This window comes from Marinobacter santoriniensis NKSG1 (genome assembly GCF_000347775.1).
GTDB lineage: Bacteria > Pseudomonadota > Gammaproteobacteria > Pseudomonadales > Oleiphilaceae > Marinobacter > Marinobacter santoriniensis.
Genome location: NZ_APAT01000016.1, coordinates 56,874 through 172,216 on the forward strand (window position 1 = coordinate 56,874; position 115,343 = coordinate 172,216).

Annotated in this window: 100 protein-coding genes, 1 tRNA gene and 1 other RNA gene (2 of these 102 cut by a window edge); 34 read left to right on the plus strand and 68 right to left on the minus strand. The window is 58.7% G+C overall.

Features of this window, described 5'->3' with window-relative positions; all coding sequences use genetic code 11:
• On the plus strand, positions 1-1,054 hold the 3' portion of the coding sequence (locus tag MSNKSG1_RS11385) for a methyl-accepting chemotaxis protein (RefSeq protein WP_008939421.1). The gene continues 614 nt to the left of window position 1, outside the view; the window shows 1,054 of its 1,668 coding nt (coding positions 615-1,668); its start codon lies off the left edge, out of view; it ends in the stop codon at positions 1,052-1,054.
• On the opposite strand, the gene MSNKSG1_RS18725 is transcribed toward MSNKSG1_RS11385, so the two are convergent.
• The 10 genes from MSNKSG1_RS18725 to MSNKSG1_RS19285 all read right to left on the minus strand — a co-directional run bounded on the left by MSNKSG1_RS18725 (position 1,041) and on the right by MSNKSG1_RS19285 (position 13,319).
• Positions 1,041-4,658, minus strand: coding sequence for an EAL domain-containing protein (locus MSNKSG1_RS18725; RefSeq protein WP_152638767.1), 3,618 nt, complete (start codon positions 4,656-4,658; stop codon positions 1,041-1,043). The two genes, MSNKSG1_RS11385 and MSNKSG1_RS18725, sit on opposite strands and share 14 nt — an antisense overlap.
• A gap of 326 nt (positions 4,659-4,984) precedes the next feature.
• A complete protein-coding gene (locus MSNKSG1_RS11395) occupies positions 4,985-7,108 on the minus strand; it encodes a bifunctional DedA family/phosphatase PAP2 family protein (protein ID WP_008939423.1) in 2,124 nt (707 codons plus the stop codon).
• A 14-nt stretch (positions 7,109-7,122) separates the two neighbouring features.
• Complete coding sequence (locus MSNKSG1_RS11400) at positions 7,123-8,355, minus strand: MFS transporter (RefSeq protein ID WP_008939424.1); 1,233 nt, start codon at positions 8,353-8,355, stop codon at positions 7,123-7,125.
• 11 nt (positions 8,356-8,366) lie between these two features.
• Complete coding sequence (locus MSNKSG1_RS11405) at positions 8,367-8,909, minus strand: Chromate resistance protein ChrB (protein WP_040886879.1); 543 nt, start codon at positions 8,907-8,909, stop codon at positions 8,367-8,369.
• A gap of 149 nt (positions 8,910-9,058) precedes the next feature.
• Positions 9,059-9,979, minus strand: coding sequence for an alpha/beta fold hydrolase (locus MSNKSG1_RS11410; protein ID WP_008939426.1), 921 nt, complete (start codon positions 9,977-9,979; stop codon positions 9,059-9,061).
• A 246-nt stretch (positions 9,980-10,225) separates the two neighbouring features.
• Positions 10,226-10,960 (minus strand): ParA family protein, encoded by a 735-nt coding sequence (locus MSNKSG1_RS11415; protein WP_008939427.1) that lies wholly within the window; start codon positions 10,958-10,960, stop codon positions 10,226-10,228.
• An 86-nt stretch (positions 10,961-11,046) separates the two neighbouring features.
• Positions 11,047-11,298 (minus strand): hypothetical protein, encoded by a 252-nt coding sequence (locus tag MSNKSG1_RS11420; protein ID WP_008939428.1) that lies wholly within the window; start codon positions 11,296-11,298, stop codon positions 11,047-11,049.
• Between the two features lie 153 nt (positions 11,299-11,451).
• On the minus strand, positions 11,452-12,675 hold the full coding sequence (locus MSNKSG1_RS11425) for a multidrug effflux MFS transporter (protein ID WP_051067782.1): 1,224 nt from the start codon (positions 12,673-12,675) through the stop codon (positions 11,452-11,454).
• 52 nt (positions 12,676-12,727) lie between these two features.
• Positions 12,728-13,117, minus strand: a complete 390-nt coding sequence (locus MSNKSG1_RS11430; RefSeq protein WP_008939430.1) for a diacylglycerol kinase — start codon at positions 13,115-13,117, stop codon at positions 12,728-12,730.
• 46 nt (positions 13,118-13,163) lie between these two features.
• On the minus strand, positions 13,164-13,319 hold the full coding sequence (locus tag MSNKSG1_RS19285) for a hypothetical protein (protein ID WP_008939431.1): 156 nt from the start codon (positions 13,317-13,319) through the stop codon (positions 13,164-13,166).
• A 76-nt stretch (positions 13,320-13,395) separates the two neighbouring features.
• On the opposite strand from MSNKSG1_RS19285, the gene rhtB reads away from it, so the two are divergent.
• A complete protein-coding gene (rhtB, locus tag MSNKSG1_RS11435) occupies positions 13,396-14,019 on the plus strand; it encodes a homoserine/homoserine lactone efflux protein (RefSeq protein ID WP_008939432.1) in 624 nt (207 codons plus the stop codon).
• Here the strand turns inward: rhtB and MSNKSG1_RS11440 are convergent.
• From MSNKSG1_RS11440 to dctP, 8 genes are all read right to left on the minus strand, one after another.
• Positions 14,016-14,456 (minus strand): DUF4124 domain-containing protein, encoded by a 441-nt coding sequence (locus MSNKSG1_RS11440; RefSeq protein WP_008939433.1) that lies wholly within the window; start codon positions 14,454-14,456, stop codon positions 14,016-14,018. The two genes, rhtB and MSNKSG1_RS11440, sit on opposite strands and share 4 nt — an antisense overlap.
• Positions 14,457-14,571: 115 nt before the next feature.
• Positions 14,572-15,780 carry a glycolate oxidase subunit GlcF gene (gene glcF / locus MSNKSG1_RS11445; RefSeq protein WP_008939434.1) on the minus strand — a complete coding sequence of 403 codons (1,209 nt, stop codon included), beginning with the start codon at positions 15,778-15,780 and terminating at the stop codon, positions 14,572-14,574.
• A gap of 2 nt (positions 15,781-15,782) precedes the next feature.
• Complete coding sequence (gene glcE, locus MSNKSG1_RS11450; RefSeq protein ID WP_040886884.1) at positions 15,783-16,850, minus strand: glycolate oxidase subunit GlcE; 1,068 nt, start codon at positions 16,848-16,850, stop codon at positions 15,783-15,785.
• Entirely contained in the window at positions 16,843-18,315 is a 1,473-nt protein-coding gene (locus MSNKSG1_RS11455) for an FAD-linked oxidase C-terminal domain-containing protein (RefSeq protein WP_008939436.1), read from the minus strand. The genes glcE and MSNKSG1_RS11455 overlap by 8 nt, the downstream gene beginning before the upstream one ends.
• A 91-nt stretch (positions 18,316-18,406) precedes the next feature.
• A complete protein-coding gene (locus MSNKSG1_RS11460; RefSeq protein ID WP_008939437.1) occupies positions 18,407-18,832 on the minus strand; it encodes a GlcG/HbpS family heme-binding protein in 426 nt (141 codons plus the stop codon).
• Positions 18,833-18,850: 18 nt separating this feature from the next.
• On the minus strand, positions 18,851-20,392 hold the full coding sequence (locus MSNKSG1_RS11465) for a TRAP transporter large permease (protein ID WP_008939438.1): 1,542 nt from the start codon (positions 20,390-20,392) through the stop codon (positions 18,851-18,853).
• Entirely contained in the window at positions 20,389-21,099 is a 711-nt protein-coding gene (locus MSNKSG1_RS11470; protein ID WP_008939439.1) for a TRAP transporter small permease subunit, read from the minus strand. Before MSNKSG1_RS11470 ends, MSNKSG1_RS11465 begins: the two co-directional genes overlap by 4 nt.
• Before the next feature lie 102 nt (positions 21,100-21,201).
• Entirely contained in the window at positions 21,202-22,341 is a 1,140-nt protein-coding gene (dctP, locus tag MSNKSG1_RS11475; RefSeq protein WP_040886863.1) for a TRAP transporter substrate-binding protein DctP, read from the minus strand.
• A gap of 266 nt (positions 22,342-22,607) precedes the next feature.
• Here dctP and MSNKSG1_RS11480 point away from each other — a divergent pair, with 266 nt between their 5' ends.
• The 6 genes from MSNKSG1_RS11480 (at position 22,608) to MSNKSG1_RS11505 (ending at position 27,718) form a co-directional block, all read left to right on the plus strand.
• The gene (locus MSNKSG1_RS11480; protein ID WP_040886864.1) at positions 22,608-23,384 is read left to right on the plus strand and encodes an FCD domain-containing protein; all 777 of its coding nucleotides are present in this window, start codon (positions 22,608-22,610) and stop codon (positions 23,382-23,384) included.
• A gap of 35 nt (positions 23,385-23,419) precedes the next feature.
• Complete coding sequence (locus MSNKSG1_RS11485) at positions 23,420-24,190, plus strand: ABC transporter ATP-binding protein (protein ID WP_008939442.1); 771 nt, start codon at positions 23,420-23,422, stop codon at positions 24,188-24,190.
• 85 nt (positions 24,191-24,275) lie between these two features.
• Complete coding sequence (locus MSNKSG1_RS11490) at positions 24,276-25,031, plus strand: transporter substrate-binding domain-containing protein (RefSeq protein ID WP_008939443.1); 756 nt, start codon at positions 24,276-24,278, stop codon at positions 25,029-25,031.
• A gap of 48 nt (positions 25,032-25,079) precedes the next feature.
• A complete protein-coding gene (locus MSNKSG1_RS11495; protein WP_008939444.1) occupies positions 25,080-25,793 on the plus strand; it encodes an ABC transporter permease in 714 nt (237 codons plus the stop codon).
• Complete coding sequence (locus MSNKSG1_RS11500; protein ID WP_008939445.1) at positions 25,786-26,508, plus strand: ABC transporter permease; 723 nt, start codon at positions 25,786-25,788, stop codon at positions 26,506-26,508. Before MSNKSG1_RS11495 ends, MSNKSG1_RS11500 begins: the two co-directional genes overlap by 8 nt.
• 166 nt (positions 26,509-26,674) lie before the next feature.
• Positions 26,675-27,718, plus strand: a complete 1,044-nt coding sequence (locus tag MSNKSG1_RS11505) for a succinylglutamate desuccinylase (RefSeq protein WP_008939446.1) — start codon at positions 26,675-26,677, stop codon at positions 27,716-27,718.
• Positions 27,719-27,759: 41 nt separating this feature from the next.
• Here the strand turns inward: MSNKSG1_RS11505 and astB are convergent, their stop codons facing one another.
• The 6 genes from astB to MSNKSG1_RS11535 all read right to left on the minus strand — a co-directional run bounded on the left by astB (position 27,760) and on the right by MSNKSG1_RS11535 (position 35,594).
• Positions 27,760-29,100: an N-succinylarginine dihydrolase gene (astB, locus tag MSNKSG1_RS11510; RefSeq protein ID WP_008939447.1), complete on the minus strand. Its 1,341-nt coding sequence runs from the start codon at positions 29,098-29,100 to the stop codon at positions 27,760-27,762.
• A gap of 17 nt (positions 29,101-29,117) precedes the next feature.
• Positions 29,118-30,599: a succinylglutamate-semialdehyde dehydrogenase gene (gene astD, locus MSNKSG1_RS11515; protein WP_008939448.1), complete on the minus strand. Its 1,482-nt coding sequence runs from the start codon at positions 30,597-30,599 to the stop codon at positions 29,118-29,120.
• A 39-nt stretch (positions 30,600-30,638) separates the two neighbouring features.
• On the minus strand, positions 30,639-31,766 hold the full coding sequence (gene astA, locus MSNKSG1_RS11520) for an arginine N-succinyltransferase (RefSeq protein WP_008939449.1): 1,128 nt from the start codon (positions 31,764-31,766) through the stop codon (positions 30,639-30,641).
• 28 nt (positions 31,767-31,794) lie between these two features.
• Positions 31,795-32,811 (minus strand): arginine N-succinyltransferase, encoded by a 1,017-nt coding sequence (locus MSNKSG1_RS11525; protein WP_008939450.1) that lies wholly within the window; start codon positions 32,809-32,811, stop codon positions 31,795-31,797.
• A gap of 23 nt (positions 32,812-32,834) precedes the next feature.
• A complete protein-coding gene (locus tag MSNKSG1_RS11530) occupies positions 32,835-34,049 on the minus strand; it encodes an aspartate aminotransferase family protein (protein ID WP_008939451.1) in 1,215 nt (404 codons plus the stop codon).
• Positions 34,050-34,142: 93 nt separating this feature from the next.
• On the minus strand, positions 34,143-35,594 hold the full coding sequence (locus MSNKSG1_RS11535) for an exonuclease domain-containing protein (RefSeq protein WP_008939452.1): 1,452 nt from the start codon (positions 35,592-35,594) through the stop codon (positions 34,143-34,145).
• Between the two features lie 160 nt (positions 35,595-35,754).
• Here MSNKSG1_RS11535 and MSNKSG1_RS11540 point away from each other — a divergent pair, with 160 nt between their 5' ends.
• Positions 35,755-36,882: a DcaP family trimeric outer membrane transporter gene (locus MSNKSG1_RS11540; RefSeq protein ID WP_040886865.1), complete on the plus strand. Its 1,128-nt coding sequence runs from the start codon at positions 35,755-35,757 to the stop codon at positions 36,880-36,882.
• 65 nt (positions 36,883-36,947) lie between these two features.
• Here the strand turns inward: MSNKSG1_RS11540 and MSNKSG1_RS11545 are convergent, their stop codons facing one another.
• From MSNKSG1_RS11545 to aceE, 3 genes are all read right to left on the minus strand, one after another.
• Positions 36,948-38,330: an NADH:flavin oxidoreductase/NADH oxidase family protein gene (locus tag MSNKSG1_RS11545; protein ID WP_264622971.1), complete on the minus strand. Its 1,383-nt coding sequence runs from the start codon at positions 38,328-38,330 to the stop codon at positions 36,948-36,950.
• Positions 38,331-38,442: 112 nt separating this feature from the next.
• Complete coding sequence (gene aceF / locus MSNKSG1_RS11550) at positions 38,443-40,098, minus strand: dihydrolipoyllysine-residue acetyltransferase (RefSeq protein WP_008939455.1); 1,656 nt, start codon at positions 40,096-40,098, stop codon at positions 38,443-38,445.
• 10 nt (positions 40,099-40,108) lie between these two features.
• Complete coding sequence (aceE, locus tag MSNKSG1_RS11555; RefSeq protein WP_008939456.1) at positions 40,109-42,772, minus strand: pyruvate dehydrogenase (acetyl-transferring), homodimeric type; 2,664 nt, start codon at positions 42,770-42,772, stop codon at positions 40,109-40,111.
• Between the two features lie 659 nt (positions 42,773-43,431).
• Here aceE and MSNKSG1_RS11560 point away from each other — a divergent pair.
• Positions 43,432-44,796 (plus strand): KamA family radical SAM protein, encoded by a 1,365-nt coding sequence (locus MSNKSG1_RS11560; RefSeq protein ID WP_008939457.1) that lies wholly within the window; start codon positions 43,432-43,434, stop codon positions 44,794-44,796.
• A gap of 60 nt (positions 44,797-44,856) precedes the next feature.
• On the opposite strand, the gene trxA is transcribed toward MSNKSG1_RS11560, so the two are convergent.
• On the minus strand, positions 44,857-45,720 hold the full coding sequence (gene trxA, locus MSNKSG1_RS11565; RefSeq protein ID WP_008939458.1) for a thioredoxin: 864 nt from the start codon (positions 45,718-45,720) through the stop codon (positions 44,857-44,859).
• A gap of 236 nt (positions 45,721-45,956) precedes the next feature.
• Here trxA and lon point away from each other — a divergent pair, with 236 nt between their 5' ends.
• Positions 45,957-48,407 (plus strand): endopeptidase La, encoded by a 2,451-nt coding sequence (gene lon, locus MSNKSG1_RS11570; RefSeq protein WP_008939459.1) that lies wholly within the window; start codon positions 45,957-45,959, stop codon positions 48,405-48,407.
• A 20-nt stretch (positions 48,408-48,427) separates the two neighbouring features.
• Here lon and MSNKSG1_RS11575 read toward each other — a convergent pair whose 3' ends face one another.
• A complete protein-coding gene (locus tag MSNKSG1_RS11575) occupies positions 48,428-49,012 on the minus strand; it encodes a MarR family winged helix-turn-helix transcriptional regulator (RefSeq protein ID WP_008939460.1) in 585 nt (194 codons plus the stop codon).
• 203 nt (positions 49,013-49,215) lie between these two features.
• On the opposite strand from MSNKSG1_RS11575, the gene MSNKSG1_RS11580 reads away from it, so the two are divergent.
• The 9 genes from MSNKSG1_RS11580 to MSNKSG1_RS11620 all read left to right on the plus strand — a co-directional run bounded on the left by MSNKSG1_RS11580 (position 49,216) and on the right by MSNKSG1_RS11620 (position 58,761).
• Entirely contained in the window at positions 49,216-50,124 is a 909-nt protein-coding gene (locus MSNKSG1_RS11580) for a tetratricopeptide repeat protein (protein ID WP_008939461.1), read from the plus strand.
• Positions 50,125-50,302: 178 nt separating this feature from the next.
• The gene (locus MSNKSG1_RS11585) at positions 50,303-51,415 is read left to right on the plus strand and encodes a branched-chain amino acid ABC transporter substrate-binding protein (protein ID WP_008939462.1); all 1,113 of its coding nucleotides are present in this window, start codon (positions 50,303-50,305) and stop codon (positions 51,413-51,415) included.
• A 162-nt stretch (positions 51,416-51,577) separates the two neighbouring features.
• Positions 51,578-52,501, plus strand: coding sequence for a high-affinity branched-chain amino acid ABC transporter permease LivH (livH, locus tag MSNKSG1_RS11590; RefSeq protein ID WP_008939463.1), 924 nt, complete (start codon positions 51,578-51,580; stop codon positions 52,499-52,501).
• On the plus strand, positions 52,501-53,772 hold the full coding sequence (locus tag MSNKSG1_RS11595) for a high-affinity branched-chain amino acid ABC transporter permease LivM (RefSeq protein WP_008939464.1): 1,272 nt from the start codon (positions 52,501-52,503) through the stop codon (positions 53,770-53,772). Before livH ends, MSNKSG1_RS11595 begins: the two co-directional genes overlap by 1 nt.
• 6 nt (positions 53,773-53,778) lie before the next feature.
• Positions 53,779-54,534 (plus strand): high-affinity branched-chain amino acid ABC transporter ATP-binding protein LivG, encoded by a 756-nt coding sequence (gene livG / locus MSNKSG1_RS11600; protein WP_008939465.1) that lies wholly within the window; start codon positions 53,779-53,781, stop codon positions 54,532-54,534.
• A 9-nt stretch (positions 54,535-54,543) separates the two neighbouring features.
• Complete coding sequence (locus MSNKSG1_RS11605; RefSeq protein WP_008939466.1) at positions 54,544-55,245, plus strand: ABC transporter ATP-binding protein; 702 nt, start codon at positions 54,544-54,546, stop codon at positions 55,243-55,245.
• Positions 55,246-55,492: 247 nt separating this feature from the next.
• Positions 55,493-55,957: a DUF3015 domain-containing protein gene (locus tag MSNKSG1_RS11610; RefSeq protein ID WP_008939467.1), complete on the plus strand. Its 465-nt coding sequence runs from the start codon at positions 55,493-55,495 to the stop codon at positions 55,955-55,957.
• Positions 55,958-56,038: 81 nt separating this feature from the next.
• Complete coding sequence (locus MSNKSG1_RS11615; RefSeq protein ID WP_008939468.1) at positions 56,039-57,907, plus strand: Lnb N-terminal periplasmic domain-containing protein; 1,869 nt, start codon at positions 56,039-56,041, stop codon at positions 57,905-57,907.
• Positions 57,877-58,761 carry an alpha/beta hydrolase gene (locus MSNKSG1_RS11620; RefSeq protein ID WP_008939469.1) on the plus strand — a complete coding sequence of 295 codons (885 nt, stop codon included), beginning with the start codon at positions 57,877-57,879 and terminating at the stop codon, positions 58,759-58,761. Before MSNKSG1_RS11615 ends, MSNKSG1_RS11620 begins: the two co-directional genes overlap by 31 nt.
• A gap of 65 nt (positions 58,762-58,826) precedes the next feature.
• Here the strand turns inward: MSNKSG1_RS11620 and pnp are convergent, their stop codons facing one another.
• The 14 genes from pnp to rlmE all read right to left on the minus strand — a co-directional run bounded on the left by pnp (position 58,827) and on the right by rlmE (position 74,229).
• Entirely contained in the window at positions 58,827-60,941 is a 2,115-nt protein-coding gene (gene pnp, locus MSNKSG1_RS11625; protein WP_227498012.1) for a polyribonucleotide nucleotidyltransferase, read from the minus strand.
• A 349-nt stretch (positions 60,942-61,290) separates the two neighbouring features.
• The gene (gene rpsO, locus MSNKSG1_RS11635; protein ID WP_008939472.1) at positions 61,291-61,560 is read right to left on the minus strand and encodes a 30S ribosomal protein S15; all 270 of its coding nucleotides are present in this window, start codon (positions 61,558-61,560) and stop codon (positions 61,291-61,293) included.
• Positions 61,561-61,638: 78 nt separating this feature from the next.
• Positions 61,639-62,565 carry a tRNA pseudouridine(55) synthase TruB gene (gene truB, locus MSNKSG1_RS11640; RefSeq protein WP_008939473.1) on the minus strand — a complete coding sequence of 309 codons (927 nt, stop codon included), beginning with the start codon at positions 62,563-62,565 and terminating at the stop codon, positions 61,639-61,641.
• Complete coding sequence (gene rbfA, locus MSNKSG1_RS11645; protein ID WP_008939474.1) at positions 62,562-62,993, minus strand: 30S ribosome-binding factor RbfA; 432 nt, start codon at positions 62,991-62,993, stop codon at positions 62,562-62,564. Before rbfA ends, truB begins: the two co-directional genes overlap by 4 nt.
• On the minus strand, positions 62,993-65,557 hold the full coding sequence (gene infB, locus MSNKSG1_RS11650) for a translation initiation factor IF-2 (protein ID WP_008939475.1): 2,565 nt from the start codon (positions 65,555-65,557) through the stop codon (positions 62,993-62,995). The genes rbfA and infB overlap by 1 nt, the downstream gene beginning before the upstream one ends.
• A gap of 18 nt (positions 65,558-65,575) precedes the next feature.
• On the minus strand, positions 65,576-67,069 hold the full coding sequence (gene nusA, locus MSNKSG1_RS11655; RefSeq protein WP_008939476.1) for a transcription termination factor NusA: 1,494 nt from the start codon (positions 67,067-67,069) through the stop codon (positions 65,576-65,578).
• 55 nt (positions 67,070-67,124) lie between these two features.
• Positions 67,125-67,586 carry a ribosome maturation factor RimP gene (gene rimP, locus MSNKSG1_RS11660; RefSeq protein WP_008939477.1) on the minus strand — a complete coding sequence of 154 codons (462 nt, stop codon included), beginning with the start codon at positions 67,584-67,586 and terminating at the stop codon, positions 67,125-67,127.
• A 322-nt stretch (positions 67,587-67,908) separates the two neighbouring features.
• A tRNA-Leu gene (locus tag MSNKSG1_RS11665) sits at positions 67,909-67,993 on the minus strand.
• An 8-nt stretch (positions 67,994-68,001) separates the two neighbouring features.
• Complete coding sequence (gene secG, locus MSNKSG1_RS11670; RefSeq protein WP_008939478.1) at positions 68,002-68,406, minus strand: preprotein translocase subunit SecG; 405 nt, start codon at positions 68,404-68,406, stop codon at positions 68,002-68,004.
• Between the two features lie 18 nt (positions 68,407-68,424).
• Positions 68,425-69,189 (minus strand): triose-phosphate isomerase, encoded by a 765-nt coding sequence (tpiA, locus tag MSNKSG1_RS11675; protein WP_083871044.1) that lies wholly within the window; start codon positions 69,187-69,189, stop codon positions 68,425-68,427.
• 77 nt (positions 69,190-69,266) lie between these two features.
• A complete protein-coding gene (glmM, locus tag MSNKSG1_RS11680) occupies positions 69,267-70,610 on the minus strand; it encodes a phosphoglucosamine mutase (protein WP_008939480.1) in 1,344 nt (447 codons plus the stop codon).
• A complete protein-coding gene (folP, locus tag MSNKSG1_RS11685; RefSeq protein ID WP_008939481.1) occupies positions 70,607-71,440 on the minus strand; it encodes a dihydropteroate synthase in 834 nt (277 codons plus the stop codon). Before folP ends, glmM begins: the two co-directional genes overlap by 4 nt.
• Positions 71,441-71,539: 99 nt before the next feature.
• Positions 71,540-73,483 (minus strand): ATP-dependent zinc metalloprotease FtsH, encoded by a 1,944-nt coding sequence (ftsH, locus tag MSNKSG1_RS11690; RefSeq protein ID WP_040886867.1) that lies wholly within the window; start codon positions 73,481-73,483, stop codon positions 71,540-71,542.
• A 125-nt stretch (positions 73,484-73,608) separates the two neighbouring features.
• Positions 73,609-74,229, minus strand: coding sequence for a 23S rRNA (uridine(2552)-2'-O)-methyltransferase RlmE (gene rlmE / locus MSNKSG1_RS11695; RefSeq protein ID WP_008939483.1), 621 nt, complete (start codon positions 74,227-74,229; stop codon positions 73,609-73,611).
• A gap of 161 nt (positions 74,230-74,390) precedes the next feature.
• Here rlmE and yhbY point away from each other — a divergent pair, with 161 nt between their 5' ends.
• The gene (gene yhbY, locus MSNKSG1_RS11700) at positions 74,391-74,702 is read left to right on the plus strand and encodes a ribosome assembly RNA-binding protein YhbY (RefSeq protein ID WP_008939484.1); all 312 of its coding nucleotides are present in this window, start codon (positions 74,391-74,393) and stop codon (positions 74,700-74,702) included.
• An 81-nt stretch (positions 74,703-74,783) separates the two neighbouring features.
• Here the strand turns inward: yhbY and greA are convergent, their stop codons facing one another.
• From greA to grpE, 7 genes are all read right to left on the minus strand, one after another.
• Complete coding sequence (gene greA / locus MSNKSG1_RS11705) at positions 74,784-75,263, minus strand: transcription elongation factor GreA (RefSeq protein ID WP_227498010.1); 480 nt, start codon at positions 75,261-75,263, stop codon at positions 74,784-74,786.
• A gap of 3 nt (positions 75,264-75,266) precedes the next feature.
• A complete protein-coding gene (carB, locus tag MSNKSG1_RS11710; protein WP_008939486.1) occupies positions 75,267-78,485 on the minus strand; it encodes a carbamoyl-phosphate synthase large subunit in 3,219 nt (1,072 codons plus the stop codon).
• 80 nt (positions 78,486-78,565) lie between these two features.
• Positions 78,566-79,696 (minus strand): glutamine-hydrolyzing carbamoyl-phosphate synthase small subunit, encoded by a 1,131-nt coding sequence (gene carA, locus MSNKSG1_RS11715; RefSeq protein ID WP_008939487.1) that lies wholly within the window; start codon positions 79,694-79,696, stop codon positions 78,566-78,568.
• A gap of 197 nt (positions 79,697-79,893) precedes the next feature.
• Positions 79,894-80,697 (minus strand): 4-hydroxy-tetrahydrodipicolinate reductase, encoded by an 804-nt coding sequence (gene dapB, locus MSNKSG1_RS11720; protein ID WP_008939488.1) that lies wholly within the window; start codon positions 80,695-80,697, stop codon positions 79,894-79,896.
• A gap of 27 nt (positions 80,698-80,724) precedes the next feature.
• A complete protein-coding gene (gene dnaJ, locus MSNKSG1_RS11725; RefSeq protein ID WP_008939489.1) occupies positions 80,725-81,849 on the minus strand; it encodes a molecular chaperone DnaJ in 1,125 nt (374 codons plus the stop codon).
• 78 nt (positions 81,850-81,927) lie between these two features.
• Positions 81,928-83,853, minus strand: a complete 1,926-nt coding sequence (dnaK, locus tag MSNKSG1_RS11730; protein ID WP_008939490.1) for a molecular chaperone DnaK — start codon at positions 83,851-83,853, stop codon at positions 81,928-81,930.
• Between the two features lie 93 nt (positions 83,854-83,946).
• Entirely contained in the window at positions 83,947-84,552 is a 606-nt protein-coding gene (gene grpE / locus MSNKSG1_RS11735; protein ID WP_008939491.1) for a nucleotide exchange factor GrpE, read from the minus strand.
• Between the two features lie 260 nt (positions 84,553-84,812).
• Here grpE and recN point away from each other — a divergent pair, with 260 nt between their 5' ends.
• On the plus strand, positions 84,813-86,489 hold the full coding sequence (gene recN, locus MSNKSG1_RS11740) for a DNA repair protein RecN (RefSeq protein WP_008939492.1): 1,677 nt from the start codon (positions 84,813-84,815) through the stop codon (positions 86,487-86,489).
• A gap of 103 nt (positions 86,490-86,592) precedes the next feature.
• Here recN and fur read toward each other — a convergent pair whose 3' ends face one another.
• Positions 86,593-87,015 (minus strand): ferric iron uptake transcriptional regulator, encoded by a 423-nt coding sequence (gene fur, locus MSNKSG1_RS11745; RefSeq protein ID WP_008939493.1) that lies wholly within the window; start codon positions 87,013-87,015, stop codon positions 86,593-86,595.
• A 123-nt stretch (positions 87,016-87,138) separates the two neighbouring features.
• Between fur and MSNKSG1_RS11750 the strand changes: the two genes are divergently transcribed.
• Positions 87,139-87,465, plus strand: coding sequence for an outer membrane protein assembly factor BamE (locus MSNKSG1_RS11750; RefSeq protein ID WP_008939494.1), 327 nt, complete (start codon positions 87,139-87,141; stop codon positions 87,463-87,465).
• 7 nt (positions 87,466-87,472) lie between these two features.
• On the opposite strand, the gene MSNKSG1_RS11755 is transcribed toward MSNKSG1_RS11750, so the two are convergent.
• Genes MSNKSG1_RS11755 through MSNKSG1_RS11765 form a run of 3 tightly spaced genes read right to left on the minus strand, consistent with a single transcriptional unit; the run spans position 87,473 to position 89,862 of the window.
• Positions 87,473-87,754, minus strand: a complete 282-nt coding sequence (locus tag MSNKSG1_RS11755; protein ID WP_008939495.1) for an RnfH family protein — start codon at positions 87,752-87,754, stop codon at positions 87,473-87,475.
• Positions 87,754-88,200, minus strand: coding sequence for a type II toxin-antitoxin system RatA family toxin (locus MSNKSG1_RS11760; protein ID WP_008939496.1), 447 nt, complete (start codon positions 88,198-88,200; stop codon positions 87,754-87,756). The genes MSNKSG1_RS11755 and MSNKSG1_RS11760 overlap by 1 nt, the downstream gene beginning before the upstream one ends.
• A gap of 33 nt (positions 88,201-88,233) precedes the next feature.
• Positions 88,234-89,862: a sodium-dependent transporter gene (locus MSNKSG1_RS11765; RefSeq protein ID WP_008939497.1), complete on the minus strand. Its 1,629-nt coding sequence runs from the start codon at positions 89,860-89,862 to the stop codon at positions 88,234-88,236.
• On the opposite strand from MSNKSG1_RS11765, the gene MSNKSG1_RS11770 reads away from it, so the two are divergent.
• From MSNKSG1_RS11770 to MSNKSG1_RS11790, 6 genes are all read left to right on the plus strand, one after another.
• Positions 89,861-90,046: a hypothetical protein gene (locus MSNKSG1_RS11770; RefSeq protein ID WP_008939498.1), complete on the plus strand. Its 186-nt coding sequence runs from the start codon at positions 89,861-89,863 to the stop codon at positions 90,044-90,046. The two genes, MSNKSG1_RS11765 and MSNKSG1_RS11770, sit on opposite strands and share 2 nt — an antisense overlap.
• Positions 90,043-90,522 carry an SsrA-binding protein SmpB gene (smpB, locus tag MSNKSG1_RS11775; RefSeq protein ID WP_008939499.1) on the plus strand — a complete coding sequence of 160 codons (480 nt, stop codon included), beginning with the start codon at positions 90,043-90,045 and terminating at the stop codon, positions 90,520-90,522. The genes MSNKSG1_RS11770 and smpB overlap by 4 nt, the downstream gene beginning before the upstream one ends.
• 164 nt (positions 90,523-90,686) lie before the next feature.
• Positions 90,687-92,105: a WS/DGAT/MGAT family O-acyltransferase gene (locus tag MSNKSG1_RS11780; protein WP_008939500.1), complete on the plus strand. Its 1,419-nt coding sequence runs from the start codon at positions 90,687-90,689 to the stop codon at positions 92,103-92,105.
• 71 nt (positions 92,106-92,176) lie between these two features.
• Positions 92,177-92,542, plus strand: a transfer-messenger RNA (tmRNA) gene (gene ssrA, locus MSNKSG1_RS18935).
• A 128-nt stretch (positions 92,543-92,670) separates the two neighbouring features.
• Positions 92,671-93,267 carry an exopolysaccharide biosynthesis protein gene (locus MSNKSG1_RS11785; protein ID WP_008939501.1) on the plus strand — a complete coding sequence of 199 codons (597 nt, stop codon included), beginning with the start codon at positions 92,671-92,673 and terminating at the stop codon, positions 93,265-93,267.
• A 161-nt stretch (positions 93,268-93,428) separates the two neighbouring features.
• Positions 93,429-94,319, plus strand: coding sequence for a chemotaxis protein (locus tag MSNKSG1_RS11790; protein ID WP_008939502.1), 891 nt, complete (start codon positions 93,429-93,431; stop codon positions 94,317-94,319).
• On the opposite strand, the gene MSNKSG1_RS11795 is transcribed toward MSNKSG1_RS11790, so the two are convergent.
• The 5 genes from MSNKSG1_RS11795 to mqo all read right to left on the minus strand — a co-directional run bounded on the left by MSNKSG1_RS11795 (position 94,316) and on the right by mqo (position 101,942).
• Entirely contained in the window at positions 94,316-95,185 is an 870-nt protein-coding gene (locus MSNKSG1_RS11795; RefSeq protein ID WP_008939503.1) for an MlaD family protein, read from the minus strand. The genes MSNKSG1_RS11790 and MSNKSG1_RS11795 overlap by 4 nt on opposite strands.
• A 40-nt stretch (positions 95,186-95,225) precedes the next feature.
• The gene (locus tag MSNKSG1_RS11800) at positions 95,226-96,899 is read right to left on the minus strand and encodes an acetolactate synthase large subunit (RefSeq protein ID WP_040886889.1); all 1,674 of its coding nucleotides are present in this window, start codon (positions 96,897-96,899) and stop codon (positions 95,226-95,228) included.
• A 94-nt stretch (positions 96,900-96,993) separates the two neighbouring features.
• Positions 96,994-99,018: a hypothetical protein gene (locus tag MSNKSG1_RS11805; protein ID WP_008939505.1), complete on the minus strand. Its 2,025-nt coding sequence runs from the start codon at positions 99,016-99,018 to the stop codon at positions 96,994-96,996.
• Between the two features lie 54 nt (positions 99,019-99,072).
• A complete protein-coding gene (locus tag MSNKSG1_RS11810) occupies positions 99,073-100,305 on the minus strand; it encodes an ATP-grasp domain-containing protein (protein ID WP_008939506.1) in 1,233 nt (410 codons plus the stop codon).
• Between the two features lie 155 nt (positions 100,306-100,460).
• On the minus strand, positions 100,461-101,942 hold the full coding sequence (gene mqo, locus MSNKSG1_RS11815) for a malate dehydrogenase (quinone) (protein WP_008939507.1): 1,482 nt from the start codon (positions 101,940-101,942) through the stop codon (positions 100,461-100,463).
• A 322-nt stretch (positions 101,943-102,264) separates the two neighbouring features.
• On the opposite strand from mqo, the gene nhaD reads away from it, so the two are divergent.
• Both nhaD and MSNKSG1_RS11825 read left to right on the plus strand, forming a co-directional pair.
• A complete protein-coding gene (gene nhaD / locus MSNKSG1_RS11820; RefSeq protein WP_008939508.1) occupies positions 102,265-103,515 on the plus strand; it encodes a sodium:proton antiporter NhaD in 1,251 nt (416 codons plus the stop codon).
• A gap of 10 nt (positions 103,516-103,525) precedes the next feature.
• Positions 103,526-104,518 (plus strand): calcium/sodium antiporter, encoded by a 993-nt coding sequence (locus tag MSNKSG1_RS11825; RefSeq protein WP_008939509.1) that lies wholly within the window; start codon positions 103,526-103,528, stop codon positions 104,516-104,518.
• A 24-nt stretch (positions 104,519-104,542) separates the two neighbouring features.
• Here the strand turns inward: MSNKSG1_RS11825 and MSNKSG1_RS11830 are convergent, their stop codons facing one another.
• Entirely contained in the window at positions 104,543-105,307 is a 765-nt protein-coding gene (locus MSNKSG1_RS11830) for a lysophospholipid acyltransferase family protein (RefSeq protein WP_008939510.1), read from the minus strand.
• Between the two features lie 210 nt (positions 105,308-105,517).
• On the opposite strand from MSNKSG1_RS11830, the gene sorT reads away from it, so the two are divergent.
• The gene (gene sorT / locus MSNKSG1_RS11835) at positions 105,518-106,744 is read left to right on the plus strand and encodes a SorT family sulfite dehydrogenase catalytic subunit (protein ID WP_008939511.1); all 1,227 of its coding nucleotides are present in this window, start codon (positions 105,518-105,520) and stop codon (positions 106,742-106,744) included.
• 7 nt (positions 106,745-106,751) lie between these two features.
• On the plus strand, positions 106,752-107,075 hold the full coding sequence (gene sorU, locus MSNKSG1_RS11840; protein ID WP_040886869.1) for a SorU family sulfite dehydrogenase c-type cytochrome subunit: 324 nt from the start codon (positions 106,752-106,754) through the stop codon (positions 107,073-107,075).
• Positions 107,076-107,100: 25 nt separating this feature from the next.
• On the opposite strand, the gene msrB is transcribed toward sorU, so the two are convergent.
• Together msrB and msrA are read right to left on the minus strand one after the other, a co-directional pair.
• Positions 107,101-107,526: a peptide-methionine (R)-S-oxide reductase MsrB gene (gene msrB, locus MSNKSG1_RS11845; protein ID WP_008939513.1), complete on the minus strand. Its 426-nt coding sequence runs from the start codon at positions 107,524-107,526 to the stop codon at positions 107,101-107,103.
• A gap of 11 nt (positions 107,527-107,537) precedes the next feature.
• A complete protein-coding gene (gene msrA / locus MSNKSG1_RS11850) occupies positions 107,538-108,188 on the minus strand; it encodes a peptide-methionine (S)-S-oxide reductase MsrA (RefSeq protein ID WP_008939514.1) in 651 nt (216 codons plus the stop codon).
• Positions 108,189-108,395: 207 nt separating this feature from the next.
• Between msrA and MSNKSG1_RS11855 the strand changes: the two genes are divergently transcribed.
• Positions 108,396-109,370, plus strand: coding sequence for a metallophosphoesterase (locus tag MSNKSG1_RS11855; RefSeq protein ID WP_008939515.1), 975 nt, complete (start codon positions 108,396-108,398; stop codon positions 109,368-109,370).
• A gap of 5 nt (positions 109,371-109,375) precedes the next feature.
• Here the strand turns inward: MSNKSG1_RS11855 and MSNKSG1_RS11860 are convergent, their stop codons facing one another.
• The 6 genes from MSNKSG1_RS11860 to MSNKSG1_RS11885 all read right to left on the minus strand — a co-directional run.
• On the minus strand, positions 109,376-109,858 hold the full coding sequence (locus MSNKSG1_RS11860; RefSeq protein WP_040886870.1) for a CDP-archaeol synthase: 483 nt from the start codon (positions 109,856-109,858) through the stop codon (positions 109,376-109,378).
• Positions 109,859-109,882: 24 nt separating this feature from the next.
• Complete coding sequence (locus MSNKSG1_RS11865; protein ID WP_008939517.1) at positions 109,883-111,259, minus strand: class II fumarate hydratase; 1,377 nt, start codon at positions 111,257-111,259, stop codon at positions 109,883-109,885.
• 83 nt (positions 111,260-111,342) lie between these two features.
• Positions 111,343-111,627, minus strand: a complete 285-nt coding sequence (locus tag MSNKSG1_RS11870) for a hypothetical protein (RefSeq protein ID WP_008939518.1) — start codon at positions 111,625-111,627, stop codon at positions 111,343-111,345.
• A 68-nt stretch (positions 111,628-111,695) separates the two neighbouring features.
• Entirely contained in the window at positions 111,696-113,441 is a 1,746-nt protein-coding gene (locus tag MSNKSG1_RS11875) for a PAS domain-containing hybrid sensor histidine kinase/response regulator (RefSeq protein ID WP_008939519.1), read from the minus strand.
• Entirely contained in the window at positions 113,425-114,588 is a 1,164-nt protein-coding gene (gene ercA / locus MSNKSG1_RS11880; RefSeq protein WP_008939520.1) for an alcohol dehydrogenase-like regulatory protein ErcA, read from the minus strand. Before ercA ends, MSNKSG1_RS11875 begins: the two co-directional genes overlap by 17 nt.
• A 56-nt stretch (positions 114,589-114,644) precedes the next feature.
• Positions 114,645-115,343 carry the final stretch of a S9 family peptidase gene (locus MSNKSG1_RS11885; protein ID WP_008939521.1) on the minus strand. It continues 1,194 nt past the right edge of the window, so the window shows 699 of its 1,893 coding nt (coding positions 1,195-1,893); the start codon falls outside the window, past its right edge; the stop codon is at positions 114,645-114,647.

A 115,343-nucleotide genomic window follows, 5' to 3' on the forward strand; every position in this document is an offset into this window, starting at 1 on the left:
GATTTCGATTGCGGGTGTCATACTCGCGGGCATTATCGGGTTCATGATCAGCCTGACCATCAGCCGGCCGATAAAACGCATTTCCGATTCCGTGCGGGAGCTTTCCACCGGCGATGCGGATCTGACCGCCCGGGTGACGGTCAACGATCGGTATGAACTTGGCCAGCTGGCCGATCACATCAACACGTTCATCAACACCCTTGCCGACCTGATCCGGGATGTGAAGAAAAATTCCGAGCTCACGCACCAGAACGCCGAGACCATCACCCGGCACACCACGGATCTCTCAACGCTGGTCAACGAACAGGATGCCGAAACCGATCAGGTTGCCACGGCCGTGACCGAGATGACCTCAGCGGCGAGCGAAATCTCTGCCAGTGCGGCCAGCGCTGCCAGCTCTGCTTCCGAAGCGTCACAGGAAACCACCCGGTCCAAGGAAGTCATCTCCAACGCGGCAGCCGAGATGAACGCTCTGAACAACGACATTGGCGCTTCGGCTTTCGAGGTGGAGGAGTTAGGGAAAGGCGTCGAATCCATCAACACCGTTATCCAGGTCATCAACGCCATTGCCGAACAGACCAACCTGCTGGCGCTCAACGCGGCCATCGAAGCGGCCCGGGCGGGCGAACATGGCAGGGGCTTCTCTGTCGTCGCGGACGAAGTCCGGAATCTTGCCCAGAAAACCCAGAGCAGCACCGAGGAAATCGCCAACACGATTTCCGAGTTGACCCAGAAGGCGAGCGCAGCCGTCCAGTCCATTCGCACCTCCACCGAGCGCAGTGGCAAGGCGCTCAGCGCCAACAGCGAAGCGGTTGAAGCCATAGAACGTGTCGTGGACGCCATTGGCCAGATCAACCAGATGAATGAACAGGTCGCGTCCGCATCTGAAGAGCAAACCAGTGTCTGCGAGGACATCACGCAGCGTCTGGTGACCATCTCCGACAAGTCGAAAGAAACCAGTGAAAAAGGCCGGGAAAGCCACGTTTCCGCCGAGACACTGCTGGCGAACTCGGAGGCTCTGGCGCGACTCGTCGAGCGATTCAGAACCCTTTGATAGTCGAGCCGAGGGGGGCGCCCTGCGCCCCCAGGTCGCGGTCCTCATCCCGAGCATCGGTCAACCAGAACGTCAATTCCTTCAACGCCATCGGCTTGGCAAAGTAATAGCCCTGGAAGACCGCACAGCCATAATCGCTGAGGATCGTGGCCTGCTCTTTGGTTTCAACACCCTCTGCCAAAACCTTCAACCCCATGTCCCGAGTAAGGCTGATCACCCCCTTGCAGACCGCGGCGTCCTTTTCGCTGGTCGCAATCTGGCTGACAAAACTCCGATCAATCTTGATCTTGTCTACGGGCAGATCCCGCAGATAGCCAAAGCTGGAGAAACCAGTTCCAAAGTCATCAATTGCAGTCGCAATTCCAAGATCAGCAAGAGCATTCAAGATACGGATAGCGCTCTCCGTATCCTTCATGAGAATCCCTTCGGTGAGCTCCAACTCGAGAAACTCTGAGCTTAGACCGGTCTCCTCCAGAATTTCCTGCACGGTTGTGAGGAAGTTCGGACGATGAAACTGCATCGGCGACAAGTTAACCGCCATTCGGCCCTTGAGCAGACCCCGCTCCACGAGATAGCGAGCATCTTTACATGCCTGCGCCGTAACCCACTTCCCGATCTGTATGATCTGGCCAGTTTCTTCCGCAACAGGAATAAACTCCGCGGGGGATATGTACCCTTTTGTCGGATGTTTCCATCGAACCAGGGCCTCCAGCCCACAAAGGATCCCGTGCAGGTTAACCTGAGGCTGGTAGTGCACAAAAAGCTGGTTGGTTTTAAGAGCTTCCTGTAGGTCATTTCTTAGCACAACCCGCTTTGACAGCGAATCGTCGAGGTCAGGCGAGTAGACCTCATAGGTATCCCGCCCCTGTTGCTTGGCCTTGTACATCGCCATGTCCGCTTGCTGCAGAAGTCTCTCTGAATACTCCATGCCGTCTGCCAGCAAGCTGATACCAATACTTGCAGAAACATGAAGCTCGTGGCGCCCAACCACATGGGGCTTGCTCAACTCCCCCAGGATCCGTTCTGCAACCTCTTCAGCTTCACGGGCGTGGCCGAGGTTCGGCAACACAAGGACAAATTCATCGCCGCCGAATCGAACGAGGGTGTCTGTCGGCCTGAGAATACGCTTGAGCCTGACAGCGACGCTGATCAGAAGTTGATCCCCTATTTTGTGGCCCAACGTATCGTTGATCGGCTTGAATTCATCGAGATCGATGAACAGCACGGCGAGCAGCTTCCCGTAGCGCTTGGCTAATGAAAAATCGTGTTCAAGGCGATCTTCGAAAAGTGCACGATTCCCCAATCCGGTCAACGCATCGTGCGTTGCCTGGTAGGCGAGACGCCCCTCCTGCTCTTTTCTTTCCGAGATATCCCGCGTGATGGCGGTGTAGTGAGTCACTTCTCGGTGATCGTCTGTCACCGGTGCGAGAGAAACCTGATTCCAGAAAGGGGTGCCATCTTTTCGATAGCTTTTCATCGTTAAACTGAGCGGCTGCCCCGCCTGTGTGGCACGGTCAATCAGCTCAATATCCTTTCTGTCGGTCTCCGGCCCCGCCAGCAACTTGACGGTGGCACCAAGCAGTTCGGATTCCGAGTAACCCGTCATCTGGCAAAATGCCGGATTCACAAATACCACGGGTAAATCTGCGGTTCGATGGTCCACGACGATAACGCCGGTATCGCTCGATTCCAGGCTTCGCTTCAATATCCGCTCGCTGTCCTGGGCCTTCAGCCGCTCGGTGATGTCCTTTCCGATAATAAAAACACCGGATACCGTTCCATCCACGAGCACCGGCAACATATCCGCCTCATAGTCTCGCGATTCAGAGCCGTCGGGAGAGGTGAAACTGATCTCAAAAGACTGGGTCTGTCCGGACGCAGCGTTCCGGAAGGCACTCTCGAAACGCTCCCGATCCTGCTGACTCATCTGGCCGGCATCCAGGACATCGCGGAAATGGGTGGTGCCCACATCATCGATCCCCAGTTTCACGATACGCTCTGCCATTGAATTCAGGGACCGGTAGTACCCGCGTTCATCCACGGCAAAAACCGCATCGGGAGACTGTGAGAACAAAGATCGAAATTGCTGCTCCGCCACGCTCAGTTCTCTGGCTTGCGCCCTGTAGGCCCCCAGGAGGCTTCGCCCCATGATCAGCAGATAACTCATGACAAGGCCAAAGCCCAGCAGAACGATGGGAAAGAAGCCCTGGAATGATAAAAGGTCAGGAGGCCCTGCTCGTGCAACCAGAGTCAGGCCCTCACCACGCCCGAGGTTAATTTTCTCAGACTCGAATATTTCCGGAACACCGGACGCTCCCGCATCGGAGACGCTCATTGCGGAGTGCCCGGGAGGCAGAATCATGACACTGAATTGAGCGTCTCTATCCGGGACCTCGTAATCCAGTAACGCCTGAAGATTCAGGGAAGCCACAAAATAATCGTGGCTACGGTTTCCAACGGTGACAAAAACCAGAGCACTGAGAGGGTTTTCGGCGTCGGGAAAAAACCAATTCTTCCGCAGAGGGTCCCTCCCAGCCTCCGATAACCCTGACAACACTTCTGGCCTGATGCCGTGCTCGGTAACCCATCGCAAATCCCTTTCCGTTTTGGCACTCTGCCAGAGGATACCGCCTCCGGCCGTAAGGATCGCGAGGGCATTGAGTGCCGGTGTATCCTGAAAGTAGGTTTGGGCCTGTCCCTGGAGAGAGTTGCCCTGGGAGCCAGAGTGCAAGGACAAAAGCCTCTCTGCCGCGCGTTCCAACAACTGAACATGCGAATGGAGGCCGTGCTCCAGAGTACTCGCGTAGTGTTTGAGCATTAACTGGGCACTTTGATGACGGTCCATGTGAACCCCCCAGTTCGCCATCAGAAACAACAGGAACGTACCAACGACTCCCAAGCTGCCAACCAGAAAGGTCTGGCGTTGAGGGCGTAGTCGAATCGTCCTCTGTCGATGGACCAGCGTCAGCAGCATTCCGCCAAAGGCCAGGCACAGCACGCCGGCCATCTCGGAGACACCACCAACAAGCTCATCGACAAGGTCGTTAGAATCTTGCTGCACATATCGCAGAAGAACCGTTATCCCGGCCATCACCCCGGTGCAACCCGCCACAATCCCGATTCGCCTACCGCCACGGCTGCGCAAACCGGTGAAACACACGACAGCCATTACCAAAACAGCCAGAGATGGAGTCAGCGCAAGGAACAGATGGACATCCCGCAACTTGCCGCTGACAGTACCAAAACCCCCAAGGTGACAGAGCACACCGTAACTGCCGATGGTCGCTAAAACGCCGCCAGCCAGAATTCGTGACTTTTTGCGCTCATAGGCCAAAGCAAGGAGGGCAAACCCGCCCACCATAACCACAGGAGCAACGGAGGGTGTCACTATCAGACGCTCGGGGATGCCAGGAACGGCGAGCGTTCCGACAGTAAAACTGAGCAGACCAATGCAAATAGAGCATATACAAAGTATCAGTAAAGCGGCCTGCAGCCTGAAATCACTGGGCGTCTGTAACATGGAAGAAAACCAGAATGGAGAATTGACGAAGTGAAGACTAACCTTGAATAGACCAAAACAAAGCCTTTCAAGGGTGAATATCACCGTAAAGCGTGAAACGGTTCAACAGCAGTTTTGTGAACAGACGTCAGCAAGAGTATGCTTTTACAAAAGATTACTTTTAAAGCCCTGATTACATATTTCAGGGTGCAAAATCGGGCCTGCCTTTTTTGGTAGCCACAGCCGGAACTTTGGGTGTTGACTCCGATTGCCAAGTGCCTATGACTCGTGTTCTGGAAATATCCCTACTATTGATACTGGGCCTGTCGATCCAGCTTCAACTGCCATCCGGGGACAGCTGGATCTACTCGACGCTGATCCTTTGGTTTTTTGTCGGGCTACTCATGTCTTTGTTTACATAGGCTGCACCCTTAAGGATGCTGGCGGCATTCCCTCAAGCGAATGACGCTGCGTCCACCTTCATAAAGCAACCCCGCCCCGGATTCACTTTGGCCCCCGGGCAGACTGAACTGTTCCGATGCTTCAAGGTTGCCAACTTTCGAGAGCTGATCCAGCAACCGGCTTCTCGACGTGTCGAACGATGCCTCCACCTGAGGAACGAGATGCCACTTGGACAAATGCTCGCGACCTGTTGACGCCACGAATACGCCTGTTTCTGCCCCCGCCCTGAATGAGGTCCTCCAGATCCGCAAGAACTGCCGATCAAACACTCGATCAGGCGCCTCGGGCTTCGACCACTCCTGAAAAGGAGTCTGGTCATTCCAGAACCATGGCGACATCGGTGCGTCCGGATTACCACGATTGATCAGAACATCCCGATAAGCACCAAGTACCGTGTGCCAGTTCGTTTCGTCCACTTGATGCCATCCCGTTGCCTGCAAACAGCTTTTCAGTGCAGAGGGCGTTGCCATGAAAAGCACATTGATGGGTGCTTTTCGCACCCCGGTAACTGACAAGGCATAACGATCGTCCGCTACGGAAAAAAGTTGTTGCGGGCCATCGTATTGCTCAGTCACCGCAGCCTTCGTGTTCGCATCCGAGAACAGAGGTGGTTGGACATTCAGGCTCAGAAAAGCAGTGAACCAGGCGCCTGCGAGAAGAAAAATACTCAGTGTCGCCCACAACCGCCTCACTCCCGGCCGCGGAGACATGAAACGAAAGCCCTGCCAGTCACCGAACACCATCGCGCTGCCGACGAGGAGGCCCAGCCCACCCAGAAGATATCCTGCCAGCACATCACTGAGATAGTGGACGCCCAGATACAACCGACTGAACCCGATGGAAAGCGCCAGGACAGCCGCTCCGAATAGCAAATTAACCCGTCTCCGCCACTTCCCCGTTGCGTGCATCGCAATAAAAAACAAAAACCCGTAGAAGGCCAGGCTGATGGCGGCATGGCCACTGGGAAAGGAATAACCACCAGGTTCCAGCAATGCCTGGTCCGGCCTTGGCCGGTGAAACGCGAGCTTGCTCAGGAACACCAGTCCTTCCGAACCGACCACGGAGACGACCATCGGCAGGACGAACCGGGTTTGCCGCAAACGACAGAGAACCGCAATACTGAGCGAGAGGCCTGCCACCACGACCCAGGGATTACCGAGAGTGGTGATTCCGTAGAAAACGTGATTGAGGGTGCCAGTCCGAAAGCTCGCAATCAGGCTATCAATGCGGGCATCGGCCGCCACAATGGCCTCTCTGGTCAGGAGGTCCTCAACCAGTCCTCCGAACAGCAGAAGCACATACAGCATCGCCAGGCCTATCAGCGTCATCGGCAATCCACTCAGCCGGGTTCTATCCCCTCGCCTCTCGAGGAACCGGATGAATCGCAGATGACGCTGGCTCCAGGCGGCAACCTCGGAATTATTCCGAATGGCTGCCAATATCGACCTGGTCACCGAGACAGTGAGCTGCGTCGCGCCCGGACCATACCGAATTAAAAGCCACCGCAGCAGATAAAGCAGGACAATGAGAGTAACGCACAGGAATAGCAGGAGCCCCAACCGCGACAGCCACGCATGGGCAAGGGCCAGAGACTGAGAAAACACGTAGCCGGGCAGGATCCACTGTATCGCCCAGCCAATAGCGCCCAGCAGGTTCCAGACAAAAAACGGCAACCGCCCCATTTTCGCCATGCCGGCAATAAACGGCATCAACTCTTTGACGGAGGGGACAAAACGCCCGAGCAGAACACTCTTGCCACCGTGGCGATCAAAAAAGCCCTCGGCCCTGGACAGATATTCCGGCTTGAGAAACCACCGCTTCTGGCTCAGCCACCGGTAGCCGTATTTCCTGCCGAGATAATAATTGATGTTGTCGCCAAGCACAGCGCCCACCGCGGCAAAAATCAACAGGTCACCCAGGTCCAACACACCCTGCCCGGCCAGAATCCCCATCAGAAGCAAAAAGCTCGACCCAGGTATCAGAAGGCCAACGACCAGCACGGTCTCGGCAAACGCGGCAAACAATGCAATCCAGTAACCCAGGACTCCGGTATCACGCACCAGCGCCAGAACTGTCTGAGTAAGGTGTTCCATGAGTTACCCTGCAATCAATCGCAAGCGCCACGTTCTCTCAAACGACGGCGCTGAATAATCACCAAGGCCAGCGCGACAATGGCGAAAACCGCGCCCGCGAGAAAGGTATTGGCCGAGCCGGCCATGTCCCACAATGCTCCGGCAATGGTACTTGCCGCCAGCAGTGCCAGGCCTGTGACCAGGTTAAACATACCAAAGGCGGTGCCCCTCAGTTCGGCCGGCGCCGTCTCGGCAACCAGAGTCGCCAGTAGTCCCTGGGTAAACCCCATATGCAGGCCCCACAAAGCAACTCCCAGTCCGACTCCCACCAGGCCGGATGACCGGGCCAGCACCAGATCCGCAATCACCAGCAGTATGAGACCGATGGCGAGAAGGGTCGGCCGATCGGTCCGGTCCGCCAGCACGCCAACAGGATAGGCGGAGAGCGAATAGGTGAAACTCATGATGACCAGCACTAGCGGAATGAACATGACCGCCAGCCCCGAATCCTGGGCTTTCAGTACCAGGAAGGCCTCACTGAATCGGGCAAGCGTGAATACGGTTGCAATAACAACGATCCACCAGTAATTCGGCCCCAGATACCTCAGTTCTGAACGCCGTAAGGGCATTTTCACCTTTCGTTGCGTGACGGCATGGGCAGGCTCTTTCACCGCCACCAACAACACCATCACGGCGAAAAACGCCGGAATCGAGGCAATCCAGAACACGGTTTTATACTGGTCTGCGGTCAGCCACATCAGACCGATCGCCAGAAGCGGGCCCAGAAACGCTCCCACGGTATCCAGCGATTGCCGCAGTCCAAAGCTCGCACCTCGCATTTCCGGTGGCGATAGGTCGGCGATCAGGGCGTCCCTGGGTGCGCCGCGAATCCCCTTTCCTATCCGGTCGACAAACCGTGCCACAAAGACGAGGCCAACCGAGTTGGCCAGGGGAAATAACGGTTTGACCAGCGCTGCAAGACCATAGCCAGTAACGGCCAGCACTTTTCGCCGCCCTAGCCAGTCACTCAGCGCCCCCGAGAACACCTTGGTCACCGATGCGGTCGCCTCGGCCACGCCCTCAAGGACACCGACGGCCAGGGCAGAAGCGCCAAGCGCGGTCACCAGATACACCGGAAGAAGCGCATGAATCATCTCGGATGAAATGTCCATAAACAGGCTGACCAGCCCGAGTGCCCAGATGCCCTTGGGAATCTGCCGGGAGACACCGGTGTGGGTAGCGCTGGGTGACGGTGATTCTTCGGACATATTCCAGGCTCTCAGGGATTGGGATTCTGCTCTTCGAATACCCGTTGGGCGTACCCGTCCAGCAAGGCTTCACATTTATCGAGCCAAGCGCTGGCCTCGGAAGACAGGGGCGCGTCATAGAAGTCGAGCGCGCGAATTTTCTCCAGCCACCGTTGGAGTTTCTGGAGTTCCGCCTCTTCTTCTTCCAGCTCGGCATAGGTGAATTTGTTCTTCGAGAACTCTTTGGCGATTTCCGCTTCGAAGGCCTCGCACTGGCCGATGAACTCGCGATATTGGTCATTACGCTCGTCGGTGAAGCGTTCCAGCACTCTTTCCTGCTGCCCGGCATCCATGGCCGTGGCGTCGAGGAGCAAAACCTCGCCCCCCATACCGATGATGTCGTTTTCAATCAGTTTGGCCTGGCGGATCAGGCGATCGGTTTTGGGCAGCATGCACACACCATTCTGCATGTAGACGGCGCCCAATCCTTTCAGCCTGCGCCAGAGCGCAACCCGCTTGGAAGAGGGTTCAGAGGGAATCTTGTAGATCAGCGTAAGCCACGAATCTTTTTTCATGGTTTCAACCATAATGTAACGGCGGTTACATTAAAACATACCATTCTGTAATCGTGCTTAACGCAGGAGCAGGGCCCCCTCCACCAGACAAGCAGGAGGGGCCGGAGTGGAAACGGGATGGAGACAGTCCTCTCGCTGTATCGTCTGGATCACTGGTGCGACGCTTTGGCATGGCTGCTGATGAGGTCAACCAGTCGCGGCAGCACCGCGTCCGGCAGATAGTGCCCCATGCCTATGATCGTCTCGTGGCGGGCGCCGGGGATAGCGGCAACGGTCGCCTTCCCGCCGCTGGGATGGACCATTCTGTCGGTGTCACCATGGATCACGAGGGTTGGCGCTTTGACGTTGCTCAATTCCGGGGTTCGATCCCCGGATTTCAGTATGGCACCGATCTGACGCGCAACACCCTGGTGGGCCCTCGGGCCTGCTCCGCGCTCCCAGGCTTCCGCCGCGTACGTCCTTTCCCTATTTTCATCCAGCGGGAGGACTGTGGTGCTGATGTGCCGCATCATGCCCAGGTGGCGCTCGATGGCCTGGTCCCGGGTTTTGGCGGGCGGCCTGACCAGACGCAGGAGCGTCGAGTTCGCGGGCTGCCCCACCCGGCGATGGCCGGTGGTCGAGAAGATGGACGTCAGTGTATGAGTCCGTTCGGGGTATCGCGCGGCGATTGTCTGAGCAATCATCCCCCCCATGGACATACCCACCAAATGTGCACGGTCTATCTCAAGATGATCCAGCAGAGCCACCGCATCCCCTGCCATATCGCCCAGGTCGTAGGCATCCGGCGGTGGTCTTCGGAACAGTTGCTGCATCCGGCCTGGCGGCCGAGAAGGGATCTGAGAGGATTGACCCACGTCGCGATTATCAAAACGTATGACGAAGTACCCCCGATTAACCAGCTCTTCCACAACCGCTACCGGCCAGGACGTCAGCTGCTGCCCTAGCCCTGCAATCAGCAGCAGGGGCGCATTATCGGAGTTTCCTCGCACCCGGTAGCAGATTCGGTGGCCATTCCGGAACACACAGAAACGATCGGCACTGCTGCGCGATGGCTGAGCGTCTGTATTCATTCACCTATCCCCGTTTTGGTGTCAGAGCAGACCGACAACGTTATGCATTCGATCCACGATCATAAACCCCAATCATCGCAGAGCCAGCGTCGGTAGCAAGGTATTGTCTGCATATTTTGCTGGCAATAATGCTATCTGCATACCGGAGGAGAGTAGCTTTGATCGCTAAGCCACCACGGCGCTCCCGGGACAACACCCCAACAGCGACTCTAGATAGTGACAAGCAGGCGATTGGCAGCCGGTTGTCTAGAGATCCTTTTCGATTTCAGCCCAAAGCTGACGAAAGGCCGCGGCGGCCGGAGTGGCCGGGGCCAGGACTTCCAGGGGCAGCCCTTCCTCTCCCATCCGCTCGACCACGCTGGCATAGGGAATCGACACACTCAACGGCTCACCCAGGCGACGATCCGGAGACTCAATCAAGTCCTTGTGAAGTTTCTTTCGCCGGTCAACGAGAGAGAAGAAGGGACGAAGTTTTTTGCGCCCGAGCTTTTTACTGCGAACGAAGGCCTGAAGCTGCTCCCAGCTATTCAGGGATAGCCAGGTGGGTACCAGCGGCACATAAACCCTGTCCGAGAGTTCAAGCACCTGTTCGGTCAGTCGGGAGAGCGAGGGGGGACAATCCAGCACAACGAGGCTGGTCTCCTCGGAAAACGGCGCCAGCACGCTCTTGAGCGACTGCCCGCCTTCTTCGAGCTTGATATCAAAATTCCGGAAGCTGGGATGGGACGGGATGAAATCCAGGCCGGGATAGACATTGTCACGGACGAATTCGGCAACCGGGGCTTTGCCGGCCAGCAACTTCGACAATTTCCGCCCCTTGACCGGCTCCGCTCCGGAAAGATAGAAGCTGGCCGCGCCTTGCGGATCAAGGTCCCACAGTAACGTCGTGAGGCCATGCTGACTGGCAAGATACGCGATGTTCACGGCCGCGGCGGTCTTTCCCACACCGCCTTTGGGACTGTAAAACGCAATAATCCTCATGGATCGGGAAGCTCACGGTAGCAAAGCAAATCCAGGAGAATAGCAGTCCCGGCATGGCGGACCTGTGAAGGTTTTATGACAGCCTTCTACTGTCGGCTGTACTCGTTAAAAACCTTCCAGTCCAGAATGTTGCCGTCAGCGTCAAAATGGACGAAGCCGGCGTAATCCGTGGCGTCATGCCAGGCTTTGACATAACCAATCACCTTGCCATCGTCAGCCAGCACCTCGAAAGAGGCCTTGTCTTCGGACGGTTGGGGATCAGACTGTTCACGAGACACCGGTTTGACGGTGACGGACGGACAGCTCAAACGGGCGAGGGTAAGCAGGTGAGGATTCATAGCGTCGTACTCCGTAAGTTACGAACGGTAACAACCTGAAGCCCGGACACTATAACGTCTGAAAGAAATGTGAACACGGTCTCATATCAATTTTTAGAGACTGATTCGGCATGAAAGGGAGTGCTTTGATAACAAGCTGATCGGCCGTCCGGTTCACGCGCGCTGAGGACGGCCTCCGTCCTCATCCGGCAAAGCCGCAAGCGCCTTGCGGACCGAAGCCGGAGCACCAATTGCCAGCACCAGCGCCAGGAACACGCACACCGCCATGGTAAGCACGATTGCAATCAGCGATTCGCCAAAAACCGCGGCGGATAAGGCACTGACCGCACCGGAGATCGAAAACTGGGCGGCGCCCAGTAATGCCGCGGCGGTTCCGCCAAGCCGCGGGAAAAACTCCAGCGCATTGGCCAGGTTGTTCGGCACGCTGGCTCCCATACAGCCCACCGTTGCGATGATACAGGCGGCGACGGCCCAGTACGGCAGTGCCGCCCAGGCACAGATCACCAGGCTGACAACCGCTATCGCCTGAATAATCACAAACGTTCGAAGTATGGCGGCCGATTCGAAATACTGAAGCAGCTTCCGGTTCAGCAGATTAAGGCAAGCCATGGCGGCGATATTCGCCGCAAACAATCCGGAGAACAGGCTCCTGGAGAGGCCAAACCATTCCTGATATACGAAAGAAGCATTGGTGATGAAGACGAGCATGGCACTGAAACACAGAGCCTGAAGCCCGATGAACCGCATGGTGACCGGATGCTTCAGGACCAGCATGTAATTGGTCACCAGGGTATGCACGGGTGTGCGCACGGGTGTGGGCGGGGTCAGTCGCCGGAACAATGCCACGTTGAGCACCAAGGCCAGAAGAGCCGCGTACAGGGCCAGCACCCAGAAAATAGCCGGCCAGGCCGCCAGCTCCAGCATCAGCGACCCGATCGTGGGCGCCAGGGCCGGCGCGACGAACATGATCAGGCCGATCAACGCAAACAGCCGGGCCGAATCCGTACCGCTGGACTGATCACGGACGATTGCCGGGACGGATACCGCACAAAAGGCGCCGCCAATCCCCTGGATCAGACGCCACACAATCATATGGGTCAGGCTGTCAGCCTGGGATACCAGCAACGCACCGACGGCAAAGATAGCCAACCCGCAAAACAGGATAACCCGGCGACCGTATCGGTCAGACAGGGGGCCGCCCACCAGCTGGGCCAGCCCCAGGGATGCCACGTACGCGCTGAGAGTCAGCCCCACGTCCCCATGGCCGACACCGAGGCTATCGGCAATATCCGGGAACGCCGGCAGGTAGGCATCGAGCGCGAGCGGCCCGAGGGCGACCGTCATACCCAACAGGAGGGCAAGTTGCACGTGTGGCACAGACGTCTCCGAAGAGAAGAAAAGTTTGTAAGCTAGCTATTACGAAGGCCGGTCAGACCAGGATCACCAGCCAGGCCACGGAAATCATGACCAGCCCGACAAACTGGGCCGCACTGCCCATGTCCTTGGCCTTCTTTGAAAGCGGATGAAGCTCCAGCGATACCCGATCCACCACGTTTTCAATGGCAGTGTTCAGGAGTTCAATGGCCAGCGACAGCAGCGGCACCAGCATGAGAATGGCACGCTCCACCCTCGTCACATCGAGCCAGAGAGCGATGGGCTGAAGAACGACATTGATGAACACCAACTGACGGAAAGCAGCCTCGTTCAGAAACGCCGCTTTGAGGCCCATCATTGAGTATCGGGTGGAATTGAGAATACGGGTAATGCCAGTGCCGCCTTTCAGTGAAGAGGCACTGCCGGGCTTTACAGAATCGGTCATGGATAGCGAGTTTATCGGGTGATGGAAGATTTTCGTAAAACCACGTTCACGCGGCCTTGCGAAAATCCTCCATCCGCACTGCCTTGTCCCGGCTACGCTTGTACCGGCTCTTATCTTCGACAACCCGCATCTGGTACTTCGGTGTCCTGAGTTCGCGCTGAACAGCACTGTGCTGCGTTGCTTTTGCCCGTTTTCTGGCCATAATCGTAACTCCATTGGTAGATTACTATCTAACAGGTCTGATTATACCATTACTGGACAATTCAAGAGCGTACGGAATGACACTCACTCTCTGGCTCACCTTTCTGCTGGCGTCGGTTCTGATCAGCGTGTCTCCGGGTGCGGGGGCCGTCAACACCATGAGCAACGGCCTCCGGTATGGCGTCCGGCGGTCCTTGCCCGCCATCATGGGTCTGCAGCTCGGCTACGGCGCCCAGATCCTGTTGGTTGGCGCCGGCCTTGGGGCTCTGGTCGCGACCTCCACCATCGCGCTGACCGTTATCAAATGGATCGGCGTCGTCTACCTGGTCTGGCTGGGTATCCAGAAGTGGCGGGAACCACCAATGGCGGCAACCAGCGACGACAAGGCGCCCCTGAGCCACCGGAAACAGTTCTGGAACGCCGCTCTGGTCAACCTTACGAACCCGAAAGCGACAGTGTTCCTTGTAGCCCTGTTTCCCCAGTTCCTTGTCGCCGACGCACCACATGGCCCCCAATTGCTCACCATGGGAACCACACTGATCCTGGTGGACTGCATGGTTATGGTCGGATACGCCCTGCTGGCCAGCCAGCTGTTCCGCTTCATGACCACGCCCCGGCGACAGCAACAGATGAATCGGGTGTTCGGCGGCCTGTTCGTGACCGCCGCCATGGCATTGGCAAGTTTCAAGCGAACCGCCTAGCGCAGGATACACTCCCGGCTATAGGCGTTGCTGATCTTACGCCGCTTCTGCCGGAGGCTATTCCCCCGGTCGTTTTTGTAGCCGGCGCGAAGGCGTGACTGAATGCCGGCGAGCACTTCCTTGTAACGGGCGCACTGCCGGGCCTGCTGTTCTCTCTCCTTCGCCCGAGCATTTGGCTTCCGGGGGCGATCCGACGACGACAACATATCCGAGACCTCGCGATGGGTCTCCCTGACCCGCTTTGACTGGCCGAGGTTTTCTGACATGGGCACCGTCGAGGGCGCGCGTACGTCCAGGGTTTGATGGGGCAGCCGCTTCGGAGGTTCGTCGGAAAAATGAACCGATCCACGGGCGTCGATCCATCGATAGATTTCACTGTGGGCGGGGAGACTGATAAACAGACAGCAACAGGCAACAGCCAGAGTCCTTGGCATCATGATCCACATCCTGTGGTTTTGAAATGGAGCGGGCAGTATACCCGGGATCGACGGGAAAGTGGGGGCGGAGGGGTTATCCCCCCCGCCCCCGGGTCTCCGGGGTCAGCCGGAAGAGCTAGCGATCGAGCAACTCGATCCAGTGTTGGACCGCCACCGGAGACTTGGTCTCCAGGTGCATCTGACAGCCGATGTTGGCAGTGACGATGCGATCGGGATTATCGACAGTCAGCGCCTTGATCTTGTTGTCCAGGAGCTTCTGGCTAAGCTCCGGCTGCAGCACCGAGTAGGTGCCGGCAGAGCCACAGCACAGATGCTTGTCTTTGGTTTGCGCCAGATCCACGCCCGCCTTGGCCAGCACCTGTTCCACCACACCGGTCTGTTTCATGGCGTGTTGCAGGGTACAGGGGCAGTGGAAAGCCACTTTTCCCGGGCTCTGGTCAAGCTTGAGCTTTTCCAGGTCCTGTTTCAGCAGGAACGCGCCAAGATCGATGCACAGCTCGCTGACCTTCCGGGCCTTGGCGGCGTAAACCGGATCGTCCTTGAGCAGGTGACCGTAGTCCTGCACCATGGCGCCGCAGCCGGACGCGGTCATGATGATGGCTTCGGCACCGGCCTCGACAGCCGGCCACCAGGCATCGATGTTCTGGCGCATCCGCTCCAGACCTTTCTCGTGTTCCGAGAGGTGATAGTTCACCGCGCCACAGCAACCGGCTTCCGGCGCCTCGACCATGGTAATGCCCAGTTTGTCCAGAACCCGCGCAGCGGCCGCGTTGGTGTTCGGTGTTGCCGATGGCTGGACACACCCGGCCAGGGCAAGCACCACCCGGTTGTGGCTGGCCGACGGCCAGGGGCTGGCCGTTTTCCGGGGCGGAACCTTGGTTTTCAGGGCCCCCGGTAGCACCGGACGGAAGACCTGCCCAAGGCGCAGCAGCAAGCCAAACAGCTGCCGATTGGGGAGTACCCGGGCCAGGGCCCAGCGCATCCACTTGTCTTTCGGCTCGCGGGGCACTTCTTTCTCGACGAGGGCACGGCTGATGTCGACCAGGCGGCCATACTGGACACCCGAAGGACAGGTGGTTTCACAACTCCGGCAGGTCAGGCACCGGTCAAGGTGGTCCCGGGTTTTCTCCGTGACTTCCTCGCCTTCCAGAAACATCTTCATCAGATAGATCCGGCCACGGGGACCATCCCGCTCGTCATTCAACTCTTGGTACGTCGGACAGGTCGCCGTGCAGAAACCGCAGTGCACACAGGCCCGCAAAATGGATTCAGCTTCCTGACCTTCCGGAGTATTGGCAAATTGTTGAACCAGATTCGTTTGCATAATTACAACCAGCTATAAAGACGGCCCGGATTGAAAATGCCGTCGGGATCAAACGAGTTTTTCACACGGCGCTGGATGGCTTTCAGCGCCTCGGGCTGCGAGTGCATCACCTCACCGCTACGGTCACCACCACGGAACAGGCTGACCTGACCACCGGCGGCTTTCGCCAGCGGTTCCAGGTCACTCAGCGTCGCTTCACCGCGATACCAGCGCTGAGAGCCCGCCCAGTCGATGAACCAGTTGCCTTCCATGTTCGGTGTTGCGGCGGTGGAATCCACCGAAAAGCGCCACAGCGGGACATCGTTTCCGGCAAAGAAATCATGCTGCAGGTCGCGCACCTGCTGCCAGAAATCGTCGCCATTCTCCATGACCTCTCCGGACCATTTATCCGCCGTCGCTTCTACGGCCGATCGGGCGCCGGACAGGCGCAGATAAACCTTGCCATCCACCCAACACGCACCGGTGATCGGCTTGGATTCGCCAGCACGTCGGTTCATGTAGTCGACGACCTCGTGCATGGCCATATCTTCGACCAGCGTCATGGTGGCTGCCGGCTTCGGCATCACCTTCAGGCTGACTTCCGTGATCACGCCGAGCGTGCCCATCGCACCGGCCTGGAGCCGGGAGACGTCATAGCCTGCCACGTTTTTCATGACCTGCCCGCCAAAACGCAGATGCTCACCTTTGCCATTGAGAAGGCGGACACCCAGCACCTGATCCCGGACAGAGCCACTCCATGGGCGTGCAGGGCCAGAGAGGTTGCAGGCAAGTGTGCCGCCAATGGTTGAGGCGGAGCCGAAACGGGGCGGTTCGAAGTGCAGGCACTGCCCTTCTTCGGCCAGCGCGGCTTCAATGTCCTTGATGGGTGTTCCGGCGCGAACGGTGAGCACCAGCTCCACCGGATGGTATTCAACGATACCGGTATGATCGGCGAGGCTCAGCGTTTCGGCATCGCTGTCGGCAGCCCGGCCCATGAACGCCTTGCTTCCGCCACCGACTATGTTGAGTTTCTGCCCGTTGCTGCGGGCCTGGAGCACCTGCTCCTGTAACTGTTGGGTCATATCAGCCATGGGCGGCATCCGTTTGTTCATGCTTGTGTTGCTTGTGTTCGATGGAGCGGTATTCCTGACAGAACTTCAGGGTGGGAACCCCCTTGCCCGGGTTCAGGATACCGGTCGGGTCGAATGCGGCTTTGACGTCATGGAACTGCTGCAGCTCTTCATCGTTGAACTGCACGGCCATTTGCCGGATCTTTTCAACCCCGACCCCATGTTCTCCGGTGATACAGCCACCCACCTCTACGCACAACTCAAGAATACGGCTGCCAAAGGCCTCGGTGGTCTCGAACTCGCCGGGTACGTTCGCATCGAACAGGATCAGCGGGTGCAGGTTGCCGTCGCCGGCGTGGAACACGTTGGCCACACGCAGCCCATACTCCTCGGACATCTTTTCCATCTCGAGCAGGACACGGGCCAGGTGACGGCGGGGGATAGTGCCATCCATGCAGTAATAGTCCGGTGAAATCCGGCCCACTGCCGGGAACGCGGACTTGCGCCCTTTCCACAACAGCGCCCGTTCCTCTTCACTCTGGGACGTTCGGATGGAGGTCGCTCCAAGCTTACGGAACAGTTCCTCGGCCTCGGCGATGTGCTCGTGGACCTCTTCTTCGGTACCATCGACTTCACACAGCAACAGCGCCTTGGCCTCGCGCGGATAGCCCGCCTGTGCAAAGTCGTCCGCGGCAACAATGGCGTGGCCGTCCATCATCTCCAGTCCACCGGGAATGATGCCATGGGAGATAATCCCACCGACTGCATCGCCGCCCTTTTCCACACTATCGAACCCGGCCATGATCACCTGTGCCACTTCTGGCTTCGGCAGGAGTTTGACCTTCACTTCCGTCACCACACCGAGCAGCCCTTCGGAACCGGTCACCAGGGCCAGCAGGTCCATGCCGCAGCTGTCCAGACCATCGCTGCCTACGGTGATCAGCTCGCCCTCGGCCGTGACCATTTCGACACTCAGGATGTTGTGCACCGTCAGGCCGTATTTCAGGCAGTGCACGCCGCCGGAATTCTCCGCCACATTGCCACCGATGGTGCAGGCGATCTGGGACGAGGGATCCGGACCGTAGTACAGCCCGAACTGGGCCGCTTCCTCGCTGATCGCCAGATTCCGGACGCCGGGCTGGAGCCGTGCCGTTCGACCCAGCGGGTCGATGTTGAGAATCCGGTTAAACTTGGCCAGCGAGAGCACCACCCCCTCTTTGTGTGGCATGGCGCCGGCACAGAGTCCGGTACCGGCACCGCGGGCAACCACCGGGACGTCGTTTTCATGACAGATACGCATGACCCGCTGTACATGCTCCACGGTCTCCGGCAGCACCACGAGCATCGGCATTTCCCGATACATAGCGAGGCCATCGCACTCATAGGGTTTGAGGGTTTCGTCATCGGTGATGACGTATTCCGGATCGATGAAAGACCGGAATTGCTCCGCCAGCTGCGCTTTGCTGGCTTTCGGCTTGGTAGTCATAACAATCTCTGATTCTGGATATCGTCGGTCCCGCGCCCGCGGGACTAACCGGGGCGGGCCCGAAGGCCCGCCTGTTCAGTTCAGACAGCGCTTACTGACGTTTGGTTTCGAAATAATCGAGTCCCGCCTGCGCGCAGTCCATATCCTGCTGCGGGGTGCCGGAGCTGATACCGATGCCTCCGACCACCTCACCATCGACGATCACCGGCAAGCCACCACCCACGGAACTGATGCGCCCGCCCACTTCGGTATGGATACCGAAAGCCAGGCTGCCGGGCGTATTCACCTTGTTGTACTCATGGGTCGCCTTCTTGGCCGCCGCGGCGGTGAACGCCTTGTCCTGGGCAATGGTCACGCTGGTGATCTTGCCGCCGTCCATACGCTCGAATGCAATCACGTTACCAGACTCGTCAACCACCGCGATGCACATGGGCACCCCGATTTCCCGAGCCTTTTGCGCGGCTCCCTCAATGAGGATTCTGGCCTCGGCCAGATCAAGCCGGTTAATCGTCAACATACTCTGTTACTCCTCTTTTTAGTGGCCATATACGAGATTCGGCAACCAGGTCACCACACCCGGAATCAGGATGCAGATGAAGAGGCCGAACGCCTGGATCGCCAGGAACACCAGGGAGGACTTGAAGATGGTTCCCATGGTGATTTCCGGCGGGCACACACCGCGAATGTAGAACAGTGCGTAACCGAACGGCGGACTCAGGAAAGACATCTGCATGTTCACCAGGTAAAGCACACCGAACCACAGCACCACATCCTCACCGGCCACCGGCGGGAATCCGAACAACCCCGGGAATTCCAGCGCCTGAACGATGGGAATGAAGATGGGCACGGCCAGCAGGAGAATGCCAACCCAGTCCAGGAACATACCCAGAACCACCAGCAGCACCATCAACAGGAACAGAATGCCGTATGCATGCATCCCGGTTCCCAGAATGGACTCGGTGATGAAGTCCTGACCACCCTGAAGAATGTAGAACCCGACGAACACGGACGCACCGAACATGATCCAGAGCACCATCGCGGATGCCTTGGCGGTGGTCACGGACGCATCGCGCAGGGTAGCAATGGTAAACACCTTGTGCTTCATGGCCACCAGGATCGCGCCGAAGGAACCGATACCGGCCGCTTCAACCGGCGTGGCAATACCACCGAACAGCAGGCCCAATACCAGGAACACCAGAATCAGGGGAGCAATCAGGTCTTTCAGCAGTAACAACTTGTCCTTGAGCCCGATACGATCCTCTACGGGAATCGGCGGCCCCAGCTTCGGGTTCAGCTTGGCGCGGATCCAGACGTAAAAGACATACAGGCCAGAGAGGATCAGACCGGGAATCACCGAACCGAGGTAGAGTTCGCCCACAGACTGCTGCGCAACAACCGCGTACAGGATGGCAAGGATCGACGGCGGAATCAGGATGCCCAGCGTACCGCCAGCCATGATCGAACCCAGGGCGATCTTGTGGTCATACCCGCGCTTGAGCATCGCCGGCAGTGCGATGATGCCCATGGTAACCACCGCCGCACCGATAACACCGACCATGGCGGCCAGAATCGTGGAGGCCACGATGGTCGCAATGGCCAGGCCACCGCCAACGCCGCCCATCCATTTGTAGACCACATTGAACATCTCTTCGATCAGCCCTGCCCGTTCGAGCATGGAGGCCATGAAGATGAACAGCGGGATGGCCGCCAGATCCGAGTTGGTCATCATCGGGAAGATCCGGCTGGGGATGATGTTCAGCATCAGCGAATCCCCAACCAGATAGATAAAGGCGACGCCCAGGCCACCGGTTACAAAGGCCAGCGGCAAGCCCATCATCAGCGCCACCAGCAGGGATCCGAACATCAGATAGGTCAGCGTCCCGATGTGGACATCCGACAGGCTACCGGCCAGTTTGAACAGGAATTTTTCGTCACTGAACGGATCGTAGAAAAGGATATTGACGATCTCGACAAACATCACGAAGGCCAGTGCCACCGTGGCGATGATCATCAACCAGGTGCCCAGCTTACCCCGCAGGTTGCCGGCACCGGCATTGTTTACAGTCGTGGAACTCATGCTTGCTGCTCCCGGCCAAGCTTGACGAACAGGGCGATGTCCTTAACCAGTTTGGACAGGCCCGCCAGGGTGATCAGGATGGCGCCCAACAGCATCATGGCTTTCACCGGCCAGTACTGTATCTGCCAGGTTTCAACGGTCCGCTCGTCCATCGAGTAGGAATTCTGGAAGAACGTCCAGGAAGTGATCGTCAGTCCCAGGGAGAACATGAAGAAAAACATCGACGTGAAGATGTCCATTCCGATTCGACCACGAACAGGCAGCAGGTTATAGATAACATCCACACGCACATGGGCCCCATGCAGCATGGCAAACGCACCCGCCAGCAGGTATTGCATACCGAACAGCAGGAAGCTCGCTTCGTGCACCCAGATGGTCGGCATGTTGAACAGATAGCGCATGACCACTTCGAAGAAATAGAAAACCACGGCGTTCACTGTCCAGAAGGAAATGAAGATGCCGGATTTGTCACTGATCCAGTCGATCACGCGGGTGAACCGGTTTTCATAGTCCGACTCGATTGTTTTCGACATCTCAGCTTCGATTTCCTGAAGCTTTTCATTGGCCAGCGCGTTCTTGTCGATGGCCTGGGTGCCCCGCTTACTGGACCAGCGATCCCAGGCCATCATGATCAAGGGCATTACAGCCAGCCAGCCCCAATAGAACCAGTGGGGCAGCACGAAGCCGAAACCACTTAACTCAGACATAGTGTTACCACCTCAGTCACAACGCGGGGAAGGGAGGAAGCACCTTGAACCCAAGGCACTCCCTGCCCTTCCCCGTGAACGTTTATTGTTGAATGTCAGCGTTTACATTTCTTTCTTCGCTTCATCCAGCTCAGCCTGATCGATGTAGCCCACCAGCGGGTTCATCATGTACTTGAGCTGCATGTCGAAGATTTCCTTGGCGTCCTCATCCTTGTTGGCCCAACGGAGCCACACAGGGATAGCTGCACGACGGAACTCACGAAGATCTTCCTGGCTCAGACGGGTCACCTGGTCGCCGTCTGCCTTGAACTTCTCCATCGCTTCAACGTTGCGCTTCTGAATCGTGAGGTAGTGCTTCTGCGAGTAGATCCGGACCTCGTCCTCAACCAGCTTCTGCAGTTTCGGATCGAGGGCGTTCCAGGCGCGCAGGTTTACTGTCAGGTCCATCAGATCCACCGGCTGGTAGATGGACATGACCCCTGGCGGTCCCAACAGGATGTAGTCGGTGACCTGGGAGAAACCGAGCTCGTAGTTAACGGCCGGGCCGACGTAGTCAGCCGCGTCGATGGTGCCTTTCTCCAGAGCCGGGAAAATGTCGGATCCCGGCAGGCTGACGGTGGACACACCGAACTGCTGGAACACCTCGGCCACCATGCCGCCCGGGACACGGATCTTCATACCCTTCAGATCTGCCAGGCTGTTAACCGGCTTCTTGGAGTGAATGATGTTGGCGTCGTGCTGGATCGGGCCAACGTAGAACAGGCCGTACTTCTTGTAGATTTCACGGGTCTTCTCAAGCATACCCAGGGAGTAGAACATGGTGTCCCACTGGCTGGGCTGATCCGGACCGGCCGGATAGGAAGACAGGAATACTGATGCCGGGATCTTGCCGGACCAGTACAGAGTAAACGGGTTCATACCCTGCAGTACGCCGTTACGAACGGCATCGAACAGGGCGTTGTTATCCGCGGCAACTGACTTGGCCGGATACGGCTTGAAGACCAGTTCCCCACCGGATTTTTCCTTGATGCTGTTGCACCATTCTTCGAACAGGTTGTAGCCAACCGTCCCGGCATCCCAGACAGACTGGATCTTCCAGGTGGTTGCGGCCTGAGCCTGTCCGGCTCCCATCATCATTGCGCCTGCGAAAGCGGCGCCCACAGCGGCAGTCTTGAGAAATTGACGACGAGGTGAGGACTCACCTGTGTCATCGTGCTTACGCGTCTTTTTTATCGATAACATCGAGACGTCTCCGTTGGCGTTGTTTTTATCAGCGTCAGGTTAAAACGTCGGCACAGGCCGACATTACAAAAAAGATATTCGTAGGCAATCCAGTTTTAGTCCAGCCGATATCGCACTGGTCAGACCAGTTTTTCCTGTATGGAAAATGGACGAATAATGCGAAATCAGCCATATTTACGGGGCTCGGGGGCACAAAGCCTTGAGGCTTTTTTTACCGTCACAACACCCTCGACTGGTCAGACCAGACGATCATCAAAGGCAAGGGCATGGCAATATCCCAGGAAATCTCATACCGATTGGAGCGCCTGATCCTCGATGGCGGGCTGGCTCCGGGCCAGAAAATACCGTCTGAGCGGCAGCTGGCGAGCCGTTTGCGGGTGTCCCGGGCCATCATCCGGGAAGCCTTGCACGAACTGCAGGGACGAGGCGTCATCGAAACCCGCCATGGCAAGGGATCATTTGTGGCATCCCTGGTCGCCGGCGCCGAAGACCTCGATGAACAGGGGCCTCTGATGCACCTTTTCGAAGGCCATCCGAGAACCCTCTATGACCTTCTTGAAGTGCGTGAACAGCTGGAGGGACAGGCGGCCTTCCTGGCCGCCCAGCGGGCGACCAGCCTGGATCGCCATCGGATTACCAAGGCCTTCAGGGCCCTGGAGGACACCGATCCCCTCAGCAATGCCAAGCCGGATCACGGCTTCCATCTGGCCATTGTCGAAGCCTCGCACAATCCGATCCTGGTCCACGTGCTCAACGGCCTGAAAAACATGATGCTGCTGACGGTCCAGGCCGCTGTCTCCAACCTCAATCCCAGAGAGGAGATGCGCAAGACGATTGTTCGCCAGCATCGCCAACTCTATGACGCCGTGATCTCTGCCAAACCTGCGTCTGCCCGTAAAGTGGCGATGGCCCACGTCCGCTTCGTCAGCGATATGCTGAAGGACATGGAGCAACAGGGGGACAAGGTGATTCGCGCATCCCATATCCCCGGGGCGATTGCGCCGGATCAATCAGGTATTGATTTCCGGCGCCACAGCCCGTAAAACATGCGCCTTTATCCAAAGCTCAGGAGTTACCCATGGCGGACCAAGCGCCCTTGATCTGCAGGGACATCACCAAAACCTTTGATCAGCTTGAAGTTCTCAAGGGTGTGTCACTGGAGACCCGAAAGGGCGATGTGGTATCCCTGATTGGAAGTTCCGGCTCTGGCAAGAGCACCTTTCTACGCTGTATCAACCTTCTGGAAACCCCCACCTCCGGCGACATTATCGTGCACGGTGACCCAATCCGGTTCACCAACAACCGCAAGGGCGAGCGCATTCCCGCCGACAACAAGCAGGTGGAGCAAATCCGATCCAAGCTTTCCATGGTCTTCCAGAGCTTCAATCTCTGGTCCCACATGACCGTGCTCGAGAACATCATCGAGGCACCGGTGCATGCGCTCAAGGTACCCAAAAAGGAAGCGATCGAACGGGCCGAAGCCTATCTCCAGAAAGTAGGCATCTACGAGCGCAAGGACTACTACCCTGCCCAGATGTCAGGCGGTCAGCAGCAGCGCGCGGCCATTGCCCGGGCGCTGGCAATGGAGCCGGAGGTCATGCTGTTCGACGAACCGACCTCGGCACTGGATCCGGAGCTGGTTGGCGAAGTGCTCCGGGTTATGCAGAGCCTGGCCGAGGAAGGCCGGACCATGATCGTGGTGACGCACGAAATGGCGTTTGCAAGGGATGTGTCCAGTCAGGTCCTGTTTTTGCATCAGGGCGTGATCGAGGAACAGGGTACACCGGAAAAGGTGTTCGACCACCCGGACTCGGAGCGCATGAAACAGTTCCTGGCTCCCAACTTCTGAACACCGGTGCTATCTTGAACCCGTGTTGGATCAAAACATCCAAAAAACTATAAGCCCACAAGGCAAACCACTGGAGAAGTGACACATGAAGAAACTGATTATTGCAGCAAGTTGCATGCTGGCGCTGGTTGCCGGCTCTGTGCAGGCCAAAGACTGGAAAGAAATCCGCCTGGCGTTCGACGTGCCTTACGAGCCGTTCGAGTACAAGGACGAGAACGGAAACCTGACCGGTTTCGAAGTTGAACTGGCCAAGGCCATGTGCAAGGAAATGAAGGCTGACTGCGAGTTCGTCATCCAGTCCTGGGACGGCATGATTCCGGGCCTGCTGGCTCGCAAATTCGACGCCATCTTCTCGTCCATGTCCATCACCCCGGAGCGGGCCGAGCGCGTCAATTTCTCCGAGCCGTACTACAATACCCCGGGCGGCTGGTTCGCACGCAAGGACTTCAATGCTGACGTTACCAGCAAAGAGGACATGAAAGGCAAGGTGATCGGCGTCCAGCGCGGCACCACCATGGACACCTACGCCACCAATGAATTCGGCGGCATTGCCACTATCAAGCGCTACACCACCGCAGACGACATGGTTCTGGATCTGGAAGGCCAGCGTCTGGACGTGGTCTTCGTGGACTACCCGGTCGGCGAGCAAACCATTCTGACCAAGGATGCCTTCAAGGAAGTGGGCAAGCCGGTCAAGCTGGGTGAAGGCGTCGGTGTTGCCATGCGCAAGCGTGACAAGGATCTCGCCGCCAAGGTTAACGCAGCCCTGAAGAAACTGAAGAACGACGGCACCTACGATGCCATCATGAAGAAATACTTCAGCTACGACATCAAGATGTAAACTGCGTGGGGCGGTCTTCCCGACCGCCCCTCATGACCGGATTCCCCCATGTTCGACCTCAAAGGCTATGGCCCCGAACTCCTGGACGGTGCGGTTGTTACCGTCGAACTGGCCTTCCTCTCCCTTGCCCTTTCGCTGTTTCTGGGGCTGCTCGGCGCCTCATCCAAGTTATCCGGAAACCGGATTGCCTACGGCATCGCGACGTTCTACACCACCGTCATCCGGGGCGTTCCGGACCTGGTCATGATGCTGCTGTTCTATTACGGCGGCCAGGTGATGGTCAATTCGCTGTCCGATTTCCTGTACGACCATTACCAGATCGACTTTTTCTTCCAGTTCGATCCGTTCATTTCCGGCGTTGTGACGATTGGCCTGATCTTCGGCGCCTATATGGCCGAAACCTTCCGGGGCGCCTTTCTCGCAGTGGATACGGGGCAGATTGAAGCGGCCCGTGCCTATGGCTTTACCCGCTGGCACACCTTCCGGCGGATCATGGTGCCCCAGATGCTGCGCCATGCGCTGCCCGGGCTCGGTAACAACTGGCAGGTGCTGCTTAAGTCCACCGCGCTGGTGTCCATCATCGGTCTGACTGACATGGTTCGGGTAGCCGAGGAAGCCGCCAAGGCAGAACGCATGCCGTTCCACTTCTTTGTACCTGTCGCGTCGGTCTACCTGCTGCTGACGGCGGGTTCGGAACTGTTCATCAAGTGGCTGAATAAACGCGCCAACGTTGGCGTGGCTCAGGGTGCGCAAAATGCCTGACTTTATGGCGCAATGGCTGAATCAGAACGATATTTTCACCGCGATGACCATGATGGAATACTGGAACGGGCTGGTGAATACCATCCAGCTGGTATTCCTGTCGTTGATCATCGGTCTGATGTGCGCCATCCCGCTGGCGATCCTGCGGACCATGAAGAACCCGTTCATCTCCGGTCCGGTGTGGGTCTACACCTATCTGTTCCGGGGAACGCCGCTGCTGATCCAGCTGTACATCATCTATTACGGCATTGCCCAGATCCCCGGCATCCAGGACACCTTCTGGTGGGAAATTTTCCGGGAGCCGTTCTACCCGGCCCTGCTGGCGTTTGCCCTGAACACCTGCGCCTACACCACGGAAATCATCCGCGGGGCGATTGTCTCAACGCCCGCCGGTGAAATTGAGGCGGCCAAGGCCTACGGTATGAACTGGTGGATGCGGATGCGTCGGCTCATTCTGCCCAGTGCGGCGCGTCGTGCGGTGCAGGCCTACTCGAACGAGGTCATTTTCATGCTGCACTCCAGTGCGATTGCCAGTGTGGTGACCATTGTGGATCTCACTGGTGCGGCCCGAAACATCTACTCCCGGTTTTATGCGCCGTTCGATGCGTTCATTTTTGTGGCGCTGATCTATCTGACACTGACGTTCATTCTGGTGTTTGCTTTCCGCAAGCTGGAAAATCATCTACTGAAGCACCAGCGGCCGGTTGGGTCCTGAACCCTCTGATCCACTAGTCCCGACTTCGGTGCATGGTCATGGGGAGAACCCTCGTCCGGGGACCGCTACGGGCACATCCATGTGCGCTTGAGCGAAGCCGTCCATGGCTTCGCACATCCCCGGACGAGGGTTCTCCCCATGACCCCAACTTTTTGGGGATTTCGCGATGAATGCATCCTCCGTACTTTTTGATTCTTCGGATAGCTGGCTGGATCATACGTTGGCCAACGCCTCAGAATCCCCTGCCCCAACCATGCAGAGGCTTCCTGACGGAACCACCATCACCCGACCGCTTGTGGGCGTTCTGGAGGTAACACCTGCAGCCACGCACCAGAACCCCAACGGCGAAGCCCTGATTGTCTCCGTGGGAGTCCACGGCAACGAGACGGCCCCCATCGAAGTGCTGGATGGGCTGGTCAACGAGATTCTTGCGGACGACTGGCCAGTGGCCTGCCCGCTGTTGTTGGTCATGGGCAATCCCCCCGCCATGGTGGCCGGCGAGCGATTCATCGATGTGAACATGAACCGGCTGTTTTCGGGTGCGCACGGCCGGGACGAGTACAGGGGATTACCCGAGGCAACCCGGGCATCGCAGATTGAATCGCTTTGTCGTGAGTTTGCCCATCGGCATGCCGCGTTGGCACTCAACCACTACGACCTCCATACTGCCATCCGTCCGTCCCATCGGGAGAAGTTTGCGCTCTACCCCTTCGTGGAAGGACGACAGGTGCCGGAGAGGCAGTGCGACTTCCTGCTTGAGGCGGATGTAGAGACGTTGTTGCTCCAGCACAAAGCCGGTACGACGTTTTCTTCGTTCACATCCTCGGAACTCGGCGCCGAGAGTTTCACGATTGAGCTGGGTAAGGTTCGGCCATTCGGTCAGAACGACCTGGCCCGGTTTGCCGGCATTCGGGATTCGCTACGGCGCCGCTTCCGGGGGGATCCGCCGCCCGCTTCAGCCGCAGACCGGCGTTCGTTGAGCGTCTTTGAGGTGGTGCATGAGATTCTGAATACCGGTGAGGGCTTCCGGTTTTTCATTCCCGATGATGTGGCCAATTTCACGGAATACGCGCCCGGCACGCTGATCTGGGAGGATGGGTCACGGAATTATCGGGTTGGCGCCGTACCCGAAGCTATTGTTTTTCCTAACCGGGAGGTGCCCATAGGCCAGCGTGTGGGCCTGATGATCCGTGAACAAGGGGTCAGATGAAGGCTTTCATCTGACCCCGCTGTCGGGCTGATCGGCAAGCACTAAAGCTGGAAATCGTAGATCGAGCCGACGCCCAGGATTCCCGTTAATTCATCCAGCGCCTTGCGCACTTCCTCAAGCAGCATGGGATCTGCCAGATCCTGCTGTGACAGCTGATCCCGGTAATGGGCTTCCACCCAGGTGGTCAGGCGCTCGTAGAGATCATCGGTGAGGATCACGCCCCGGTTCAGCGCCTGCAATTCGTCATCGCTCAGCACGACCCGCAGGCGCAGGCAAGCAGGCCCTCCCCCGTTCCGCATGGACTGTTTGACATCGAAGACTTCAACCGCCGTGATCGGGCCATCCTCCGCCACCAGGGCATCCAGGTAGCGACTGACAGAGGCTACTTCCCGGCACTCGCCCGGAACTGCCAGCAGCATGCCGTCGGGGGCGTTGAGGAGCTGGCTGTTGAACAGGTAGGAAGCCACCGCGTCCTCGATCGGAACGTCGGCGCTCGATACCCGCACGGGCTGTAACTCCGCGCCCGTCAGCCGTGACCGGATATCGGCCAGAACACGCTCCTCTTCCAGGAAGGCCATCTCGTGATAGAACAGGGTATTGCCGTTGCCCACCGCAATGACGTCGTTGTGAAACACGCCGGCATCAATAGCATTCGGATTCTGTTGGGCAAAGACGCAATGCGCGTCTTTCAGCCCGTGAAGGCGAGCAATGGCCTCCGACGCCTCCAGGGTTTGCCGGGCCGGGTATGTCCGGGGCGCCGGGGCCTGGTCATTGAATGCCGCCTGTCCGTAGACAAAAAGCTCGACACCCGGATCGCCATAGCCTCCGCACAGGCGGGTATGATTCGCCGCACCCTCGTCGCCGAAGTGACTGACCGACGGTAAGGCCGGGTGATGGGCAAAGTAGCCCTCATCGGTAAAGATCGCTTTGAGCGCCCGGCCGGTCACCTGGTGTTCGATGGACCGGTGGAACTTGGCACTCAGGTTCGCGGGTGTGAAGTGGACCCGATGATCCGACGTGTCGGCACTCGGCGAGACGGTGGCGGCGTTGGCCGTCCACATGGCAGAGGCAGAGGAGACCGCCGCCAGAACGGCGGGCGCCTCGCTGGCAGCCTTGCCCAACACTTCAGCGTCGGATCCGGTGAACCCGAGGGATCGCAGAGTCGGAAGGTGTGGACGCTCATGCGGAGGCAGCACTCCCTGAACATAACCACGGTCCGCCAGACGCTTCATTTTTGCCAGGCCCTGCAGTGCGGCTTCTTTGGGGTTCGATACCGCATGCACGTTCGATTTTGAAGCAACATTTCCCCAGGACAGGCCCGCGTAGTTGTGGGTGGGCCCAACCAATCCGTCGAAATTCGCTTCTACTGCGTGTTGGCTCATGATGCGTCGTCCGTCTTTCAATCGAAGTTGAGTCCCGGCGCCAGGCTCTCTGGCACTTCGCTCTTGCGCGCTTCCAGTGAAGCCATCGGCCAGGCGCAGTAATCCGCGGCGTAATAGGCGCTGGGGCGATGGTTACCGCTGGCGCCCACGCCACCGAAGGGCGCCGCGCTGCTGGCGCCGGTCAGCGGCCGGTTCCAGTTCACGATGCCGGCCCGGATCTCTTCAACCAACCGCTCGTACAGTTTCCGGTCATCGGACAACAGCCCGGCAGAGAGGCCATAGCGGGTATTGTTCGCCAACTCCAGCGCATCGTCGAAGCTCTTGTAGCGATAGACGGTGAGCAGCGGTCCGAAGAATTCCTCATCCGCCACGTCAAGGCCGGTTGCATCCACGATGCCGGGAGACAGCAGGCCGGTATCCGGCCGCAGCGACTGCATTTCCAGCAAGGGTGTCGCGCCCTGTTCAAGCAGGCTTGCCTGAGCCGCCAGCAGCTTGTCAGCAGCCTCGGGTGAGATGACCGACCCCATGAAGGGCTGTGGCTCGGCATCAAATTCGCCGACCTGGATGCGACTGGCCACGGCGACCAGTCGTTCCAGGAAGTGATCGCCTTTCTTGCCCTTGGGCACCAGAAGGCGACGGGCGCAGGTACAGCGTTGGCCGGCGGACAGGAATGCCGACTGGATGGCGTGGTGAACGGCTCCGTCGACATCGGCGACATCCTGAACAATCAACGGATTGTTGCCGCCCATTTCCAGCGCCAGGATTTTTTCCGGCTGACCGCCGAACTGTTCATGCAGCAGGTGTCCCACGTTCGAGCTGCCGGTGAAAAACAGACCGTCAATCATCGGATGGCGAGCCAGGGATTTACCGGTGTTGCTGGCGCCCTGAACCAGATTGATAGCGCCATCGGGCAATCCGGCCTTTTCCCAGAGTTTCACCATTATCTCGGCAACGCCCGGGGTCAGCTCACTGGGTTTGAAAACCACGGTATTGCCAGCCAGCAGGGCCGGAACAATGTGGCCGTTGGGCAGATGGCCCGGGAAATTGTAGGGGCCGAACACGGCAACGACGCCATGGGGACGATGGCGCAACACCGCATTGCCACCAGCGACTTCCGATTCGGAGCGCCCGGTACGATCGTGGTAGGCCTTGATGGAGATGGCCACCTTGCCAATCATCGCAGACACCTCGGTGCGAGACTCCCAGAGCGGCTTTCCGGTTTCCAGCCCTATCTGATTCGCCAGCTCTTCCTTGTGGTTTTCCAGCTGCTCGCGGAACCCCTCCACGACCGCCTGGCGTTCAGCGAAACTCTTGCGCCGCCACTTCAGGAATGCATTACGGGCCTCACGCACCGCGGCATCCACATCCTCCAGATTGGCGCCGCTACCATCCCAGACGGTTGCGCCGGTTACCGGCTGCAGGGATTCGAAATAGTCTCCGTGGCCGGTCAGCCACAGGCCACCGATAAACAGTTCGCCGGTCAGGTTCAGGTTCGCCATGGCGCCTCCCTATTGTCCTAAAGATACATCAGGGATTGATCAATCCCATGAAGAATGACTGCGATGCGGCCTGCCCCGTCCGGACAGGTCCGACATGCCATTGGTCCCACTGCCATGGATGGGCCAGGTACGCCCCTCTTTCAAGGGCGCCAGGCGCACCGAGTCGCCGGATTCGACCTGCAGTGCCCGGGCGACGTCTTCGGGCAGACTCACCGTATCCGGCCCGATGCAACTGGCCGGTAATGTTGTCACCCGGAAGTCCCGGAACGCCCGATTCGATACCATCACCCGCTCGCCGGGAGGAACATCCAGGTCCATGGGTTTGTGGGTGACGAGAACATACCGGTTGATGCTTTCACGGACCGTGCGGATGTTGTGAACAAAGGCCTCGACTACCGGGCCACCGTCGAAAATATCGACCAGCCCGTTGAAGTTGAATCCTTCGGCCTGCAGCATTTTCAGCGCCGGAGCCGTATTCTGGTGCACCCGGCCAATCACAGACCTCGCGGAATCCGGCAGCATGGGAAGATAGATCGGGTACTTGGGCATCAATTCGGCAATAAACGACTTGTTCCCGAGCCCCGACAGGGTGTCCGCCTCACTGAACGGCATGTCGAAGAATTTGCAGCCCAGCGCATCCCACAACGGACTCCGCCCGGATTCGTCGGAGACGCCGCGCATCTCCGCAAACACCTTTTCGGAAAAGTGTTTCCGGAACTCGTCCAGATACATGAACCGGCAGCGGGACAACAGCAGCCCGTTCCCGCCGCCTTTGTAATCGTCCGAGAGCAGCAGAGAACAGATTTCGCTCGTGTCGGTCATGTCGTTGGACAGATGCAACGTGGGCGTCCGGACGTGCACGTCCAGCTCCCGGGAGGCGTTCACCGTCAGGCTCAGGCGATAGTTGTAGAACACTTCGTCCAGGCCGACCCGGGCCTGAATACCGCTGATACCGACCGTCCGGCCGGACTCGGTATCTTCCAGGGCAAACAGGTACAGGCCCGCTTCCGGCGCACACCGCTGATTGAAGGTTTCACGGGCATGACCGATCTTCCGCGCCAGAAGCTCACGGTCAGCCGGCAGGGTTGTCAGGCCTTTTCCAGCGTTCAGCGCCATGGTGTAAAGGTCGTCGAGATCCTTGTCCTGCAGCGGGCGTATCAGCAGCATGGCCAGCTCTCTCTCGTCGTTGTTCGGTTCATAACGGCGCGATCCTTACCGTGTCTCCGGCACTCCGGTTGAGCCGCTGCCAGGTTTGCACCGGCACTTTCAGCGTCTCCTCAAGGCTCTCCGCAACCGTGGTCAGGGTGCACCGGAATTCGCTGCCTTCGCCGGCTGAAACCAGGCAGGTTTCCCCGGATTCGTCATGACTTCCATGCAGGTCTTTCCTGTGACTGGTGACCAGGGTTCGCAGGCTGTCGGTTCGGGCTTCGAGCACCGGTCCGGCGTCGAAAATATCCAGGTAGCATCCCGCCTGGAATCCTTCCCGCTGGAGCAGCTCCAGATTCGGGACCGTCAGGGTATGGGGCTGGCCAAGAGCCGCCTGCGCCGGGGGGCTGAGCAGGGTTACATAGATCGGATTGGGCGGCATCAGCTCGGCGATGAAGGTTTTGCTGAGGATGCCCGAGTATTGGTCGGCGGTCTGGAAATCCATATTGAAGAAGTGGCGACCGAGACTGTCCCAGAACGGCACGTGGCCATCATCCTCCTGCACCCCCTGAATCTCGACCACGGTCCGTGCATGGAACCAGCTACGGTGCTCGGCCATGAACAGGATCCGCGAGCGCGAGAGCAATTCAAAGGCATCGGTACCCTGCAACCCGGGCTTGATGGTCAGCCCGCAGAGGAGGCTCTGATCGGTCAGGCCGTGGCTGGGATACAGCACGTCGACCCGGCGCGAAATGCCCAGTTCGTGGGAGGCGTGGATCAGGGCATCCCGGCGATAGTTGTAGAAAGGCTGACCGTTACCGGCCCGCGCGTCGATGCCGGCAGTTCCCATGATGGCCCCGGAATCGATGTCTTCCAGGACAAACAGGAATCGGGCCGGGGCATCCTCGGTGGCCTGCCCCGCGAAGGACCTGCACGAGTGCTCGATTTTCTGCGCCATCGCCTCGCGCTGTTTCGGCAGCGTGGAGGACAACCGCGCGCCCTGTTCGCCGGCGATTTCCAGGATCTGATCAAGATCATCCGGCCTGGCCGGACGGACTAGCCACATACCACGTCCTTCCCGTTTTCGACTCAGGCCGTCAGTTTCTTCACGGCCGCTTCAAAACGCTCCAGCGCCTCATCGATATCCTGCTCCGGAATAATCAGTGACGGCGCCAGTCGCACAACATTGGCCCCTGCCACCAGCACCATCACGCCCTCATCAAGACCGGCGTTCAGGAAGTCCTTGGCTTTGCCCTGCCACTGCTCGGTCAGGACACAGCCCAGTAACAGGCCGGCACCCCGGACCTCGCTGAAGACGCCATAACGCTCGCCGATATCCATCATGCCCTTGCGAAGCTTCTCGGAACGCGCCTTCACGCCTTTCAGAATTTCAGGCTGGCTCACGGTATCGATGACCTTCTGGGCCACAGCACAGGCCAGCGCATTACCGCCGTAGGTACTGCCGTGGGTACCGACACCAAGACTGGCCGCCACTTTCTCTGTGGTCAGCATCGCTGCCACCGGGAAGCCACCGCCCAGGCCTTTGGCCGTGGAGAGGATGTCCGGAACCACGCCATACATTTCGTAGGCGTAGAGATGGCCGGTCCGGCCGACGCCGGTCTGTACTTCGTCGAACACCAGCAGCGCGTCGTGTTCGTCACACAGGGTCCGAAGCCCCTCGAGGAACTCGGGGTTACCCGGCAGAACGCCACCCTCGCCCTGGATCGGCTCGACCACAACCGCACAGGTTTTCTCTTTGGATATGAGCGCCTTTACGGAATCAAGATCGTTGTAGTCGGCATGATGGATACCACCCGGCGCCGGCTCGAAACCTTCCAGGTATTTTGGCTGGCCGCCCACGCTGACCGTGAACAGAGTCCGGCCGTGGAAGGCGTTCTTGAACGAGATGATTTCGTTCTTTTCCGGGCCGAAGTGTTCCCACGCATAGCGACGGGCCAATTTGAACGCGGCCTCGTTTGCCTCGCCGCCGGAGTTGGCAAAAAACACGCGCTCGGCAAACGTCTGGTCGCACAGGGTCTTGGCCAGTCGCAACGCTGGCTCATTGGTCATGACATTCGACAGATGCCAGATCTTTTCAGCCTGCTCCTGCAAGGCGCCGACGAGTCCGGGATGGGAGTGACCCAGGCAGGTCACGGCGATTCCGCCCTGGAGATCCACAAACTCCCGACCGTCCTGATCCCAGATCCGTGAGCCTTCTCCACGCACCGGGATGATCTTGCCGGGGGCGTAGTTGGGCACCATGACTTCATCAAACAGTTCGCGGTTAACGGGCTCTTTATTCATAGATCTCTCTCAACGGATTTCAGACTTAAACATAGCAGGCAACACCGAAAAGTCGCACTAGGTAGGAGTGCGGACGAATTCATGATACGCCAGTCAGGGCATCATCACATCCGGGATACCTGTTTTCGACAATTCGACAATGGATTGAGAGGATACATTCTGCCCCATCAGCGTCTTGACGAGGAGTTTGTAGGAATCGAGATCGAAGGTCACCGACTGGCCACCCAGGCAGAGGTCATGCAGCTCGTTTTCATGGTGCACTGTCCCCACGTGAATCCAGTTGTACACCACCAGGATGTCGGTGCGCTCACGACGGGGGTTATGTTCGATGATGCCGACGGGGCCATCCCAGGGCCAGGTTCTCAGCCGCAGGCCATGGAACGCGATCTGCACCCTCAGGTTATACCGGGTGATATCTTCAAGCCCTTCGCAGGCCCCCTGGCAACGGCCAAGAGCCCGCTGAAAACAGGGCCCCTCATGAGCCGGCTCCAGCCCGAGCAACCGGTTACAGAGGTCGTTTTTGGCAGCAATGCCACTGAGCGCCCGCTCCGCGTCCCGCTTGCTGCGGAACAGTCCGTAATAGTCTCCGAGCCGCCCGGGATCGATTTCCCGCACCAGGCGCGCCTGCAGGTAGCCCTGCGGATTGGCCACCAGTTCGATACTGACCAGGCTCTTTGCGGCCCGGGAGCGTCGATTGAACAGCGGTTTCAGTGATTTGATCTGCTTCAGCTCCAGCAAAAGTGCACCCAGCTCGCCGGCGGTTTCTGTCCACTCCACACGGCGAAGACTCTCGGACATCCGGACCCCACGACTCGACTGGTGGTCTCCGGAAAAATGGGAGGCGACTCGCTGGGCAATGTTGGTGCTTTTGCCCACATAGAGCAGCACATCGTTCTCTCCATAGAACCGGTAAACACCAGGAACGGATGGCAACTCCTTCATGATCTCCGGGGGCAGGTGCGACGGCACACTGGGCTTTTGCAGCAACGCCCCGATCGCCTGCTCCAGCCTTTCCTCGCCATGCTCCGCCAGACTGTGCTCGAAAAACGCCAGCATCGCCGCGACATCACCCATGGCCCGGTGGCGCTGAACTTTCGCCAGGCCGTGCCGGGCAATCAGGGCGTCCATGTTGTGACGGCGATGCTGGGGATACAGTCGCCGGGACAGCTTGACGGTGCACAGTACCCGCGCCGAAAACGGACGCGACAGTCGCCGGAACTCAGACTTGATAAAGCCGTAATCGAATCGCGCATTGTGGGCGACGAACACACATCCCCGAAGTTGCTCTTCCAATTCGTCGGCGATCTCCGCAAACACCGGGGCCTGCGCCACCATCGCATTGTTGATGCCGGTAAGCTGCTCAATAAACGGCGAAATCCGGGTCTCCGGATTGATCAGCGTCTGCCACTCCCCCACCACCGTCCCGGCCTTCCAGAAACGGATACCAATTTCGGTAATGCGATCGCGGGCGGAGTTACCGCCCGTAGTCTCAATATCCAGAAAAGCAAAGAGGAAATCGTTGAGGCATGTACTTTTGGAGGTCATAAGACAGGATTACGTTGCAAGGTCAACTGCAGATGTCTGTATAACAACGAAATCTGCCTATAGACATTGGTCTAAATAAACTGCAATTTTATTTGAATTGTCACAGATTCGTAACTACCTTGTTTCTGGGTCCAACAACAAAAAGTGTGTGGAGACAACAATGCAAAGTAACAAACTAAGAATTGCAATTCGTGCGACGGCAGCAGCGGCAGTGATGGGCGTTGCCTCTCAAGCCAGCGCCGTTTCCCTTAACGTGGGTGACGACGTCGAAGCAAGCCTCTACGGCTATGCTCGCCTGAACATGAGCTATGATTTGAACGACAACCGCGCTGTATCCACTCGCGCCGGTTCTTTCACGCCAGCTAACCAAGACATCGAAGGCCACTTTGGCGCAGATGTGCAACAGAGCCGTGTTGGTATCAAGGTAACTCACGCGTCCGGCGTAATGGTCAATATTGAAGGCGACTTCCGTGGCTCTGGAAACGGTGCTGGGAGCCTTCGTATGCGCCACGCCTACGGTACCTACCAGGGTTTCCTGGCTGGCCGCACCTGGTCCAACTATGTCAGCTTTGTAGGCAACACCCCGACATTGGATTTCGACAGCTTGGCTGGCACAGCAGGTAGCCAGGATCGTACTGAGCAGATCCGCTACACTACCGGTCCTCTGTCGTTCTCTCTGGAAGATCCAAGCTCTCAGAGCATCATTGGCGGAACTGGAAGAACTTCTGCCCCCGCTTTGACAGCACGCCTTCAGGATTCTGCAGACGCTCTTTCATACTCAGCGGCAGCGCTGGTCAGCCAAGTCACATCCGATGATGGCACCAACGATGACAGCGCTATGGGCTACGCCGTATTCGGTGCAGCCAAAATGAAACTGAGCGACATGATTTCTGTACAAGGCGCTCTGAACTACACTGACGGTGCAAGCGGCTATCTGTGGCGCTCCGGGAGCAACTACTACGGTCCTAGCGCTTACATGGACGGCAACAACATTGAAACCATCGCTGGCTATGGCGGATCGGTCGGCGTAAGTCTGAGCCTTGGTGGTGGCCGGAGTGTAAACCTCGGCTACGGCATGACCAAGCTGGATTTGGACAATGCGTTCGACGCTGGCGCAGTTACCAACGCTGATCCAGAAACCAACCAGAACGTTATGCTGAATTACATGTGGACGCCGGTGAAAAGTGTCATGATGGGCGTTGAATACGCCTATTTCGACCAAGAGACCTACGGCGGCACATCAAGTGATGCAAACCGCCTGATGTTCGCTGCGCAGTACAACTTCTAATCCTTCCTGTTAGAAGTTAACTCAGCAGATACCCCGGCTCCGGCCGGGGTGTTTGCGTTTATGGCCTACTCACCGGCCCGCAGGCGGGTCCTCATTCCCCGGGTAGCCATCACTCCAAGCACTTCCACCAGCGACAACACACCTCGATCGTGTTTCCTGGGCTTCTTGCCTCTGGCAATGCGACCGATCTGACGCGCGTACCAGCTGACCTCCATCAGGGCCAGATCATCGACCATACGAATGCCGGTCCGAATCGGCCGGACGGCACTCACAACCGGCTCCCCACCGAGAATACGAAGCGGCAGATCAGGCTCTACCACCAGAGGTCGCGCCAGTCCGACCAGATCGGTTGCACCGGACTCCAATGCCTGTGCCATCCCTTCTGCCGTGCGAAAGCCGCCCGTCACCATCAATGGCACAGCCACACGAGCCCGGACCTGCTCCGCGAAGGCCAGGAAATACGCCTCCCGTGCGCGGGTACTCTCTTTCACCCGGCCCGAGTCACCGCCTTTCGCCATCGCCGGGTTCTCGTAGTTGCCACCAGAAATTTCCACCAGATCGATGCCTTCCGACGCCAGCGAGTCGATGACCGCCAGCGACTCCTCCTCGGTGAAGCCGCCACGCTGGAAGTCCGCCGAATTCAGCTTGATCCCCACATTAAAATCGGGCCCACAGGCTTCCCGGATGGCCCGATAGACCGCCAGCACAAACCGGCGACGCTTCTCGGCGGATCCGCCCCACTCATCCGTTCGCTGATTGTGGTGCGGCGAAAGAAACTGACTCACCAGGTAGCCGTGGGCACCGTGGATCTGAACCCCGTCAAACCCGGCCTTCTTCGCCACCGCAGCACCTCGGGCAAAGCGCTCGACTATGTCCTCAATCTCCGCCGGGGTGAGTTCGCGAGGCGTCGCAAACATGCCCTGAAGCTCCTTGCGGAACGGAATAGCACTCGGGGAAACCGGATCCGGGTTCAGCATCCGCGGGCTCTGCTTGCCCGGATGATTCAGCTGCACCCAGATCTGACCACCGCCAACCTTTCCGGCCTCCGCCCAGGCAGTCAGCAACCCAAGATCCGACTCATCCTCCACCACCACATTCTGCGGTTCACCAATGTGCTTACGGTCGATCATGACATTTCCCGTGATCGACAGGCCGGCGCCTCCCTCTGCCCAGGCCCGGTAAAGCCTTACCAGCGACCTGGTGGGGTGATTATCGATCGTCCCGAGCGTCTCGCTCATGGCGGATTTGGCAAAGCGGTTGGGAATAACGGAACCGTTGGGGAGCGTGAGCGGCTGGGAGAGAATTTCTGCGGGTTTCATGGTGGCCTCAATAATGTCGGATAACTCCATGAGGCTGATAGTGCGTTCCTCCGCATCGGGAGGCATTGGCTCAACCGACGTCAGAACGGCGAGAGGCGAGGCATGCAATTCAGGACTGTTGAGGGCCATGGACGGCCCGAAACAAGCGCACATGGATGTGCTCGTAGCGTGTCCTGAATTGCGTGTCCCGCCTCTCGACGCCCCACAACTCAAAGGCTGGGAGCGGGTTCAGCGACCACTGTTAAAGCAGCAGAGTCCGAATATCCCCCAGCAGCTGAGTCAGCAGGTTGGTAAACCGGGCCGCATCGGCACCGTTCACTGCCCGGTGATCATAGGACAGCGACAGCGGCAACATCAGTCGTGGCTGGAAGTCGCTGCCGTCCCAGACCGGCTTCATCGCCGCCTTGGACACACCCAGGATCGCCACCTCCGGCGTATTCACGATCGGCGTGAAAGCCGTACCGCCAATACCACCCAGACTGGTAATCGTGAAGCAGGCGCCCTGCATTTCGGCAGGCTTGAGCTGCTTGTCCCGGGCCTTCTGTGCCAGCTCGGCGCTCTCCGCCGCCAGCTCCCAGAGACCCTTCTGATCGACATCCCGGATCACCGGCACCATCAGACCATTGGGCGTATCCACTGCAATACCGATGTGGATGTATTTCTTGCGCACCACTTCCTTGCGCTCCATGTCCAGCGACACGTTGAACTGGGGAAGTTCGGCAAGCGCTGCCGCACAGGCCTTCAGCAGGAAAGGAAGCGGCGTCATCTTCACACCCTTCTTCTCGCCCGCCGTCTTCTGCGCCTTGCGGAAGCTCTCCATCTCGGTAATGTCGGCTTCATCGAACTGGGTGACGTGGGGCACGTTCAGCCAGCTGCGCTGCATGTTGGTGGCGGTGGCCGACATCATGCGGGACATCGACTCGCGCTCCACCTCACCGAACTGGCTGAAGTCCGGCAACTTCACACCGGGGATACCCGAACCTGTCGCAACGCCACCGCCCTGCTGCGCCTGCTGGAGCTGGCTCTTCACATAGGCGTGCACGTCGTCCTTGAGAATCCGGCCCTTGGGACCACTGCCCTTCACCCGGGTCAGATCCGCACCCAGTTCGCGGGCGAGCTTGCGCACTGCCGGGCCGGCATGCACTTTCGTGCCCGGACTGGGCGGCTCGTAGGTCGAACCCTGGGGTTGCGGCGCCTCCGATTTCTCAGGTTTGGCACCCGATCCGCCTTCGGATTTTGACTCTTTCTTCGGCGCGGGCTCGGAAGACGCTTCCTCCTCCTCGTCACCGCCCTCATCCTCGACGGTCATTTCGAGCAGGTCGTCGCCCTCGGAAAGCTTGTCACCCTCTTTTACGAGAATCTTTTCGATCTTGCCGGCGTAGGGTGACGGTACCTCCAGCGTGGCCTTGTCAGATTCCACGGTGACGAGTCCGTCCTCAACCTCGACGGTATCCCCCTCGGAAACGTTGATTTCGATCACCGGCACATTGTCGAAGCCATCCAGCGAGGGAACCTTCACGGTCTCCTTGCGGCTGCCGCCAGATTTTTTCTTCGGCGCCGATTGCTTCTCTTCGGCCTCCGCTTCTGGCGTCTCGTCCGATTGCTCCTCTTTTTCCTCCTGCTGAGGCTCCTCCTGGTCGTCGGATCCGCCAGACTCACCGGACGCCTCGATCATGCCAACGACATCGCCCTCCTTGACCTTGTCGCCGACCTTGACCGTTACCTTGGTGATCTTGCCGGCAACCGGCGCCGGCAGCTCGACGGAGGCCTTGTCGGACTCCACGGTGAGGATCGGATCTTCCATCTCAACGGAATCGCCAGCACTGACGATAACCTCAATAACCTCGACCTCGTCTGCACCGCCGAGATCGGGAACCTTGATTTCCTGTTCACTCATGGCGGTCTCCTTAGCTCTGCACCGGGTTCGTTTTGTTGCGATCGATTCCGTACTTGCGCATGGCCTCGAGAACCTGGTCCTGCTTGATCTCGCCATCTTTTGCCAGAGCCGCCAGAGCGGTTACTGCCACATAGTAACGATCCACCTCGAAGAAGTTACGCAACTTCTCCCGGGTATCGCTTCGTCCGAAGCCGTCCGTGCCCAGCGTCATGAACGTCTTGGGAATAAAGGCACGCAATTGCTCGGAATGCAGCTTGATGTAATCGGTGGACGATACCACCGGCCCCTGCTGCTTCTCGAGCATCTGGGTCACGTAGGCCTTTTTCGGTTTGTCATCCGGGTGCAGGTGATTCCAGCGTTCCACATGCTGACCGTCCCGGGCCAGCTCGTTGTAACTGGTGACACTCCAGACATCCGAGGCCACGCCCCAATCGTCCTTGAGCAGCTGGGCTGCCGCACGGACTTCGTTGAGAATGGCGCCAGAACCCAGCAACTGAACCCTCGGCGTTTTCTTCCGGCCTTTGGTTTCGACCGACTCGAACTGGTACATACCCTTGATGATGCCGTCCTCGCAGTCTTTCGGCATGGCGGGCTGTTCGTAGTTCTCGTTCTCGATGGTCAGGTAGTAGTAGACGTTCTGATTGTCTTCGAACATCTCCTTCATACCGTGGCGAATGACCACCGCCATCTCATAGGCGTAGGCCGGGTCGTAGGCCTTGCAGTTGGGAATGGTATTGGCCAGCACGTGGCTGTGACCGTCCTGATGCTGGAGACCTTCGCCATTCAGGGTGGTACGTCCGGCCGTACCGCCGATCAGGAAGCCCCGGGCCTGCATGTCGCCCGATGCCCACGCCAGGTCGCCGACACGCTGGAAACCGAACATGGAGTAGAACACATAGAACGGAATCAGCGGGAAGTTGTTGGTGCTGTAGGAAGTCGCGGCTGCCATCCAGGTCGCCATGGCACCGTCTTCGTTGATGCCTTCCTGAAGGATCTGGCCTTTCTTGTCCTCCCGGTAATACATGATCTGGTCACGATCCTGGGGCACATACTTCTGCCCCTCGGAGGTGTAGATACCCAGCTGACGGAACATCCCCTCCATACCGAAGGTTCTGGCTTCATCGGGCACAATGGGAACAACCCGCTTGCCGATCCGCTTATCCTTCACCAGGGCGCTGAGGATCCGGACGAACCCCATGGTCGTGGAAATCTCACGGCCATCGGAACCCTCCAGGACCTGCTTGAAGATATCCAGATCCGGAATCTGCAGAGGCTGGCAGTCCTTGATCCGCTTGGGATAGAAGCCGCCCAGGTCCTGACGCCGTTTTTTCATGTACACCAGCTCTGGGCTGTCCGGTGCCGGCCGATAGTAGGGCACCTCTTCCAGTTCGTCGTCCTTGAGGGGCACGCCGAACCGATCCCGGAACGCCTTTAGCGTGTCGATATCGAGCTTTTTCAGGGAGTGCGCCGTATTCTGCGCCTCGCCGGCCGCACCGAAGCCATAGCCCTTGATGGTGTGGGCAAGAATGACCGTCGGCTTGCCATTGGCCTGGTTCACGGCCTTGTGGTAAGCGGCGTACACCTTGTAGGGGTCATGGCCACCCCGGTTCAGCTTGCTGATGTCGTCGTCAGACAGGTTTTCAACCAGCTTGGACAACTCCGGGTATCGCCCGAAGAATTCCTTACGGGTGTAGGCCGGGCCTTTGAACGTCAGGTTCTGGAGTTCCCCGTCACACAGTTCGTCCATCGTGCGCTGCATGATGCCGTCTTCGTCTTTCTCGAACAGCGGGTCCCACATCCGGCCCCAGACGACCTTGATGACGTTCCAGCCGGCGCCCCGGAACACACCTTCGAGCTCCTGAACGATCTTGCCATTGCCTCGAACCGGGCCATCGAGCCGCTGCAGGTTGCAGTTGACCACAAAAATGAGGTTGTCGAGGTTTTCCCGGCCGGCCTTGGAGATCGAGCCGAGGGTTTCCGGCTCATCGCACTCGCCGTCGCCGACAAAGGCCCAGACCTTGCGACCGTCCATGTCAATGAGTTCCCGACTGTGCAGGTACTTCATGACATGCGCCTGGTAGATGGCCTGAATCGGCCCGAGGCCCATGGAGACCGTGGGGAACTGCCAGTAATCCGGCATCAGCCAGGGGTGCGGGTAGGACGACAAGCCACCGCTATCGACCTCTTCCCGGTATTTATCCAGCTGCTCCTCGGTGAACCGGCCCTCCAGGAAGGAGCGGGCGTAAATACCCGGCGCAGCATGGCCCTGGAAATACACCAGATCCGACTCACGCTTTTCGTCGCCACCGTGGAAGAAATAGTTGAATCCCACATCGTAAAGAGTGGCGGCCGAGGAGAAGGTGGAGATGTGCCCGCCGAGGTCACCGGGGCGCTTGTTCGCCCGGACAACCATCGCCATCGCGTTCCAGCGGATCAGCGAGCGGATACGACGCTCCATGAACAGGTCACCCGGCATCCGGGTTTCCTGGGTCACCGGAATGGTATTCCTGAAAGGCGTGGTAATGGAATAAGGCAGTTCCGTGCCATCGCGACTGGCGCGCTCGGAGAGTCGCTCCAGAATGTATTTGGCCCGGTCCACGCCTTCGTTCTCGATCAGAGACTCAAGCGCATCAAGCCATTCACTGGTTTCAATGGGATCATCGTCCTGGTACATCAAACCCTCCCCTTGGCATCAAAAGGTGCAGCGCGGGCCACGATCAGCGGCCACTGCGCGGTGCGGTGTCGATAAACTGCGTAACCTGCAGAGTGTTGTTATGGGTGTATCAGCCTGATAGCGGTACTGCCGTCCAGTACCCGGAACTTCCATCAAGCATAGAACAGCTTTCACAGTTTTCCTGCTGAGCCGGCGTACGGTAACGGGCTTTTGACCTCCGTGTGCGCGGACAGCGGACTGTACGTTGCAACGCAACGTTATTTTCGTATTTTTACTACCTTTTAAGTCACTTCAACAACCGATTGACCCGATATCGGCCGTTTTTACGGCATTCTTTTCGGTTAGTTACGCAAGAATGACCTTTTTCGGACCATCAGACAACCAGGCTCAGACGAAGGTCTTAATGCATAACAAACGACTGAATGCATAGCACCTCTAAATGCTTCATCTGCAGGAGAATATTTTCACATGGAATTTAAGCCTTTATTTTCAGTTATTTATCAGTCTATCCAACCTTTATCCGACCCAGCCATCGTCGACTTTTTAATTAGACCTGAAAATAAATTTCCTTTTATGTATACTGCGCTGCCCGATTTTTAACCAAAGAAAAGTGGTCAGACCACTTTTCCCACAGTCCGACACACGACAGAGGGCGATCTATGAACTCCATCGTCACGTTTCCGAACCGCATTCCTGTCACGGAATTCGAGGAGCGGCGTTTCAAGGTCTACACAGACCGCCAGCTCGACAAGATCGACATCATCCAGAACCTTCCCGAAGAAACCCTGTTCGAAATGAAAGTGGTGGCCAGCGTGCTGCCTTTCCGGGTCAACGAGTATGTGATCAATGAACTGATCAACTGGGACCAGGTACCGAACGACCCGATCTATCAGCTGGTATTCCCCCAGAAGGGCATGCTGAAGGACGAACATTTCGAGCGCATGGCACAACTTCACCGGGACGGCGCGGACAAGAAGGAAATACAGGCGGCCGCCAAGGAGATCCGGGACGAGCTGAACCCGCACCCGGCCGGCCAGATGGAAATGAACATGCCGGAACTGGACGGCGAAGTGCTCGACGGCGTGCAGCACAAGTACCGCGAGACCGTGCTGTTCTTCCCCGCCCAGGGCCAGACCTGTCACTCCTATTGCACCTTCTGCTTCCGCTGGGCCCAGTTTGTCGGTGACAAGGACCTGAAAATGTCCAGCACCGAAGCCGAGAAGCTGCACGGCTACCTGAAAGAACACACCGAAGTGACCGACCTGCTGGTCACCGGCGGCGACCCGATGGTGATGAAGACCAAGAACCTGGTCCAATACCTGGAGCCGCTGCTGGAGCCGGAATTCGACCACATCCAGACCATCCGGATCGGCACCAAGGCCCTCACCTTCTGGCCGTACCGGTTTGTCACCGACAAGGACGCGGACGAACTGATCGAACTGTTTGCCAAACTGGTTGACGCCGGCAAGCACGTGGCGATCATGGCTCATTACAACCACTGGCAGGAGATCACCACGGACATCGCCGAAGAGGCCATTCGCCGGATCCGCGCGACCGGCGCCGAAATCCGCGCACAGGGCCCGCTGATCAAACACGTCAACGACGATGCCGACGCCTGGGCCAAGCTCTGGAAGAAGGAAGTGAAGCTGGGCATCATCCCCTACTACATGTTCGTCGAGCGGGATACCGGCGCCAAGAACTACTTTGAGGTGCCCCTTGCAGAGGCCTATCACATCTACCGGGAGGCGATGAAGCAGGTCAGCGGACTTGCCCGCACCGCCCGCGGCCCCTCCATGAGCGCCGGCCCCGGCAAGGTCGAGATCCAGGGCATCACCGAAATCAAGGGCGAAAAAGTCTTCGTACTGCGCTTCCTCCAGGGTCGCAATCCCGACTGGGTTCAGCGTCCGTTCTTTGCCAAATACAGCGAAACAGCCACCTGGCTGCACGAGCTGGAACCGGCCTTTGGAGAGGAAAAGTTCTTCTTCGAGGACGAGTACGAGCAGATGAAGAAGGGCAACGGGTAAAATACCCTGCCCTGAAACAAAAAAAGCCGGACAACATGTCCGGCTTTTTTTATTTCAGACTCAGTGCATGAGCGTATAGAGCTTCCGGCGATAGGTCCGAACATCCGGGTTGTTGTTGCCCAGTTTATCGAACAGCTCGATCAGGGTCGTCCTGGCAACACCGTCCTTATAGGTGCTGTCAGCCTGCATCAGCCGAATCAGCAGATCCATGGCTTCCGCGTTTTCCTCTCGCAAAACACGATGCAAAGCCAACTGGTGCAGTGCGTTCGGGTCCTTCGGATTCTGCTCCAGCGCCATTTCCAGATCCTTGACCGGAGGCAGCTCCGCCGACTGTTTCAGGAACTTCACTCGCGCCGCCAGCTGCTTGGCCTGGTGCTGCATCTTTTCTTCCGGCGGCAGGCTCTCGAGCACCTGCTCTGCGGTCTCAAGGTCGCCCATTTCCGCCTTCAGCTGGGCCAGATCAATCAGGACTTTCAGATTTTCGGGATCTTTCTGGTTCATCTCAGAGAGGATCGCCAGGGCGCCTTCTGCATCGCCCTCTTCCCAGATCCGGTGAGCCTTGTCGTAGGGGTCTTCCTTCGGTGCTTCAACATGCTTGTCCAGCACCTTGCGGATCTCGCTCTCGGGCAGTGCGCCGTTAAAACCATCCACGGCCTGGCCATCCTTCACCAGGATCACGGTTGGCAGGCTCCGGACACCCAGGCTGGCGGTCAGCTGTTGCTGCTCATCGGCATTCACCTTGGCCAGCATAAAGGCTCCTGCGTACTCATCTGCCAGCTTCTGGAGCAGCGGCATGAGTTGCTTGCAGGGCGCACACCATTCCGCCCAGACATCGACCAGGATGGGCGTTGTTGCAGAGGCATCCATCACCTCCTGCTGGAAATTCTCCATGGTGGCATCGAAAACATACGGCGAATTGCTCATTGGGGTACCCGAACCGTTAAATGCGTTGCGTGAATGAATCTGACTGATTCATGGGGCCGGCGCCCGGAAAATCAAGCGCCACTGGCGACAGAACTCCAAAGCCCGCCGTGAAACCAAATCCTTGAAATAGCCGTAATCGCCGCTAGATAGGCTAGTAACACAATGGTGCGGGCCAACGACCAGGACTGTTAATCCTGCCCGCCCGACGACAACCTTCAGGATGGACACATCACGGCATGAATGACAAGCACCGCAAAGACAGCTTTGAGGAATTCGAAGAGGACGTGACCGAGTACATCGGCAAGGACGAACACAGTAAAAGTCTCGCCCTGCCCCAGCAGACGATGCCGAGGCGCATGTATGTCCTGCCGGTGTCGAACAGGCCCTTTTTCCCGGCCCAGGTGCAGCCGGTGATGGTGAACCAGGACCCGTGGCACGAAACCCTCAAACGGGTGGGCGAAACCGACCACCACGTTCTGGGCATCTGCTACGTCGAAGAGCACGACGCCGAACAGGGTATTCCGGACAGCGCAGACCTGGAAACCATGGGTTGCGCCGTCCGCGTTCATCACGCGCAGAAGGAAGGCGGCAAGGTCCAGTTCATCGCCCAGGGGCTCCAGCGATTCCGGATCGTCCAGTGGCTGCGCCGCAAACCGCCCTACCTGGTGGAGGTCGATTACCCCGAAGAGCCCGAGGAGGACGCCGACGAACTCAAGGCGTACACCCTGGCCATCATCAGCACCATCAAGGAACTGCTGCGCACCAATCCTCTCTACGGCGAGGAAGTGAAGCAATACCTGTCCCGCTTCGGCCCGGATGACAGCTCCCCCCTGGCCGACTTTGGCGCGTCCATGACCAGCGCCCCGGGGGCTGAACTACAGGATGTTCTCGATACTGTTCCGCTGCTTCGGCGCATGGAAAAGGTTCTGCTGCTGATGCGCAAGGAGCAGGAAGTCGCCCGGCTGCAGTCCGAAATCAGCGAGGAGGTCAACGAAAAAGTCCAGAAACACCAGCGGGAATTTTTTCTCCGCGAGCAGCTGAAAGTGATTCAGCGCGAACTGGGCATGGCAAAGGACGACAAGACCGCCGATGCCGAGCGGTTCGAGGAGCGCATGGCCAAACTCGACCCGCCCGAGCCGGTACTCGAACGCTATCGGGACGAACTCCAGAAGCTGCAGGTATTGGAACAGGGTTCGCCGGAATATGGCGTGACCCGCAACTACCTGGACTGGATCACCCAGGTCCCCTGGGGGCAGTTCTCCGAGGACCATTTCGATCTTGCCGAAGCTCGACGTATCCTGGACCGGGACCACGATGGCCTCGACGACGTCAAGGACCGCATCATCGAGTTTCTGGCCGAAGGCACGTTCAAGGGGGAAGTCAGCGGCTCCATCCTGCTTCTGGTCGGGCCTCCCGGCGTGGGAAAAACCTCCATCGGCCACTCGGTGGCGGATGCACTCGGCCGGAAATTCTACCGGTTCAGTGTTGGCGGCATGCGCGATGAGGCTGAGATCAAAGGGCATCGGAGAACCTACATCGGCGCCATGCCCGGTAAATTTGTCCAGGCCCTGAAAGATTCCAAGGTCGCCAATCCGGTGATCATGCTGGACGAAATCGACAAGATCGGGGCGTCCTACCAGGGCGATCCCGCCTCAGCATTGCTCGAGACCCTGGATCCGGAGCAGAACCGGGAGTTCCTGGACCACTACCTGGATGTCCGCATGGACCTGTCCAAGGTGCTGTTCATCTGTACCGCGAACCAGCTGGATACCATCCCCAGGCCACTGCTGGACCGGATGGATGTGATTCGCCTGTCCGGTTATATCACCGAAGAAAAGCTGGCCATTGCCAAACATCACCTGATGCCCCGATTACTGAAACGGGCCGGACTGCTGAAAAAACAGCTGAACGTGAGCGACGCGGCGCTGAAGCAGGTGATCGAAGGCTATGCCCGGGAAGCCGGGGTCCGGAGCCTGGAAAAGCTCCTGCACAAGATCATTCGCAAGGGCATCGTGAAGCTTCTGGATCATCCGGACACACCGGTGAAAGTGGGTGTAGCTGATTTGCCCGACTATCTCGGTCAACCGGCGTTTCGCCGGGAAAAATCCCTCAAGGGCATTGGCGTGGTGACCGGTCTCGCCTGGACTGCAATGGGCGGCGCAACCCTCAGCATAGAGGCGTCTCGCATCCACAGCAGCCAACGGGGCTTCAAACTGACCGGCCAGCTCGGGGATGTCATGAAGGAGTCGGCAGAAATCGCCTACAGCTACGTGTCCTCGAATCTGAAGCGTTTCAAGGGCGATCCGACATTCTTCGACAAGTCGTTCGTGCACCTGCACGTACCCGAGGGCGCGACCCCCAAGGATGGACCAAGCGCCGGTGTCACCATGGCGACGGCGCTGTTGTCCATAGCCCGCCGGGAAGCACCGCAACTGAACGTGGCCATGACCGGCGAGCTGACGCTGACCGGCCAGGTGCTGCCGGTGGGAGGCATTCGGGAAAAGGTAATCGCGGCACGGCGGCAACGAATCGACAACCTGATCCTGCCGGAAGCCAACCGGGGCGACTACGAGGAATTACCGGACTATCTCCGGGAAGGCCTGACGGTGAATTTCGCCAGGCACTACAACGATGTGTTCCAGGTGTGCTTCGGCAACAAGCCAAAGTCGAAATCCTCGGTACACTGAATCCAGGGGAAAGGCGGCGGTCAGCCTTTCCCCTTCCAGCCGTCGTCTTTCAGAACAGAGCCGACAGTCAGCACCGGTGACGCATCAATGTCGTCAGCGTCCATCATGTTGGCGACGCGCTGCAGGGAGGCCAGAATCATGGTCTGTTCCCATTCATGCAGGCTCTGGAATTTCTGGATGAAGTCTTCCTGGAGCGGATTCGGGGCCCGGGCCAGAATCTCAGCCCCCTCCTCCGTCAGGTGAGCGTGCACCTTGCGTTTGTCCTTGGTGCTGCGCACCCGGTAGACGAGTTTACGATGCTCCAGCCGGTCCAGGATGGTCGTGACGGTCGCCTGACTCAGGCTCACCTTGTCAGCGATGGTCCCGATGGTCACCTCTCCGAGATCCCTGATGGTGCGCATGATCAGCAGCTGCGGACCGGTCAGGCCAACGTGCTTGCTCAGTCGCTTGGAATGAAGATCCGTCGCCCGGATCACTCGCCGCAACGCCACCAGCACCTGCTCGTAGTTGTTCGCGACGTTACTCCGGCTCCGGTCCGTATTCCCGGCCTGATCACTGGTCTGGGACGAGTTGGCATTCACAGTCTTCGGACTGGACATCAGCATCTGCCTCGTTTTTCGTTATCTCTGCCATGGAGTGACTTGCTTATACCACTAATTATTAGAGGTCTTTGCACCGCGGAATGCAAGTAGTGGGTTTTACCGGCAAAAGTGACTGCCCCACCCCATCTGCAACCCGGCGTTTCTTCTCGCAGCCACTATGCTAAGGTCATGACCTTCTTCATTTTCTGATAAACGGACGAAACCCGATGACCAGACATCTCGTCGCCCTTTTCGTACTGCTTGGTATGGCCGGCACCCTGCAGGCTCAGGAAAAGACAACGCCCGACAACACAGTCACCGCCGCGGACGTACAGAAGCGGATCCAGAATCTGGACAAACCCATGTATACGCCGTTTGTGGAGAGCTACCTGCTCCAGGAAACCAAAGACCTTCGCAGGGAAATCCAGAATACCCGGGCGGAACTCATTGAGAAGGTCGTCGACAAGGAGCTCTCAGTGGCAGACAAGAGCATGTCCTACGCCACCGATACCGTCACCTACTTCTTTTATCTCATCGCCGGCGCAACCTCGATCCTGGTTGTCATAGGGTGGAACTCGATCCGGGACATGCGAAATCAGCTTGGCAGCGTGGCTGAAAAGCGGGTGAACGAGCTGGTGGTCGAGTATGAAAGCCGCCTCAAGTCCATCGAGGAGCAGCTTCAGCAGAAATCAGACATCATCCAGCAGAACCAGGAAGAAATCGAGCGCACCAACGAGGTGCACTCGCTCTGGCTCAAGGCAAGCCAGGAAACATCCCAGCAGAACAAGATCGCCGCCTACGACCGCATTCTCGACATGCGCCCCGACGACGTCGAGGCGCTCAGCTACAAAGCCGACGCGGTTCTTGAGATGCAGGAACCCCTCTGGGCCATCAGTTTGTGCCAGCGTGCACTGCGACTGGCCCCTGATAACGGCCACGCGCACTATCAGCTGGCCTGCGCCTATGCCGAGATTGGTCGCTGGGAAGACGCTGTCAGCACGCTGGAGAAGGCGATCGACATCTCCGAGGCTTACCGGGATGACGCCTCCGTCGACCCGAGCTTTGAGCAGTTGCTTGAACATGAAAGCTTCCGCACACTGGTGTTCCCCGATCAGGATGAGTCGACAGACGCATAAGGAAATCCGGAGCGGCACGCTGTTTGCTTCTCCGCCCGATGTCGATGACATTGCCGCTGGGCAATGCCCTGTTCCGGAGCAAACACTGGCCCGATCTGCTTGACAACGGGTGGTGCGTGGTGTTTGTTTAACGCTCTGAGAACACAAGAATAACCCTGAACCAAACAGGACTGACCCAATGAGAATCTCAGTAAAGAAACTCGCAACCGCTGTTAGCGCCTCCGTTGCCCTGATGGCCGCTGGCCAGGCATCTGCAGAAATCCAGATCGGCATTGCCGGTCCGATGACCGGACCCGTTGCCCAGTATGGCGACATGCAGTTTTCTGGTGCGCGCATGGCCATCAAGCGTATCAACGAAAATGGCGGCGTCATGGGCGAAAAGCTCGTCGGCGTTGAATACGATGACGTGTGTGACCCCAAGCAGGCCGTCACCGTTGCCAACAGCCTCGTAAACGATGGCGTTCGTTTCGTGGTTGGCCATCTCTGCTCCAGTTCCACCCAGCCGGCGTCTGACATCTACGAAGATGAAGGCGTGCTGATGATCACTCCGGCGTCCACCAACCCGGACATCACTGACCGTGGCTACGAGCTGGTTTTCCGGACCATTGGTCTGGACAGCATGCAGGGGCCGGTTGCCGGCAACTTCATCGCCAGCCAGAACCCGGAGCGTGTCGCGATCATTCACGACAAACAGCAGTATGGTGAAGGCATCGCCACCGCAGTACGCGATACCCTGAAAGAGAAAGGCGTTGATATCGCCATGTTCGAGGGTATCACTGCCGGCGCCAAGGACTTCTCCTCGCTGATCTCCAAACTCAAGCAGGCGGACGTCGACTATGTCTATTACGGCGGCTACCACCCGGAGCTGGGCCTGATTCTGCGTCAGGCAAAACAGGCCGGTCTTGACGCCCAGTTCATGGGCCCCGAGGGCGTTGGTAACAAAGACATCAACACCATCGCCGGCGATGCGGCTGAAGGCCTGCTGGTCACCCTGCCCCCGAGCTTCGACCAGAAGTCCGAGAACCAGGATCTCGTCAAGGCGTTCGAGGATGCCGGCGAAGATCCCACGGGTCCTTTCGTGCTGACCTCGTACACTGCGGTTCAGCTGATCGCCGATGGCATCGAAAAAGCGGATTCAACCGATCCGTTTGACGTAGCCGAAGCACTTCGCAGCGGCAGCTTCGATACTCCGATCGGTACCGTTCAGTACGACAAGAAAGGTGATCTCAAGTCCTTTGACTTTGTCGTATACCGTTGGCATTCAGATGGCACGAAAACTCCGGTAAAATGAGCCAAAATCGTTAACTAACGGTAATAATGAGAGCACCTTCTCACCGCGATCCGGGAGAAGGTGTTTTTCTAGGTTCCCGTCGATTCTCCCCTACCCTCTGAGCGGAAAACCCGGTCTGTCGGTACGGAAGTGGAGGGAGCGGGCTTTCGGAGTTCAAAAACAATGCAAGACCTCCTGTATTTCTTTCAACAGCTCGTAAATGGGCTGACGATCGGGAGCACATACGCCCTGATCGCCATCGGTTACACGATGGTTTACGGCATCATCGGCATGATCAACTTTGCCCATGGTGAAATCTACATGATCGGCGCCTACACGGCCCTGATTACCATTACCGGGCTGGCAACGCTCGGTGTTACCTGGCTTCCCCTGGTCCTTATCGTCGCCCTGATCTGCGCCATGATCGTATCCAGCGCCATGGGCTGGGCTGTCGAGCGGGTCGCCTATCGTCCGGTTCGCGGGCGACACCGTCTGATTCCGCTGATTTCGGCGATCGGCATGTCCATCTTCCTGCAGAACTACGTTCACCTCGCCCAGGGATCACGCAACATCGGCTTTCCCGCCCTGATCCACGGTGGCTTTACGTTCGGTTCTTCGGACACCTTCCAGGCCCAGATCTCCTACATGCAGATCACCATATTCATCACCACCCTGATCTGCATGACGGCCTTGTCGGTATTCATCTCCCGCTCCCGTACAGGCCGCGCCTGTCGCGCCGTTTCCCAGGATCTCGGGATGGCCAACCTGCTGGGCATCGACACCAACCGGATCATTTCCGCCACCTTCGTCATCGGCGCGGCGCTTGCCGCGGTCGCGGGCCTTCTGCTGGGCATGTACTACGGCTCCATCGACCCGCTCTTCGGCTTTATCGCCGGGCTCAAGGCCTTTACGGCGGCGGTTCTGGGGGGCATCGGAAGCATTCCCGGCGCCATGCTGGGTGGGCTGATCCTGGGTGTGGGTGAGAGTATGACCTCCGGCTACCTGAGCGGGGAATACAAGGACGTGGTCTCGTTCGGCCTGTTGATTCTAATCCTGCTGTTCAAACCGACCGGCCTGCTCGGCAAACCGGAGGTTGAGAAGATCTGATGGCTGCTAACAATGTTCGACACGCGTTCTTCAGCGCACTGATCACACTGATCATTTCCTACCCGATCCTCGGGCTCAATCTTGAGGCTCAGGGCATCAGCGTCACCCTCACTGGCGCTGACACTTCCACCGTGATTGCCATTTTCATTGCCGTCATCGTGGTCTTCGTATTCCAATTGTTCCGCGAACGACTGATGGACCGGGTCCGGGAACTGCCGTTCCTGAGTGCCCGCGCCCACAAGGAACCCATGGCCGAGAACAAGCGTGCCAAAATCGAGTCCTGGGTCATTACCGGGATCGTGGTCCTGGCGTTATTCTGGCCGTTCTTCGTGTCCCGGGGCGCAGTGGATCTCGCCACGCTGGTACTGATCTACATCATGCTGGCGCTGGGCCTGAATGTGGTTGTCGGCCTGGCTGGCCTGCTCGATCTGGGTTACGTCGCGTTCTATGCCGTCGGGGCCTATACCTTCGCGCTGCTGGCACAGTACGCCGACTTTTCCTTCTGGATGGCCCTTCCCGTCGGCGCCTGCCTGGCCGCCCTGTTCGGTCTGGTGCTCGGCTTCCCGGTCCTGCGACTCCGGGGCGACTATCTGGCCATTGTGACCCTCGGTTTCGGGGAAATCATCCGGATCCTCCTGAACAACTGGACCACCCTCACCGGTGGCCCGAATGGCATTGGCGGGATTCCCGATCCGACGCTGTTCGGCATGGAGTTCGGGCGACGGGTCAAGGGCGAAGGCAATACCTCATTTCACGACACGTTCGGCATTGCCTATTCCGGTGAGCACAAGGTGATTTTCCTGTACCTGATCGCACTGGTACTGGCGGTATTCACCGCCATGGTGATCCGCCGTTTCATGCGGATGCCGGTCGGCCGCGCCTGGGAAGCTCTGCGTGAAGACGAAATTGCCGCCCGCTCCCTGGGCCTGAGCCGGACCGCCGTCAAGCTGTCTGCCTTTACCATTGGTGCGTTTTTCGCGGGATTCTCCGGTACCGTCTTCGCATCCAAGCAGGGTTTCATCAGTCCGGAATCGTTCGTGTTCCTGGAATCGGCCATTGTTCTGGCCATCGTGGTGCTCGGCGGCATGGGCTCGCAGATCGGTGTCATCCTGGCAGCCATTGCCGTCACCATACTGCCGGAGCTGGCCCGCGAGTTCTCCGAGTACCGGATGCTCATCTTTGGTGCCGCCATGGTACTGATGATGGTCTGGCGACCCCAGGGCCTGATGCCCATGCGCCGTATTCATATAGAACTGAACAGGCAGGAGTAACGGACGATGCTTGAAGTACAGAATCTGTCCATGCGCTTCGGCGGCCTGCTGGCGGTGGACCAGGTATCCCTGGATGTCCAGGAGCGGGAAATTGTCTCGATCATCGGCCCCAACGGGGCCGGTAAAACAACCGTATTCAACTGTATGAGCGGTTTTTACCGGCCAACCGGGGGCAAGATCCTTTTCCAGGGCAAGGAAATCCAGGGCAAACCCGACTACAAAATATCCCGATTGGGAATGGTAAGAACCTTCCAGCATGTGCGGCTGTTCAACAGCATGACGGTGGTGGAAAACCTGCTGGTGGCCCAGCATCGGCACCTGAACACCAACCTGATCGCGGGTCTCCTGAAAACCCCCAATTACCGGGAGCGGGAGAAAAAATCCCTGGAACGGGCGCGGTACTGGCTGGAGCGTGTCGGCCTGATCGATCTGGCCAACCGGGAATCCGGCAACCTGGCGTATGGCCAGCAGCGTCGGCTGGAGATTGCCCGCTGCATGGTGACCGAGCCCAGGTTACTGATGCTCGATGAACCGGCCGCAGGCCTCAACCCGGCGGAAACGAAAGACCTCAACCAGCTGATCGTCAGCCTGAAGGAGGACTACAACGTGTCCGTGGTGCTGATCGAGCACGACATGAGCCTGGTCATGGATATCTCCGACCGGATCAACGTCATCAACCAGGGGCGCCCCCTGGCCAGTGGCAAACCGGAAGAGATCCGCAACAACGATGACGTGATCAAAGCGTATCTGGGTGAGGCCTGAGGAATTACCATGCTAGTACTTGAGAATGTTCATACCCATTACGGGAAGATCGAGGCGCTGCACGGTGTTTCCGTTGAGGTCAACCAGGGTGAGATCGTATCGCTCATCGGTGCCAATGGCGCCGGCAAGACCACCCTGCTGATGACCGTCTGCGGATCGCCTCAGGCAAGTTCCGGCAGCGTATTTCTGGAAGGCCGGGATATAACCCATGCACCGACCGCCAGCATCATGCGATCGGGTATTGCCATTGTTCCGGAAGGGCGCCGGGTGTTCTCCGGCCTGACCGTCGAGGAAAACCTCCACATGGGAGGCTTCTTCAACAGCAAGGCCGAGATCCGGAAGAGCCAGGACCATGTCTACGAGCTCTTTCCCCGCCTGAAGGAGCGGGAGCAACAGAGGGCCGGTACCATGTCGGGTGGCGAGCAGCAGATGCTGGCCATCGGCAGGGCATTGATGAGCAAGCCCCGGATGATCATCCTGGATGAGCCGTCACTGGGACTGGCGCCAATCGTGATCCAGCAGATCTTCGAGATCATCGGTCAGCTCAGGGAAGAAGGCATCACGGTGTTCCTGGTCGAACAGAACGCCCACCAGGCCCTGAGCCTCGCCGATCGAGGCTATGTACTGGAAACCGGCCGGATCCGGCTGCACGATACCGGTGCCAACCTGCTGGCCAATCCGGACGTCCGCAACGCCTACCTCGGCGGCTGATCCTCACTCATCTTCCACCAAACGAAACAGGGCTTCTCCGGAAGCCCTGTTTTTTTATCCCCCGATTTTTCAACGGAAATCAATTACTCACCGACTGTTACGTTTCCTTATATCAGTTTTGAACTATACTTCAGACAACGGTCTCCCTGTCTCCACAGGATCCCGTCAGGGCCGTTTCTGCCGGGCCGGCCTTGAGCTGGCCCGGCGGTCAATGCGACGACAGCAAAATCAATACAAGGAGTGGATAATGAAAAAACTGATCGCAGGTGCAATTCTTCTGGGTGCTTCTTCCATGGCCTTCGCTCAGCCGGGCTGTGGTGTTGGTGCCATGATCTGGAAGGGCCAGTCAGGCATTGCTCCACACGTTCTGGCCGCCACCACCAATGGTAGTTTTGGCAACCAGACGTTCGGCATGACCACTGGCACCCTGGGCTGTCGCACCAACGAGGCCGTTCAGTCCATGGCCATGTACATGAACAGCAATATCGACAAGGTGGCGCGTGACATGTCCCGCGGTTCTGGTGAGAACCTCGATACACTCGCCGTTCTGCTGGGTGTTGATGAAGCCGACCGCAGCACTTTCCGCAAGGTACTGCAGGACAACTTTGCAACGATCTTCCCGAGCTCTGACACCACATCCGACCAGGCGGTGGACTCCATCCTGGCGCTGATGGAACAGGACCAGACCCTGAGCAAGTACGTTCCCGCTTAATCGCGCGCTCACCCAGGGATGACACGGCGCCACGGATGGCGCCTCATCACTCTCTTTACCAAGCCGGATAGATCATTTCCCATGGGCACTACCCTCCGTCGTACCGGGCACGCCTTACTGTGGCTCTTGTTCAGTGTTCAACTCCAGGCCGCCGAACGCCCCGACCTCAACACACTGTCGAAAGATCCTGTCTGGCTTACCCTTGGAAATTACCGGCCCGATACGTTCGGGGACGGGTATACCAGCCAGGCCGACGATCCCTCGTTTTTCCTCAGTGAAAACGGAAAACATTCGCCAGAGGCGGAGTTGAAAGCCACATTGTCGGCCATCCAGAAACCGGGCGGAGGCGACCAGCATGCTCGATGCCGTTTTCCGGCCCGTGATGCGTGGCTACGCAAGACTCTCAAACTGCCAAGGACCGAGGTTTCCTGTCCCGCGTACGACGCCTGGCGGTCAAAGCTGAATACAGAAACCGTGACCCTGGTGTTCGCGGCCTCCTATCTGAACAGCCCGTCCTCCATGTTTGGCCACACGTTTCTCCGGCTCGATCCGCCCGGTGATGACGAGCACACCAACCTTCTGCTCGCCAATACCATTTCCTACGCCGCCGATGCCGGTGCCAGGGACAACGAGCTGATGTTCGCCTATCGGGGCATCTTCGGCGGTTATCCGGGAATAACCACCGTTCAGCCCTACTATGAGAAGGTCAAACTCTATTCCGATATCGAGAACCGGGATCTGTGGGAATATCGACTCAACCTCAGCGACGAAGAGGTTGACCGCCTGCTCGCCCATGCCTGGGAAGTCGAGGACAAGAATTTCGACTACTACTTTTTTGATGAAAACTGCGCCTACCGTCTCCTTGCACTCATTGATGTGGCCAGGCCCGGAACCAATCTTCTGGACAAAGTGACCACCCACGCCATTCCCTCGGATACGGTACGCTGGGTCGTCGACAAGAACCTGGTAAAGCAGGTCTATTACCGGCCATCGGCGAGCACGACCGTGAGCTATGAAGTCTCGACACTTCCCGACGAGCAACAGACGCTGGCTGCCGCTATTGCCAATGGTTATGTCAAACCTGACGGGGCCGAACTGGCCGCCCTCAGCGATGAGGACCGGGCCCACGTCCTCGATGCCGCCTACGATTACGTGCGCTATCAGAGCGGCGAGGAAGAGTGGCCGAGGGACTATTCTGCACCTTTGTCGCGTAACCTCCTGGTGGCACGCAGCCAGATCGAGGATGTCGATCCGATCCCGACACCCCCGGAGCCCGATGTCCGGGACGATCAGGGCCACGATACTTTTCGGCTCAGCCTGGGTGGAGGTCGACTCGACGACCGGAATTTTACCCAACTGACGGTACGACCGGCCTACCACGATCTTCTGGATCCGCCCGAGGGATATCGACCCGGTGCGCAGCTCCAGTTTCTTCGTCTTGACGCCCGTCTCTACGCGGATAACAACGAACTCCAGCTGGAGCAGCTGACGGCGGTCGAAATTCGCTCCCTGAGCCCTCGCAACCAGTTCTTTTCACCATTGTCCTGGCAGGTAGGGGTCGGCGCACGACGAACGGAAACCGGCGACAAGCGGGTGTTGTCGCCCTATCTCGATGGCGGCGCGGGCGGTAGCTGGCGACTTGGCCCCTGGTTCCAGGGCTACGCTATGGCCACCGCCGATCTGGAAGTGGATGACGACCTGAAGCGTGGATACGATTTTGCGCCGGGGGCGGATCTTGGCGTGATCCATCAGGGGACTCGACTGAGCACCATGCTCGGCGTCAGATCGAAAGCCTGGATTGTAAGCAGCCAGCACCGACAGGATGAACTGTACGCACGCGCCTCCTGGCATGTGTCCCGGGACATCAGCCTGTATGGCCAGCTCAATCGGGAAAGACACTACGACAGGTACCAGAGCACATGGCAAGCCGGCCTTCATCTCTATTTCTGATCGTTCGACAACTGTTCACCGCGCTCGCACTGGTTGCGGCCGCCATCAGTCAAAGCGGCTGTAGCAGCGTGTTTTTCTATCCGGACAAGGTCACCTACGTTACCCCGGACCGTCTCAACCTGGATTACCAGGACATCTATCTGGACACGGCCGATGGCGAAACCCTGCACGGATGGTGGCTGCCGGCCGAAACCAACGGTTCAACGCCCAAAGGCACGATCTATTACCTGCACGGCAATGCCCAGAACATCAGCAGCCACATCTTCAATGTGGCCTGGCTACCCCCCGAGGGCTATAACGTTTTTACAATCGACTATCGGGGTTACGGCGAATCCACGGGCTCGCCGGACCTGGAGGGTTCATTGCACGACGTGGAAGTGGGAATGCGCTGGCTGGCAGGCTATGCCCCGGCACAAACAGGTCCCGTGTTTCTTCTCGGGCAGAGCCTTGGCGGCGGGCTTGGCATCGCGCTGGCCAGCGAATGGCAAACGCGGGGAGAACAGCCGCCCCTGTCAGGCGCGATTTTCGACAGCACCTTTTCTGGATTCCGGGCCATTGCCCGCGAGAAGCTGGGCAGTTTCTGGCTGACCTGGCCGTTCCAGATCCCCCTGAGCTGGACCATACCGGACGATTATGAGGGGGTGGACCGGATCGGCGACATCAGCCCCGTTCCTGTCATGATCATTCACAGCGTCCGGGACGGGATCATCCCGTTCCACGATGGTCTCGCCCTGTACGAGGCCGCAAAACAGCCAAAACAGTTTCTCCGCACGGATACGCCCCATGCATCAACTTTCGTGATACCGGCTTACAGGCAGGCACTGCTGAAGTTTCTCGAAAAGACCGGCGGCTGAAACGAAAAAACCCGCCAAAGCGGCGGGTTTTTCATTCAAAGGCCGGTTATTGACCGGCCCCGGTCTCACTCGGAAAAGTCGGTCGGCTGCTCGCCTTCCTTGACTTCCTTCATGGACAGCTTGACGCGACCACGGTTATCGACGTCCAGCACTTTTACCAGCACTTCCTGACCTTCGCTGAGTTCGTCAGTGACGTTCTCGATCCGACGGTCGGAAATCTGGGAAATGTGCACAAGGCCGTCCTTGCCGGGCAGGATGTTCACGAAAGCACCGAAATCAACGATGCGCTCAACGCGACCCTTGTAGATGGCACCGACCTCGATCTCCGCCGTGATTTCCTTGACGCGGTTTACCGCTGCCTGAGCGGCTTCCTGGTTATCGGCATAGATCTTCACATTGCCATCGTCGTCCAGATCGATGGAGGCTCCGGTCTCGTCACAGATAGCACGAATCGTGGAGCCACCCTTACCGATGACGTCACGGATCTTGTCCGGATGGATCTTGATCGTCGTGATGCTCGGCGCGCGGGAGGAGAGCTCCGGACGCGACTCGGCAATCACCTTGTTCATCTCACCCAGAATATGCAGACGCGCTTCGTGGGCCTGCTCCAGGGCAAGTTCCATGATCTCGTCGGTGATGCCGTTGATCTTGATGTCCATCTGAAGCGCGGTGACACCGTCTTTGGTACCGGCAACCTTGAAGTCCATGTCGCCCAGGTGATCTTCATCACCCAGGATGTCGGTCAGAACGGCAAACTTGTCGCCTTCCTTGACCAGGCCCATGGCAATACCGGCCACCGGCGCCTTGAGGGGCACGCCCGCATCCATCAGCGCCAGACTGGAGCCACACACCGATGCCATGGAGCTGGAACCGTTGGATTCGGTGATCTCGGAAACCGCACGGATGGTGTAGGGGAATTCTTCAATCGTCGGCATGACCGCGGCCACACCACGCTTGGCCAGACGACCGTGACCGATCTCGCGACGACCCGGGCTGCCCATCCGACCGGCTTCACCGACGGAATACGGAGGGAAGTTGTAGTGGAACAGGAACGGATCCTTGCGCTCACCCTCGAGGGCATCGATGATCTGCATGTCACGGGCGGTGCCCAGTGTGGCTGTCACAATGGCCTGGGTCTCGCCACGGGTAAACAGGGCAGAACCGTGGGTGCTCGGCAGGACGCCTACTTCGATCTCGATCGGACGAACGGTCTTGTGGTCACGTCCGTCGATACGCGGCTTGCCATCAAGAACCTGCTGGCGAACCACGGTCTTCTCGATCTTGCCGAAGTATTTCTTGACCTCTTCCTCGGAAGGCTGGCCTTCCTCTTCGCCGGCAAATTTCTCGACGGCGGCTGACTTGATCTCACCCAGACGAGTGTAGCGGGCCATCTTGTCGCGGATGCTATAGGCTTCCTCGATGGCACCGGCGAACTCACCCTTGATCAGGTTCAGCAGTTCGGTATTTTCGGTCTCAGGCTGCCACTCCCAACGCGGCTTGCCATTCTCCGCTGCAAATTCCTTGATAGCGGTGACCGCAGTCTGCATCTGCTGATGGGCAAACAGCACCGCACCCAGCATCTGGTCTTCTGTGAGGCCCTTAGCTTCGGACTCAACCATCAGAACCGCGTCTTCTGTACCGGCCACAACCATATCCAGCTGAGAGGTCTCGAGTTCCTGGAAAGTCGGGTTGAGGAAGTAGCCACGCTCATCGGTAAAGCCAACGCGTGAGGCACCGATCGGGCCATCGAACGGGATACCGGAAATGGCCAGCGCAGCAGAGGCTGCCAGCATCGCGGCAATATCCGGGTCCTGGGTCTTGTTGGCCGACATTACCGTCAGTACGACCTGAACCTCGTTCATGTAGCCGTTGGGGAACAGCGGACGGATCGGACGGTCAATCAGGCGACTGGTCAGGGTTTCCTTCTCGGAAGGACGACCTTCCCGCTTGAAGAAGCCACCGGGGATCTTGCCAACGGCATAGGTTTTCTCGGTGTAGTTAACGGTCAGCGGGAAAAAACCCTGGCCCGGCTTGGGTTCCTTGGCACCAACGACGGTACCCAGCACGGATACGTCATCGATGGTCACCAGAACGGCACCCGTTGCCTGACGCGCAATGCGACCGGTCTCCAGAGTGACGGTCTTGTCACCCAGCTCAAATGTTTTCGTAACAGGTTTCAGTTCCACGAAAAACTCCTGCAAATATTTCAAATAATCAACGTGCTTTCCGGTTCGTCCGGAAACCACCGAGAGCTGCAGGATTGTGGGGAGATCGGCAGGCAACCCGTCTGAAAGCTAACAGGCTGTTGCAAAAACCCTGGGATGACAATGGCACCAGAAAAGGGCCGGGGCTTTTCAACAACCTGCTATCAATTTCGGCTTTCGGTTACGACAGGGAACCCTGGAAATCACCGACAAATCAGCTGCAGATTTTCAAGGGTGCGGGGAAAAGCTCAACCGGCCCCCCGCAGGTTGCCGGTTGATGGCCTGCTTCCGCACCGGAAACAGACCCCAGGTCGTAAAGACCGGATTAGCGACGCAGGCCCAGACGCTGGATCAGTTCCAGGTAACGGTCGGCGTTCTTGCGCTTGAGGTAGTCCAGCAGCTTACGACGCTGGTTTACCATCCGGATCAGGCCACGGCGGGAATGGTGATCCTGCTTGTTGGCCTTGAAGTGATCCTGCAGCTTGTCGATGTTGGCGCTCAGCAGTGCCACCTGAACTTCAGGGGAACCGGTATCGCCATCGCCTTGCTGATAATCCTTAACGATCTGTGCTTTTTCATTGGCAGAAAGTGCCATATTTCACCTCATTGGTTGCGATGCTTGGAAATCCGGCCGAACCGCGCATCTCTACAGCCCGGCTATACAGCGCCTCGACTATCGTCCGGCGCTGCCTTTTACCAGCCGACGAGGCACGAGTAACGTTTGCTCGCCGTCCGGAAAAGCTTCTGCCAACCCGACAAAGCCCCGATCACCGTATACGCGAACGAAACCCTTGTCGACCTGACCTTCTATTCTAACTTGTTGGCCGTTCAATATCGACACCAGTGGTGGCCCGCCCAGGCGGGTCTCTGGAAACATTGAGAGCGCACTGTCGGGGGCAAGAAGCAGGCCGTCGAGGCTTTCGCCCCGCTCCCTCATCGCTTCCAGCTCGCCCACGACATGGGCATTCGACAGGGTGTAACCGGAGGCCATGGTTCGGCGCAAGGCACTCACATGAGCGCCACAGCCAAGCGCTTCGCCGATGTCTTCGACGAGTGAGCGAATATACGTACCCTTGGTGCAACTGAACGCGAGATCCATTTCCTGGTCTCGCAGTTCGAGCAGGGTGAGCTCATGAATGGTCACCGGCCTTGCGGGGCGCTCCACTTCGATGCCCTCGCGGGCATATTCGTAGAGTGGACGTCCCTTGTGCTTGAGGGCCGAGTACATGGAAGGGACCTGGGCTATCTCGCCGCGAAAACGGTCCAGCACCTCTTCCACCGCTTCTTTCGTCAGCGGAGGTACGGGCTTTTCCTCCACAACGCCACCCTCGCTGTCCCCGGTTTCGGTCCGGACACCCAGCCTTGCCGTGGTGACATAGGCCTTGTCGCTGTCCAGCATCATCTGGGAGAACTTGGTCGCCTCGCCAAAGCACAAGGGCAACACGCCGGTCGCGAGCGGATCGAGGGCGCCGGTGTGACCGGCTTTCGCGGCACCGTAGAGGCGCTTTACCTGCTGAAGAATACCGTTGGATGTAACACCCAGGGGCTTATCAATCACCAGGATGCCATTGACGTCGCGTCCTTTGCGTCTTCGGCTCAAGCGTCGCGCTCCGGATTATCCGATACCGGATCGTCATTATCGTCCCGTGGCACGGCCGGCTTGTCACCAACTGCCTCACGAATAAGCCGATCCATTTTCCGACTCTGCCCCAGCAGGGTATCGAAGTGAAAACGCAGATGGGGAACCACGCGAAGTTTCATGGCGCGCCCCACCTGACCGCGCAGGAAGCCAGCCGCCTTGTTCAGCACGGCCAGCGATTCCTTCACTTCCGGGGACTCTTCGGTCAACTCTTCGGTCGACAACAGCGACACGTAAATGTCGGCATAGCCCAGGTCACGGCTGACTTTCACGTCATTGACCGTCACCATTCCCACCCGCGGGTCTTTGACTTCCCGCTGGATGAGCTGGGCCAGCTCCCGCTGCATCTGATCGCCAATGCGATCTACACGACTGAACTCGCGTGCCATCAGGCCCCCGTTGATTCGAGCTTGCGCTCAACCTTGACGCGATCGAAGACCTCGATCTGGTCGCCGACTTTTACATCGTAACCTTTAACACCGATACCGCATTCCATGCCGTTGCGAACTTCCTGGACGTCGTCCTTGAAGCGGCGCAGGGACTCCAGTTCGCCTTCGAAGATCACGACGTTATCCCGAAGTACCCGAATCGGCTTGTTACGGTAAACCGTACCTTCAACCACCATACAACCGGCAACCTGGCCGAACTTCGGCGAGCGGAAGGTATCACGAACTTCGGCAATGCCGACGATGTCTTCGCGGAACTCGGGCGCCAGCATACCCGTCAGGGCAGCTTTCACGTCATCGATCAGGTTGTAGATAATGCTGTAATACCGCAGGTCCAGACCTTCCTGCTCGACCAGGCGTTTGGCAGCCGAGTCGGCACGAACGTTGAAGCCGAAAATGACAGCATTGGTTGCCGCCGCCAGGCTGACGTCGGTCTCGGCAATACCACCAACACCGGACGAAACAATCTTGACCTGAACCTCGTCGTTACCCAGGTCGAGCAGCGCCTTGGTAATGGCCTCCAGGGAACCACGGACGTCGGTCTTCAGAACCACATTGAGGTTCTTGACTTCGTCCTTGCCCATGTTCTCAAACATGTTCTCCAGCTTGGCGGCCTGTTGACGCTGCAGACGCTGTTCCCGCTCGCGGGTCTGACGGAATTCGGCCAGTTCTTTGGCCTTCTTCTCATCCGCAACCGCAAAGAATTCATCCCCGGCGTCCGGAGTGCCGTTCAGACCCAGGATTTCCACCGGAATGGAAGGCCCTGCTTCCTTGACCTGCTTGCCCGCCTCATCGGTCATGGCACGCACCTTACCGAAGAAGGAGCCTGCAACGACCATGTCGCCCTGGCGCAGGGTACCGTTCTGGACCAGAACCGTGGCGACAGAGCCGCGACCACGCTCAAGGCTGGACTCCACCACAACACCTTTGGCAGGGGCATCCGGGGACGCTTCGAGCTCAAGGATCTCGGCCTGCAGCAATACCGCTTCGAGCAGATCATCAATGCCCTGTCCTGTATGCGCCGATACCGGTACGAACTGGGTGTCACCACCCCAGTCTTCCGGGATCACGTCCATACCCGCCAGCTCATTCTTGATCCGATCCGGGTCCGCCTCTTCCTTATCCATCTTGTTGATGGCAACCACAATCGGCACGCCCGCAGAGCGAGCGTGATCGACCGCTTCTTTGGTCTGCGGCATGACGCCGTCATCGGCGGCCACGACGAGGATAACGATATCGGTACACTGAGCACCCCTGGCACGCATGGCCGTGAACGCCGCGTGGCCCGGGGTATCCAGGAAGGACACCATGCCGTGGTCGGTCTCTACATGGTAGGCACCGATATGCTGGGTGATACCACCGGACTCACCCGACGCAACCTTGGTGCGACGAATGTAATCCAGCAAAGAGGTCTTGCCGTGGTCAACGTGACCCATGACACTGATCACGGGGGCGCGCTTGATCTTCTCGCGACCCTCGGACTCACCGGTAAGCTCGCTGAGCACTTCCTCCTCGAAGGCGTCCTCGCTGACCGGCTTGGCCTTGTGTCCAAGCTCTTCGGTCACCAGAACAGCGCTCTCCTGATCCAGAGCCTGGTTGATGGTGGCCATCACGCCCATGCCCATCAGGGTCTTGATGACGTCGGCCGACTTGACGGCCATACGCTGCGCAAGATCGCCCACGGTAATCGTTTCAGGAATCTCTACTTCTCTGACCATTGGTTTGGTCGGCCTCTCGAAGCCATGACGCTTCTCTTTGGGTTTCTTTTTCATACGCAGCGATTTACGCGGCGCAGATTCTTCCTCGTCCTCCGACAGAATCACCGGCTCTTCTACCGGACGACTGCGGGGACCACGATGACCAGCCTGCTTCTTCTTCGGCTTGCCCTCTTCGATTTCTTCACCGCGATCACGCCCCTTTTCCTTCTTCTTCTTCGGCTTGCGATCCTTGCCTTCTTTTTCAGGCGGCGGAATGGGCACATCCTCCGGAGCGACTTCCGGCTCCACCGGAGCTTCAGCGGCCTCGGAAGCCGGCTCTTCGGAAGCGGGGGCCTCTGTCGTTGCAGCCACTTCTGGTTCGGAAGGCTTATCGGTCTCTGTCGCTGGGGCCTCTGCCGCTACCTTCGGTGCCTCATCAGCCACCGGGGCCGGGCTCTCAGCAGGTACCGCTTCCTCTGCCATGTCTTCCGCTTTGGGCGCTTCCGCTTCAGGCTGCAACTCAGCGCGCTTGATGTACGTGCGACGCTTGCGAACCTCCACGTTCACCGTCTTGGCCTTGCCAGCCTTGAGGGTGGTCGTGGTCTTGCGCTTCAGGGTGATCTTGCGGGGTTCTGAATCCGCCTCACCGTGGGTTTTTCTCAGATAGGTCAGCAACTGCTGCTTCTCATCGCTGGTAACAGAGTCGTCTTCAGAGCGGGCTTTCAGTCCCGCTTCAACGATCTGCTTCAGCAAACGATCCACGGGAGCGCCTACATCCTCGGCCAGTTGTTTTACCGTCACTTCAGCCATACTGGTCCTCCTCCCGAATTAAGCCTGGTCTTCAAACCAGGGGGCACGCGCCGTCATAATCAACTGACCGGCACGCTCTTCATCCATACCTTCGATCTCGAGCAGGTCATCCACCGACTGCTCAGCCAGGTCTTCCATGGTGCGAACACCCATACCTGCCAACTTGAATGCCAGAGCGCGATCCATACCGTCCATTTCCAGCAGATCATCCTCCGGCTCGGAACCCTCGAGAGCTTCCTCGCTTGCGATGGCCTGGTTCAACAGGACATCCTTTGCCCGGCGCCGGAGTTCGGTTACGGTTTCTTCGTCAAAACCTTCGATCGCCAGCATCTCCTCCATGGGCACGTAGGCCACTTCCTCCAGTGAGGTGAAGCCTTCCTCGATCAGAACGCCGGCGAATTCCTCGTCAACGTCCAGGTTCGAAGTGAAGCGATCCAACAGGCGGTTGTATTCCTGCTCCTGACGCTCACCCGCTTCCTCTTCGGTCATGACATTCAGAGTCCAGCCCGTCAGTTCGGTAGCCAGTCTCACATTCTGACCGTTACGACCGATGGCCTGGGCCAGGTTGTCCTCGGCCACCGCTACGTCCATCGTGTGCCGATCCTCATCGATCACGATGGATGCCACCTCGGCAGGCGCCATGGCGTTGATGACCAGCTGGGCCGGATTGTCGTCCCACAGCACGATGTCGACACGCTCACCGCCAAGCTCGTTGGAAACAGCCTGGACGCGGGAACCACGCATGCCCACACAGGCGCCCACCGGATCGATACGGCGATCATTGGTTTTAACCGCAATCTTGGCCCGGGAACCCGGGTCACGGGCAGCCCCACGAATTTCGATCAGTTCCTCGGCGATCTCGGGAACCTCAATGCGGAACAGCTCCACCAGCATTTGCGGCGCGGTCCGGCTCAGAATCAGCTGCGGCCCACGGTGGTCCGTACGAATCTCCAGCAGCAGGGAACGCACCCGGTCGCCCATGCGGAACGTTTCACGAGGAATCAGGTTCTCACGGGGCAGGAGTGCTTCGGCGTTGCTGCCGAGATCGACAATGACATTATCCCGGGTCACTTTCTTTACGGTGCCGGACACCAGCTCGCCAACGCGGTCGCGGTAACTGTCCACGATCTTGGAGCGTTCGGCTTCCCGGACCTTCTGGAAAATAATCTGTTTTGCCGCCTGTGCACCAATGCGACCGAAGGAGACGGATTCGACCTTCTCTTCGTAGAGGTCGCCCGGTTTCAGGTTCGTGTCGATTTCTTCCGCTTCCTGAAGCGTCAGCTCGGTCCCGAGGGCCGGCACCTGATCGTTGTCGACAACCAGCCATCGACGGAACGTCTCGTACTCACCGGTCCGGCGATCAATGGCAACCCGGATGTCGGCTTCTTCGTCCTCATAGCGCTTTTTAGCAGCGGTAGCGAGCGCCAGCTCGATCGCTTCAAAAATGACGTCCTTCTCGACACCCTTCTCGTTCGAGACGGATTCGACCACCAGCAAGATCTCTTTACTCATTGGATTGCCCTGCCCTCAAAATAAACTGTGCGTCTACAGACTTGTTCAATTCGAATCACTCAAAAACGGGAACGATGTGCGCCTTCTCAATGCTGTCGAATGGCAGCACGTATTCGTGATCATCAACAACGACCACCACATCCTCTCCCTCGATACCCTTGATCAGGCCCTGAAATTTGCGTCGACCTTCAAAGGCCATGCGCAGACGAATCTGCACCTGATGGCCCGCAAATGCCTCGTACTGTTCGAGACGAAACAGAGGACGATCCATACCCGGAGAGGATACTTCCAGCGTGTATTCGGTCTGGATTGGGTCCTCAACGTCCATAACGCCACTGATCTGACGACTCACTTTCTCGCAGTCATCAATACCAATGCCGTTCTCCTCATCGTCAATAAAGACGCGCAACAGGGAATGGTGCCCCCGGGAGCGGAATTCAATCCCCCAGAACTCGTACCCTAACCCTTCGACGACCGGGCGAAGCAGATCTTCCAGTTGTTTAAGCTTGGCTGACAAAGTAACGCCATCTCCATTTCGGAATTTTTAACCGGCCCACAAACAAAAAAAGGGCTGTTGATCAGCCCTTTTTATGCACCAGGGCCCGATGCGCCAGGCCCCTTAATCAAAAAGCCCCTCAATTGGGGCCCTTTGTTGCAAGAACTCACAGGAAGGAAAAACACCTATCCACTTCCTGCTGACAGACACCTGGCCTGCCAGGAAACCGAGGCACTAACGGCACCGGCTCCAATATCCGCCGGAGTATAGAGACGCCAACGGAACTGGTCAAGGACTGACCAAAAAAAACGGCCTGGAAAATCCAAGCCGTTTTTTCTTGATATGGTGCCCGGGGCCGGACTCGAACCGGCACGGCTTTCGCCACTACCCCCTCAAGATAGCGTGTCTACCAGTTTCACCACCCGGGCATCATTCTTTACTCAAGAGTCGGAAGATCGGAACTCTTCCCACCCCCGGTGTCGCTGGACTGCTTCTGATCTGCCGAATCAGCCGGCGCAGTGGCCTGCTTTTCCTGTTTGGCAGGCGCCGGCGCGGAAGATTCTTCGGCGACGGGAACCCCCATATCACCGGCAACTTCAGCGCGCTGCTTGGCAAAAACACCCAACGAAAAACTTGTCACAAAAAACACGATCGCCAGAATCGTGGTCAAGCGAGTCAGAAAGCTTCCGCTACCCTGACTGCCGAATACGGTCTGTGAGGCACCGCCACCGAAGGCCGCGCCTGCATCTGCACCCTTACCCTGCTGGATCAGGACCAGACTCACGAGCGCTATGGCAATCACCACGTGCACAACGACAACCAGTGTTTCCAACCAACTCATAACAATTCTCGCGACACTTTAGTCTTTGGCACTCGCCGGCATCGACCGGCAAATACTCATAAATTCTTCAGCAATTAGCGATGCGCCACCGATCAAACCGCCGTCTATATCCGGCTCGGCGAAAAGCGCGGCCGCATTATCCGCTTTTACGCTGCCGCCGTAAAGGACTGAAATCTGCTTCGACGGCGCACCCATACCGGCCAGCACCCGACGAATTTCGGCGTGCATGCTCTGGGCATCTTCCGATGTCGCGGTCTTTCCGGTCCCTATCGCCCAAACCGGCTCGTAGGCAACCACGACTCGCGACCACTGCCCCTCATCCACACCGGCAAGGCCACTGGCCACCTGGGACGACACAACGGTTTCGGCTTCGCCACGCTCGCGGTCTTCAAGGGTTTCACCAACACACAGAACAACCTGAAGGCCGCTCTGCAAAACCCGCTCGACCTTGGCCGCAACCAGCTCATCGGTTTCTCCGAAGTACTGACGACGCTCGGAGTGTCCAACCAACGCCCAATCACAGCCCAGATCCTTCGCCATATCGGCAGAGATCTCTCCGGTGAACGCACCGGACGTCCACTGACTCACATTCTGGACACCAACGCCAAGGGACTCACCAGCCAGACCCTTAACACTCTCAACATACAGAGCGGGGGGAATAATAACAGCCTCGACACCATTATCAAGTCCACTCAACCGGGCTTTCACATCGCCAACCAGGTTGCGGACAAGGTCCAGAGACCCGTTCATTTTCCAGTTTCCGGCTACGATCTTGCGTCGCATATCCTTTCCCGAACGTGAGGGAGGGCGAACTATACAGCAGCGTTCGCCGTCACACAACCACCTGAAAATACAAAATATCAGGAGCAGGAGCGCTCGACGATCCTGGCCAGCTCCTCGACAACCCGAACGATCTCCGACTCGACCTGACCTTCGGCCATGACCCGAATCAGCGGTTCGGTCCCGGACGGCCTGAGCAACACCCGGCCACTCTCTCCCAATTGCGCTTCCGCCTCGCGAATTGCATCGACGATCTCACTCCTTGCGAGGGGATCAAAGCGCTCTGCAACTCTCACGTTAACCATCTTCTGCGGCAGCTTACTCATTCCCTGGCGCAGGTCGGAAAGACGCTTACCGGACCGGTGAACGGCCAGCAGCACCTGAAGCGCAGAGACGATCCCATCACCGGTAGAGGTACAGTCCCGGATAACCATATGCCCGGAGCCCTCGCCACCCAGGAGCCAGTCGTTGGCCAGAAGCCGCTCCATCACGTAGCGATCGCCCACCTTGGCCCGCTCAAATTCAATACCGATCTCTTTGAGCGCAAGCTCGACGCCGAGATTCGTCATCAGGGTGCCGACCACCCCACCGTTCAACCGCCCTTCGAGATGGCGCTGGGAGGCAATGATGTACAGCAGCTCGTCGCCATCGACCTCTGATCCATCCCGGTCGACCATCAGGACCCGGTCTCCATCCCCGTCAAAGGCCACACCCAGATCGGCCTTCTTCTCCAGCACGGCACGCTTCAACGCATCCAGGTGCGTGGAACCGACGTTGAGGTTGATATTGAGCCCATCGGGTTCGGCGCCAATTACGGACACCCTGGCCCCCAACTCCCGGAACACCTTCGGGGCCACGTGATAGGTCGCACCATGGGCGCAATCAAGCACGATGTGCAATCCGTCCATGGTGAACTCATTGGGGACAGTGCTCTTGCAGAACTCGACATACCGGCCTGGCGCGTCATCGACACGGGATGCCTTGCCCAGCTCCGAGGGCTCACAGACCTCCAGAGGTCGATCGAGCCACCGCTCAATCTCGGCCTCCAGGGCGTCATCCAGCTTGGTCCCCGCCGAAGAAAAGAACTTGATGCCATTGTCCTCATGGGGGTTGTGGGAGGCACTGATCACGATGCCGGCGGATGCCCGGAACGTTCTGGTGAGATAAGCAATTGCCGGCGTTGGCATCGGGCCGAGAAGCTTAACATCCACACCGGCCGCCGATAGACCCGCCTCGAGGGCAGACTCAAACATATAGCCGGACAAACGGGTGTCCTTGCCAATCAAAACGCTGTTGCGCTGACCATCCTTCTTGAACGCCTGACCCGCAGCCCAGCCAAGACGCAGCATGAACTCCGGCGTAATGGGAAACGCCCCAACCCGGCCACGGATGCCGTCGGTACCAAAATACTTCCTGTCACTCATAACACTGCCTCCTTCATCGCGGCCACTACCCGGATGGCATCCACGGTTTCCCTTACGTCGTGAACACGCACAATGCCTGCACCTTTCATGGCGGCTATTGTCGCGGCGGCAAGGCTTGCAGGCAACCTTTCGTTAACCTCTCGTCCGGTGATCTGGCCCAGCATGGATTTACGGGAGATACCGATAAGCAGCGGATGCCCGAGGATGTGCAGTTGCTCCATGGAAGCAAGCAACTGCAGGTTATGCTCCAGCGTCTTCCCGAAGCCAAAGCCCGGATCGAGCACGATATTCTCGGGCCGCACGCCAGCCGCCTCCGCCACGCGCATACGCTCGGTCAGAAAGGAACTGACATCCCTCCGGACATTTCGATAGGACGGGCGATCCTGCATCGTATCCGGCTCACCCTGAATGTGCATGATACACACGGGTATATCGGCGTCCGCAGCGGCTTCAGGCGCACCCTCACGCTGTAGCGCCCGGACATCATTGATCAGGCCGGCGCCGAGTTTCGCGGATTCGGTCATGACTTCCGGCGAACTCGTATCTACCGAAATCACCGTGTCCAGTTCTCGTGAAATCGCTTCAACCACCGGACACACCCGGTCCAGCTCCTCCTGCAAGGACACCGGAGCGGCTCCCGGCCGGGTAGACTCGCCGCCAACATCAATAAACGTCGCACCATCGTCGATCATCTGCCGGGCCCGGGCCAGTGCCGCCTCCGGGGAGTTGAACCTTCCACCGTCGGAAAACGAGTCCGGAGTGACATTCAGGATTCCCATCACATGACAGCGGGACATATCCAGCACCCGCCCGGCGAAGTTCATTTCCATAGCGAACCAATCTCGAAGTGATATTTTCAGGTAAGACAAAAACAAACGCCGCCCGGAAGCCGGGCGGCGCAATCAATCAACCATCCTGTCAGAGGCGGCTCAGTGCTCTCCGGCCGGTCGACCAACGCCAGGCTGGCGCCCGTCGTCAGACCCCTTGGGCTCGGGCGCTTTCTCCGGCTCTTCGACCTGGACACCGCCAGTCGGACCGCTGTCACCCCACCCTTTCGGCGGCCGGGGCTCGCGACCTTCCATGATGTCATCAATCTGATGACGGTCGATGGTTTCGTACTTCATGAGGGCTTCGGCCATCATGTCGAGCTTTTCCCGATTGTCGATCAGGATCTGCTTCGCGGTGGAGTAGCACTCGTCGATGATGTTACGGACTTCCTCGTCGATGCGCTGGGCCGTCTCGGGTGAATAGACCGTATGGGCCTGACCGGCGGACCGCCCAAGGAACGGCTCTTCGCTGTCGGTATCGTACTGCAGCGGGCCGAGTTTCTCGGACAATCCCCATCGCGTCACCATATTGCGAGCCAGACTGGTCGCCCGCTCGATATCATTGGAAGCACCCGTGGTGACGCCTTCGAAGCCCAGCGTCAACTCTTCCGCGATCCGTCCACCGAAGAGGCTGCAGATCGAACTGATCAGATAACGCTTGGAGTGACTGTACTTGTCTTCCTCCGGAAGGAACATGGTCACACCCAAGGCCCGTCCGCGGGGAATAATACTCACCTTGTAGACCGGATCGTGCTCTGGCACCAGGCGACCAACAATGGCGTGGCCTGACTCGTGATAGGCCGTGTTTCGCTTTTCCTTCTCGCTCATCACCATGGACTTCCGCTCGGCGCCCATCATGATCTTGTCCTTGGCGAGCTCAAACTCTTCCATGGACACCAGGCGCTGGTTACGACGCGCCGCAAACAGCGCGGCCTCGTTCACCAGGTTGGCCAGATCGGCACCGGAGAAGCCGGGCGTACCACGAGCAATCAGTGCAGGTTCGACACCATCTGCCAGCGGTACTTTCTTCATATGTACCTTCAGAATCTGCTCGCGACCAATAATGTCAGGCAGACCAACAACGACCTGACGGTCGAAACGTCCCGGGCGCAACAGCGCGGGGTCCAGAACGTCCGGACGGTTAGTGGCCGCGATGACGATAACGCCCTCGTTACCCTCGAAACCATCCATCTCAACCAGCAACTGGTTCAGGGTCTGCTCACGCTCGTCGTGACCACCACCCATGCCGGCGCCACGATGACGACCTACGGCATCAATCTCATCGATAAAGATGATGCAGGGGCTCTGCTTCTTGGCCTGTTCGAACATGTCCCGAACACGGGAGGCACCGACACCTACGAACATTTCCACGAAGTCGGAACCCGAGATGGAGAAGAACGGCACCTTCGCCTCGCCGGCAATCGCTTTTGCCAGCAGAGTCTTACCGGTACCCGGCTGACCTACCATCAGCACACCTTTCGGGATGCTGCCGCCAAGACGCTGGAACTTGCTCGGGTCCCGAAGGAAATCCACCAGTTCCTTAACATCTTCCTTGGCTTCATCAACGCCGGCCACGTCAGCGAAAGTCGTCTTGATCTGATCCTCACTCATCAGGCGGGCCTTGCTCTTGCCGAACGACATGGGGCCTTTGCCGCCACCGCCTCCCTGCATCTGTCGCATGAAGAAGACAAACAGAGCGATGATGATGAGGATCGGGAAAGCCGCAACCAGTAGTTGCGTCCAGAGACTCTGACGCTCCGGTTCTTTACCGATAACCTCGACGTTGTTCGCCAGCAGATCGTCCATCAGCTTGTTGTCCGCCACCTGGGGACGGATGGTCCGGAACTGGGAACCATCACCCTTGGTGCCCTGGATATCCAGGCCATCGATGGTTACCCGCTGCACCTGACCCTGCTGGACCATTTGCACGAACTGGGAATAGTTGACTTGTTGCCCGCTGGTGGTGGGAGAGAAATTCTGAAACACCATCAGCAGAACCGCGGCTATGATTAGCCAGAGAACCAGATTTTTTGCCATATCGTTCAAGGATCATCACCTGTGAATTGAAGGACACCTTCGCAAAGACACCCTTTTCGACACCTTACACCAATTGTACGCCTGTCCACCAGAAACGGCCCATCCGTAACAGCCACAGAGCCATCGCATAGCGATCAGCCCTTGAAACCCTTACCCACCAGATAGACCTCCCGGGACCGGGCCCGCGATGAATCCGGTTTTCGGCTGACAACCGTCTTGAAGCTGCCTCGCATGTCTGCCAAAAGGGCATCAAAGCCTTCACCCTGAAACACCTTGGCCACAAACACGCCGCCAGGCCGCAGTACCCGCTGGGCCATATCGAGCGCAAGCTCAACCAGGCCCATGGCTTTCGGGATATCGACTGCAGCCATACCACTCATATTGGGCGCCATATCGGAAATTACAACGTCGGCCCTGCGATTATCGAGCAGATCCAGTAGCGCCTCGAAGACTGAATCCTCGGTAAAGTCGCCCTGTACAAAGTCAACACCGGCAATGGGGTCCATCGGCAGGATATCGCTGGCGATCACCACACCACTGTCACCAACCTTCTCCACGGCAACCTGGGACCAGCCTCCGGGCGCTGCGCCCAGATCGACCACCAGCTGGCCGGGCCGAAACAGCTTGTCCTTCGCATCCAGCTCTATCAGCTTGTAGCTGGCACGGGAGCGATAGCCGTCTTCCTGGGACTTTTTGACCCAGACGTCGTCGAAATGTTCCTTGAGCCAGCGGTCACTGGACTTGGACCGAGCCAAATTCACCTCCGATTGTTCCTGTTCGGCCAGTTCCCGCCACCGATACGGGTTAACAGCCATTTCCGGGACCCGGCGATCTGTTACAATCCGCCGATTATACGATTATGCCAGCAAACACGTTGCCGGCGTTTTATTAATTGCACCGATAAAGAGATTCCATCATGAGCCTTTCACCGGAACAGCGCCGGGAGTACCGGGCGATCGCCCACAACCTCAAACCCGTGATCATCGTGGGTGACAAGGGCCTGTCCGAGGGACTCCAGGAGGAGCTGGAGCGGGCACTGAATGACCACGAACTGATCAAGGTGAAGATCGCCAGCCCGGACCGCGATGTCCGCCAGGAAGCGATCAATGCCTTGTGCGAGGCCTCGGGAGCGGAGCTGGTACAGAGCATCGGAAAAATCGCCGTCATTCTGCGCCGCGCGAAAAAGCCCAACCCGAAACTCTCCAATCTGCTGCGTCACAAGCACTGATCAGCACTCCCAAAGCGCGCCGACAAAAAAGCCGACCCCGAACGAACGGAGTCGGCTTTTTTATTCCGGAGCAGTCCGGAGTCAGATGTACTCGACTTCTGAAATTTCGTACTCGACGGTGCCGGACGGAACACGGATAGCCACCACATCGCCTTCATCCTTACCCACAAGGGCACGGGCAATCGGTGACGAGATGGACAGCTTGCCCTGTTTAATGTCCGCTTCATCCTCGCCCACGATCTGGTAGGTGACTTCTTCGTCGGTATCCACATTGATCAGATGAACGGTGGTGCCGAAAATCACCTTACCGGTATTTTCCATGGTGGTAACGTCGATCACCTGGGCCGACGCCAGCTTACCCTCGATTTCCTGGATCCGCCCCTCGATGAAACCCTGCTGCTCACGGGCGGCATGGTATTCGGCGTTTTCCTTGAGGTCGCCGTGCTCACGGGCCTCGGCAATGGCCGCAATCACCTTGGGCCGATCGTCGGACTTCAGCTTTTTCAGCTCCTCGCGCAGGCGGGCTTCACCCGCCTTGGTCATCGGTACTCTGTCAGCCATGATTTACTTTCCTGCGTGTAGTTCCTGGAGGCGACGAACAGTGCGCTCCGGGCCAAATTTGATGGCCCGGCAGAAGGCTTCGCCACCCGCCAGGGTCGTTGTATAGGTCACCTTCGCCTGCAGGGCCGACTGGCGAATCTGTGCCGAGTCGGAAATCGCCTTGCGGCCTTCGGTGGTATTGATAATCAGCTGAACCTTGCCGTTCTTGATGGCATCCACGATGTGGGGACGCCCTTCACGGACCTTGTTCACCGGATCCACCTCAATCCCTGATTCTTTCAGGGCCTTGGCAGTGCCGGTAGTGGCGATGATCCGGAAACCGGCATCCACCAGGTCGCGGGCCACCTTGGCAGCACCCGGCTTGTCCACGTCACGCACGGACATGAAGGCCGTCCCCTGCTCCGGCAGACGTTCGCCCACCGCCAACGCCGCCTTGGCAAAGGCCTCATCAAAGCTGTCGCCTAGGCCCATGACTTCGCCGGTGGATTTCATCTCCGGCCCGAGGATCGGATCCACCGCCGGGAACTTGTTGAACGGGAACACCGATTCCTTCACCGCGTAGTAGGTCGGTACGATCTCCTGGGTGAAGTTCAGTTCCTTCAGCGTCTTGCCCGACATCACCCGGGCCGCAACCGCTGCCAGGGAGACGCCGATGGCCTTGGACACGAACGGCACCGTCCGCGAGGCCCGCGGGTTCACCTCGATCACGTAGATCTCACCGTCCTGCCAGGCCAGCTGCACGTTCATCAAGCCGATCACGTCCAGTTCGATGGCCATCTTCTTGACCGCGTCGCGCATCTCGTCCTGCACCTGCTGGGACAGGGTGTACGGCGGCAGCGAGCAGGCGGAGTCGCCGGAGTGCACGCCAGCCTGTTCGATGTGCTGCATGATGCCGCCAATGACCACATCCGTGCCGTCGGAGATGGCGTCGATGTCCACCTCGATGGCGGCGTTCAGGAAGTGGTCCAGCAGCACCGGGCTGTCGTTGGAGACCAGCACGGCGTTGCGCATGTAGCGCACCAGTTCGGTTTCGTCGTAGACGATCTCCATGGCCCGGCCGCCCAGTACGTAGGACGGACGCACCACCAGCGGGTAGCCGATTTCCCGGGCCGCCAGGATGCCTTCCTCGTGGCTGCGAACGGTGGCGTTTTCCGGCTGTTTCAGGCCCAGGCGGGTGATCATCTGCTGGAACCGCTCCCGGTCCTCGGCGCGGTCGATGGCGTCCGGGCTGGTGCCGATGATGGGCACGCCGGCGGCTTCGAGGCCGCGGGCCAGTTTCAGCGGGGTCTGGCCGCCGTACTGGACGATCACGCCCTTGGGCTTTTCGACGTGGATGATTTCCAGCACGTCTTCCAGGGTGATCGGTTCGAAGTACAACCGGTCGGAGGTGTCGTAGTCGGTGGACACGGTCTCCGGGTTGCAGTTGATCATGATGGTTTCGTAGCCGTCTTCACGCATGGCCAGGGCTGCGTGCACACAGCAGTAGTCGAATTCGATGCCCTGGCCGATCCGGTTGGGGCCGCCGCCGATGACGACGATCTTGTCCCGGTCGGAGGCGTCCGCCTCGCACTCTTCCTCATAGGTGGAGTACATGTAGGCGGTGTCGGAGGCGAATTCCGCCGCACAGGTGTCCACCCGCTTGTACACCGGGCGGATGTCCAGGTCGTGGCGCAGCTTGCGCAGGCTCACCTCGGAGATGCCCAGCAGTTTGGCCAGGCGGGCGTCGGAGAAGCCCTTGCGCTTGAGGCGGAACAGGGTGGCCTGGTCGATGTCGGCCTTGCCGGCGCTCTTCAGGGCCTCTTCCTCTTTGATCAGGTCTTCGATCTGCACCAGGTACCAGGGGTCCACCTTGGTGTGGGCAAACACGTCTTCCACACTCAGGCCGGCGCGGAAGGCGTCGCCGATGTACCAGATGCGGTCGGCGCCGGGGACGTTCAGTTCCTGGGTCAGGGTTTCCCGGGCGTTTTCGGAATCGAGTTCCTCGAGTTTCTCGTCGAAGCCTTCGGAGCCCACTTCCAGGCCGCGCAGGGCTTTCTGCAGGGATTCCTGGAAGGTGCGGCCGATGGCCATGACCTCACCCACGGATTTCATCTGGGTGGTCAGACGGGCGTCGGCCTGGGGGAATTTCTCGAAGGTGAACCGGGGGATCTTGGTGACCACGTAGTCGATGGACGGTTCGAACGAGGCCGGGGTGACGCCGCCGGTGATTTCGTTCTGCAGTTCGTCCAGGGTGTAGCCCACCGCCAGCTTGGCGGCGACCTTGGCGATCGGGAAGCCGGTGGCCTTGGAGGCCAGCGCTGAAGAACGGGACACCCGGGGGTTCATCTCGATGACGACCATGCGGCCGGTGTCCGGGTTGATGCCGAACTGGACGTTGGAGCCGCCGGTTTCCACACCGATTTCACGCAGCACCGCCAGGGAGGCGTTGCGCATGATCTGGTATTCCTTGTCGGTGAGGGTCTGGGCCGGGGCCACGGTGATGGAGTCACCGGTGTGCACGCCCATGGCGTCGAAGTTCTCGATGGCGCAGACGATGATGCAGTTGTCGTTCTTGTCGCGGACGACTTCCATCTCGTACTCTTTCCAGCCAATCAGGGACTCGTCGATCAGCAGTTCGTTGGTGGGCGAGAGGTCCAGGCCGCGGGTGCAGATTTCCTCGAACTCGTCCCGGTTGTAGGCGATGCCGCCGCCGGAGCCGCCCATGGTGAAGGACGGGCGGATGATGCACGGGAAGCCGATGTCGTCGGCCACTTTCCAGGCTTCGTCCATGGAATGGGCGATGGTCGCCCGGGGGCATTCCAGGCCGATCTTCTTCATGGCCTTGTCGAAGCGGTCCCGGTCTTCGGCCTTGTCGATGGTGTCAGCGTTGGCGCCGATCATTTCCACGCCGTGTTTCTCGAGGATGCCGTGGCGCTCCAGGTCCAGCGCGCAGTTCAGCGCGGTCTGGCCACCCATGGTCGGCAGCAGCGCGTCCGGCTGCTCCTTCTCGATGATCTTCTCCACCGTCTTCCAGGTGATCGGCTCGATGTAGGTGGCATCCGCCATCACCGGGTCGGTCATGATGGTCGCCGGGTTGGAGTTCACCAGGATCACCCGGTAGCCCTCTTCCCTCAGCGCCTTGCAGGCCTGGGCCCCGGAGTAATCAAACTCGCACGCCTGTCCGATCACGATGGGGCCCGCGCCCAGGATCAGGATGCTCTTGATGTCGGTACGTTTTGGCATGTCTTGGTAAACCTGTCAGCAACTTTTGAATTCTGGCAGCGCAACACGCGGCGCCCGTGAGTTTTCCATGGCGATCGGTCTCAGGCCGATCGCTCCCCCATCAGGCGGATAAACTCGTCAAACAGCGGGGCCACGTCATGGGGACCGGGGCTGGCTTCCGGGTGGCCCTGGAAGCTGTAGGCCGGTTTGTCAGTCCGGCGGATGCCCTGCAAGGTGCCATCAAACAGGGACTTGTGAGTCGCCTCGACATTGGCCGGCAGTGTCGCCTCATCCACGGCAAATCCGTGGTTCTGGCTGGTGATCATCACTGTGCCCCTGGCGATATCCTGCACCGGATGGTTGGCGCCGTGGTGGCCGTGTCCCATCTTCATGGTCTTCGCACCGCTGGCCAGGGCCAGAAGCTGATGACCCAGGCAGATGCCGAAGACCGGAATGTCGGTTTCGAGCACTTCCCTGATGGCGGTGATGGCGTAATCGCAGGGCTCGGGATCCCCCGGACCATTGGAGAGGAAAATACCATCGGGGTTCATGGCCAGAACTTCGGAAGCCGGCGTCTGGGCGGGCACCACGGTGATGTCGCAACCCCGTGAAGCAAGCATCCGAAGGATGTTGTACTTCACGCCGTAATCCCAGGCGACAACCTTGAAACGCGACTCTGACCGTTCGCCGTAGCCGTTATCAAGATCCCACTCGGTCTGATTCCACTGCCAGACCTTGTCGCAGGTAACTTCCTTGGCGAGGTCCATGCCCTTGAGACCCGGGAAGGCTTTGGCCAGCTCCAGAGCGCGTTCGGCATTGGCGTTTTCGCCGGCGACAATGGCACCGTTCTGGGACCCTTTATCCCGGAGGATGCGAGTCAGGCGACGGGTGTCGATGTCAGCAATTCCAACAATGTTGTTGTTTCGCAGGTAGTCGTCGAGGCGACCCTGGCTGCGCCAGTTGCTGGCCACCAGAGGCAAATCCCGGATGATCAGGCCGGCGGCCTGGATGCGGTCGGATTCAATATCCTCTTCGTTCACACCGGTGTTACCGATGTGCGGATACGTCAGGGTGACCAGCTGACGGGAATAGGACGGGTCGGTCAGGATTTCCTGGTAGCCGGTCATGGCGGTATTGAACACCACTTCACCGCTGGTTTCTCCGTCAGCGCCAATGGCGGTGCCGTAGAAGAGGCTTCCGTCTGCGAGTGCAAGGATTGCTGGTGTGCTCAAGGCTTGTATCCTCATCGAGTGGCGGATAAGTTCGTCACGAACAGGAACGCAAGCGCAAATTCAGGTCGCAAAAAAGCGAGAGGGAGTAGAGACTCCGTCCCGCTTTTCATAAAACTCTTAAAAGCTTCTCAAAGCTACGCTTGGTGCAAATAAATCGCCTTATTGTAAGAAATACGGCGCTTTCTGTCCACGGATAATCACGCTTTGAGGTTGAGTACATCCTGCATGTCGTAGAGGCCAGCCGGCTTGTCCTGCAGCCAGAGCGCCGCACGCATCGCACCCTTGGCGAAGGTCATCCGACTGCTCGCCTTATGGGTCACCTCGATACGCTCACCTTCGGTAGCGAACAGCACCGTATGGTCCCCTACCACATCGCCGGCACGGATGGTCTCGAAGCCGATTTCCTTGCGGGTGCGCTCGCCGGTAAAGCCTTCCCGGCCATAGACAGCACAGTCTTTCAGGTCGCGCCCGAGGGCATCGGCGACCACCTCACCCATACGCAGGGCAGTCCCGGAGGGCGCATCTTTCTTGTGCCGGTGATGGGCCTCGATAATTTCGACGTCGTAGTCGTCGCCCAGTGTTGCAGCGGCGGTGCGCAGCAGATTGAGGACGACGTTGACGCCAACACTCATGTTGGGCGCGAACATGACTGGCACCGATTCCGCCACAACCGCCAGCTGCTGCTTCTCGGCGTCGCTCATACCCGTGGTGCCGATGACCATCCGCTTGTCGTGCTTGCCGCAGAATTCCGCATTTTCCAGCGTCAGATCCGGGAACGTGAAGTCGATCAGGACCTCGAAGTCGTCCCGGACCTGATCCAGGCTGTCGACCATCTTCACACCAGTTTTGCCGATGCCGGTCATTTCACCCGCATCGGCACCTACGAGGCTGCTACCCGGCTCGACAATTGCCGCGCCCAGCTCCAGCCCTTCGGTGCCGTCAACCGCTTCGATCAGCACTTTGCCCATGCGCCCGGCGGCGCCCATGATTGCTACCCGCATGTCTGCTCTTCCTTACTTGGCTGAGGCTCAGAATTTCATTTCGTCAAAGAAACTTTTCACACCTTCAAACCAGGAGGTTTTCTTCGGCGCATGATGGGTACCGTTGCTGCCGTCCAGTGTCTGCTGAAACTCTTCAAGCAGCTCTTTCTGGCGCTTCGTAAGGTTCACCGGTGTTTCGACGATGACGCGGCACAGCAAGTCGCCGGCCGGACCACCGCGAACCGGGCTGACACCCTTGTTGCGCAGGCGGAACAGTCGCCCGGTCTGGGTTTCGGGCGGAATCTTGAGCTTCACCCGACCATCCAGGGTGGGCACTTCCAGCTCGCCACCCAGGGTGGCATCCACGATACTGATCGGCACTTCACAATAGAGATTGCGACCGTCACGGGTAAAGATAGAGTGTTCACGCACAGCGATCTGGACATACAGGTCGCCCGGCGGACCACCGTCTACCCCCATTTCGCCTTCGCCGGACAACCGGATGCGATCCCCGGTATCCACACCGGGCGGAACCTTGACCGACAGCGTTTTCTCTTCCCGAACCCGACCCTGGCCATGACAGACCTTACACGGATCCTTGATAATCTGACCGGCCCCACGGCAGGTCGGACAGGTCTGCTGAACAGCGAAGAAGCCCTGCTGCATGCGAACCTGCCCCATACCCTTACAGGTACCGCAGGTTTCAACACCCGACCCCTTGGTCGCGCCACTGCCATCGCAGGCTTCGCATTCACGGTGCCCGGGAATGGTGATCTGGACGGTTTTGCCTTTGACCGCTTCTTCCAGGTCCAGCTCAAGGGTGTACCTCAGATCCGCGCCACGGGTGTTCCGGCCACGACCACCGCCACCAAAGATGTCTCCGAACACGTCACCAAAGATGTCGGAGAAGCTGGCGCCACCGCCACCGAAGCCGCCCCCGGCCTGGCCATCAACGCCGGCATGGCCGAACTGGTCATAGGCAGCCCGCTTGCTGGCATCCGCCAGTATTTCGTACGCTTCGCTGGCCTCTTTGAATTTATTCTCGGCGTCGGTGTCGTCCGGGTTACGGTCCGGATGGTACTTCATGGCGAGCTTTCGGTAGGCTCGCTTGATTTCCTTCTCGTCCGCATCCCGGGAAATCCCGAGAATTTCGTAATAATCGCGCTTGGCCATGCTTCAAAACCCTGTTTTTATAACGCGGAAAACGCGGGGAGCTCCCCGCGTTTTCCAACTACCTGATGTACTTCGGATTTACTTCTTGTCGTCGTCTTTGACTTCTTCAAACTCGGCGTCGACAGCGTCATCCGCAGACTGGGACTGGGCGCCTTCCTGACCGCCGGCCTGCTGCGCCTGCTCGCCCTGCTCCGCGTACATCTTCTGAGCCAGCTCCGAGGACACCTCGGTCAGCTTCTGGGTCTTGGTCTCGATGGCTTCCTTGTCGGAACCCTCCAGAGCTTCTTCCAGATCCTTGATGGCCGCCTCGATAGACTCTTTCTCGCTGTCGCTGACCTTGTCACCAGCCTCGCTCAGAGTCTTGCGAACCGCATGGACCATGGCGTCGCCCTGGTTGCGTGCCTGCACCAGCTCCTCGAACTTGCGATCTTCCTCGGCGTTCGCCTCGGCATCGCGCACCATCTTCTCGATTTCGTCATCGTTCAGGCCGGAAGAGGCCTTGATCACGATAGACTGCTCTTTGCCAGTGGCCTTGTCCTTCGCGGACACGTTCAGAATGCCGTTGGCATCGATGTCGAAGGTCACTTCGATCTGCGGCACACCGCGCGGTGCCGGCGGGATATCCGCCAGGTCGAACCGGCCCAGTGATTTGTTCTGGGTGGCCTGCTTACGCTCACCCTGTACCACGTGGATGGTTACCGCAGTCTGGTTGTCTTCCGCCGTGGAGAAAGTCTGCGACTTCTTGGTCGGAATAGTCGTGTTCTTCTCGATCAGCGGCGTAGCCACGCCACCCATGGTTTCGATACCCAGGGTCAGCGGCGTCACATCCAGCAGCAGGACGTCTTTCACGTGACCGGAAAGCACGGCCGCCTGGATAGCAGCACCCATGGCAACTGCTTCGTCCGGGTTCACATCCTTACGCGCTTCTTTGCCGAAGAACTCTTTCACCTTCTCCTGCACCAGCGGCATACGGGTCTGGCCACCCACCAGGATGACTTCGTCGATTTCAGAGGCCTTCATGCCCGCATCCTGAAGCGCCACTTTACAGGGCTCAAGGCTGCGCTGGACCAGCTCTTCTACCAGGGACTCGAGCTTGGCACGGGTCAGCTTGACGTTCATGTGCTTGGGACCGGACGCGTCTGCAGTGATGTACGGCAGGTTCACGTCGGTCTGCTGGCTGCTGGACAGCTCGATCTTGGCCTTCTCGCCAGCTTCCTTCAGACGCTGCATCGCCAGGGAATCGCCGCGCAGGTCGATACCACTGTCCTTCTTGAACTGATCTGCGAGGTACTCGATGATCTTCAGATCGAAGTCTTCACCACCCAGGAAGGTGTCACCGTTGGTGGCCAGCACTTCGAACTGGTGCTCACCGTCAACGTCCGCGATCTCGATGATGGACAGGTCGAAGGTACCACCACCCAGGTCATAGACAGCCACGGTACGGTCACCGCTCTTCTTGTCCAGGCCGTAGGCCAGGGCTGCGGCGGTCGGCTCGTTGATAATACGCTTCACTTCCAGACCGGCGATCTTGCCCGCATCCTTGGTTGCCTGACGCTGGCTGTCGTTAAAGTAGGCCGGCACGGTGATAACCGCCTCAGTCACTTTTTCGCCGAGGTAGTCTTCTGCAGTTTTCTTCATTTTCTTCAGAACTTCTGCAGACACCTGCGGCGGCGCCATCTTCTGGCCTTTCACCTCAACCCAGGCATCACCGTTGTCCGCCTTGGTGATTTTGTAGGGCACCATCTTGATGTCTTTCTGAACAACGTCGTCTTCAAAACGACGACCGATCAGACGCTTGATGGCATACAGGGTGTTGTCCGGGTTAGTCACCGCCTGACGCTTGGCAGACTGCCCAACCAGGGTTTCGCCATCTTCGGTGTAGGCGATGATGGACGGGGTCGTGCGATCACCCTCGGCGTTTTCAATAACCTTTACCTTGTCGCCATCCATGATGGCCACGCAGGAGTTTGTCGTTCCCAGGTCGATACCAATAATCTTGCTCATCGAATCACTCCAAATCTTCTGAATGCTTTTTTCCGGAACCGCTGTCCGGCTTTTTCGCTATTTACTCGCTATATTGGCGCTTTATTCGCCTTTTCAAGCCTGCTCATCAACTTTCGGCGCACCTTCGGCCTTGGCCACCATGACCATGGCGGGCCGAACCACCCGGCCGTTCAGCAGATACCCTTTCTGTACAACGGCCACCACGCTGTTAGGCTCGGCATCCGGCGCAGGCACCATGGACATGGCCTCATGCTGCTGGGGATCGAACGGCTCGCCAACGGGGTTGAGCTGCTCAACATTGAATTTCTTCAGGCTGTTCATCAGGAGGTTCAGCGTCATCTCGACGCCTTCGCGGATCGAGGCCACAACGTCGCCAGCGTCCTGGTGCCCTTCGGCACTTTCGACGGCCTTCTCCAGGCTGTCAGCCACCGGCAGCAGCTCCTTGACGAATTTTTCCAGGGCAAATTTGTGGGCTTTCTCGACATCGATCTCCGCACGGCGGCGCACGTTCTGCATTTCCGCCTGGGAGCGCAGCATCTGCTCCTGAAACTCCTGCACCTGGGCCTTCAGCGCCTCCACTTCGGAAACCCCACCCTCAGACGCTTCCGCGTCTTCCCGGGCCTGAGCCTCCTCAGCGGCAGCCTCGGTTGCTTCCTTCAGTTCGTCTACCTGCTCGTTGCGCTTTTCGTCAGTGCTCATGACTACTCCTGCTAGATCTTCAGCGGCCAGTATCCGGGCCGGTTGAAATGAACTTCCGACCGACGCAAGCCGGAAAACTGTGTTTGCGAACCGATATGGGGCCCGCTCGGCAGGTTTCAACCACCCGTTGGATGCAATATTGAAGAATTTGACGCGAGCCAATTTGCAAACCCGAAAAACCCTGTATATATTCACAGTCACTGTATGCAATTACAGTATTTCCAGAAACTGCATTCGAATTCCGCGAGCGGAGGTCCGTCATGCTCACACAGTTAACCGTGTCCAACTACGCCATTGCCGAACGCGTAGAACTGCAATTCAGCAAAGGCATGACAGCATTGACCGGCGAAACCGGGGCGGGCAAATCCATCGTGCTGGATGCCCTGGGGCTTGCCATGGGCGGCCGGGCTGACGCTGGCGCCGTTCGTCATGGCGCAAAACGGGCCGACATAACCGCCACGTTCGACGTCTCCACGATTCCCGAAGCCTCGCAATGGCTCGAGCAACACGAGCTCGATGACGAAACCGACTGCATCCTCCGTCGGGTGATCAGCAAGGATGGGCGCTCCAGGGCCTACATCAATGGCCAGCCCTGCCCGCTTGCCCACCTGAAAGAACTTGGCGGCCTGTTGATGGACATCCACAGCCAGCATCAGCACCAGTCCCTGCTCCGGAAAGACACACACCGGAAACTGCTGGACGAGTTCGCCGGTGTCGAAAACCTCGCCGCCGAGACTCGTGACGCCTGGAAGGCCTGGCAACAGACGCGGCAACGCCTGACCGAACGACAGCAGAATGCCGAGGAATCGGAAGCAAAACTGCAACTGCTGCGTTATCAGGTGGAAGAACTTGATCGCCTTGCCCTTGAAGCCGACGAACAGGCCGAGCTGGAGCAGGAGCAGGCCCAACTCAGCCAGGCGGACGCCGTTCTTCACAGCAGTCACCAGGCAGCGCTGCTCTGTACCGAAGATGAAACAAGCGCCTCGGACATGGTCCGGCAGGCCCTGCAGCAACTGGAGCAGCTCCCGGTGGACGTCCCGGCCCTGGCCGATACCATCCAGATGCTGAACGACGCCCAGATCCAGATTTCAGAGGCCGGCGACAACCTGCGCCGGTTCGTCGAGGATTACGAAGCCGACCCGGCGCGCCTGGCCGAAGTCGAGGAGCGCCTCAGCGCGATTTACCAGATGGCCCGGAAGCACCGGATCACCCCGGAGGAGCTTCCGGACCTGCATCAGCGACTGACGGCAGAACTGGCCGAGCTGGACGGTGGCGCCGGTAGCCTGGAGCAACTGGAGGCAGAACTCGACACCCTGCGCGCCGATTACGACCAGCTCGCCACCCGGCTCAGCGATGCCCGACAACAGGCAGCGGTCGAGCTGGATCAGCGGATCGCCGAGGAACTGGCTCAGCTGAGCATGCCGTCGGTTCAGTTTGTCACGCACCTGAGCCGCCACAGCGAAGAGCCTGCCGCCCACGGCATGGAAGAGATCGAATTTCTGGTCAGCGCCAACCCCGGCCAACCGGCCCGGTCTCTGGCCAAGGTGGCGTCAGGCGGCGAACTGTCTCGCATCAGCCTCGCCATCCAGGTCGTGGTGGCGCAAACCTCCACCACGCCAACACTGGTTTTCGACGAAGTAGACGTCGGGATTGGTGGCGGTACCGCCGAGGTAGTGGGGCGGCTGCTTCGAACGCTGGGCAACAACGGTCAGGTCCTGTGTGTCACCCACCTGCCCCAGGTTGCGGCCCAGTGCCATCAGCACCTCTTCGTCAGCAAGTTCACCGACAAGGATGCAACTTTCTCGAAGATCGAGACGCTGGATGATCAGGGAAGGATTTCAGAAGTCGCAAGAATGCTGGGCGGCGTGGACATGACGGAACAGACCATCGCGCACGCCCGGGAGATGTTTTCAAAGGGGCAGGCCACTCGTCACTGAGCCGACCACCTGCCAAACAGGTTCCTCTACCCCTCTCGATCCTGAGAGCTGTTGGGGCAGACAAGGTGTCTGCCCCTTTTTTTGGCCGGTTTGACCCGCGCCGTCAGTCGTTTTCGGTTTGCTTGATGGGCCTGACGTACAGAATCAGGCTGTGATCCACGATCTCGTATCCGTGTTCTTCGGCAATCTTTTTCTGACGCTCTTCGATCATTTCGTCGACGAATTCGATCACTTCCCCGGTCTGGGTACACACCATGTGATCGTGATGGTCATCACCCGCCATCTCGAACACCGCATGCCCACCTTCGAAGTTATGACGAAGCACCAGGCCAGCCGCTTCGAACTGGGTCAACACCCGGTATACCGTCGCCAGACCCACGTCATCTCCCTGCTCAAGCAACTTTTTGTAGACGTCCTCGGCACTGAGGTGATGCTCCCGAGAATTCTCCAGGATATTGAAGATCTTGACCCTCGGCAGGGTAACCTTCAGACCGACTTTTCGTAATTCGGCGTTTTCAGATGACATGTTACTATTCGCTCTTTGGTGTGCCTAACGGCTTCCGGTATGATGAAGCCGCCACATTCACGGTGTTTCCGTGTCACATCTGCCTCCGGCAGGCGGTTTCAAGATAGAGGATTTCCCACGGCGATGCAAAAGCTCACAGCTCTCATTCTCACTCTCTTTATTGCCGGCTGTGCCTTCCCCGGCGTGTACAAAATCAACGTCCAGCAAGGCAACATTGTAACCGACGAAGAGCTGACCTCACTGACCGAAGGCATGCCCAAAACCCAGGTGCGCGCCCTGCTCGGCACCCCTCTGATGCAGAACCCGGTCGACCCATCGAGGGACTACTACGTCTACACCTTTCAGCGGGCCGGAGGCGAAATCAAGGAACAGCGCCTGATCGTCTATTACGACAACGACCAGTTTTCACACTACGAGGCGCAGCTTCTGGACGACACCCCCGCGTACTGAAGGGACGTCAGGCGGTTTTCTTTTTGGCGCGATTCAGTCGCGCCTGCTTGGGATCGATCTTGAGCGGGCGGTAGAGTTCGACGCGATCCCCATCCCGCAGCTCATGAGCCGCCGGGTCCTTGACGACCTTCCCGAAGATACCCATGTCGTTGCTGTCCGGATCGACCTCCGGAAACAGAGCGGTGATGCCAGAGAGCTTCACGGCCTCCAGTGCCGTGGTGCCCTCGGGCACGTCCACGGGGATAATTTCCTGTTTATCGGGCCGGGCATAGGCGACTTCGACGTGCATCATCCGTTCCCCCTCAGATAGAGCTCATCGGCCCGACGACAGAATGCGTCGACCATGGTATTCGCAGCCTGACTGAACACCGTGCCGAAGGTCATGCGCGACAGCGAGCCGGAAAACTCGAACTCCAGGCTCAACATCACCTTGCAGGCATTCTCATCCAGGGGCTTGAAGTGCCAGCGGCCGGTAAGATTCCGGAAGGGACCATCGACGAGGTTCATCTCGATCACCTCAGGCATGCGCAACTGGTTCCGCGTGGTCAACCGGTGGCGAATACCCCCTTTGGCAATTTCCAGAGACGCCGTGATGTGCCCGCCGGTCTCGTCAACGATTTCGGCATCTGCGCACCAGGGCAGAAACTCCGGATAGCGGGCGATGTCGTTCACCAACTCGAACATGCGCTCGGCCGAGTGCATCACAAGGGCGGTTTTATCAATCTGATGGGCCATGAGCTCCCGTTGTCCTAATCACATAAGCCTGAATCAGACACTATGATAAAGGATGTCGTCCTGTTTGGGGGCATTTTCATGGGGCGTGCGTTTCGCGGGCGCCGTGCCAGAATCTCCGGATTCCCCAGCCGGTGACGATGCGGCGGGTGCCGGAGGCGCCTCTTCAACCGCCGGTTTGTCAGGAACCTCCTCCGCCTTCCTTTCCACTGCCGGAGGGCGGGATTCGGAGACCACCGGTTCGGCCTGCCCACACCACAGCCTGCCACTGCTTCCCTGACAGAGACTGGACAGGGAGAAGAGAATGTAGGAAATGCCAATGTAGGCCACCACCACTGGCAGCACCAGTCGCATGACCCAGTACCAGATACTCGCCACGGGCCGCGGTGTGCGCCCGATCAGCGACAGTGCCAACCGACGGGTGAGGCACCAGCCGGTAAACAGGGCAACCAGGCTGGCGACCAGCGGAATCAGCAACCCGCCGCTGAACAACTCCAACCATCGAAATACGGTGGCACCAGCAAAGCGGATATCCGCCCAGAGATTGAAAGAAAGCAGCGATACCAACCCTGCCAGCCAGACCATGAGGCCAACCAGCAGCGAGGACACTCCCCGGGGCGCCCCTGTCCACTCTCTGAACCATCCAATCACGGGTTCCATCAGAGCCACCGAGGTCGTCCAGACCACCAACACCACCGTCAGAAAAGCCACGGCTATCAGGATCTGACTCCCGGGCAATGCCGCGAGGTTCACCGGCAGCGAGATGAACAGGAGGCTAAAGCCGCGAGCGTTGTCGGTTTCCGGCCCCGCTGCCGACAGCGAATACACCATCAGCCCTGCCACGATGGCCACCAACGTATCCATCAGGACCACCGCCAGAAGCGAGCGTTTGAACGCGGTGTTTGAGGTACTGTAAGCGCCGAAGACGGTCCAGACCCCCATCCCGAGGCCCAGCGTAAAAAACGCCTGGAACAGGGCAGCCTTCACGCTGCCCGCCGTCACATCGGCAAAATGCCAGCCGAGGATCTGATCCACCGCATTGTTCATGTGCCCCTGCCAGAGCGACAGGGCAAAGAGTCCCACCAGCAACAGCAGGGTACCCGGCACCACCACGCGCATGGTGCGCTCAACACCGCTGACAACGCCCTGCATGGACACCCAGACCACAAGAATGACGAAAAACGTATACCAGGCGACAAACCGACGGTAATGGTCCGGATCGGAAACCAGACCGGACAGGATCGCCCCGGCGTCGCCCATGTTGGCGCCGGAAAACTCACCCACGGCCCCGAAAAACACATAGGCCAGCGCGATGGCTCCGAAGACCAGGGTGTAGGACAGCACCAGGAAGGCGGCCAGAATGCTCAGGCGGCCTGCAAACATCCAGAGCCTGGACGCCCGGGCGCCACGGATGAGCCCATCGAGCGCCAGCACAATCCCATGCCGGGAATAGCGCCCCAGGGAGGCCTCCGTCACCATCAGTGGCAAAGTGATCAATAACAGGCATGCGAGGTAGATGAGGATGAACAGACCGCCGCCGTGACGGCTGGCCAGATAGGGAAATTGCCACAGGTTCGCCAGCCCCACCGTCGCGCCCACGGAGGCCCAGAAAAAGGTGGATTTACGGGTAAAGGACCCGATGGCAGTCTGGTACGGCGTCGACATGCAATTCCCTGAAAAAGACTGGGCGGTCATTGTAGCCGATGCCATCATACTCGCACCCCGACTTACAGACTATTGCGCCGATTTCGTGACCGGTCTGGCACTCCTGAGCTACAATGCGCGCTTCGCCGGGCCCGACAGCCCGGCCATTCGTACACTAATCCGACCCCGGATCACTGGTTCATGAGCAAGAAGAAACCCGGAACCCCCAGCAGCACCATTGCGCTGAACAAAAAAGCGAAACACGAGTATCACATCGAGGAACGCTTCGAGGCCGGCCTCTCGCTGCTCGGCTGGGAAGTGAAATCCCTGCGCGCCGGCAAGGCCCAGCTGGTGGACGCCTATGTGCTGCTCAAGAACGGCGAAGCCTGGTTGCTCGGCGCCCACATCACGCCCTTGAGCACAGCCTCAACCCACGTTATTGCCGATCCGACCCGGACCCGAAAGCTGCTGCTCCACAAAAAGGAAATTGCCAAAATTCTTGGCAAGGTAAACCAGGCCGGCTCCACCTGCATCCCGCTGGCACTGTACTGGAAGAAAAACAAAGTGAAGTGCGAGATCGCCCTCGCCAAGGGTAAAAAGCAGTTCGACAAGCGCGCCACGGAAAAAGAGCGCGACTGGAACCGTCAGAAACAGCGCATCCTGCGCGAAGCCAATACCTGATACCGGCCCAACGCCCCTCAGCCTGACGCCAGTCAAGTGCGGCACCGCCCATGTGTCGCATACTGGTCCTCTTTGCGAAGCTGTTCGCCAGTCCTATACTCACTGGTCCGAGGAGAATGCTGTCCCACGGTTTCGCCACCGGATGCGTAGCAAAGGGAGGGCTTATGCCATCTGATCTGACCCCAATGTCATCGGTTGACCGTGCCTGGCTGAGAATGGACACGCCCCAGAACCCCATGATGATCTGTGGGGTGTGGACCTTGGAACAGCCCATTTCCATGAAGCGTCTGCGGAAAACGCTGGAGAAGCGATTCCTGTGTTTCGACCGTTTCCGGCAGCGGGTTGTGGACAATGGTGACCGGGCTTACTGGCAGTACGATCCCCTGTTTGACCTGGACAACCACCTCCACCAGATCGCGCTGCCAGGCAAGGCCGACAAGGCCGAACTCCAGAAACTGGTCAGCGACATGAACAGCACCTCGCTGAATTTCCGGCAACCGCTCTGGCAAATGCATTACATCGATAATTATCAGGGTGGTGCCGCCCTGCTGATTCGCATCCATCATTGCATTGCCGACGGCATATCACTGGTCCGGGTCATGCTGTCGCTGACCGACAAGACGCCGGAGCCCAAACTCAGCCGGGTGGCCTCGAAGCATCCTTCAAAACCGCGCCAGAGATCCGCCATCCAGAAATTACTCCATCGGGCGGTCGACAACGTGCAAGTCGCCACCGATCAGGCCAGACTGTTCATCCAATCGGTCCGGGAGGAGCCCAACTACCCTCTCAAACTGGCGACGACCGCCGGCGATGTGGCCTTTGACCTGGTCAAACTCGGCCTGGCCCCGTTTGAGCCGAAAACCGGGCTGAAAGAACCCCTCTCCGGGCGCAAACAGGTAGCCTGGGCAGACCCCCTGGACCTGGCGGAAGTGAAAGCCTGCGCCAAGGCACTGGGCGGCACCATCAACGACGCCCTGCTCTGCACCGTCACCGGCGCTTTGCAGCGGCATTTTGCCGCGCACAAGGAAGCGATTCCCGATTGCGGAATCCGCGTTGCCGTTCCATTCAACCTGAGGCCTCTTGATCAACCCATCGAAACCCTGGGCAACAAGTTCGGCCTGGTGTTGGTGACCCTCCCGGTGGAAGTGATGGACCCGCTCATGTGCTTCCAGCAAGTGCAGGAAAACATGAACCGGTTGAAGCGGTCTTACCAGGCCCAGGTCACATACAGCCTCCTTGATTTATTCGGCCGCGGCCCCGATGTCCTTGAACGACGGGCACTGGACCTGCTCAGCAACAAGGCGTCTGCCGTGCTCACCAACGTGCCGGGGCCCAAAGAGGCGCTCTACCTGGCGGGCAGCAAATTGACCCAACCCATGTTCTGGGTGCCCCAGAGTGGCACCATCGGCATCGGCATGAGCATTCTCAGCTACGCGGGCACCGTTCAGTTTGGCATTACCGTCGACAAAGCCATCCATGCCGACCCCAATGCCGTGATGGACTACTTCAGGGAAAGCTTCGAGGCATTACGCCACGCGGCCCTTGCCGGCCGCGAGGATGCCCTCACTCGCGAGGCCAGTTGAAGGGTATAGGTATAAATCTTACGAATAACCCTTGAAGTCCGGCAATCAGGACACATATACTGAGTATGTAAGGGGACGACTTGGCTTCGACGCCGGTGACGAACCCTTGGGTGCATGTCGAGATGGCAGCGAATCTCGTAAATCCAAAGCTGCTTTAAAATAGTCGCAAACGACGAAAACTACGCACTGGCGGCGTAAGCCGTTCCAGTCGTCCTGGCTGAGGCGCCTATAACTCAGTAGCAACATCCCAGGACGTCATCGCTTATAGGCTGCTCCGCTACCCAGAGCTCACTGGTTAGCGGCTAAGATTAAAGAGCTCGCCTCTTGCACCCTGACCTTCGGGTCGCTTGAGGTTAAATCAATAGAAGGACACTAAGCATGTAGACCTCAAGGCTGAGTGCTGGCGGACGCGGGTTCAATTCCCGCCGTCTCCACCAAACACCCAAAAGGCTCCCTCCGGGGAGCCTTTTTTCATGCCCGTCTGACAACCCCGTCACCTTCATTTCATGATCTTCCGCCTTAAATCCATTAGCTTGGTGAGATCTTTGGCCACAAGGCGTCCTGCATGAATCAACCCGACGATCCGGAAAACCTGGAGCAGCTGTTTCACCGGCTGCGTACCTCTACCGAGGGTCAGCAGGACGTGACGGTATCGGACATTTTCCGGGCCGTGGGCGAGCGCTCCTTCGGGCCGGTGGTTCTGGTGGCCGGGCTGCTCGTGATTGCGCCGCTCATTGGCGATATTCCGGGGGTGCCCACGCTGCTGGGGTTATTGGTGCTTCTGACCCTGGGCCAGCTGCTGTTCCAGCGGCGGTCGATCTGGTTGCCCGGGGCGATTGCCAACCGTCGGGTGAAGCGTGCGCAGTTGGTCAAAGGGCTGGATTGGCTGGACAAACCGGCGGCCTGGCTGGATCGGTATACCCGGCCCCGGCTGGTGTGGCTCACACGAGGACCGGGCCAGTATCTGATGGCACTGGAGTGCATGTCGGTGGCGGGCGCCATGCCGGCCATGGAGGTTGTCCCCTTCAGCGCCAACGGCGGCGGCCTGTCCCTGATGGCGTTCGGGCTCGCGATCATTGCCCGGGATGGGCTGTTGGCGCTGATCGCTTCGGTGATTACGGTCGGGACCTTCTGGTTCATCGGCTCGGCCCTGCTGGGCTGAATTCCTGCGTCTGCCCTTTCGCCACCCTCGTTTCGTCACCATTTGATACAAAGCTGCCTCGTTCCTCGCGTGTGGAAGCTGCTACTATTGCTACAGATTATTTTCCGTTATCGGCAGCGCCCCACTCCGCGGGTGACCAGTAGCAAAAGGATCTCCAGTTCATGTCCGGCAAAACGAAACAGTCCCAGAAACTCTTGCTGTTCCGCCTCTCCGGTGAACGGCTGTTGGGCCTGGGTACATTGAAGATCCGGGAGATCCTGCCCTTCCAGCCGCTGACCAAACTGCCCCACAGTCACCATGCGGTCATTGGCACGGCCACCTTCCGCGGGTCGGCGGTTCCGGTGATCGACATGGCGGCGGCTGTCGGCTATCCGCCCCTGTCACGGGAGGAGCGGGAAAAGGCGTCCATCATCGTCACGGATATCCAGCGGCAGGAAATAGGATTTCTGGTGCGCAGCGTGCAACAGATCGTCGAGGTGGACTGGCGCAAGGTGATGCCCCCACCCAAGGCACTCGGACACAATGCGTTCGTCACCGGGCTGCTGGACATGGACGGCACCATCATCCAGCTGCTGGATGTGGAGCTGTTACTGGCGAGAGTGTATCCGGAAACCCTGGAGCCACAGGACGTGGTGTTGACAGACGTCGAGCGGGAGACCCTCCGCACCCAGAACATCCTGCTGGTGGACGATTCGCAGGTGGCCCGCAAGCAGCTGTGCGATGTACTCGACAGCAAGGGAATCCAGTACCAGGTGACGGCCAATGGCGACCAGGCGTTCCAGACGCTGCTGCGGGATTACGAGCTTGGAAAGCCGATCGACATTCTGGTGAGCGATATCGAGATGCCCGGGCTGGACGGCTACGAACTGGCGTTCAATATCCGGGATAATGCGTCACTGAAGCAGCCCTTCATCATCCTGCACACGTCGTTGAACAGCGAAATGAGCCTGAGTTACGCCAACCAGGTCGGGGCCAACGAGGCCCTGACCAAGTTTGATGCGGACGAACTGCTCCACGCCATGCTTCGCGGCGCAGAGCAGTCCAGCCACTAGCGTTCCTGTCCCAGGCTTTCGAAGAATTGCCGGGTATCTGCCCTGATCTCTTCCAGGCTCGATTCCCACTGCTTCTGATAGTCACTCCAGGTATCACTGCTCAGTGAGGCAATGCGGTTACCCGCTTCGGCCACGGCGCGGCTGGCAGCCGCCAGGTGTTCTGCCGTCGGCTCATCCAGTGCCTCTGCGCGGGTATCCAGATCCCGTGCCGCCTGCTGCAGAACGGCCCGGTCTTCCCGGGGTGCCTGCTGATTGTCCTTGAGCGCATCGTTCAGGGAATCTTCGAGGGACTTCATGGCATCCTGAAGCTTCTCCCCGAAAGACTCCATGGCGTCCTGCGCCTTATCCCGGAGGTCTTCGGAATAGGTCTGCAGGTCCTGGCCCAGCTGATCCATTCTCGCGTTAAAATCCTCAGAGGATTGCGAGAAGTTGCGGGCAATGCGGTCACCCAGCCTGTTCAGCTCACCCATCAGTCCCTGGAACGGCGACGGGTTGAGAATGGCGTCACCGGTGCGGTCGTAGTCGACCAGCCAGCCGTCCGGCCCCTGCACCAGGTAGGTGATCAATTCCTGGCGCTCCCCCTCCGGCCGGTCTTCCGCCGGCAGGCGAGTGACGACGGTCGCTTTCGGCCCATAAATGACGACCCGCCCGAAAGACGGAACCACATTGGTCCAGTTGTGCTTGTAGCCGTCGAAGAGGGATTCATCGGTCAGCGTGGAATACTCCACCACATCACCGGCGTCGTTGTCGGCCATCGCCTGCCAGAACGCAGCAGCAACTTCCTGCGGCGTTTCCGGTTTACTGCAACCGGCCAATAACAGCGCCGCGGCCAGAAAAGCCAGAAACCGGAGCCTGAAAACAGTCATTGCGTACACCTTTTGTCCGTTGAAGCACAATGATACCGCGCTAGAGTTTGCAGGTCAGTTCCGCCAGTTCTTCGTCGAAGACCCGACGGTTCTCGCTGTAATCCACCGGAACATCCACCAGATGGACGCCGCCGGCGGCCAAAGCCTTCTCAAGGGTCGGCTGCAACTCTTCCGTCCGGGAAATGCGATGGCCGGTAGCCCCATAGGATTCTGCGTAGGTCACGAAGTTCGGGTTCCGGTAGTCCAGCCCGAAATCGGCGAATCCCTCCTGGCCCTGCTTCCACTTGATCATGCCGTAGGCGCTGTCGTTGATGATCAGCACAACGAGGTCCAGATTCAGGCGGACGGCGGTTTCCAGCTCCTGGCTGTTCATCATGAATCCGCCGTCACCGCATATCGCCATGACTTTCTGCTTCGGATACAGCATGGACGCCATCATGGCGCTGGGCAGGCCAGCCCCCATGGAGGCCAGGGAATTATCCAGCAGTACCGTGTTGTTGTCGTACGCCGGATAGTTGCGGGCAAACCACAACTTGTACATGCCGTTATCCAGGGCAATGATGCCATCCTCCGGCACTACCGCCCGGACGTCCCTGACGATCCGTTGCGGAATCACCGGGAAGCGGTCGTCGTCGGCACGGTCCCGAAGGTGCCGGTCCACGGCTTCCTTCACCTCCATGAAACGGCTGAAGTCGTGATTGCGGCACTCGCCGCAGTTTTCGGCCATGTACTCCACGCTGTTGGCGATGTCCCCGACCACTTCGTGCTGGGGAAAGTACACCGGGTCCACATCGGCGCCGGAAAAATTCACGTGAATGACCTGCTTGCCGCCGGGCTTCATGAAGAACGGCGGTTTCTCAACCACGTCGTGGCCAACGTTGATCACGAGATCGGCGTGGTTGATGGCACAGTGGACAAAATCCCCGGAAGACAGGGCGGCGTTCCCCAGATACCGGGGATGCCGCTCATCGATGACACCCTTGCCCATCTGGGTGGTAAAGAACGGTATGTTGGTGACGTTGACCAGATGGATCAGCGCCTGCGACACCCGTTTCCGGTTGGCCCCGGCGCCAATCATGATCAGCGGATGCTTGGCCTGGCGCAGCATCTCGCAGGCCATATCGAGGCTCTTGGTGCTGGCCGTCGGCCTCCGTGCGTCACTGGGCTGGAAAATGTGGGTGTCCGGCGCCGGCGCTTCCGAAGCGATATCCTCCGGCAACTCCAGATGGACCGCGCCAGGCCGCTCTTCCGAAGCCAGCCGGAAGGCTTCCCGCACTTTGGCGGGAATGGTGTTGGCGTTGCTGATCTGGCGGGTGTACTTGGTCAGTGGGCGCATCAGATCGACCACGTCCAGTATCTGGAACAAGCCCTGCTTGGAGGACTTTATGGGCTTCTGGCCCGAGATCATCATCATTGGCATGGCACCCAGCTGGGCGTAGGCAGCAGCCGTTACCAGGTTGGTCGCACCCGGGCCCAGGGTGGAGAGACAGACACCCACCTTGCCGGTGAGTCGGCCGTAGGTGGCGGCCATAAAGCCCGCCGCCTGCTCGTGGCGGTTCAGTACCAGTTGAATGTTCGAGGTGCGCAGTGCTTCGAGAAAATCGAGGTTCTCTTCCCCGGGAACCGCGAACAGGTATTTGACCCCTTCATTCTCAAGCGCCTGGATGAACAGTTCCGCGCCGTTTCGAGCCCGGGAAGCTTGCTGGTTTGCCATGGTCCGTCCCCAACTGATGGATTTGATACCGAGCATACCATTGTACGACTGGTACACCGGAACCCAAGACTTACCATACGTTCAAGAAGTGCTTTCAACTCGAAATCGGAGGTTCTGCCTGCAACGCCTCCGCCGGCACGCGATCTTCGCCCCAGCTGCGGTAAACGCCCTCCACAACGCGTTTCAGCTCTTCCTCACCGACATCGGCCGGCTCGCCCCGCTCCAGAGGATCGAAATGAAAGATGTAGAGGCGCGAGGTGAACTGTTCGATGGGCAGCGAGGACTCGCCGAATCGTTCGCCGTGGCCCTCGGTGCTGACACGCACCTCATCCCCCCAGTTCTGGCCACTGTCGTTGTTGGGATTGAAGAAATACACGCGCATCTCGCCGTCCGGGTCGAGGGTTACCCGCAGAATGGTGATGGCGTGCCAACCGATGAACCTGGCCGCACTGTCAGTGACCGCAATCCCGGCCGGCTGTGGATGGATCAATGGCTGGTTGCCGTTGTAGTAGGGGTGGTAGCTGGCGTAGAAATGCCGGATAAACCCTTCCAGATCGTCCAATTTCCCGGTCTGCACATCCACGTTGATGGCAAACCCCCGGCCCGCAGACCAGCCGTGAAACTCCGGATTCACCCACTTGTGCGGATCGCCCGGCCGGTCCGCACAAAGGCGTCCCATCTCCGCATAAATACGATCCAGGTGGGGCACCACCACCAGGGACACAGGGTCCAGATCCAGAGTGACTTCGGACGCCACGCCACCAAGGCTCGCGGCTGACGACACTGGCTTACCTTCGAAATGCATCAGGATTTCATTGTCCCGGGCAGCCCAGGCAACCATCTGAAGCAGATAGTCCGGATCATTATAGGCCCACATGGAGAGCGCCCTGGCCGACTGACAGGTCGGATTATTCCCCTGCCCCACTCCCAATGGCTGACCCAGCATATTAAGCACGCCCTGGATCAACCAGGCACCCGGCTGGGGTTGATAGCCATAAGCCAGTTGCAGGCGATCGCGGGCCTCGGAGCACAAGGACAGTTTCGCCTGTCGCCAGAGCGCCGGGGCGACCGGTGGCTGATACAGAATGCCCCGCTCGAGCATCAGGGCAAGCCCGTAAAGGCCTTGCGCGGTTTCCGGGTAGACACTCTCTTTCACGAGGGTGCCAACCAGCTCGCGATAGCACAGCAGGCAGTCACGCCCGGTGCTGGACAGCCCGAGCGCCTCCGTCAGCAGGGTGTCATTTTCTTCCAGGATAAACCGGACAAAACTGGCGTGATACGGCGATACCAGACCGGTATCGTGCATGGAGCGGGCAAACCCGGTGGCTTCGTTCTGCAGAGCCTGGGCGTCCATGGATTCCAGACGCTGCTCGTACACCACCGTTCCCGGATCTTCACTGCAGGCACGGGTTGGCCCATACAGGCTGGAAATCAGCCGGTCGGCGCCCCGACCGGCTCCCCCCAGGTCGGCATGCGGATCGGCACGACAGATCGCAATCTGGGTAATCATCTTCCGAACATCGGCCACCTGGATCGGACGCTGTTGCAGAATCCGCCAGATTTCCTCGATCAGGCTGTCGATCACATGTTCATAGCCGATGTGGTGGGCAACATACTGCACCACGGCCTGGCTGATCTTCGCCAGCTTACCCTGTTCACGCTCGGCCTCGCCGGTCATGCCGAACAACAGACCAAGATTGATGGCCAATACCTGGGTCAGGTAATGATGCGCCTGTTCGGCGGATACAGATGGATGCAGGTAGAGTCCACGAGCCACCGCCAGCAGGCGCAGTTCGCTGAACGCTTCGATGACAACCGTATCCGCGTTCTGGCTCTGCAGGGAATGCGTCGTCAGGGAGGGGAGCAGGATACCGGGTTCTGCCCAGTCTGTGCCGATATACACACCCGCCCGTTCCAGGCGCTCGGCACGTTCCTCGATCACCCGACATCCGTCCGGCTGCTGCAGGACCCTGCGGGCAATGTCGAATACGCGCGGAAGTTTGCCGACCTTGGCAAAAGACCGACTTTCTTCCAGTACCTGGATTGACTCATCCAGTCTTTGCACCAGCTTGTCAAAATTGACTGCCGGTACCGCGCCGCCCGCCTGGTGATCGTTCAAACGATAATCCTCAGGGCCTGCACCAAACCCATCTGTTGTTAATGCTTCTCCGGATTATACATAGAAATCGAGCTCTTCCTGATGTTTCAGCAGATCCCGCATGGTGTAAGGATCGTCGCCGAAGAAGTAGACAAGGCCCCAGTGCGTGCCAAAGGCGGTCCGTTTGGTGACCGTTTCCTCCAGCGGCGGCGTCAGTTCGTGGGACTCGAAGTACTCGTGATTCTCGGTTTCCTCCGGAATTTCCAGTTTGCTGACCACCCGGCGACGCGGATACACGCCGAAACAGCCTGCATAGCCTTTGGCATCCACCACTTCTTTCGGGAAGAACGCTTTGATTTCCTCTTCCGTGGTTTTTGGATCAAAGGCGAGAATCAGGCCCTGGTAGGCGTTGAAACCATAGGCCCGTTCGAGCAGCTCAAACACTTTGAAACCGGGTGGCCGATAGGCGACCTCGCCGAAGTACATGGTACCGTCACTGGTCACGAAATACTCGGGATGCACGAAACCGAAATCGATGTCGAAGGTCTTGATCAGCTTCTCGATCTCGGCGGTGATCTGTGCCCGATACTTTTCCAGGTCCGGCGTCGCCGGCACAAACACGGAATATCCAAGGGTCACGTACTCGGATATATTCAGGAAGGCAATCTTGCCATTATGAATCCAGGCCTCGACAGCAAACTCCCAGCCATCCAGATGGGATTCCATCAACACTGGAAATTCCTCTTCGGGAATCGTATCAACTTCGTCCGGTGTCCGGATTACACGGTGCCCCAGACACCCGGCCTTGTCGAAGGCCTTCAGGTGAATCGGGTCGTTCGGGTCGCCGTCCAGTTTCAGCAGGGTCTGGTTAACGCGCTTGAGGAACCGGATGACGTCAGCCTTGTCGTGCGCCTCTTCAAAAATCCCTACCCGGATACCACCGAGCTGGGCACGGCGCTTCATCAGGGCCTTGTCACGCAATAACATGGCCTGACCAAACAGCCTCGGCTTGTCCATGAGCACCGAGTTGATCGCCCCCGCCCACTCGACGGTTTCCTCAAACAGCGGAATGGCAACGTCTACCCCCTTCTCTTGCAGGATATGGGCAATTTCCACCGAGCGGTCATTCAGCCGTTCGAAATTCCAGGGCACGTAGGGAATATCGTGCTCTTTGCAGTAGGCTTCCGCCCAGTCCGGAGCAACGACCACATAGCGCCGATCGAACTTGTCGGCGGCTTCGACGGCGTTCAGACTCCATCCAAGCAGCGCCACGTACCCCTTTTCCGGGTTGTACTTTTGCTCGCTCATACGCTCTCTCCTTTCGCTGGTTACCCTTTAACCGTACGCTCTACCAGCGAAATGGCAACTCATCGGCTGCTTTTACTACAAAAAAGCGCGTTGACCCGAGGGACAGAACCCGCGGATCAACGCGCTTCGAGCGGCTTATATACCGATTGGCGATATCAGCCCAGGTTGAGGGTCTTCAGCGTCCTCGCCCGGACTTCCGTCAGCAAAGCCTCGTTGTCGACCAGCGACTGACCGTAAGAAGGAACCAGATCCCTCATGCGCTCCTGCCACTGTTCTGTCTTCATCTGTTCCGGGAAGCAGCGTTCCAGGACATCAATCATGGCATTGGCCGCCGTGGAAGCACCCGGTGACGCCCCCAGCAGAGCCGCCAGCGTGCCGTCTTTGGCCGCCACGATTTCAGTACCGAATTCCAGCTTGCCGCCACCCTCGGGCGTTTGCTTGATAATCTGCACCCGCTGACCCGCCATCTGCAGTTCCCAGTCTTCCTCCCGGGCATCCGGGAAAAAGTTGCGCAACGACGCCACGCGGTCGCCATGGGACTGGAACACTTCACCGATCAGGTAGCGGGTGAGGTCCATGTTGTGCTTGCTGACGGAAAGCATGGGTTTGAGGTTAGTCGGCCGGACAGAGCCGATCAGGTCAAAGATGGAGCCCTGCTTGAGGAACCGGGTGGTGAAACCGGCGAACGGCCCGAACAGCAGCGCAGGCTCACCGTTGATGATCCGGGTATCCAGATGCGGAACCGACATCGGCGGAGCCCCGATCGGTGCCTTGCCGTAGACCTTGGAGTGATGCTGCTCGACAATCTCCGGCTTGCGGCAGACCAGCCACTGGCCGCTGACCGGAAATCCACCATAACCCCGGGCTTCGTCAATGCCGGACTTCTGCAACAGGGGCAGAGCTCCGCCGCCCGCACCCAGGAAGACGAAACCGGCTTCCAGCTTGGTCAGTTCACCGGTTTTCTGATTCTTGACCCGCACCTTCCAGCGGCCATTGTCACGCTGGTCGATGTAGTGCACCGGGGAGCTCAGCATCAGCTCGAAGTTCGGCTGTTTCTGGAGCCACTCCACCATGCTCCGGGTCAGCGATCCGAAGTCGACGTCCGAACCATGGTTGATCCGCGTAGCCGCCACTTTTTCCATGGGATCCCGGTGCTTGACCACCAGCGGCATCCACTCGGCCAGCTCTTCCGGTGCTTCGGTGTATTCCATTTCCCGGAAAAGGTGATGGGCACTGAGCTCCTTGTGACGCTGTTTGAGGAATGCCACATTCTTCTCACCCCAGACAAAACTCTGGTGCGGAGTACGGTTGATGAAGTTCTTCGGTGCCGGAAGAATGCCCTGTTCAACCAGGTAGGACCAGAACTGGAGCGAAACCTCGAACTGGGCGTTGATCTTCAGGGCCCGTTCGATGGTGACGCCACCGTCGTCGGTTTCCGGGGTGTAGTTGAGTTCACAGTAACCGGCGTGACCGGTACCCGCGTTGTTCCATCCGTCAGTGCTTTCATGGGCAACGTGGTCGAGACGTTCCACCATGACGATGTCCAGGGACGGATCAAGCTGCCTGAGCATCATGCCGAGAGTGGCGCTCATGACGCCACCGCCGACCAGCACTACATCTGCCTGTCTTGCGGCCATTGGTTATTACCCTAGCTAGTGTTGAGCCTGTTTACCCATCCACGATCAGCAGAAGGGCCTGTGGGAAGCCGGGTTGGCGTCAGGTGTAGGACGCTGCCGTCTGCTTCCTGTTCGAATTTGCGCGCAATTATCCTGATTTTCGCCGAAATAATAAATTGCGATTATCAATGTTTGCGCTCTGAGCCGGTCATAAGCGGCCAATTTTGATGCCGTATACCACCGAAGGACAGTGGCCCGGCCCATGTCAAACGTCTACAATCGCGGCCGTATTATCTTCACGGCCCTTCTCGGGCCACGTTGATTTCACCGGTTGGGACGCCCCATGTCTGCTCTTGATGCTGTACTGATTGTTTTTGCTGTAATGGCGCTCTTGGGCGTCATTTTCGAAGAAGTCATTCACGTCAACAAAGCCAAGGTCACCCTGTTTTTCGGCACCTTGAGCTGGATGCTGCTGTTTCTTTTCAGCAACAATGCCGGGGAAACCAGATCCATCGACAGCGGTCTGTCGGAAAGCATCGCCGAGATCGCCAGCCTCTGGTTATTCCTGGTAGCGGCAATGACGTTTGTTGCTTACCTGAACAAGAAGGGAATGATCGAGAATGTGATTTACCTGATCATGCCGAAGCAGGTGAGCGAACGAAAACTGCTGTTCCTGACCGGACTTTTCTGCTTCATTTTCTCCTCTTTAGCAGACAATATAACTGCCACTTTAGTCTCATGCTCCCTGATTTTATCCCTCGATCTGGAGCTTAAAAAGCGCATTCAGTTCACCACGCTGGTGGTTTTTGCGGTGAATTCCGGCGGCGTTTCGCTGATCACCGGCGACGTCACCACATTGATGATATTCCTCGCGGACAAGGTGGAAATACTGACGTTGCTGACCCTCGCCATCCCCTCGGCGATCACCGTTTTCATCCTCGCCGTGTTTCTGTCGAGAGGCCTGACCGGCACCGTGAACCTCCGGTCGAACAGCAACCCCGTCCGGAAAGTTGACGCGGTGATCAGCGGGCTGTTTTTGTTAACAATCCTGTGCACCATTGTCGGTAACGCCCTCTTCTCGATTCCACCGGTACTGACCTTTCTGTTCGGCCTCTCGGTCATGTTCCTGGTGTCCCGCTTCATGAGCGATGACGCCGAACTGGACCCGATCATCGAGTACATCCGGGTGATCGAGTTCGAGACCCTGCTCTTCTTCCTCGGGATTCTGTTGCTGGTGGGCATGCTGAAAGAAATCCACGCGCTGGATTCCCTCGTTGCGATCTACGACGTGCTGCCGCCGCTGATCGCCAACTATCTGATGGGCATCTTCTCGTCCATCATCGACAACGTCCCCCTGACCGCCGCCATGCTGAAGGCCGGCATTACCATGACGCCGGGTGAGTGGATGGGGCTGACCTACGCCGTAGGCGTGGGTGGCTCGCTGTTGATCATCGGTTCCGCCGCAGGCATCGTGGCCATGAGCAAGATCGATGGTTTAACCTTTGGCGCCTACATGCGTTACCTGTTGCACCTGCTGGCCGCCTACACGCTGGGCTACGCAGGCGTGTACGCCGTCGGACAATTCATTCACTGAGATACTACCTATGCTTCTGGCTTCTGGTTCTATCATTGCCGGTCTGATCCTGCTGGTCTGGAGTGCCGACCGGTTCGTGGACGGCGCTGCGGCCACAGCCAAACACCTGGGCATGCCCACACTGCTGATCGGTATGGTCATCATCGGGTTTGGCACCTCCGCACCGGAACTGGCGGTGTCTGCCATGGCCGCTGCCGACGGCAATCCCGGGCTGGCCCTGGGCAACGGCTACGGATCAAACATCACCAACATTGCACTGATTGTGGGCCTGACCGCCGTTATTGCCCCGATTTCCGTACATTCCCAGGTCATTCGCAAGGAACTGCCATTGCTGATGGTACTGACTCTGATCGCCGGCGCCCAACTTCTCGACGGCTCACTGTCTCGACTGGACGGAGCTGTGCTGCTGATGGTGTTCGCCGGCGTCATGGGCTGGTCGATCGTTCAGGGTATCCGTGGCAATGAGGACAGCCTGGGAGGGGAGACCGAGGCCGAAATCATCGCGCATCCCATGCCATTGAAATCAGCGGTTATCTGGTTGATCATCGGGCTGGTGCTGCTGGTGGTCAGTTCACGAATGCTGGTTTGGGGGGCAGTGACGATTGCCCAGAGCCTGGGAGTCAGTGACCTGGTCATCGGCCTGACCATCGTCGCCGTGGGCACTTCCCTGCCGGAACTGGCCTCCGCACTGGCCGCCGTAAAGAAGAACGAGCACGACCTGATCCTGGGCAACATACTCGGGTCCGGCATTTTCAATACGCTGGCCGTGGTGGGCCTGGCCGCCACCATCGAACCCCTCAGCGTTGAACCTGCGGTTCTGTACCGGGACTGGACCCTGATGTTCGCACTGACCCTTGGCCTGCTTCTGATGGGCATGGGACTGATCAGTAAGCGACGGGTTATCAGCCGCGTCGACGGTGGCATACTGCTTCTGGTCTACGTGGCTTACACGGGCTACCTGCTCAGCACCGTGGTGTCAGGCGGCGCCAACGTCGTGTATTGACACGCGGGGGCGGCCGGGCTGGCGTTACTCGGCTTCGCCGTTCCCCAGCAGGTCCTCCAGCCGCTGCCGGACCTCCGCCATCAGCTCCGGCAGTTCTTCCTTGGTTTTGCCCGCTGTTTCAAGCGGTGTCCCGACCCGGACATCCACCGGCTGGCCGAGATTGATCTGCCATGTCCGGGCCGGCAGCACCTCATGGATGCCCCGGATGGCCACCGGCACGATGACCGCCTCGGTATCGAGCGCCAGATGAAAGCACCCTTTCTTGAACGGTAACAGCTTGCCATCCGGTGAGCGCGTGCCCTCCGGCGCAGCCCACAGTACAATTCCGCTCTCCATCATGGCCCTCGCCCGTTCCAGGTCCCGCACCGCCTTTGTCCGGTTGGAACGATCGATCGACGGAAATTCCGCCGCGCGCATCGCCTGTCCGAGCAACGGAATACCGAACAGCTCTTTCTTCGCCAACATCCGGATGGATCCGGGCAGGGATACAAAGCTCACCGGAATGTCGTAATGGCTGGCGTGGGTGCACATAACGATATAACGGCGCCCGTCACCAAAGTCCGGGACCGCACCCCGCACCGTCAGATTGGCCCGTACCAGACGCAACAGCGCGCCAGACCACTCCCGGCAGTATTTGTCCACGATGGGCCGATTCAGTTTCCCGAACAGGGCGCGAAGCAGGATAAGCAACGAGTACAGGGCCGTCAGTCCGACAGAGCCGAGGACCACGCCGGCCCGTCTGAGTAGAGTGGCGGACTCGGTCAGCGGGTTCAGTTTCAGTCGGATCATGGCAACAACACCTTTTACCCATGTCTTGTGAGGCCCTTCAGGGCATCGGCGATAGCGGCGCATTATAGCTCGCCCGACACCGCCGAAGACAACGGAGGAAATTCGAGTTGATCAATTATTGACCAGTAACTATAAGAAATAAGGATATCCCGGCGATCTCCAATCCGGGCGGAGCGGGACGACAACAATGCCAATGTGGAGGGTGTAAAGATGGAACGCTCAACTCAAATTCAGCGGGGGCCGAATGATCCTGGCCTTCAGAATCCGGGACGGCGGACACTGCTGCTTGGCAGTGCCGGTGCCATGGCGGCGGTCAGCCTTCTCGGATTCACGCCTCTGGCGCGGGGCGAAGAACCGAAAAGTCTACCCGATTACGCCGCATGGAAAGATCGCAGCGCCCTGATCGTTCACAGTACCAACACCATGGAAACCCATCGCGGGGCGATCGGACAGGGCGTCGTAACCCCCAGCGACCGCCTGTTCATTCGAAACAACCTGCCCACTCCCGACAAGAGCATCGTGGCCGACCGGGATGCCTGGGACGTCAATATCGAAGGCGTCAAGACTCCGAAAAAGCTGACCATCGGGGATCTCAAAACCATGGGTGTCACCACCGTCGCCTCCGTGCTCCAGTGTTCAGGCAATGGCCGGGCATTCTTCCCTCACGGAGCCAGCGGAACCCAGTGGTCGGTGGGAGCGGCCGGTTGCGTGCTCTGGACCGGTGTGCCACTGAAAACCGTGGTCGAGGCGCTCGGAGGCCCGGTAGACGGCGCCCGGTACATCACCAGCACCGGGGGTGAAGCCCTGCCGGATGGCCTGGATCCGAAAACCGTGGTGGTGGAACGCTCGGTACCCTTGCGGGCAATGGACAGCGCCCTGCTCGCCTGGGAAATGAACGACACCGCCCTGCCGTTGACGCACGGTGGGCCATTGCGGATGGTGGTTCCGGGCTATTACGGCGTTAATAACGTCAAATACGTCAAGAACATCGCCTTCACCGAGAACCAGACGGACGCCAAGATCCAGGCCTCCGGCTACCGGATTCGTGACGTCGGGCAAAAAGGCGCACCGGACCAGCCTTCCATGTGGGAGATGAACGTGAAGTCCTGGGTGACCGCTCCCCTGGAAACGGCCCAGAATGGAAGGAACATGATCTATGGGGTGGCGTTTGGTGGCACCAAAGCCCTGTCAGGGGTGGAAGTTTCAACCGACGGTGGAAAAACCTGGAAATCGGCCCGCTTTCTGGGGCCGGACCTGGGACCCTACGCCTGGCGGCCTTTTGTGATGGCTGCGGAGCTCTCGCCGGGCGAATATCGGATAGTGAGCCGGGCAACCGATGTCGAGGGAAACAGCCAGCCGGAAGGCCGGAAAGACAACGAGCGTGGCTACGGCCACAACGGTTGGAGTGACCATGGCGTCACCGTCACGGTCAGCTAGGCGCTCCATGAACAGAGCGACCTCGTTGTTGCCCGCCCTGATGCTGAGTGTGACCGGCCACGCGGTGGCAGACTCACTCGCTCAGCAGGGACGGGCGGTTTTCACCCAGGAGGCACAGCCTTCGTGCACGGTCTGTCATACCCTGTCTGACGCCGGGTCGACCGGCACAATCGGCCCCAACCTTGACGAACTCAAACCATCGGAAGAACGGGTACGGCAGGCGGTCACCGGCGGTGTCGGCATCATGCCCGCTTTCGGCGAATCACTGACCAAAGATCAGATCGCCGCAGTGGCCCATTATGTGGCCACAGTATCCGGAGCCGGCGACTGATTTTCTCCGGCTCCGCCGGAATATTTCAGGCGTCTTCCCTGAACTCCATCGCGATGGAGTTCAGGCAGTAGCGCTGGCCAGTGGGAGGCGGCCCGTCCGGAAACACGTGTCCCAGGTGGGAATCGCATCGGGGACATCGGATTTCGGTTCGGGTCATGCCCAGGGTATTGTCTTCCAGATAGCGAATATGGTCCGGATCGAACGGCTGGAAAAAGCTGGGCCATCCGGTCCCGGAATCAAATTTCGCGTTGGAACTGAACAATGGCAGATCGCACAGCCGACAATGGTAGGTGCCCGACTGCTTGTTATCGAGCAGGGTTCCACAGAACGGATGCTCGGTGCCATGATCCAGCAGAACACGGCGCTCCTCGGCGGTGAGGTCCGCGGCCATCTCGTCGATCTGCGCCTTGGTCAAGGGCGTCAGGTCGTAACCGGATGCAGATTGCGTCATCAATATCCTCCTCAGGCCAGGTCGGGGTCGTCGTTGGTGTATTCCGGTTTCAGCCGATCGGCGTAATTGTCGATCAGTTTCTCCATTTTCGGTGCGGCAACGGCCATGATGTAGGGTTGGTGCGGATTTCGGGCCGCAAAGTTCTGATGGTACTCCTCTGCCGGGTAGAACGCGTGCAGTGGCTCCAGCGTGGTTACCACCGGATCCGGGTACACGCCCGCGGCCTCCAGCTGCCGGATATAGGCTTCTGCGACCTGCTTCTGCTCATCGGTCTCAAAGAAGATGGCAGACCGGTACTGGGTGCCCCGGTCATTGCCCTGACGATTCAGCTGGGTGGGATCGTGGGCAACCGAGAAAAACACCTTCAGAAGCGCCCCGAAGCTCACCTCGGAGGGGTTGTAATGCACCTCCACTGCTTCGGCATGCCCGGTGGCACCGGTGCAGACGGCCTCATAATTGGCGGTTTCCGGACGACCGCCCGCGTAGCCTGAAACCACTCGTGTCACGCCATTGATGGCGATAAATACGGCCTCTACGCACCAGAAACAGCCGCCTGCCAATACCACCCGCGCCTCGTTTCCGGCGGCGGGCAGATCCCGCTCTGGATCCGGGAACCGGCTTCGGGGGACGGTCAGGCCCGCAATGCTGCAAGACTCTGTCATGATTACCTCTGATTTGACGGTGTTTACCCTAGCTTAAAGACTTTTACGGTCGATCCCCAATCGGGGACTTCCCTATCCGGACAACATGAACAAAATGTCGGTTCGGTTGCATCCCCGGCTGGGCCAACCATAATGACAGACAGGGTCCATCTTCACCGGTTCCACCGTCTGTGCACAAGGACCCTGCTCGGCATCAGGGATACAAGAATGACCGCAAAGGCTCACGCACCGGACAGCAACAACGAACTGCTGGACTATCGGCTCAGTCTCCGCCTCGGGCCGGTCCACGCCCGACAACGTCTTGGCATTGAACGGGAAGCCGAGGCCAGGGTTTTCGGCCAGGATCACAAATCGTTTCACCTGGAGAACCTCACCAACGCGCCGGGTTTCATCCGGTTCTGCCTGCAGTCCGTGGGGCTCTACCGCCGCGCCCAGGCCAACAGCCTGAAACTCGCCACCGTTCACAACCGGTTTGTCCTGCCGGATCTGCCCGAGGCGTTTGACGGCTTCCGGATACTGCATCTGACCGATCTGCACGTGGACATGGACGAGGCCAACCTGCAAGCCGTTCTGCAAGCCATCGAGCCGCTGGAGTACGACCTGTGCGTGCTCACCGGCGACTACCGGAAACTGACCTGGGGCCCGATCGAGGCAGCCCTGAGCGGGATGGCCCGGTTGCGGAATGCCATCCGGGGCGATGCGTTTGCCGTGCTTGGCAACCATGACAGTATCCGCATGCTGCCTGCGCTGGAAGACATGGGTTACCGCATGCTGATGAATGAGATGGCCCCGATCGAAAAAGGCGACAGCCGATTGTTCCTCGCCGGCGTCGACGACGCGCACTTCTACAAAGCCCACAATCTGCACCGGGCAGGCGACGACATCCCCGCCGGCGGTGTCAGCATCCTGCTGAGTCATACCCCGGAAATCTGGCGGGAAGCTGCACACGCCGGACACGATGTCTTCCTGTGCGGTCACACCCATGGTGGCCAGATCTGCCTGCCGGGCGGCATCCCCGTCACGCTGGATTCGGATTGCCCCCGACAGCTGGGCCGGGGTTTCTGGCAGGTGAACGGTATGCAGGGATACACCTCACCGGGTTCGGGTACGTCGGTCCTGAACGTGAGACTGAATTGCCCACCGGAAGTGACACTGCACACCCTGACCCGCGGCCCCGGCTGACGCCCTCAGTGGGGCTGCCTACGGATGCCCAGTCGGTACAGAAGTGGTGACAGCAGGATATTGGCGAGCGCGAACAATACCGCGAGCAATACCGCCAGCCAGAGATCCATCGGCAACCAGATGACGGCAAACCCCAGCGGCAGAGCGGCCTCGGGAATCTGATCCAGCCAGAGCGCCCGCGCACTCGAGGCAAGTCCCATCCGACGCTTGATAAAACTGCTGATCATATCGCCAAACAGGCTCAGGAACCCGAACACCAGCCCGAAAAAGGCGCCCAGATCCACCAGGAACGCAAACGCTCCGCAGGTCAGACAGCCAGCGATCAGGCCCCGCCAGGTTTTGCTCTTCCCCAGAACGGGACGACCATCCGGCCAGAGTCGACCGCCGTCCACCGGCTGGCTCCAGCGCCCCTTCAGGAGGCCTGCAGCCACAACGGGGGCGCCGTTGGCGAGCACCAGCATCACAAACAACTCCAGAGATATCAGCAAAGGCCAGTGCTCCCCGTTTGCGTATCAGTCCAGTCCGCCGTGGGTCAGCTTCAGGGGATCCATCAGCTGCTCCAGACGCGTACGACTCAGACCGCTCCGTTCTTCTGCCACGTCGATCACAGGACGTCCCGTCCGGTAGGCCTCTTTGGCGATATCCGACGCCAGGCTGTAACCGATCTCGGGATTCAGCGCGGTCACCAATACCGGATTACGACCAACGCCGGCGTTGAGATTGTCGGTATTCACGGAAAAATCCTTGATCGCCTTGTCGGCAAGAATACCAGCGGCGTTGCCCAGCAGCCCGACCATATCCAGCAGGTTACCGGCCACCAGCGGCAACATGACATTGAGCTGGAAATTACCCGACTGGCCGGCAATTGCCACGGCACTATCCAGCCCGATGACCTGTGCACCCACCATGGCAACCGACTCGGGAATAACCGGATTAACCTTGCCCGGCATGATGCTGCTGCCCGGCTGGAGAGCAGGCAGGCTGATTTCGGCAAGCCCGTGGATCGGCCCGCTGTTCATCCAGCGAAGATCATTGGCGATCTTGGTCAGCACGATTCCGATACCCCGCAACTGCGACGACAGCGCAACAGGCCCGTCAACGGCACTCTGCCCCACGAACTTGTGTTCCAGTGACCGGAAGGGGTAACCCGTGTTTTTCTTGAGGAACCGGATGAACTGTTCGGCGAACTCGGGTGCCGCGTTAACCCCGGTGCCAACCGCGGTGCCGCCCTGGGGCACGGCCAGCAGGTCATCCGCCGTGGCCTCCAGCCGGGCCTCGGCAGCCACCAGCTGTTCACGCCAGGTCCGCAGCTCCTGCCCGAGGGTAACCGGCATGGCGTCCATCAGGTGGGTCCGGCCGGTTTTCACCTGTTCGGAGAACAGGGCCTCACGCTCATAAATGACACCCCGCAGGTGGGTAAGCGCCGGTATCAGGCTCTCTTTCACCCCGATCACGGCGCTGACATGGATGGATGTCGGAATCACATCGTTCGAGCTCTGGCTCATGTTGACGTGATCGTTGGGATGCACCTCCATGCCGGCACGGCGGGCGATAGAGGCAATCACCTCGTTGACGTTCATGTTGGTGCTGGTGCCGGAGCCCGTCTGGTAACGGTCCACCGGAAACTGATCCGCGTGCTCCCCCCGGATCAATGCATCACAGGCGTCCACGATGGCATCCCGCCGGTCGTTGTCCAGAAGTCCCAGACTGGTATTGGCCTCAGCGGCCGCCTTCTTGACCTGGGCTACGGCCTTGATAAAAGCGGATGGCAGCGGCTGCCCGCTGACCGGAAAATTATCCACGGCGCGCTGGGTCTGGGCACCCCAGAGGGCGTCGGCTGGTACATGAACCTCGCCCAGGCTGTCTTTTTCGACTCGGAAATCGCTCATGTTCCCTCCTGTCTTTCCATTTACCTTCAGGGTACTGACAGCGAGTACGACGCCCATAAGGGGTTGTATCAACCCCCATGCAATCAGTCGTTGGCGTGACTGCGCAACCGGACGTGATCGCAGATGCCGGTCACCTGCCGGAAATCGAGGATCAGGGTATGCACTGTGTTGGTGTAGGTGTCGTGCAGGTGGAACTTGAACCGATGCTGCTTATCTCCCTGCAGGAACGCATCGTACTCTTTCGCCAGCTCCCGGACGTCACCACCTTCGCCCTTGCTCCAGGTTGCATTGAACGGCCCCAGCACGGCCCCGCCGGCCAGACAGATGGTCACTTCGTGGTTCGTCAATCCGCTGTCGGAATTGGTCATGGAACGGGTCTCCTCTTGCCTCAGGGTTGTTGAGGTAAGTGTAGACGCTGACAGCCAGACCGTGAGCCTCAGGCCCGGTTAGACAAACTGGTGAGCAATGCCCGGAGGCGATTCGGTTTGACGGGTTTATTCAGAATGGGGAGATATTGGGCACGCAGGAACTGACGTGTCTCGTCGCTGCGGTCGGCGGTGATGATGGCGGCGGGCACGTCGCGCCCCAACGCCTGGCGAATCCCGTAGATGGCTTCGCATCCGGTCAGGCCGTGATCCAGGTGGTAGTCCGCCAGCAGAATATCGGGCCGAATGCCTGACGCTACCCGGGTTCGTGCCTGCCGTTCGTTCGACACGGCCGTCACTTCGCAGCCCCACCGATCCAGCAAAGCAGTCATGCTCTCAAGCACTGCAGGCTCGTTATCGATGACCATCACCGAGAGCCCGGCCAGACCTTCCGACAGAGCAGACATGGCGGCTGATGAGGGAATGGCGAGTTCCCCAACCTCCGCTTCGGGCGGCAGCGTCACGACAAAACGCGATCCTCTTCCCGGCCGGGAAGAGACATCAATGTTGTAGCCGAGGACCCGTATCATCCGCTCAACAATCGCAAGACCCAGCCCCACGCCCTGGCGTCCCCCGGTACCCTGTGGCAGGAGCTGGTGAAATTCGGTAAAGATTTCCTGAAGTTTTTCCGGCTCGATACCAACGCCGGTATCCCAGACTTCGATTCGGACCCGGCCCTGGCTTCGGCGCAGGGCCATTACGACACCACCCCGACGGGTATAACGGAACGCATTGCTCAGGAGATTCCGGACAATGCGCGTAAGCATTCGTGGGTCTGTCCGTATGAAGACTGGCGATGCGCGCAGCCGGAAATCCAGTCCGGCGTTCGCAGCCACGGCCTCGAATTCTTCCCCCAACCCCCGCAAAAGGGCCTCCAGATCTGTATGGACCAGGTCCGGCTTCATCGCCTGCTGGTCGAGCTTGGAGATATCCAGCAGGTCGGCAAGCAGATCCTCAGCCCCCTCAAGGGCACGATGAACCTTATGCACCATGCGACTTTCGGACTCGGGCAACTGACTGTCCTGAAGGGCAGAAATCATCAAGCGGGCCGCGTTTAGCGGCTGCATCAAGTCGTGGCTGGCGGCGGCAAGATATTTATCCTTGCTACGGTTCGCTTCCTTTGCCGCCTCGACGGCAACCACCAGCTTACGCTCGACCCGTTCCCGCTCTTCAATCTGGTACCGCAAACCCACGTTCGCATTCTGTAGGGCTTCGGTTCGCTCCTCCACACGACGCTCCAGGTCCTGATTCAGCTGTTCCAGCTTCTGTCGTGCCTGGACCCGTTCCGTGATATCGGCAACAAAGGCCTCCACCACTTCCGGCCCGAGGTCTGGCCGTCGCAGCAACGTGACCGCCACATGCACGGGCGTGCGATCGGCCTTCTGGAATTGGGTTTCCCTGGCACTCAGGCTGCCCTGATCCAGCAATTCCTGACGAATGGTGTCGAATTCAGCGGCACGGCAGAACAGCTGCTCCCGGAGCCGGATTATTTGTTTTATCAGGTGTTCCGGGCTGTCGTATCCGCAGATGCGCGCCATGGCAGGATTACAGGCGAGAAAACCACCTCTCAGATTCGCCTGGAAAATGCCATGCAGCGCATTTTCAAAAAGCCATTTGTAGCGGTTGCGCTCCCGCTCAAGCTCCTCCAGCCGGTCCAGCAGAGCGGGATAGTAGCTCTTGCGGGCTGACTGGCTGCCCAGTCCGAGCAGATCGCCAATCCCATAGCCACTTTCCGGTGAATCAGAGGGCTTCTTCATAGACAACCTGAACGTCTTTCAGCGAAGACTTTCTCGGATTGGTCAGAATACAGGGGTCCTGCAACGCATAACCCGACAGATAGGGAATATCGGAGGTCGTCACGCCCAGTTGGGCCAGTCTGGCCTCGAGCCCTACGTGGCGTTTCAGCTCGATGATCCGGTTCATCAACCGTTTCTTGATTTCCCGAGTGTTCATACCGCGGGTATCAATGTCCATGGCCTCTGCCACCCGCCGGAACCGATCCTCGGCGGACGGGAAGTTGTAGGCCACGACGTGCTCCAGCAAAAGAGCGTTGCACAGTCCGTGGGGGAGGTCGAGAAAACCGCCGAGGCTGTGCGACATGGCGTGAACGGCGCCGAGGATGGCGTTGGAAAACGCCAGGCCTGCCTGCATCGAGGCCAGCATGATTTGCTCACGGAGGTAAGGGTCGGCGGTATTACTGACCAATGGTTCAAGGTTGCGGTTGATCAGCCGGATGGCCTCAAGGGCATGGGTATCGGTCAGCGGCCCACTGCCTGTGGAGACGAACGCCTCGATCGCATGCACCAGGGCATCCACGCCGGTGCAGGCCGTCAGGTAGGCATCCATGGTTTCTGTCACTTCCGGATCAATGAGCGACACATCCGGAACCACCGCCTTACTGATGATTGAAAACTTGAAGCGTCGATTCGGGTCACTGATGATCGCGAACTGGGAGACGTCTGCAGAGGTCCCTGCCGTCGTCGGAATCAGAATGAGCGGTGGCGGCGGGTTGGTGATGGTATCGACGCCCTCGAACTCCAGTATGCTACGCCCATGCGTGGCCACAATGCCGATACCTTTGGCGCAGTCCATGGGACTGCCTCCCCCGATTGCCACGATGACGTCGCATTCGCTCGACCGGTAGAGTTCCGCTCCGGTCATGACTTCTTCCACCTTGGGATTTGCCGACACACCGGTGAACACCGTCGACTGGATCCCGGCCTCGGTCAGCAGGGATTCAATCTCCCCGACCCATCCGGCATCCGCGACACCGGGGTCGGAAACCAGAAGCACATGGCGGGCACCAAAATTATGAGCAAAGTTGGCAACAGAGCGGCGCGATCCTGCACCGAACACAATTTCCGGTGAAACGAACTTACGGAGTGCAGAGATGTCGTGACTCATGGAGAGGTTCTCGACGGCTTGTTGTTATAGGAATAGCCGACAGTCTAACTCAAGTTTTAGAGGCAATCATTGGCCTTTCGGCTATGCCCCCGGTAGAAACTGTTCAACCACTCGAGCATCGCTGCCAGGTTCTCCGGCTTCCGGAAGCCGTGCCCTTCGTCCTCGAACCAGTGCAATTCCGGTGAATGCCCGGCCGCTTTCATGGATTCCACCATGGTGCGCGTCTGCTCCGGCACCACCACCCGATCCTGGCCGCCCTGGAAAAAAATCACTGGCGTTCGAATCCGGTCCGCGTGGTGCCGTGGTGTTCTGGCATGCCAACGCTCCGGCTGATCCTCCGGCGCTCCCAGCAGCCAGTCGAGATAACCGGACTCGAACCGATGCGTCATGGTTCGAAGCCTCCGCGGATCCGTCACTCCGAACAGGCTCGCACCTGCCACAAAACAATCCGTTTCGATTACGGCCATCAGAACCGTGTAACCACCCGCGCTGCGACCCTGGACAAACACGCGATCACCATCAACGCGACCTTCTTTCGACAAATAACCGGCGGCCCGCGCCATATCCTGAACGTCGAACTCGCCCCAGTGATTCGCCAGGGACAGCCGGAACCGTCGCCCGAAACCGCTACTGCCACGGTAGTTGACCTCGGCCACGGCGAAACCACGCTGACACCAGAACTGGATTTGCGGATTGTAGACCGGATAAACAGCGGAGGTGGGACCGCCATGGGCCACGAGAATCACAGGCGGACG

Coding starts and splice junctions, on each gene's coding strand:
- MSNKSG1_RS11785 (WP_008939501.1), top strand. CDS start 92,671: ATGAATCAACCCGACGATCCGGAAAACCTGGAGCAGCTGTTTCACCGG.
- MSNKSG1_RS11795 (WP_008939503.1), bottom strand. CDS start 95,185: ATGACTGTTTTCAGGCTCCGGTTTCTGGCTTTTCTGGCCGCGGCGCTG.
- MSNKSG1_RS11770 (WP_008939498.1), top strand. CDS start 89,861: ATGCAATTCCCTGAAAAAGACTGGGCGGTCATTGTAGCCGATGCCATC.
- fur (WP_008939493.1), bottom strand. CDS start 87,015: ATGTCATCTGAAAACGCCGAATTACGAAAAGTCGGTCTGAAGGTTACC.
- recN (WP_008939492.1), top strand. CDS start 84,813: ATGCTCACACAGTTAACCGTGTCCAACTACGCCATTGCCGAACGCGTA.
- MSNKSG1_RS11405 (WP_040886879.1), bottom strand. CDS start 8,909: ATGAAAAAAGATTCGTGGCTTACGCTGATCTACAAGATTCCCTCTGAA.
- folP (WP_008939481.1), bottom strand. CDS start 71,440: ATGGAAATGAACTTCGCCGGGCGGGTGCTGGATATGTCCCGCTGTCAT.
- MSNKSG1_RS11455 (WP_008939436.1), bottom strand. CDS start 18,315: ATGACTACCAAGCCGAAAGCCAGCAAAGCGCAGCTGGCGGAGCAATTC.
- msrB (WP_008939513.1), bottom strand. CDS start 107,526: ATGACGCAATCTGCATCCGGTTACGACCTGACGCCCTTGACCAAGGCG.
- MSNKSG1_RS11865 (WP_008939517.1), bottom strand. CDS start 111,259: ATGAGCGATTTCCGAGTCGAAAAAGACAGCCTGGGCGAGGTTCATGTA.
- sorU (WP_040886869.1), top strand. CDS start 106,752: ATGAACAGAGCGACCTCGTTGTTGCCCGCCCTGATGCTGAGTGTGACC.
- MSNKSG1_RS11420 (WP_008939428.1), bottom strand. CDS start 11,298: ATGAATCCTCACCTGCTTACCCTCGCCCGTTTGAGCTGTCCGTCCGTC.
- MSNKSG1_RS11755 (WP_008939495.1), bottom strand. CDS start 87,754: ATGCACGTCGAAGTCGCCTATGCCCGGCCCGATAAACAGGAAATTATC.
- MSNKSG1_RS11480 (WP_040886864.1), top strand. CDS start 22,608: ATGGCAATATCCCAGGAAATCTCATACCGATTGGAGCGCCTGATCCTC.
- MSNKSG1_RS11825 (WP_008939509.1), top strand. CDS start 103,526: ATGCTTCTGGCTTCTGGTTCTATCATTGCCGGTCTGATCCTGCTGGTC.
- MSNKSG1_RS11545 (WP_264622971.1), bottom strand. CDS start 38,330: ATGGCCCTCAACAGTCCTGAATTGCATGCCTCGCCTCTCGCCGTTCTG.
- MSNKSG1_RS11855 (WP_008939515.1), top strand. CDS start 108,396: ATGACCGCAAAGGCTCACGCACCGGACAGCAACAACGAACTGCTGGAC.
- msrA (WP_008939514.1), bottom strand. CDS start 108,188: ATGACAGAGTCTTGCAGCATTGCGGGCCTGACCGTCCCCCGAAGCCGG.
- rbfA (WP_008939474.1), bottom strand. CDS start 62,993: ATGGCACGCGAGTTCAGTCGTGTAGATCGCATTGGCGATCAGATGCAG.
- astD (WP_008939448.1), bottom strand. CDS start 30,599: ATGGCGAACCTGAACCTGACCGGCGAACTGTTTATCGGTGGCCTGTGG.
- glcF (WP_008939434.1), bottom strand. CDS start 15,780: ATGCAAACGAATCTGGTTCAACAATTTGCCAATACTCCGGAAGGTCAG.
- MSNKSG1_RS11485 (WP_008939442.1), top strand. CDS start 23,420: ATGGCGGACCAAGCGCCCTTGATCTGCAGGGACATCACCAAAACCTTT.
- glmM (WP_008939480.1), bottom strand. CDS start 70,610: ATGAGTGACAGGAAGTATTTTGGTACCGACGGCATCCGTGGCCGGGTT.
- livH (WP_008939463.1), top strand. CDS start 51,578: ATGCAAGACCTCCTGTATTTCTTTCAACAGCTCGTAAATGGGCTGACG.
- carB (WP_008939486.1), bottom strand. CDS start 78,485: ATGCCAAAACGTACCGACATCAAGAGCATCCTGATCCTGGGCGCGGGC.
- yhbY (WP_008939484.1), top strand. CDS start 74,391: ATGAGCCTTTCACCGGAACAGCGCCGGGAGTACCGGGCGATCGCCCAC.
- MSNKSG1_RS11765 (WP_008939497.1), bottom strand. CDS start 89,862: ATGTCGACGCCGTACCAGACTGCCATCGGGTCCTTTACCCGTAAATCC.
- MSNKSG1_RS11470 (WP_008939439.1), bottom strand. CDS start 21,099: ATGTCTGAGTTAAGTGGTTTCGGCTTCGTGCTGCCCCACTGGTTCTAT.
- aceF (WP_008939455.1), bottom strand. CDS start 40,098: ATGAGTGAACAGGAAATCAAGGTTCCCGATCTCGGCGGTGCAGACGAG.
- MSNKSG1_RS11500 (WP_008939445.1), top strand. CDS start 25,786: ATGCCTGACTTTATGGCGCAATGGCTGAATCAGAACGATATTTTCACC.
- MSNKSG1_RS11430 (WP_008939430.1), bottom strand. CDS start 13,117: ATGACCGATTCTGTAAAGCCCGGCAGTGCCTCTTCACTGAAAGGCGGC.
- rpsO (WP_008939472.1), bottom strand. CDS start 61,560: ATGGCACTTTCTGCCAATGAAAAAGCACAGATCGTTAAGGATTATCAG.
- MSNKSG1_RS11605 (WP_008939466.1), top strand. CDS start 54,544: ATGCTAGTACTTGAGAATGTTCATACCCATTACGGGAAGATCGAGGCG.
- secG (WP_008939478.1), bottom strand. CDS start 68,406: ATGAGTTGGTTGGAAACACTGGTTGTCGTTGTGCACGTGGTGATTGCC.
- mqo (WP_008939507.1), bottom strand. CDS start 101,942: ATGGCCGCAAGACAGGCAGATGTAGTGCTGGTCGGCGGTGGCGTCATG.
- dnaK (WP_008939490.1), bottom strand. CDS start 83,853: ATGAGCAAGATTATTGGTATCGACCTGGGAACGACAAACTCCTGCGTG.
- MSNKSG1_RS11465 (WP_008939438.1), bottom strand. CDS start 20,392: ATGAGTTCCACGACTGTAAACAATGCCGGTGCCGGCAACCTGCGGGGT.
- grpE (WP_008939491.1), bottom strand. CDS start 84,552: ATGAGCACTGACGAAAAGCGCAACGAGCAGGTAGACGAACTGAAGGAA.
- sorT (WP_008939511.1), top strand. CDS start 105,518: ATGGAACGCTCAACTCAAATTCAGCGGGGGCCGAATGATCCTGGCCTT.
- MSNKSG1_RS11410 (WP_008939426.1), bottom strand. CDS start 9,979: ATGAATACAGACGCTCAGCCATCGCGCAGCAGTGCCGATCGTTTCTGT.
- MSNKSG1_RS11535 (WP_008939452.1), bottom strand. CDS start 35,594: ATGACCTCCAAAAGTACATGCCTCAACGATTTCCTCTTTGCTTTTCTG.
- lon (WP_008939459.1), top strand. CDS start 45,957: ATGAATGACAAGCACCGCAAAGACAGCTTTGAGGAATTCGAAGAGGAC.
- MSNKSG1_RS19285 (WP_008939431.1), bottom strand. CDS start 13,319: ATGGCCAGAAAACGGGCAAAAGCAACGCAGCACAGTGCTGTTCAGCGC.
- MSNKSG1_RS11575 (WP_008939460.1), bottom strand. CDS start 49,012: ATGCTGATGTCCAGTCCGAAGACTGTGAATGCCAACTCGTCCCAGACC.
- MSNKSG1_RS11440 (WP_008939433.1), bottom strand. CDS start 14,456: ATGATGCCAAGGACTCTGGCTGTTGCCTGTTGCTGTCTGTTTATCAGT.
- MSNKSG1_RS11875 (WP_008939519.1), bottom strand. CDS start 113,441: ATGAAGAAGCCCTCTGATTCACCGGAAAGTGGCTATGGGATTGGCGAT.
- MSNKSG1_RS11585 (WP_008939462.1), top strand. CDS start 50,303: ATGAGAATCTCAGTAAAGAAACTCGCAACCGCTGTTAGCGCCTCCGTT.
- MSNKSG1_RS11800 (WP_040886889.1), bottom strand. CDS start 96,899: ATGGCAAACCAGCAAGCTTCCCGGGCTCGAAACGGCGCGGAACTGTTC.
- MSNKSG1_RS11415 (WP_008939427.1), bottom strand. CDS start 10,960: ATGAGGATTATTGCGTTTTACAGTCCCAAAGGCGGTGTGGGAAAGACC.
- livG (WP_008939465.1), top strand. CDS start 53,779: ATGCTTGAAGTACAGAATCTGTCCATGCGCTTCGGCGGCCTGCTGGCG.
- MSNKSG1_RS11495 (WP_008939444.1), top strand. CDS start 25,080: ATGTTCGACCTCAAAGGCTATGGCCCCGAACTCCTGGACGGTGCGGTT.
- ercA (WP_008939520.1), bottom strand. CDS start 114,588: ATGAGTCACGACATCTCTGCACTCCGTAAGTTCGTTTCACCGGAAATT.
- MSNKSG1_RS11505 (WP_008939446.1), top strand. CDS start 26,675: ATGAATGCATCCTCCGTACTTTTTGATTCTTCGGATAGCTGGCTGGAT.
- MSNKSG1_RS11560 (WP_008939457.1), top strand. CDS start 43,432: ATGAACTCCATCGTCACGTTTCCGAACCGCATTCCTGTCACGGAATTC.
- rhtB (WP_008939432.1), top strand. CDS start 13,396: ATGACACTCACTCTCTGGCTCACCTTTCTGCTGGCGTCGGTTCTGATC.
- MSNKSG1_RS11400 (WP_008939424.1), bottom strand. CDS start 8,355: ATGTCCGAAGAATCACCGTCACCCAGCGCTACCCACACCGGTGTCTCC.
- MSNKSG1_RS11830 (WP_008939510.1), bottom strand. CDS start 105,307: ATGATCCGACTGAAACTGAACCCGCTGACCGAGTCCGCCACTCTACTC.
- greA (WP_227498010.1), bottom strand. CDS start 75,263: ATGGCTGACAGAGTACCGATGACCAAGGCGGGTGAAGCCCGCCTGCGC.
- MSNKSG1_RS11780 (WP_008939500.1), top strand. CDS start 90,687: ATGCCATCTGATCTGACCCCAATGTCATCGGTTGACCGTGCCTGGCTG.
- MSNKSG1_RS11810 (WP_008939506.1), bottom strand. CDS start 100,305: ATGAGCGAGCAAAAGTACAACCCGGAAAAGGGGTACGTGGCGCTGCTT.
- nhaD (WP_008939508.1), top strand. CDS start 102,265: ATGTCTGCTCTTGATGCTGTACTGATTGTTTTTGCTGTAATGGCGCTC.
- MSNKSG1_RS11490 (WP_008939443.1), top strand. CDS start 24,276: ATGAAGAAACTGATTATTGCAGCAAGTTGCATGCTGGCGCTGGTTGCC.
- MSNKSG1_RS11750 (WP_008939494.1), top strand. CDS start 87,139: ATGCAAAAGCTCACAGCTCTCATTCTCACTCTCTTTATTGCCGGCTGT.
- MSNKSG1_RS11460 (WP_008939437.1), bottom strand. CDS start 18,832: ATGTTGACGATTAACCGGCTTGATCTGGCCGAGGCCAGAATCCTCATT.
- MSNKSG1_RS11595 (WP_008939464.1), top strand. CDS start 52,501: ATGGCTGCTAACAATGTTCGACACGCGTTCTTCAGCGCACTGATCACA.
- dnaJ (WP_008939489.1), bottom strand. CDS start 81,849: ATGGCCAAGCGCGATTATTACGAAATTCTCGGGATTTCCCGGGATGCG.
- MSNKSG1_RS11615 (WP_008939468.1), top strand. CDS start 56,039: ATGGGCACTACCCTCCGTCGTACCGGGCACGCCTTACTGTGGCTCTTG.
- MSNKSG1_RS11580 (WP_008939461.1), top strand. CDS start 49,216: ATGACCAGACATCTCGTCGCCCTTTTCGTACTGCTTGGTATGGCCGGC.
- nusA (WP_008939476.1), bottom strand. CDS start 67,069: ATGAGTAAAGAGATCTTGCTGGTGGTCGAATCCGTCTCGAACGAGAAG.
- tpiA (WP_083871044.1), bottom strand. CDS start 69,189: ATGCGACGCAAGATCGTAGCCGGAAACTGGAAAATGAACGGGTCTCTG.
- MSNKSG1_RS11870 (WP_008939518.1), bottom strand. CDS start 111,627: ATGACCAATTCCGACAGCGGATTGACGAACCACGAAGTGACCATCTGT.
- astB (WP_008939447.1), bottom strand. CDS start 29,100: ATGAGCCAACACGCAGTAGAAGCGAATTTCGACGGATTGGTTGGGCCC.
- glcE (WP_040886884.1), bottom strand. CDS start 16,850: ATGGCTGATATGACCCAACAGTTACAGGAGCAGGTGCTCCAGGCCCGC.
- aceE (WP_008939456.1), bottom strand. CDS start 42,772: ATGTACCAGGACGATGATCCCATTGAAACCAGTGAATGGCTTGATGCG.
- MSNKSG1_RS11760 (WP_008939496.1), bottom strand. CDS start 88,200: ATGGCCCATCAGATTGATAAAACCGCCCTTGTGATGCACTCGGCCGAG.
- MSNKSG1_RS11530 (WP_008939451.1), bottom strand. CDS start 34,049: ATGAATAAAGAGCCCGTTAACCGCGAACTGTTTGATGAAGTCATGGTG.
- infB (WP_008939475.1), bottom strand. CDS start 65,557: ATGGCTGAAGTGACGGTAAAACAACTGGCCGAGGATGTAGGCGCTCCC.
- astA (WP_008939449.1), bottom strand. CDS start 31,766: ATGCTGCTGATACGCCCGCTGCAGGACAAGGATCTCGACGACCTTTAC.
- dapB (WP_008939488.1), bottom strand. CDS start 80,697: ATGCGGGTAGCAATCATGGGCGCCGCCGGGCGCATGGGCAAAGTGCTG.
- MSNKSG1_RS11525 (WP_008939450.1), bottom strand. CDS start 32,811: ATGTGGCTAGTCCGTCCGGCCAGGCCGGATGATCTTGATCAGATCCTG.
- dctP (WP_040886863.1), bottom strand. CDS start 22,341: ATGTTATCGATAAAAAAGACGCGTAAGCACGATGACACAGGTGAGTCC.
- MSNKSG1_RS11790 (WP_008939502.1), top strand. CDS start 93,429: ATGTCCGGCAAAACGAAACAGTCCCAGAAACTCTTGCTGTTCCGCCTC.
- trxA (WP_008939458.1), bottom strand. CDS start 45,720: ATGAGCAATTCGCCGTATGTTTTCGATGCCACCATGGAGAATTTCCAG.
- MSNKSG1_RS11610 (WP_008939467.1), top strand. CDS start 55,493: ATGAAAAAACTGATCGCAGGTGCAATTCTTCTGGGTGCTTCTTCCATG.
- MSNKSG1_RS11395 (WP_008939423.1), bottom strand. CDS start 7,108: ATGGAACACCTTACTCAGACAGTTCTGGCGCTGGTGCGTGATACCGGA.
- smpB (WP_008939499.1), top strand. CDS start 90,043: ATGAGCAAGAAGAAACCCGGAACCCCCAGCAGCACCATTGCGCTGAAC.
- MSNKSG1_RS11620 (WP_008939469.1), top strand. CDS start 57,877: ATGGCAAGCCGGCCTTCATCTCTATTTCTGATCGTTCGACAACTGTTC.
- MSNKSG1_RS11540 (WP_040886865.1), top strand. CDS start 35,755: ATGCAAAGTAACAAACTAAGAATTGCAATTCGTGCGACGGCAGCAGCG.